The 113,169-nt window shown below is 66.0% G+C and carries 108 protein-coding genes and 1 pseudogene (1 of these 109 only partly in view); 53 read left to right on the top strand and 56 right to left on the bottom strand.

From position 1 onward, the window contains the following. The 4 genes in view from RWH43_RS17330 to RWH43_RS17315 are tightly spaced (at most 58 nt apart) and all read right to left on the bottom strand, a layout consistent with a single transcriptional unit that may run on beyond the window. Positions 1-401 carry the 5' portion of a recombinase family protein gene (locus RWH43_RS17330; RefSeq protein ID WP_316002119.1) on the bottom strand. It extends 193 nt beyond the left edge of the window, so the window shows 401 of its 594 coding nt (coding positions 1-401); its start codon is at positions 399-401; its stop codon lies beyond the left edge, outside the window. Next, entirely contained in the window at positions 398-1,471 is a 1,074-nt protein-coding gene (locus tag RWH43_RS17325; RefSeq protein ID WP_316002118.1) for a zeta toxin family protein, read from the bottom strand. Before RWH43_RS17325 ends, RWH43_RS17330 begins: the two co-directional genes overlap by 4 nt. A gap of 46 nt (positions 1,472-1,517) precedes the next feature. Next, complete coding sequence (locus RWH43_RS17320) at positions 1,518-1,991, bottom strand: helix-turn-helix domain-containing protein (RefSeq protein ID WP_316002117.1); 474 nt, start codon at positions 1,989-1,991, stop codon at positions 1,518-1,520. Between the two features lie 58 nt (positions 1,992-2,049). Further along, complete coding sequence (locus RWH43_RS17315; RefSeq protein WP_316002116.1) at positions 2,050-2,313, bottom strand: antitoxin VbhA family protein; 264 nt, start codon at positions 2,311-2,313, stop codon at positions 2,050-2,052. A gap of 318 nt (positions 2,314-2,631) precedes the next feature. Between RWH43_RS17315 and RWH43_RS17685 the strand changes: the two genes are divergently transcribed. The 4 genes from RWH43_RS17685 to RWH43_RS17300 all read left to right on the top strand — a co-directional run bounded on the left by RWH43_RS17685 (position 2,632) and on the right by RWH43_RS17300 (position 9,550). Beyond that, positions 2,632-2,886 carry a DUF3892 domain-containing protein gene (locus RWH43_RS17685; RefSeq protein WP_367575766.1) on the top strand — a complete coding sequence of 85 codons (255 nt, stop codon included), beginning with the start codon at positions 2,632-2,634 and terminating at the stop codon, positions 2,884-2,886. A gap of 59 nt (positions 2,887-2,945) precedes the next feature. Beyond that, entirely contained in the window at positions 2,946-3,665 is a 720-nt protein-coding gene (locus RWH43_RS17310) for a DUF6338 family protein (protein ID WP_316002115.1), read from the top strand. Between the two features lie 1,096 nt (positions 3,666-4,761). Further along, positions 4,762-5,775: a hypothetical protein gene (locus RWH43_RS17305; protein ID WP_316002114.1), complete on the top strand. Its 1,014-nt coding sequence runs from the start codon at positions 4,762-4,764 to the stop codon at positions 5,773-5,775. Positions 5,776-6,079: 304 nt separating this feature from the next. Further along, positions 6,080-9,550, top strand: a complete 3,471-nt coding sequence (locus RWH43_RS17300) for an RHS repeat-associated core domain-containing protein (RefSeq protein WP_316002113.1) — start codon at positions 6,080-6,082, stop codon at positions 9,548-9,550. Positions 9,551-10,157: 607 nt separating this feature from the next. Here the strand turns inward: RWH43_RS17300 and RWH43_RS17295 are convergent. From RWH43_RS17295 to RWH43_RS17270, 6 genes are all read right to left on the bottom strand, one after another. Next, positions 10,158-10,970 carry an AAA family ATPase gene (locus RWH43_RS17295; RefSeq protein ID WP_316002112.1) on the bottom strand — a complete coding sequence of 271 codons (813 nt, stop codon included), beginning with the start codon at positions 10,968-10,970 and terminating at the stop codon, positions 10,158-10,160. Continuing rightward, positions 10,967-12,361: a TnsB C-terminal domain-containing protein gene (locus RWH43_RS17290; protein ID WP_316002111.1), complete on the bottom strand. Its 1,395-nt coding sequence runs from the start codon at positions 12,359-12,361 to the stop codon at positions 10,967-10,969. Before RWH43_RS17290 ends, RWH43_RS17295 begins: the two co-directional genes overlap by 4 nt. A 6-nt stretch (positions 12,362-12,367) precedes the next feature. Beyond that, the gene (locus RWH43_RS17285) at positions 12,368-12,970 is read right to left on the bottom strand and encodes a recombinase family protein (RefSeq protein WP_316002148.1); all 603 of its coding nucleotides are present in this window, start codon (positions 12,968-12,970) and stop codon (positions 12,368-12,370) included. A 633-nt stretch (positions 12,971-13,603) separates the two neighbouring features. Next, positions 13,604-14,239: a DsbA family oxidoreductase gene (locus tag RWH43_RS17280; protein ID WP_316002110.1), complete on the bottom strand. Its 636-nt coding sequence runs from the start codon at positions 14,237-14,239 to the stop codon at positions 13,604-13,606. After that, positions 14,236-15,177: an NAD(P)/FAD-dependent oxidoreductase gene (locus RWH43_RS17275; protein ID WP_316002109.1), complete on the bottom strand. Its 942-nt coding sequence runs from the start codon at positions 15,175-15,177 to the stop codon at positions 14,236-14,238. The genes RWH43_RS17280 and RWH43_RS17275 overlap by 4 nt, the downstream gene beginning before the upstream one ends. Continuing rightward, complete coding sequence (locus tag RWH43_RS17270) at positions 15,174-16,655, bottom strand: MDR family MFS transporter (protein ID WP_316002108.1); 1,482 nt, start codon at positions 16,653-16,655, stop codon at positions 15,174-15,176. Before RWH43_RS17270 ends, RWH43_RS17275 begins: the two co-directional genes overlap by 4 nt. A 70-nt stretch (positions 16,656-16,725) precedes the next feature. Here RWH43_RS17270 and RWH43_RS17265 point away from each other — a divergent pair, with 70 nt between their 5' ends. The 4 genes from RWH43_RS17265 (at position 16,726) to RWH43_RS17250 (ending at position 19,916) form a co-directional block, all read left to right on the top strand. Further along, the gene (locus RWH43_RS17265) at positions 16,726-17,367 is read left to right on the top strand and encodes a TetR/AcrR family transcriptional regulator (RefSeq protein ID WP_316002107.1); all 642 of its coding nucleotides are present in this window, start codon (positions 16,726-16,728) and stop codon (positions 17,365-17,367) included. Next, positions 17,364-17,984, top strand: coding sequence for a class I SAM-dependent methyltransferase (locus RWH43_RS17260; RefSeq protein WP_316002106.1), 621 nt, complete (start codon positions 17,364-17,366; stop codon positions 17,982-17,984). The genes RWH43_RS17265 and RWH43_RS17260 overlap by 4 nt, the downstream gene beginning before the upstream one ends. A 227-nt stretch (positions 17,985-18,211) precedes the next feature. After that, complete coding sequence (locus RWH43_RS17255) at positions 18,212-19,342, top strand: hypothetical protein (RefSeq protein ID WP_316002105.1); 1,131 nt, start codon at positions 18,212-18,214, stop codon at positions 19,340-19,342. A 10-nt stretch (positions 19,343-19,352) separates the two neighbouring features. Next, positions 19,353-19,916: a hypothetical protein gene (locus tag RWH43_RS17250; protein ID WP_316002104.1), complete on the top strand. Its 564-nt coding sequence runs from the start codon at positions 19,353-19,355 to the stop codon at positions 19,914-19,916. A gap of 124 nt (positions 19,917-20,040) precedes the next feature. Here RWH43_RS17250 and RWH43_RS17245 read toward each other — a convergent pair whose 3' ends face one another. Together RWH43_RS17245 and RWH43_RS17240 are read right to left on the bottom strand one after the other, a co-directional pair. Next, positions 20,041-21,027, bottom strand: coding sequence for an aldo/keto reductase (locus RWH43_RS17245; RefSeq protein ID WP_316002103.1), 987 nt, complete (start codon positions 21,025-21,027; stop codon positions 20,041-20,043). Positions 21,028-21,121: 94 nt separating this feature from the next. Beyond that, positions 21,122-22,159, bottom strand: coding sequence for a helix-turn-helix domain-containing protein (locus RWH43_RS17240; protein ID WP_316002102.1), 1,038 nt, complete (start codon positions 22,157-22,159; stop codon positions 21,122-21,124). Here RWH43_RS17240 and RWH43_RS17235 point away from each other — a divergent pair. The 5 genes from RWH43_RS17235 (at position 22,158) to RWH43_RS17215 (ending at position 25,685) form a co-directional block, all read left to right on the top strand. Then, positions 22,158-23,012, top strand: coding sequence for an aldo/keto reductase (locus RWH43_RS17235; protein WP_316002101.1), 855 nt, complete (start codon positions 22,158-22,160; stop codon positions 23,010-23,012). The two genes, RWH43_RS17240 and RWH43_RS17235, sit on opposite strands and share 2 nt — an antisense overlap. A 197-nt stretch (positions 23,013-23,209) precedes the next feature. Then, a complete protein-coding gene (locus RWH43_RS17230) occupies positions 23,210-23,746 on the top strand; it encodes a flavodoxin (RefSeq protein ID WP_316002100.1) in 537 nt (178 codons plus the stop codon). A gap of 11 nt (positions 23,747-23,757) precedes the next feature. After that, positions 23,758-24,447, top strand: coding sequence for an SDR family oxidoreductase (locus RWH43_RS17225; protein WP_316002099.1), 690 nt, complete (start codon positions 23,758-23,760; stop codon positions 24,445-24,447). Between the two features lie 200 nt (positions 24,448-24,647). Then, complete coding sequence (locus RWH43_RS17220) at positions 24,648-25,388, top strand: toll/interleukin-1 receptor domain-containing protein (protein ID WP_316002147.1); 741 nt, start codon at positions 24,648-24,650, stop codon at positions 25,386-25,388. Between the two features lie 48 nt (positions 25,389-25,436). Further along, positions 25,437-25,685, top strand: a complete 249-nt coding sequence (locus RWH43_RS17215) for a hypothetical protein (protein ID WP_316002098.1) — start codon at positions 25,437-25,439, stop codon at positions 25,683-25,685. A gap of 99 nt (positions 25,686-25,784) precedes the next feature. Here RWH43_RS17215 and RWH43_RS17210 read toward each other — a convergent pair whose 3' ends face one another. From RWH43_RS17210 to RWH43_RS17165, 10 genes are all read right to left on the bottom strand, one after another. Further along, a complete protein-coding gene (locus RWH43_RS17210) occupies positions 25,785-26,210 on the bottom strand; it encodes a hypothetical protein (RefSeq protein WP_316002097.1) in 426 nt (141 codons plus the stop codon). Between the two features lie 128 nt (positions 26,211-26,338). Beyond that, positions 26,339-27,739, bottom strand: a complete 1,401-nt coding sequence (locus RWH43_RS17205) for a ParB/RepB/Spo0J family partition protein (RefSeq protein ID WP_316002096.1) — start codon at positions 27,737-27,739, stop codon at positions 26,339-26,341. 293 nt (positions 27,740-28,032) lie between these two features. After that, positions 28,033-28,704, bottom strand: a complete 672-nt coding sequence (locus tag RWH43_RS17200) for a hypothetical protein (RefSeq protein WP_316002095.1) — start codon at positions 28,702-28,704, stop codon at positions 28,033-28,035. Between the two features lie 12 nt (positions 28,705-28,716). Beyond that, positions 28,717-28,962 carry a hypothetical protein gene (locus RWH43_RS17195; protein WP_316002094.1) on the bottom strand — a complete coding sequence of 82 codons (246 nt, stop codon included), beginning with the start codon at positions 28,960-28,962 and terminating at the stop codon, positions 28,717-28,719. A 542-nt stretch (positions 28,963-29,504) separates the two neighbouring features. Further along, complete coding sequence (locus RWH43_RS17190) at positions 29,505-30,218, bottom strand: single-stranded DNA-binding protein (RefSeq protein ID WP_316002093.1); 714 nt, start codon at positions 30,216-30,218, stop codon at positions 29,505-29,507. Next, a complete protein-coding gene (nrdH, locus tag RWH43_RS17185) occupies positions 30,215-30,445 on the bottom strand; it encodes a glutaredoxin-like protein NrdH (protein WP_316002092.1) in 231 nt (76 codons plus the stop codon). The genes RWH43_RS17190 and nrdH overlap by 4 nt, the downstream gene beginning before the upstream one ends. Continuing rightward, the gene (locus RWH43_RS17180; protein ID WP_316002091.1) at positions 30,442-30,702 is read right to left on the bottom strand and encodes a hypothetical protein; all 261 of its coding nucleotides are present in this window, start codon (positions 30,700-30,702) and stop codon (positions 30,442-30,444) included. The genes nrdH and RWH43_RS17180 overlap by 4 nt, the downstream gene beginning before the upstream one ends. A gap of 29 nt (positions 30,703-30,731) precedes the next feature. Then, the gene (locus RWH43_RS17175) at positions 30,732-30,938 is read right to left on the bottom strand and encodes a hypothetical protein (protein ID WP_316002090.1); all 207 of its coding nucleotides are present in this window, start codon (positions 30,936-30,938) and stop codon (positions 30,732-30,734) included. 403 nt (positions 30,939-31,341) lie between these two features. Then, positions 31,342-32,352 (bottom strand): DUF3560 domain-containing protein, encoded by a 1,011-nt coding sequence (locus RWH43_RS17170; RefSeq protein WP_316002089.1) that lies wholly within the window; start codon positions 32,350-32,352, stop codon positions 31,342-31,344. Positions 32,353-32,375: 23 nt separating this feature from the next. Next, positions 32,376-32,729 (bottom strand): hypothetical protein, encoded by a 354-nt coding sequence (locus tag RWH43_RS17165; protein ID WP_316002088.1) that lies wholly within the window; start codon positions 32,727-32,729, stop codon positions 32,376-32,378. Between the two features lie 754 nt (positions 32,730-33,483). On the opposite strand from RWH43_RS17165, the gene RWH43_RS17160 reads away from it, so the two are divergent. Beyond that, a complete protein-coding gene (locus tag RWH43_RS17160; protein ID WP_316002087.1) occupies positions 33,484-34,344 on the top strand; it encodes a ParA family protein in 861 nt (286 codons plus the stop codon). Next, positions 34,344-35,024, top strand: a complete 681-nt coding sequence (locus RWH43_RS17155) for a hypothetical protein (protein WP_316002086.1) — start codon at positions 34,344-34,346, stop codon at positions 35,022-35,024. Before RWH43_RS17160 ends, RWH43_RS17155 begins: the two co-directional genes overlap by 1 nt. Before the next feature lie 157 nt (positions 35,025-35,181). On the opposite strand, the gene RWH43_RS17150 is transcribed toward RWH43_RS17155, so the two are convergent. From RWH43_RS17150 to RWH43_RS17120, 7 genes are all read right to left on the bottom strand, one after another. Continuing rightward, positions 35,182-37,137: a hypothetical protein gene (locus tag RWH43_RS17150; protein WP_316002085.1), complete on the bottom strand. Its 1,956-nt coding sequence runs from the start codon at positions 37,135-37,137 to the stop codon at positions 35,182-35,184. A 542-nt stretch (positions 37,138-37,679) separates the two neighbouring features. Beyond that, positions 37,680-37,994, bottom strand: a complete 315-nt coding sequence (locus tag RWH43_RS17145; protein ID WP_316002084.1) for a hypothetical protein — start codon at positions 37,992-37,994, stop codon at positions 37,680-37,682. Between the two features lie 195 nt (positions 37,995-38,189). Next, positions 38,190-38,735 (bottom strand): hypothetical protein, encoded by a 546-nt coding sequence (locus RWH43_RS17140; protein WP_316002083.1) that lies wholly within the window; start codon positions 38,733-38,735, stop codon positions 38,190-38,192. Positions 38,736-38,943: 208 nt separating this feature from the next. Continuing rightward, complete coding sequence (locus RWH43_RS17135; RefSeq protein ID WP_316002082.1) at positions 38,944-39,783, bottom strand: FHA domain-containing protein; 840 nt, start codon at positions 39,781-39,783, stop codon at positions 38,944-38,946. 172 nt (positions 39,784-39,955) lie between these two features. After that, complete coding sequence (locus RWH43_RS17130) at positions 39,956-41,041, bottom strand: M23 family metallopeptidase (RefSeq protein WP_316002081.1); 1,086 nt, start codon at positions 41,039-41,041, stop codon at positions 39,956-39,958. A 1-nt stretch (position 41,042) separates the two neighbouring features. Continuing rightward, a complete protein-coding gene (locus tag RWH43_RS17125) occupies positions 41,043-41,588 on the bottom strand; it encodes a lipoprotein (protein ID WP_316002080.1) in 546 nt (181 codons plus the stop codon). A gap of 13 nt (positions 41,589-41,601) precedes the next feature. Further along, positions 41,602-41,850 (bottom strand): helix-turn-helix domain-containing protein, encoded by a 249-nt coding sequence (locus tag RWH43_RS17120; protein ID WP_316002079.1) that lies wholly within the window; start codon positions 41,848-41,850, stop codon positions 41,602-41,604. 146 nt (positions 41,851-41,996) lie between these two features. On the opposite strand from RWH43_RS17120, the gene RWH43_RS17115 reads away from it, so the two are divergent. The 8 genes from RWH43_RS17115 to RWH43_RS17080 all read left to right on the top strand — a co-directional run bounded on the left by RWH43_RS17115 (position 41,997) and on the right by RWH43_RS17080 (position 50,982). Next, on the top strand, positions 41,997-42,608 hold the full coding sequence (locus RWH43_RS17115; RefSeq protein WP_316002078.1) for a DUF6668 family protein: 612 nt from the start codon (positions 41,997-41,999) through the stop codon (positions 42,606-42,608). A 10-nt stretch (positions 42,609-42,618) separates the two neighbouring features. Continuing rightward, the gene (locus tag RWH43_RS17110) at positions 42,619-42,921 is read left to right on the top strand and encodes a hypothetical protein (protein ID WP_316002077.1); all 303 of its coding nucleotides are present in this window, start codon (positions 42,619-42,621) and stop codon (positions 42,919-42,921) included. Between the two features lie 13 nt (positions 42,922-42,934). Continuing rightward, on the top strand, positions 42,935-43,690 hold the full coding sequence (locus RWH43_RS17105) for a DUF8175 domain-containg protein (RefSeq protein ID WP_316002076.1): 756 nt from the start codon (positions 42,935-42,937) through the stop codon (positions 43,688-43,690). Between the two features lie 3 nt (positions 43,691-43,693). Further along, a complete protein-coding gene (locus RWH43_RS17100) occupies positions 43,694-45,355 on the top strand; it encodes a TrbL/VirB6 family protein (RefSeq protein ID WP_316002075.1) in 1,662 nt (553 codons plus the stop codon). Further along, complete coding sequence (locus RWH43_RS17095) at positions 45,355-46,866, top strand: SCO6880 family protein (protein WP_316002074.1); 1,512 nt, start codon at positions 45,355-45,357, stop codon at positions 46,864-46,866. Before RWH43_RS17100 ends, RWH43_RS17095 begins: the two co-directional genes overlap by 1 nt. A gap of 257 nt (positions 46,867-47,123) precedes the next feature. Continuing rightward, a complete protein-coding gene (locus tag RWH43_RS17090; RefSeq protein ID WP_437127403.1) occupies positions 47,124-48,506 on the top strand; it encodes a putative type IV secretion/conjugal transfer ATPase in 1,383 nt (460 codons plus the stop codon). Next, complete coding sequence (locus RWH43_RS17085) at positions 48,506-50,311, top strand: type IV secretory system conjugative DNA transfer family protein (RefSeq protein WP_316002072.1); 1,806 nt, start codon at positions 48,506-48,508, stop codon at positions 50,309-50,311. The genes RWH43_RS17090 and RWH43_RS17085 overlap by 1 nt, the downstream gene beginning before the upstream one ends. Beyond that, positions 50,308-50,982, top strand: coding sequence for a DUF4913 domain-containing protein (locus tag RWH43_RS17080; RefSeq protein ID WP_316002071.1), 675 nt, complete (start codon positions 50,308-50,310; stop codon positions 50,980-50,982). Before RWH43_RS17085 ends, RWH43_RS17080 begins: the two co-directional genes overlap by 4 nt. Positions 50,983-51,234: 252 nt before the next feature. On the opposite strand, the gene RWH43_RS17075 is transcribed toward RWH43_RS17080, so the two are convergent. From RWH43_RS17075 to RWH43_RS17065, 3 genes are read right to left on the bottom strand one after another with little or no spacing between them, the layout of a single operon-like run. After that, complete coding sequence (locus RWH43_RS17075) at positions 51,235-51,561, bottom strand: hypothetical protein (RefSeq protein ID WP_316002070.1); 327 nt, start codon at positions 51,559-51,561, stop codon at positions 51,235-51,237. Next, positions 51,558-52,145, bottom strand: a complete 588-nt coding sequence (locus tag RWH43_RS17070; RefSeq protein ID WP_316002069.1) for an Asp23/Gls24 family envelope stress response protein — start codon at positions 52,143-52,145, stop codon at positions 51,558-51,560. The genes RWH43_RS17075 and RWH43_RS17070 overlap by 4 nt, the downstream gene beginning before the upstream one ends. After that, a complete protein-coding gene (locus RWH43_RS17065; protein ID WP_316002068.1) occupies positions 52,142-52,717 on the bottom strand; it encodes an RNA polymerase sigma factor in 576 nt (191 codons plus the stop codon). The genes RWH43_RS17070 and RWH43_RS17065 overlap by 4 nt, the downstream gene beginning before the upstream one ends. A gap of 159 nt (positions 52,718-52,876) precedes the next feature. On the opposite strand from RWH43_RS17065, the gene RWH43_RS17060 reads away from it, so the two are divergent. Then, a complete protein-coding gene (locus RWH43_RS17060) occupies positions 52,877-53,185 on the top strand; it encodes a hypothetical protein (protein WP_316002067.1) in 309 nt (102 codons plus the stop codon). A gap of 106 nt (positions 53,186-53,291) precedes the next feature. Here RWH43_RS17060 and RWH43_RS17720 read toward each other — a convergent pair whose 3' ends face one another. Further along, the gene (locus RWH43_RS17720) at positions 53,292-53,567 is read right to left on the bottom strand and encodes a DUF7882 family protein (protein ID WP_437127402.1); all 276 of its coding nucleotides are present in this window, start codon (positions 53,565-53,567) and stop codon (positions 53,292-53,294) included. Positions 53,568-53,775: 208 nt separating this feature from the next. Here RWH43_RS17720 and RWH43_RS17055 point away from each other — a divergent pair, with 208 nt between their 5' ends. The 3 genes from RWH43_RS17055 to RWH43_RS17050 all read left to right on the top strand — a co-directional run bounded on the left by RWH43_RS17055 (position 53,776) and on the right by RWH43_RS17050 (position 54,915). Continuing rightward, complete coding sequence (locus RWH43_RS17055; protein ID WP_316002066.1) at positions 53,776-54,111, top strand: DUF7882 family protein; 336 nt, start codon at positions 53,776-53,778, stop codon at positions 54,109-54,111. A gap of 14 nt (positions 54,112-54,125) precedes the next feature. Next, the gene (locus RWH43_RS17715) at positions 54,126-54,515 is read left to right on the top strand and encodes a DUF7882 family protein (protein WP_437127401.1); all 390 of its coding nucleotides are present in this window, start codon (positions 54,126-54,128) and stop codon (positions 54,513-54,515) included. Positions 54,516-54,609: 94 nt separating this feature from the next. Then, positions 54,610-54,915: a hypothetical protein gene (locus tag RWH43_RS17050; protein ID WP_316002065.1), complete on the top strand. Its 306-nt coding sequence runs from the start codon at positions 54,610-54,612 to the stop codon at positions 54,913-54,915. A 60-nt stretch (positions 54,916-54,975) separates the two neighbouring features. On the opposite strand, the gene RWH43_RS17045 is transcribed toward RWH43_RS17050, so the two are convergent. Further along, a complete protein-coding gene (locus RWH43_RS17045; RefSeq protein WP_316002064.1) occupies positions 54,976-55,203 on the bottom strand; it encodes a hypothetical protein in 228 nt (75 codons plus the stop codon). 22 nt (positions 55,204-55,225) lie between these two features. After that, on the bottom strand, positions 55,226-55,564 hold the full coding sequence (locus tag RWH43_RS17040) for a DUF7882 family protein (RefSeq protein ID WP_316002063.1): 339 nt from the start codon (positions 55,562-55,564) through the stop codon (positions 55,226-55,228). Positions 55,565-55,983: 419 nt separating this feature from the next. On the opposite strand from RWH43_RS17040, the gene RWH43_RS17035 reads away from it, so the two are divergent. Further along, positions 55,984-56,433 carry a MarR family transcriptional regulator gene (locus tag RWH43_RS17035; protein WP_316002062.1) on the top strand — a complete coding sequence of 150 codons (450 nt, stop codon included), beginning with the start codon at positions 55,984-55,986 and terminating at the stop codon, positions 56,431-56,433. On the opposite strand, the gene RWH43_RS17030 is transcribed toward RWH43_RS17035, so the two are convergent. Continuing rightward, positions 56,430-56,660 carry a hypothetical protein gene (locus RWH43_RS17030; RefSeq protein ID WP_316002061.1) on the bottom strand — a complete coding sequence of 77 codons (231 nt, stop codon included), beginning with the start codon at positions 56,658-56,660 and terminating at the stop codon, positions 56,430-56,432. The genes RWH43_RS17035 and RWH43_RS17030 overlap by 4 nt on opposite strands. Before the next feature lie 533 nt (positions 56,661-57,193). Here RWH43_RS17030 and RWH43_RS17025 point away from each other — a divergent pair. The 3 genes from RWH43_RS17025 to RWH43_RS17015 all read left to right on the top strand — a co-directional run bounded on the left by RWH43_RS17025 (position 57,194) and on the right by RWH43_RS17015 (position 57,993). After that, positions 57,194-57,505 (top strand): hypothetical protein, encoded by a 312-nt coding sequence (locus RWH43_RS17025; protein WP_316002060.1) that lies wholly within the window; start codon positions 57,194-57,196, stop codon positions 57,503-57,505. Positions 57,506-57,559: 54 nt separating this feature from the next. Further along, entirely contained in the window at positions 57,560-57,781 is a 222-nt protein-coding gene (locus tag RWH43_RS17020) for a hypothetical protein (RefSeq protein WP_316002059.1), read from the top strand. Positions 57,782-57,843: 62 nt separating this feature from the next. Then, positions 57,844-57,993 (top strand): hypothetical protein, encoded by a 150-nt coding sequence (locus RWH43_RS17015; RefSeq protein WP_316002058.1) that lies wholly within the window; start codon positions 57,844-57,846, stop codon positions 57,991-57,993. 146 nt (positions 57,994-58,139) lie between these two features. On the opposite strand, the gene RWH43_RS17010 is transcribed toward RWH43_RS17015, so the two are convergent. Then, entirely contained in the window at positions 58,140-59,141 is a 1,002-nt protein-coding gene (locus RWH43_RS17010; protein WP_316002057.1) for an SDR family oxidoreductase, read from the bottom strand. 91 nt (positions 59,142-59,232) lie between these two features. Between RWH43_RS17010 and RWH43_RS17005 the strand changes: the two genes are divergently transcribed. Further along, entirely contained in the window at positions 59,233-62,847 is a 3,615-nt protein-coding gene (locus tag RWH43_RS17005; protein ID WP_316002056.1) for an RHS repeat-associated core domain-containing protein, read from the top strand. Positions 62,848-63,352: 505 nt separating this feature from the next. Next, a complete protein-coding gene (locus RWH43_RS17680) occupies positions 63,353-63,739 on the top strand; it encodes a sulfurtransferase (protein WP_367575768.1) in 387 nt (128 codons plus the stop codon). A 209-nt stretch (positions 63,740-63,948) separates the two neighbouring features. On the opposite strand, the gene RWH43_RS17000 is transcribed toward RWH43_RS17680, so the two are convergent. After that, the gene (locus RWH43_RS17000) at positions 63,949-64,920 is read right to left on the bottom strand and encodes a helix-turn-helix domain-containing protein (RefSeq protein ID WP_316002055.1); all 972 of its coding nucleotides are present in this window, start codon (positions 64,918-64,920) and stop codon (positions 63,949-63,951) included. Positions 64,921-65,109: 189 nt separating this feature from the next. On the opposite strand from RWH43_RS17000, the gene RWH43_RS16995 reads away from it, so the two are divergent. The 5 genes and pseudogenes from RWH43_RS16995 (at position 65,110) to RWH43_RS16975 (ending at position 70,046) form a co-directional block, all read left to right on the top strand. After that, positions 65,110-66,096, top strand: coding sequence for a carbon-nitrogen hydrolase family protein (locus RWH43_RS16995; protein ID WP_316002054.1), 987 nt, complete (start codon positions 65,110-65,112; stop codon positions 66,094-66,096). Next, positions 66,096-67,382: pseudogene (locus RWH43_RS16990) on the top strand (MFS transporter). Before RWH43_RS16995 ends, RWH43_RS16990 begins: the two are co-directional and overlap by 1 nt. Then, on the top strand, positions 67,382-68,158 hold the full coding sequence (locus tag RWH43_RS16985) for an SDR family NAD(P)-dependent oxidoreductase (protein ID WP_316002053.1): 777 nt from the start codon (positions 67,382-67,384) through the stop codon (positions 68,156-68,158). The pseudogene RWH43_RS16990 and the gene RWH43_RS16985 overlap by 1 nt, the downstream one beginning before the upstream one ends. A 24-nt stretch (positions 68,159-68,182) precedes the next feature. Further along, complete coding sequence (locus RWH43_RS16980; RefSeq protein ID WP_316002052.1) at positions 68,183-69,121, top strand: EthD domain-containing protein; 939 nt, start codon at positions 68,183-68,185, stop codon at positions 69,119-69,121. A gap of 496 nt (positions 69,122-69,617) precedes the next feature. Next, positions 69,618-70,046 carry an Ig-like domain repeat protein gene (locus RWH43_RS16975; RefSeq protein ID WP_316002051.1) on the top strand — a complete coding sequence of 143 codons (429 nt, stop codon included), beginning with the start codon at positions 69,618-69,620 and terminating at the stop codon, positions 70,044-70,046. Positions 70,047-70,189: 143 nt separating this feature from the next. On the opposite strand, the gene RWH43_RS16970 is transcribed toward RWH43_RS16975, so the two are convergent. After that, positions 70,190-71,230 carry a LacI family DNA-binding transcriptional regulator gene (locus RWH43_RS16970; protein WP_316002050.1) on the bottom strand — a complete coding sequence of 347 codons (1,041 nt, stop codon included), beginning with the start codon at positions 71,228-71,230 and terminating at the stop codon, positions 70,190-70,192. Positions 71,231-71,462: 232 nt separating this feature from the next. Between RWH43_RS16970 and RWH43_RS16965 the strand changes: the two genes are divergently transcribed. The 5 genes from RWH43_RS16965 (at position 71,463) to RWH43_RS16945 (ending at position 79,734) form a co-directional block, all read left to right on the top strand. Continuing rightward, a complete protein-coding gene (locus RWH43_RS16965) occupies positions 71,463-72,764 on the top strand; it encodes an ABC transporter substrate-binding protein (protein ID WP_316002049.1) in 1,302 nt (433 codons plus the stop codon). A 181-nt stretch (positions 72,765-72,945) separates the two neighbouring features. Next, on the top strand, positions 72,946-73,800 hold the full coding sequence (locus RWH43_RS16960) for a carbohydrate ABC transporter permease (protein WP_316002146.1): 855 nt from the start codon (positions 72,946-72,948) through the stop codon (positions 73,798-73,800). After that, a complete protein-coding gene (locus RWH43_RS16955; protein ID WP_316002048.1) occupies positions 73,797-74,630 on the top strand; it encodes a carbohydrate ABC transporter permease in 834 nt (277 codons plus the stop codon). The genes RWH43_RS16960 and RWH43_RS16955 overlap by 4 nt, the downstream gene beginning before the upstream one ends. Positions 74,631-74,686: 56 nt before the next feature. Then, positions 74,687-77,470, top strand: coding sequence for a family 78 glycoside hydrolase catalytic domain (locus RWH43_RS16950; RefSeq protein WP_316002047.1), 2,784 nt, complete (start codon positions 74,687-74,689; stop codon positions 77,468-77,470). A gap of 20 nt (positions 77,471-77,490) precedes the next feature. Further along, positions 77,491-79,734: an exo-beta-d-1,3/1,6-glucosidase gene (locus tag RWH43_RS16945; RefSeq protein WP_316002046.1), complete on the top strand. Its 2,244-nt coding sequence runs from the start codon at positions 77,491-77,493 to the stop codon at positions 79,732-79,734. Positions 79,735-79,869: 135 nt separating this feature from the next. Here the strand turns inward: RWH43_RS16945 and RWH43_RS16940 are convergent, their stop codons facing one another. The 5 genes from RWH43_RS16940 to RWH43_RS16920 form a co-directional block, all read right to left on the bottom strand. After that, positions 79,870-82,083, bottom strand: a complete 2,214-nt coding sequence (locus RWH43_RS16940) for a beta-glucosidase family protein (protein WP_316002045.1) — start codon at positions 82,081-82,083, stop codon at positions 79,870-79,872. 41 nt (positions 82,084-82,124) lie between these two features. Continuing rightward, entirely contained in the window at positions 82,125-83,252 is a 1,128-nt protein-coding gene (locus tag RWH43_RS16935) for a family 43 glycosylhydrolase (RefSeq protein WP_316002044.1), read from the bottom strand. Beyond that, on the bottom strand, positions 83,249-85,729 hold the full coding sequence (locus tag RWH43_RS16930; protein ID WP_316002043.1) for an alpha-L-rhamnosidase: 2,481 nt from the start codon (positions 85,727-85,729) through the stop codon (positions 83,249-83,251). The genes RWH43_RS16935 and RWH43_RS16930 overlap by 4 nt, the downstream gene beginning before the upstream one ends. 182 nt (positions 85,730-85,911) lie before the next feature. Next, positions 85,912-87,264 (bottom strand): MFS transporter, encoded by a 1,353-nt coding sequence (locus RWH43_RS16925; RefSeq protein ID WP_316002042.1) that lies wholly within the window; start codon positions 87,262-87,264, stop codon positions 85,912-85,914. A 66-nt stretch (positions 87,265-87,330) separates the two neighbouring features. Continuing rightward, a complete protein-coding gene (locus RWH43_RS16920) occupies positions 87,331-89,853 on the bottom strand; it encodes a glycoside hydrolase family 2 TIM barrel-domain containing protein (protein WP_316002041.1) in 2,523 nt (840 codons plus the stop codon). A gap of 135 nt (positions 89,854-89,988) precedes the next feature. Between RWH43_RS16920 and RWH43_RS16915 the strand changes: the two genes are divergently transcribed. Continuing rightward, positions 89,989-90,948, top strand: coding sequence for a LacI family DNA-binding transcriptional regulator (locus RWH43_RS16915; RefSeq protein ID WP_316002040.1), 960 nt, complete (start codon positions 89,989-89,991; stop codon positions 90,946-90,948). Positions 90,949-90,958: 10 nt separating this feature from the next. On the opposite strand, the gene RWH43_RS16910 is transcribed toward RWH43_RS16915, so the two are convergent. Continuing rightward, on the bottom strand, positions 90,959-91,606 hold the full coding sequence (locus RWH43_RS16910; RefSeq protein WP_316002039.1) for a TetR/AcrR family transcriptional regulator: 648 nt from the start codon (positions 91,604-91,606) through the stop codon (positions 90,959-90,961). Positions 91,607-91,778: 172 nt separating this feature from the next. On the opposite strand from RWH43_RS16910, the gene RWH43_RS16905 reads away from it, so the two are divergent. Both RWH43_RS16905 and RWH43_RS16900 read left to right on the top strand, forming a co-directional pair. Next, entirely contained in the window at positions 91,779-93,236 is a 1,458-nt protein-coding gene (locus tag RWH43_RS16905; RefSeq protein ID WP_316002038.1) for an MFS transporter, read from the top strand. Positions 93,237-93,266: 30 nt separating this feature from the next. After that, the gene (locus tag RWH43_RS16900; protein ID WP_316002037.1) at positions 93,267-95,288 is read left to right on the top strand and encodes a hypothetical protein; all 2,022 of its coding nucleotides are present in this window, start codon (positions 93,267-93,269) and stop codon (positions 95,286-95,288) included. On the opposite strand, the gene RWH43_RS16895 is transcribed toward RWH43_RS16900, so the two are convergent. Together RWH43_RS16895 and RWH43_RS16890 are read right to left on the bottom strand one after the other, a co-directional pair. Next, positions 95,285-96,268 carry a diacylglycerol/lipid kinase family protein gene (locus RWH43_RS16895; RefSeq protein WP_316002036.1) on the bottom strand — a complete coding sequence of 328 codons (984 nt, stop codon included), beginning with the start codon at positions 96,266-96,268 and terminating at the stop codon, positions 95,285-95,287. The two genes, RWH43_RS16900 and RWH43_RS16895, sit on opposite strands and share 4 nt — an antisense overlap. Positions 96,269-96,425: 157 nt before the next feature. Next, entirely contained in the window at positions 96,426-98,630 is a 2,205-nt protein-coding gene (locus tag RWH43_RS16890) for an MMPL family transporter (protein WP_316002035.1), read from the bottom strand. A gap of 140 nt (positions 98,631-98,770) precedes the next feature. Between RWH43_RS16890 and RWH43_RS16885 the strand changes: the two genes are divergently transcribed. The 5 genes from RWH43_RS16885 to RWH43_RS16865 all read left to right on the top strand — a co-directional run bounded on the left by RWH43_RS16885 (position 98,771) and on the right by RWH43_RS16865 (position 102,068). Further along, positions 98,771-99,994 carry a sensor histidine kinase gene (locus tag RWH43_RS16885; RefSeq protein ID WP_316002034.1) on the top strand — a complete coding sequence of 408 codons (1,224 nt, stop codon included), beginning with the start codon at positions 98,771-98,773 and terminating at the stop codon, positions 99,992-99,994. Beyond that, positions 99,991-100,650 carry a response regulator gene (locus tag RWH43_RS16880; RefSeq protein ID WP_316002033.1) on the top strand — a complete coding sequence of 220 codons (660 nt, stop codon included), beginning with the start codon at positions 99,991-99,993 and terminating at the stop codon, positions 100,648-100,650. Before RWH43_RS16885 ends, RWH43_RS16880 begins: the two co-directional genes overlap by 4 nt. A gap of 137 nt (positions 100,651-100,787) precedes the next feature. After that, a complete protein-coding gene (locus RWH43_RS16875; RefSeq protein ID WP_316002032.1) occupies positions 100,788-100,952 on the top strand; it encodes a hypothetical protein in 165 nt (54 codons plus the stop codon). After that, entirely contained in the window at positions 100,949-101,077 is a 129-nt protein-coding gene (locus tag RWH43_RS16870; protein ID WP_316002031.1) for a hypothetical protein, read from the top strand. Before RWH43_RS16875 ends, RWH43_RS16870 begins: the two co-directional genes overlap by 4 nt. A gap of 184 nt (positions 101,078-101,261) precedes the next feature. Next, positions 101,262-102,068: a carbonic anhydrase gene (locus tag RWH43_RS16865; protein WP_316002030.1), complete on the top strand. Its 807-nt coding sequence runs from the start codon at positions 101,262-101,264 to the stop codon at positions 102,066-102,068. A gap of 10 nt (positions 102,069-102,078) precedes the next feature. On the opposite strand, the gene RWH43_RS16860 is transcribed toward RWH43_RS16865, so the two are convergent. Next, positions 102,079-103,089 carry an SMP-30/gluconolactonase/LRE family protein gene (locus tag RWH43_RS16860; RefSeq protein ID WP_316002029.1) on the bottom strand — a complete coding sequence of 337 codons (1,011 nt, stop codon included), beginning with the start codon at positions 103,087-103,089 and terminating at the stop codon, positions 102,079-102,081. Beyond that, on the bottom strand, positions 103,086-104,888 hold the full coding sequence (locus RWH43_RS16855) for a flavin-containing monooxygenase (RefSeq protein ID WP_316002028.1): 1,803 nt from the start codon (positions 104,886-104,888) through the stop codon (positions 103,086-103,088). The genes RWH43_RS16860 and RWH43_RS16855 overlap by 4 nt, the downstream gene beginning before the upstream one ends. Before the next feature lie 219 nt (positions 104,889-105,107). Between RWH43_RS16855 and RWH43_RS16850 the strand changes: the two genes are divergently transcribed. Further along, on the top strand, positions 105,108-105,530 hold the full coding sequence (locus RWH43_RS16850; protein WP_316002027.1) for a MarR family winged helix-turn-helix transcriptional regulator: 423 nt from the start codon (positions 105,108-105,110) through the stop codon (positions 105,528-105,530). 3 nt (positions 105,531-105,533) lie between these two features. Here the strand turns inward: RWH43_RS16850 and RWH43_RS16845 are convergent, their stop codons facing one another. Together RWH43_RS16845 and RWH43_RS16840 are read right to left on the bottom strand one after the other, a co-directional pair. After that, positions 105,534-106,520, bottom strand: coding sequence for an SDR family NAD(P)-dependent oxidoreductase (locus tag RWH43_RS16845; protein ID WP_316002026.1), 987 nt, complete (start codon positions 106,518-106,520; stop codon positions 105,534-105,536). Between the two features lie 104 nt (positions 106,521-106,624). Then, on the bottom strand, positions 106,625-108,118 hold the full coding sequence (locus tag RWH43_RS16840) for an MFS transporter (RefSeq protein WP_316002025.1): 1,494 nt from the start codon (positions 108,116-108,118) through the stop codon (positions 106,625-106,627). A gap of 77 nt (positions 108,119-108,195) precedes the next feature. On the opposite strand from RWH43_RS16840, the gene RWH43_RS16835 reads away from it, so the two are divergent. After that, positions 108,196-108,783, top strand: coding sequence for a TetR family transcriptional regulator (locus tag RWH43_RS16835; RefSeq protein WP_316002024.1), 588 nt, complete (start codon positions 108,196-108,198; stop codon positions 108,781-108,783). Here the strand turns inward: RWH43_RS16835 and RWH43_RS17675 are convergent. From RWH43_RS17675 to RWH43_RS16815, 5 genes are all read right to left on the bottom strand, one after another. Then, positions 108,776-109,072: a DUF4913 domain-containing protein gene (locus RWH43_RS17675; protein WP_367575765.1), complete on the bottom strand. Its 297-nt coding sequence runs from the start codon at positions 109,070-109,072 to the stop codon at positions 108,776-108,778. The genes RWH43_RS16835 and RWH43_RS17675 overlap by 8 nt on opposite strands. 1,274 nt (positions 109,073-110,346) lie before the next feature. Next, positions 110,347-111,078 carry a DUF6226 family protein gene (locus tag RWH43_RS16830; protein WP_316002023.1) on the bottom strand — a complete coding sequence of 244 codons (732 nt, stop codon included), beginning with the start codon at positions 111,076-111,078 and terminating at the stop codon, positions 110,347-110,349. A 76-nt stretch (positions 111,079-111,154) separates the two neighbouring features. After that, positions 111,155-111,592: a hypothetical protein gene (locus RWH43_RS16825; protein ID WP_316002022.1), complete on the bottom strand. Its 438-nt coding sequence runs from the start codon at positions 111,590-111,592 to the stop codon at positions 111,155-111,157. Between the two features lie 674 nt (positions 111,593-112,266). Further along, positions 112,267-112,464 (bottom strand): hypothetical protein, encoded by a 198-nt coding sequence (locus RWH43_RS16820; protein ID WP_316002021.1) that lies wholly within the window; start codon positions 112,462-112,464, stop codon positions 112,267-112,269. Next, a complete protein-coding gene (locus RWH43_RS16815) occupies positions 112,461-113,006 on the bottom strand; it encodes a hypothetical protein (RefSeq protein ID WP_316002020.1) in 546 nt (181 codons plus the stop codon). Before RWH43_RS16815 ends, RWH43_RS16820 begins: the two co-directional genes overlap by 4 nt. Between the last annotated feature and the right edge of the window lie 163 nt (positions 113,007-113,169).

Genomic DNA, 113,169 nt, shown 5'->3' with positions numbered 1-113,169 from the left:
GCGTGATCCATGCCGCGCTGCGTGTTCTCCCGGATCGTGTCAACGCGCAGCTCTGCAAACACGGCGACGATCCCGAACAGGGCACGGCCCATCGGAGTGGTCGTGTCGATCTGCGGTTCGGTCAGAGAGCGAATATCGATGCCGCGTTCGCGCAGCTCGTTCAGTGTGTCGAGGATGATCCGTTCGCTGCCACCGAGACGGTCGAGGCGGCGCACCAAAAGAGTGTCGCCCTCGCGGAGGTAGTCGAGGCACGCGGCCCACTGTGGGCGCGCAGCGATGCGGCTGAACTCGCCGTGGTCGACTAACACACGGGTAGCGCCGGCCGCGCGCAGTTCGGCCTCCTGCGCCTCGGGGTTCTGCTCCCGACGTGAGACACGGGCGTACCCGATCACCTTCGTCATTTCTCGAGCCCTCCTGTCGGGAATCGGTCGGACATGTACCCGGAGCCGCTGCGGCGCGCCTGGGGCGGCTGCTGGCCGCTCTGGCCGGTGCCCCTGGTCTCCTCCTTCGGAGAACGCTGGTAGCTGCCGCTGATGACGGCTCGGACGTCAGCGAGCGGATCAGGCGCCGCTGAGGATGAGTCTCTCGTATGGTCGATGAGGGGCGCGCCGGTCTTGGCGCGAATCTTCTCGACTTCCCTCACCGGCTCGGCTCGCCGGCCCTCGCGAAGCGCTGATCGGTGCTCGTCCAAGCTCGTGAAATGGCGTTCGTAGCGCAGCACGTTCGGACACGTCTCAGCCAACCGTGCCGCGATGTCCTGCGACTTCGAGCGGCCATGCCCAGTGTCGAACAGCGGTCGAGCGTACGTGCTCGGCACCCATCGTCCACCGAGCGCGCCGGCCTTACCGGCCTCGGCCTCCGCCATGGCTTGCTGCCAACGCATTTTGATGCGGTCCTCCGACACGAGGTAGGGCACCTCGACGTCGATCACCGTCACCTCATACCCGGCGCGGGTCAATTGTTCGGCCAAGCCGTCCGCGGACGTCTCGTCACCGAGCACCGTGTCAACGACTACGTTCGTCTTCTCCGCGATCAGGTCTTCCCGAAGTGCCGCTGCGAGCCGGCTCGATTCGGTGTGCACAAGCGACGCGAGCTCCAACGGGTAGAACGTCTCCCCCGTCCCTTCCATCTCGCGAACCTCAAGCGGCTTGATGGCTGACTCGTAGCTGCCGTCCGCGATTGCCTCACGCAGCAGGAGCTTCTTGCACTCGTCCGCGTCGACGTTCACGAACTGGGATATCTCCTCCCCCAGCACTTTCTCCGCCACGCTTCCCTTGCCGGCCCCCGGAGGGCCGGCAAGCACGAGCGCGCGGGCATCCTGGCGAGCCTCGCGGAACTGAGCGCGAACCTCGGCGTAGAGCTGGTCGTGCAGCGCGCGACGCTCAGGCCGCGGTGAGCCGTTCGACCGGAACCACTCACGGTTGTTGATCGTCGCGGTGGGCGCGTCCTTTTCGAGGACGCCGCCCGCCATGGACAGCCCCGCACCAGATCGATGTGACGCTGGCGTCCCTCAGGGCTCACGCGACAGCGGTCTGCGCCTCGATGCGGTCGGCAACCTCATCGAACACGTCATCGTCGATCAACCCCTGGCGTAGGGCACGCTCCACGTCACCGAATGAGCCTGCCGGATCGACGATCAGGTCGTCCAGCTCGGTCGCAAGGGTTCCACGGGGGGCATAGTTCCACCGCGTCAGCTCATCGACGAGTTGCGTCCGGTCGATCACGTCGGCGGCATAACGCTCGCAAATTTCGAAGGGGTCCGCACCGGAAAACCCGTCCCGCGGCATCGGGACCGACTTCGCCCGCTCGATTACCCGGTGGATGGTCGGCTGCTTCACCCCGAGAAGCTGGGCGATACGCGTCTGGGACAAGCCCTGCCGGTCCAAGACGATGACACCCCGCCGGTAGTCCAGCTCACCAATCTCACGACGGTGACGGGCCTTCAACGTCGCCCGCACGGCCTCCCCTGCGGAAGTTTCGATGGTTGTCATGTCTTCCCCCCTCTCACTCCCAGCATACCCAATTTATAGCCGGAGCTATAGAGATGCCTCAGCTCGCGCCCATAACGCCAGCGGCACGTCGAGCCACCTCAGCCGCGCGGTGCGCTGCGGCGTCCGAACGGCGGTCGTACTCGTCCGCGTCGATCGCGCCACGCGCGTAGTCGGTGATGTTTTCGACGTCTTCACGAGTGGAATTGAAGCCCTCATGCCAGCCGGCGGCGAGCGACTGCACCACGGCGCGACGCTGCTTGTCGTCGAGTTGCACGAACAACTCCGGGTACCGCTGCTCGATCCTCATCTGCGACTCGGCCACTGCGGCTCCCCTCGGTCCTCACCGATTCTGCCGAACGATGCATAAGGGCTCTACCGGCTTTCGCGCCAAACTCAGTTTTGCAACGGGTTTTTGCACGTCGGCAATCCGCAAGATTCCGGCACCTCGTCGACGGGCCTGCGCGTGGTGCGAAACCGATCGGATTCACGCCGATGACGAAACCTACAATTCGACGCCGCAACTCCGCTCAAGATCACGAGGACCGCTCTCGACAGTCGAAGGTGATGTAGTGAGAGGCAGTACCGTTCGGACAATGAATCGCTAGCATGTCCACATACTTAGCGAGGGAGTTGTGATCAGGTGACCGAGTACGCAGTGACATGTGCAACAAAGAACGCGCAGGGCGACGTAGTCTCCATCGGTGGATCATGGGGTAGCTACGAGAAGGCCACCGCCATCTACTACATACAGATCGGCCTCCACTCCTTCTATGTGCCTCTTACGAATGGGTCCGTGGCGCAAATCGAAGTGGTCAACGGGCCCACGGGACCGTACCTGCGAACCAATTGGGACGGGACCACCAAGAACAACCTGGACGATTTGAAGATGTGTTGACCCACCCCGCTCCCTCGTCAAGCTCCTGCCCCGGCGCCTCAGCGGCACGCTCACCCAGCGTGTATGTTTCCGATGTGACGGTGCCGGATTCTTTACCCCAAGCGCTCATCTTCATTGCCATGCTCGTTCCGGGTTTCAGTTTTGTCACCGTTCGAACCTGGTTTGTGGGGTGGCGAACGCCCGATCACGGAGCGGGATCGCGGTTACTGGAAGCGCTCTACGTAAGCGCAATCTTCATCGTCGTCTACGTCGGCATCTTCGTCATTGGCGTGTCGATAGCCGGCATCTGGACAGGAGACGGCTCTCTCGACGCCGCGAGACGATGGGTCGAAACAAGTTGGGCTACCACTCCTGGCGTCGTGACGGCAGTGCTGAGTATGGTCCTCCTCGTCGGTCTTCCGGGTCTCCTCGGAGCCCTGTTGAACTGGCGGACCAAGGTGACAACAGTCGACTCTGACGGCGTTGCGAAGACAGAGACCAAGCCGGTCAATCGGAACCAACCGACGCCTCGGGCCTGGGATCACTCTGCATATGGCGCCGACTACCCCCGATTTGTGCGAGTGAAAACGAACACGGGCGTCTACGTAGGTGGTTGGTTCGACGCGAGCGGGTACATCAGCACATACCCGTTCGATCGAGACATCTTCATCGCCCATCAGTGGCACATGGATCCGAAGGGGAAGTTTGTTAGGCCAATGAAAGACTCCCTAGGAGTGTGGGTACCCATCACCGACGATTGCATCGTCGAGTGGATAGCCTTCGAGCCTGCCAACACGTAAGGAGCAGTCTGATGACAGACGACAAAAACTACAACGATTCCCTGTCTCACGGGTCGTCGCCTAAGCCTTTTCAAGAAGGCGCGAAACCGACCAACGGGAGCTCGCCGCGTCCTGCCATCAAACCGCCGTCGAGCGGTCCGTCCGATGGTGCGGGCGACTCGGGCGCGTCGTCGGATTAGATGAAGATGACTCGCAAGAACGACGGTCCGACGCTACCCAAGCCTCGCGGCGAAACAGGCATGTTCGGCCTGCGGCCCCTTATGGATCCCTCAACGAGTGTGAAGCCCCCTACGCAGGGGCCACAGGACGGGGCTGGCGACTCAGGAGCAGCCGAAGACAGAGGCTGATTGATGGACGGCACCAAACCGCCACCTGGACGCCTTCAGCTTTGTGCCCTGGGGACGCAAAACTGATCGGTTCCGCCCCGTGGTCGGAATGTGTACATCGCTGCACGAGAGAAGGAAGAGCTACCAAGAACGGCCCCTTCGGGTCTAGCGTCTAGGCGTGCCAGCAGCCCCGGAAATGCACCTTGGAAGCCCAGACGGAGGCACCGCCGTCGGGTGGATCTTGATCCGGGTGCCGATTGCGCAAGCACCCCGCGTCATCGCAGAGGCCGTGCGCAGACACGGGAGATACACCCTCGTAGAGCAACGTGAAGACGGGGCGGTTCTGGCACCACGGCTGACTCTCCCGTGGCGCATGGGCCCAGCAAGCATCTCGCTCACCGCAACCAGCACAGAGAGCACCCGCGTCGACGTACGTGCGCAGGGCACCTACTCGATAGGGCTCATGACCGGGCTCGAACACCGGACCAAACAGGTGAAACTTCTGCTGCAAGCCATCACAGAATGCGCGCACCTGGCGGACTCGCCGGAGGACCCAGGTGCGGGCAGCGCGTCCGACGGTGCATAACCCATCTATTTCGCACCATCCTGGGGCGCGTCCAGCACAGTCCCAGCGGGTTGAGTGTACGAGGGTCCCGTCAGTCGGTAAAGCCGATGCCGCCCGCGAACCTCGCGGGTGAAGGAACCGCCTAGGTGTCCGCGTACTTTGTGCCGCGCGCCCCATCCAAACGCTTACCACTACCCTCAGCCTTATGCGGACGATGCGGAGCTTTCAAACGGCCGAAGTAGCCGACCCGGTGATGGCGAAATTTGCGATGGTGGCCCCGGTTCTGGAGGCCATTTTGTACTCGCTGAAACAAGCGAGGGTGCATCGCTTAGGTGGGTACGACGCGATTACCTTGGTGGACCTAGCCCGCGAGTTCCGCGAGGGCTCCGGCGACGCAGGGATCTGCTTTGAGTGGACCGTCCACGAAGCTATCGCCGTGCGGCATCCTTCGATCTGGCCGCTAGCGAGCGAAGTGCTCGAGGCGCACTGCGGGATCAGCGGCGGGGCAGATTCGATCTTGTTCGGTCCGGAGAAGGACGGACGAATTCCCATCCTGGAGTCCGTCACCGACGCCCTCACGCCTGACTCTCGGTTGTACCTCGGCCAGCGGGGGCAGCCTCCGAAGCTGCAGCGTCATATCCCCGACATCATTGAAGCGTTTCGCGCTAAGGGGCGGGGCGAGAAGTTGCCGCGTTCCTTCGCAGGGATCTGGAAGGCCGACTTGTTCCTCGGAAACCCAGCCAGTGACAGATGGGTAGGTACCACAGTGAAGACTCGTTCTAATGGGCTGGAAGGAGCCTCGGGGCTACGCCTTGGTATCTACCCCCAGGAGAATGTGAGAGACGAGCCACGGTTCGACGATCGCTTGCACCTCATCCGACTCCCACTGCCATACGACGGCGGGTTCAGCGAGCTGTACTACAAGAGCTTCTACTTGGTGCGCGCGTTTCTCAGGGCTGACGCCCTGCAACCTTCCCGCATTGACCTGCCCGACGCGGAGGACAGGTTCATTACCGAGGAGCTTCGAGTGCGAGCTGAGTACCCGGTCTTGGCAGTCCTTGGAGCCATCCGCAACATGTCGCAGCAAGACCTGCTGCACACCGACGACGTTATTTCCGTTCAGTCTGAAATTTCGCTCTCGTCCGATGGTCTCGTAGAGAGCGATAGGGACAGCTTCGACGACGCCGTCTCTCTCGCCCCGGCGCCGCACATCGAGTAGGAGCAGCGGTGTGTCCCAAGGGGGTCCATCTGGTCGAGAGCGGCGCGCCCTGTCAACAAACTCCGCGGTGATGGTCTGTCCGGACAAGAATGGCCAAGAGTGGCTACCTTCAGAGCTCTCGGTGGCGTACCCAAAGTGGCTTGTGTCATGTCCTTCGTCCAGTCCATTAGAGCTTTCTAAGATTTTGCTGGACGCCGTTGTGTTTTGTGTGGTTCTATCCGTGTGGATGATGGGGCACCCCGATCGGTGGTCTACCCGGAACGCCGGCTCACTCATCTTGGTATGTCACTGACCAGGAGAGATTGTGCGCCCTTCGAAGGCATTACTTGGTGTGCTCGCAACCGCGATTGTCGTCATTCCGCTCGTCACTGTCACCCCGGCGTACGCCGACAAGCCCGACAATTTGTCGTCGGAGACGACGCCGAGCACGGACCAGGCTGCGCCGGAGATCCCCGGGACATCGCTGGAGGATCGTGAGGCGACGCCTGAGGAAGCTGCTCCGGAGGAGTTGCCGCCGGGGGACCCGGTGCCAACGCCGGAGACGGTGTGGGCACCGACCGAGGAGGCGGATGACACGGCGGTCCCGGAGGACTCCAACGCACCGGATCAGGCGTGGGCGCCGCTGCCGAACACGCGGCTGACTCCCGGTGGGAGGCAGGGGGCGGCGAACCGTGCCCCGGCCGGCACGGTCGCGGGAGCTCCTGGGCTGGGGGAGTTGCCGTGGTTTGCGTTCCAGGACTTCGAGTTGTCTACGGACACCACCGCGCAGGTGAACCTCGCCAATGGCAATCTGCTGCTGAAGGCGAACGACCTGGTGGTGCGGGTGCCGGGGTATGGGCTGCGGCACGACCGGTTCTACAACGGCCTCTCCACCGTCGCCGGCTCCCTCGGCGGGGGATGGCAGACCAACAACGCCGAGAACGACCTCGGCATCACCGCCACCTCCACCTACGCCGACTTCTTCGGCCCCAATGGGCTCAAGCTGCGCTTCACCAAGTCCGGGTCGAGCTACACCTCCCCAGCGGGCAGCAATATGACGTTGAAGGAGAACACTTCTTCCACGACGTCGCGGTTCGTGCTGACGCAGAACCAGAGCGGTGACGAGCTCCGCTTCAACACCTCCGGGTTCCTCACCCGTACGTTCGATCGCAACGGGGTGGGGGAGACCTACACCTACGCTTCCGGCAAGGTCACGCAGGTCGCGCATGCAAACGGCCGCGCGATCTTCTTGGATCGGGCGTCGTCGACGTCGACCACGATCAGCAAGGTGCGCGACTCCGCCGGGCGTGAGGTGGGGTACACCTACGACTCCAACAACCGGCTCAAGACGGTCACCTCCACGGACGGGAAGGTGACGACGTACACGTACGACTCCACCGGCCGAATCTCCACCATGGTGATTCCCGTTGCGGGGGCGGCGGGTGCGACCACGACGGTGACGTTCACGTACGACTCGTCTCACCGGGTGACCAAGGTGTCCCAGCAGCCGGGTATCGACACCACCTTCGCCTACACATCGGGTCAGACCGTCGTCACCGACGCGAAGGGCAACGCCTCCACCTACGCAATCGACCCGTCCGGGAAGGTGTCGTCCGCCACCGACGCGCTTGGACGTATCCGTTCGCAGAAGTGGACGGCAAACAATGACATCAGCACGGCCACTGACGCCCTAGGGACTGGTGTCACGACGTACACCTACGACGGGTCCAACAACCGCACCGCCGCGCAGCTCCCCACAGGGGCCGCCGCGTCCGCGCAGTACGCCATCGGCACGAACTGCTCCGCCCCCAACACCGGTACGGCGTTCCAGCCGAAGTGCTCCACCGACGATGCGGGGAACAAGAAGCAGTACGAATACGACAGTGCCGGTAACCCCACCAAGCAGACCGACACCTCCGGCAGCACCCCCGTCGTCGAGTTTGAGAAGACGTACGGCACCTGTGGTGGGTACGGCGGGCAGGTGTGCACGACCAAGGATGGTAACGGCAACGTGACCAGCTACACCTACAACGCTAAGGGCGACCTCGCGAAGGTCACCCCGCCGGCCCCGATGGGGGAGACGTCTTACACCTACGACGCTCTGGGCCGGCTGACGTATGTCACCGACGGCACCGGCTACACCACGGCGTACCAGTACGACGTGCGCGACCGGATCGTGCTCACTACGTACGACAACGGCGCGAACGTTTCGACGGTCTACTACGACAACGGGCTTGAGAAATCCCGCACTGATTCTGCCGGCGGCGTGAAAACCTCTGAGTACGACCAGCAGGGCCGCCTGACCCGGGAGACCGGCCCTCGGTCGGGCGTAGAGATGAACTATAAGTACGACAAGGTCGGCAACCTGACCTCGTACAGCGGCGCAAATCCGCCCGGTCCCTACGTCAACATCTACGCAGAAGACAGCTACCGCCTGTTCTATGACGCAGCGAACCAGCTGACTCTGGTGCAGCAGGGCGGCGGCAATATCTGCCCCGAGCCCATGCGGGACAACTCCGGGTGCATTCGCTTCGAGTACGACGACAACGGCGCCGAAACCAAGCGCATCCTCCCCGGCAACGCCACCATCGAGACCGTCCGCGACGTCGGTGGGCGCCCCAGCCGCATCACCGCAAAGACCTGGGCCGGCACCACTGTCGTCGACATCGGCTACAGCTACGCCGCCCCCAGCACCGGTGATGACCGCGGCAACGTGCAAACCCGCACCTCCTACGCGGAGCAGGGCATCACCGCCGGAGCAGTCACCACGTACACGTACGACTCTCGCAACCGGCTGAAGAAGGTGGAGGAGAAGAACGGGTCGGCGGCGTCGGCGTCGTGGGCGTACACGTTCGACGCGAACGGTAACCGCACCAAGATCACCCGCACGGGCTCCACCGGCATCACCGGGAACAAGACGTTCACCTACAACGCCGCCAACCAGCTCACCGCGGCAACGGGGGACTCTTCGACCTGGACGTACGACGCCGCGGGCAATCAAACCCGTGACGGATCCGGCTTCACCTCCAGCTACGGCGTCCGTAGCCAAGTCCGGTTCCTGGGCACCGCCCAGCAGACCAACTTCGCCACCGGCAACACCGAACGCTACGGCGTCAGCACCGGTCTCTCCTTCGATAACGGCGCGCTCGGGCTCATGCGCCGCACTGATGGCTCCACCACCGAACACACCTACACGCGAACCGCCGAAGGGGCTGCCCTGGGTTACAAAGACATCGATGACTCGCGCTTCTACTACGTCACCGATCACCTCGGCTCCGTTGTAGGCGTCTTCGACGGCGAGGGGGTGTATCGCGGCGGGTACAGCTACAGCCCGGACGGTGAAGCCCGCTTCACCGGCGGTAACACCGCCGTCACCAACAACCAGCTTCGCTATATCGGCGAGCTCAGCGTCGGCGGCGGGTTCTACAAGTTCGGCGCCCGCTACTACGACGCTAGCCAAGCCAGATTTACCCAGATGGACCCCAGCGGACAAGAGGATAATCCTTACGCCTATGCGGCTTGTAACCCAATCAATGGAATTGATCCGTCCGGTCTTGCGACCTTGTCCCAAGCTCTATGCGTGGGGGGTGTCATCAGTCTTCTCACGGAGGCTTACGGAATCGCTAAGACCATCACGGCAACAACCGCGGCTATTCTTGCCGCTCCGGCAGGGGGGCCTGTTGGTTTCTGGTACGGCCTTGCGGGAGGCTTCTTGACCGCTGCGCAGATCGGCCTGCTGGCTCTTACGGCTTACGGTACTTACTTGGGCTGTCGGGAGGCTTTCTTTGGTGAATGATGGAAAACGTTCAAACAGGTTTGCTTATGTCCCCTCAGTTGTAATTTTTCTCGTTGGAATTGCAAACACTGTTTTCGGCATAGTTTTATCCACCCATGGGGAGGGGAGCTGGCTCCCATATGTGTTCGGCGTCACGCTGATATCAATCGCTCTATATCTTTTCTCGACACAGCGTTTCTTGCGTCGAAACAATCGAAGCAATGGTGAGTGACACTGGGCCTAAGCTTCGTGAGGCATCAGCGTCGAATCAGACGAGGCGGGCGCGGCTAGTCATGTGATGGGCGCCCCGTCACTATCACAACAGCGTTGGCCCGCCCCTCCTCGGGGTGGGCCAAAGCTGTTGTGATGCTCGACCACTTGCGGGAGCCGGTGCTGTTAATGGCTACGTCATCGGCTGCAAGCCCAGGGCGCGCGTTTGACGGTGGTCGGTGGGAATTGTGCAGCGGGAGACTTGAGTCTCCCTGTGCCGGCCTTGCGCCTGCTGTTGCAGGCTAGAGGATGCGTCCCGGTAGGGGATCGGCTTGTGAGACTCCTGCGCTGTGACCGCCCCTCTGCATTGTGAGCAGCTTTGCTTTCTGTCGTCGTTTTCGCTGCGGTCCGTGTCGGGTCAGGTGGTGCCGATGACGAGGGTGCTGCGGGCGGCTTCGACGACGTCGTTGGTGATGACGTCGAGTTCGTTGATCTTCAGGACGCGTTGGATCTGTGGGAGGAGGCGTTCGAGGAGGCGGAAGTTGCCGCGGGTGATGCGTTCGACGGCGGCGATGGCTTGCGCGTCGGTGAAGTCGTCGGGATCGAGTGTCTTGCCTAGCTTTCGCCATTGACGTTCGAGGACGAACAGCAGCTCGTCGTGGCCGAGCGGACGGTACTGGTGGGCGAACCCGAGGCGACTGTAGAGCTGCGGGTAGTGGGTGAACTGCTTCTCGATGCCGGGCATGCCGATGAGGATCATCGCGATGCCGGTGCGATCGTACTGGTCACGCAGCCACTCGATCGCGTTGCCGGTGAGGCGTTCAGACTCGTCAATGATGATCAGCTCGAGCAGTGACGGGTTGGGGCCGTGCGCGTGGTCGATGTGGCCGCCGTGGAGGACGAGGTGCTCCTCTATGCAGCGTTCGGTCCGGATCATGTCGTGCAGGAGGTCCTCTTGCAGGGCGCGCATCGTCGCGGAGACCTCCGGCGTGTAGAAAACGGTCCGGGCGCGATGGGCTGCGGCGTAGATCTTGGCGTCGTCTTCACTCCGTGCGGCCCACCTGGCGATGAACGGGCCGATGCTGTCCCAGTGCGCGTAGCGGCGGGCTGAGAGGGTCTTGCCGACGCCGGCTGGCCCAAAGCAGACGCCGATGGTGTTCTGCTTCCGGACTGCGTCGGCGAACTCCGCGAACCGGCGGTGCTCCTTGGTGATGATGAACTGGCTCGTCATAACCGGTCCTCCTGGTAGGTCTTCAGTCGCGGCCGATCCGGCTCGACGGCTGCCGGTGTGGTGGCGTCGTCGAGTTTGGGATTGACGATCGCTATACGTTCGCGGATTTGCCCGCGTAAAGCCCGGCGCTGAGCGTTCCTGGCGGCTTGAATCTGCTTGAGGCTGATCGTCTCGGTCTGGTGCTCGGTGCTGATCACGGTGCAGAGGAACGCGTCGCGGTCGAAGACGCGGATCTCGGTGACGTCGCGTGGGTCGTACCGGACGCTCACGGTGCTACCGACGAACGGCGCGAGAGTGGTCGCTGTGTAGCGGAGGCCCTCGAAGTGGATGCCGTCTCGCTGCACGACCCGCGTCGTGGGGACGGTGAGCAGGAACCCGTCGAGCTGTTCAAGGGACTCCGGGAGCCGTGGCAGCCATCCGTCTGCGATCCACGCTTGCAGTGGGCTCTTCCGGAGCTCGCGGTGGGTGCGGGCGTTGTAGCGGCGGATGAACGTGTTGATGGCGCTGTCGATGCCGCCGAGATCCAATGCCGGCGTCGGCGCCGAGGATCCGGGTGTGAGGTGGCCGGGGAGTGTTGGGAGCAGTTCGGTGTTGATCGTGCCGAAGAACCGTTCGATCTTCCCTCGTCCCTGCGGCCGGGCGACCTGCGAGTGGATGATGCGGAGGTGCAGCACGGCGGCGGTGTCGCCGAGGCGGTGGCTGGTGAAGTCGGACCCGTGGTCCGTGTAGAGCACGTCCGGGATTCCGCAGACGGGCCAGTCCGGTTCCGGCTTGTGCCAGATGGCGTGCCGGAGCGCGAGCGCGGTGTTCGCCGCGGATGGGGCGCCGAGGAACACCATGTACCCGCAGATCGCGCGGGAGTAGTCATCCAGAATCACGGTCAACCATGGCCGTGCGGGCTTGCCGTCGGGGCCGCCGATGAGCAGGTCCAACATCGTGTGGTCCGCCTGCCAGATCGCATTGGGACAGTCCGCGCGACGACGGAGCAGCAATTCGTGCTTGTCCCGGTATGACGCCGGCCCCTCGAGCGCGAGCGTCACCACCCCCGGATCGAGCCCGTTCACGATCGATCGGAGGACGGAGTACGACGGCGACGGCAGTCCCCGTTCAGCGCAGTGGACGCCAACCTGACGGTGGATGGTGGCGATCGACGGTCGCGGCCTAGTGAGCGCGAGACCTTCGATCAGGCGGACGAGCTCCGGCGCTGTGCGTCGGACGCCACGGTCGGCGCGGATGCTGTCGGCGAGGGAGACGTACCCGCCGGTCCGGTAGCGGGCGAGCCAGCGTTGCAGGGTGCGCTCGGTGATTCCCGTGGTACGGGCGAGGGTGGCGAGCGGGATGGCGTCCTCGACGTGCAGTCGAAGGATCCGCCACCGCTCGCTCGCATCCATGACCGGCTACATCGTTGGTGAGGGCTTTGCACGTCGCCGGGCGACGGGTTCGGCGTGCTTCGCGAGCGTCCGGTAGATGGTGGTGCGGCTGACGCCGAGGACATCGCCGATCTGCGCGACGGTCATGTCCTGCTGTTCGTAGAGCCGTCGTGCGGTGCGCATCTGGTCCGCGGAGAGCCGAGACGGGCGGCCGCCGGTCCGTCCGCGGGCGCGGGCGGCGGCAAGGCCAGCGTTGGTGCGTTCCTTAATGAGGTCCCGTTCGAACTCCGCCAGAGCGGCGAAGACGTGGAACACGAGCCGGCCACCGGGTGAGGTGGTGTCGATGGTCTCCTGCAGCGACCGGAACCCGATGCCGCGCTCGGCGAGTGCGTGCAGCTGGTCGATGAGGTGCCGGATGGATCGGCCGAGTCGGTCGAGTCGCCAGACGACGAGGGTGTCGCCGGGGCGGAGCTGGTCGAGAAGTTTGTCGAGCTGGGGTCGGTGTTGCAGCGACCCGGACATGGTGTCGACGAAGACGCGGTAGCAGCCGGCAGCGTTGAGTGCGTCGGTCTGCAATGACGCGTCCTGGTCGGTGGTAGACACGCGCGCGTACCCGAGGAGGTGACCCATGAGGTGAACGTAGCGAAACTCGGCCAGCGGGGGTAGTGGCGGTACATAGATTCCCGGACTGAGTTTCGCTACAAGAAACGCCGTCCCGAGCGGCACCTGTTTACGATAGTGAATCGTTGTAGCAAAATCGGAGGTTTACGATGCATATGCTCGATACGTCTCCACGAGACGAATCATTGCCCCCGGTTAGCGCTGCTCCCACGAATGTGGAACACAATGCCCACACGCTTACGCTCACAGACCAGGACAGATCCAGATCGCCCGCTCCATGACAGCACTGTGTTGCGCCGCGATCACGGTCAGTCACCGTGGTGCATACGCGCCGTCCCTTGCGGACTTCGACCGCGGACACGACCTCGAGGACAAGGACCGACGCTCGCGATCGAGCGTCGGTCCTTGAGCGCATTGCTCCTCGTTTCGCGAGACCGCGTGTTCCCCGCCGTTCAGGTCCCCAAAGCTGCGCCCGGAGTCGTCTGGACTGTCATCTGGAGCGCGGCAGGATTTGCGTGAGGTCGACGAGCGTCACCGCGGGTGCGATTGCACTCGCGTCAGTGTCGGCTGAGATCGCACAGATGCCGTTCTCGCACTGATCCGCGTTCGCCGCTTCGGCAATCGCGTCTCCATCCGGTCCGGTCATCGCCCGCTGACCTGACTGAAGGCGGCGGTGAACTGTTCCACGGGCTGCGCCCCGGAGAGGCCGTAGGTGTTGTTGATGACGTAGAATGGCACGCCGCGCACGCCGAGCTGATGAGCCTGGCGGATGTCCGCGTCGACGTCGGCGACGTGGTGCTGCTCAGTGAGGGCGGCCGATGCAGCGGAACGATCGAGTCCGGTTTCTTCGGCCATTACGAGGAGTTCGTCGGTGTGTCCGATGTGGCGACCCTCGACGAAGTACGCCTCGAAGAGCCGCTGCGTGAGTTCAGCGCGTTTGCCGAGGGTTCCTGCGTGGTGGAGGAGTTCGAGCGCTTGGTGTGAGTTGGTGGGCTGGGTGCGGTCCGGGTCGTACGGGAGCCCTTCCTCGGCGGTGAGCTGCCGCAACTGCTTCATGATCTGCTGCATCCGCTCGGAACCCATGTTGTGACTGCGTATCTGAGCGTCCCGATCGATCTCGATCGGTGCTTCTGGGCTGAGCTGGAACGAGTGGTGGACGATCTCGACGGGACCGGGGTGCCTGGCGATCGCGGTGCGGAGGCGGGCGCTGGAGATGTAGCACCAGATGCATTGCACGTCGGACCACACGTCGATGCGGATCGGGATGGAAGCGGTCATCGGGTGTTCTCCATCTCCGCCACGGCGCGGTCGGCATCCAGGAAGACCAGTTCGGTGTTCATGGTCATCGCGACGCGAGCACCGTTCGCGGCGGCTTCGCTGACCTGGGTGGCGGGGTTGGCGACGTTCCCGGCCGCCCACACGCCGGATACGTTCGTGTGCCCGGCCGGGTCGACCGCGATGGCGGTGCCGGCCGGCGACTCTGTGATCGCGATACCGAGACCATCGAGGCCATCGAGGCGTGCTTGCGTGGCGGTGGGCACGACGAGCGCGTCCAGTGTCACGGTGGAGCCGTCCGCGAGGTGCACACCGGTGAGTCGATCGTCCTGGGCTTCGACACGCACGATCGTTCGGGTCTCCACTCGGATGCCGACGGCAGTGAGCTTCGCGAGATCATGGTCGCTGTAGTCCAGCCCCTGCGGGAAGAACTGCACGTCGCCGGTCCATTGGTTGAACATCAGCGCTTGCAGGGCAGACATCGGTCCGGTGGCGAGGACACCGACCCGCCGATCCCGGATCTCCCAGCCGTGGCAGTAGGGGCAATGGATCACGTCGCGCCCCCACCGTTCCTGCAACCCGGGAACGTCGGGCAGCTGGTCCCGGGTTCCGGTGGCAATCAGCACGGCGCGCGCCGACACGTCAGTGCCGGTGTCGGTGACAATGCGGAACCCGCCACCGTCGGGACGAGCCTCGGTGACACGGCCATGGATGATCTCTCCGCCATACAAGGTGACCTCCTCGATTCCTTTCCGAAGCAAAGCGATCGGGTTGACGCCTTCCTGTCCGAGGAGGCCGTGCGCGCCCTCAGCGGGCGCGTTGCGGGGCTCGCCGCTGTCGATGACGACGACTCGGCGGCGGGCTCGGGCGAGGGTGAGTGCGGCGCTCAAGCCGGCGGACCCGCCGCCGAGGACGACGATCTCGGCGTCACGTGTGGTCATGCGGAGATCTCGCTTCCTGTGCCGGCCGGCTGCGTGGAGTCGTGGGAGGTGGTAGGTGGCTTGCGGAGGAAGACGGCCAGAACGATGCCGACGGCGCTGATCAGAGCGCCCACGCCGAAGGCGGTACCGACGCCACCGGCAAGGGCCTCGAGGGGGTGCCCGCCGCTGTCAGCGGAGACGGCGACGGTGAACAGGGTGATGAACAGTGCGGTGCCGGCGGCGCCGGCAACCTGCTGGAGGGTGTTCACGATCGCGCTGGCGTGCGGGTACGACTTCGGTGCGACGGCGCCGAGCGCGGTGGTCATCAGCGGCGTCATCATCAGAGCCGTGCCGATGCTGAGCAGCATGTGCATGGCGATCACCAGCCACACCGGTGTGTCGGCGCTGAGGGTGGAGAACGCGAACATCGCCCCGGTCACGATGACCGACCCCGGGAGAACAATGGCTCGGGGTCCGACCTTGTCGTAGGCCATGCCGACGAACGGGGCGAGCACGCCGGAGAGGATGCCGCCGGGCAGGAGCATGAGACCGGCGACGTATGCGGGTTCGCTTAGGACCTGCTGGATGTAGAGCGGCAGCAAGATCAGGGACCCGAACACCGCGATGGACACCACCACGACCGTGATCGTCGACATGGTGAACAGGCGTCCGGTGAACACGCGGACATCAAGCAGTACCCGGTCAGTGTTCCTCAGGGCGAGCTGGCGCGCGACGAGGCCGGTGAGGGCCAGGATGCCAGCCGTGATCGGGGTCCAGGGCGGGAGCCCTCCCTGGTGCGCGGCCTGCTCCCCGATGCTGGCGAGTCCGTAGATCAGCCCCGAGAACCCGACCGCGGACAGCAGCACGGAGAGCACGTCGAACCGGGCGGGCATGGTCGGGGTGACATTTCGCAACCAGACGGCGCCAGCGACAATTGCGAGCACGGCGACCGGGAGCACGATGAGGAACACCCACCGCCACCCCAACGACGACACGATCACACCGGACACAGTCGGGCCGAGCGCGGGAGCGGCGGCAGTCACGATGGTGACCAGGCCCATCGTGCGGCCGCGGCGCTCTGGAGCGACGAGCTGCATCACCGTGGTGAATAGCAGCGGCAGCATGATCGACGTGCCCAGGGCCTGCACGACCCGTGCCACGAGCAGTAGCTCAAACGTGGGAGCGAACGCAGCGATGGTGGTGCCCACCGTGAAAAGGCTCATCGCAGTGAAGAAGTTCCGCCGCAAGGGGTAGCGCTGCAAGAGCACGCCAGTGATCGGGATGACCACCGCCATCGTCAGCATGAACGCCGTCGTGAGCCACTGCGCAGAGGCGGCCGAGACGCCAAAGGCCTCCATGATGTGCGGGATCGAGACCCCCATCGCGGTCTCGTTCAGCACGACCACGAACGCCGAGACGAGCAACAGCGAGATCGCGGGTCCCGTTCGCAACCCAGGGGAAGCGGGAGGTGGGACGGTGTGCGCGGATGTGACAGTCATACGGCTCCTCGGTACGAAGTGTGTACTCGGCACTAAGTACCGAGTACGGATTGAGTGCTAACGTAGCACCATGAATCCGCCTTCCCCAACTCCGGCTCCCGCACCTGATCTCCGCGAACGGCGCCGACGCGAACTCGCGCGGACGATCGCCGCCACCGCGGTTGAGCTGTTCGAACGGAACGGGTTCGCTGCGACCACGATCGATGACATCGCCGGTGCTGCCGGCATCTCCCGGACGACGTTCTTCCGGCACTGCGCCTCCAAGGAAGCCGCAGTGCTCGTCGACGACGCCGGCCTGGAATCGGAACTCATCGACGCCGCGCAACAGGTGTCCGCCGCCCGTCCGCTACGCGACCTCGAGACTGAGTGGGAATCGATGACGGAGGTGTTCGACGCTGACCCGGAAGGTCGCGATCGATTCCTGCGGGTACGGCGGCTCATGCGGGACAATGCGCCGCTCCTCGCGGCAGGGCTGGAACGCGACGCCCGGCTCACCGAGCAGATCGCGACCGCTCTCAGCAGCCGGCCCGTCTCGGACGCCTTGGACGCGCGCGCGGTTGCAGAGAGTTTCGCGCTCGGCATGCGGCTCACGTTCGACGAATGGGTGCGCCGTGCTGACCACGGCCCGACGTCGGCTCCGCCACCGTTGAATGAGGTCTACCAGCAGGTTCGAGCGGCGATTGGTCGAGCCAACGGAGGGAGCACTCGATGAGCCACGACTTCGACAAGGCGTACTGGGAAGGTCACTGGGGCCAGCGAGTTGGGACAGCGCGAAGTCTGCCGGCGCATCCCGCTCTCGAGACCGAAATCGCCCGGCTGCACCCCGGTACCGCGCTGGACGCCGGCAGCGGAGAAGGCGCGGAAGCTCTGTGGCTGGCCAAGCAGGGGTGGGAGGTCACGGCCGTCGACATCTCCGCTCACGCCTTGACCAGCGCCACCGCACAACCGAGCCTCGACGCAAATGCGGGCTCGGTGGCGTGGGTCGAAGCCGACCTCATCACGTGGGCACCCGACGAGCAATTCGACCTTGTGACCACCTTCTACGCCCACCCGAACACATCTCAACACGCGTTCTATGAGCGCATCTCCCAATGGGTCGCACCCGGCGGCACCCTGCTCATCGTCGGCCACCAAGACGACGACCACCGGCATGGTCGCGGCCAGGCGCACCCGGAGAACGCTGTCACTCAGCCGGAGCAGATCCGAGCGCTTTTCACCCCAGGGCGATGGGTAGTGCGCACCGCCGAGGTCCGCGAACGGACCGTGGCTGTCAGCAGTGGCCACAGTACGACCCTGCATGACGTGATCGCCTGCATCGAGAAAATCTGATCTATCACTACAGCGGCGGCGATGGGTGAAGTTCTCCGCGTCGACACCGGGAACGATTAGCGGCCGAGAAGGAGCGCCAGAGCATTGAAGGTGCCCCGACATGAAACACGGCTACAAGCACGATACGAAGCGCCGCTGCTCACAAGGTGTAGAACAACTGCAAGATGTGAACATCGATTGTGGGCCGTTTTCCGGGCCTCATTGCCCACCTCTCCCGAAAGTCCAGGATGACTGCCTACGCCTATCTGCCGTACCTGATTCGGGTTGCGCCTCCGCATCGCCCGCGCCAGCTCTACCGACTCAACGACGTCGGCCAGGATCACGTGGACCTGCTCGCGAAGATCAGCGACGAGCTGAAGACAATCGGAGACGGCTTCCACCACAATGAGATCCTTGCGGAGGGGTTCCGTCTCAAGCGGAACAATCCGTTTGGCCGGAGCACGCTGCTGTGGATGCGGAGGGGGCCAGTTGGTAACCCTGGTGAGGCGTACGACATCGACACGGGCAATGAGGTGGAGACGGGACTGAACACGGCACTCCTGAGCGAGCTCCGTGGCGGTTTCTACATCCCCGAGGGTTCCTACTTCGGCTTTCTCTTCGTCGAACGTGTCGGCGGCCGCCACTTGAAGGATCTCATCTACAAGCGCGTCATCTTGCCCGTCGCGAAGGCCCTCGACGTCGCGATCCGTGTGGAGGCGTACGCGGAGACCGATGACTGGCGGAAGGAGCTCGCCGGCCAGCAGGTTCTCCGCGTGACGGAATTGCTGAACATGAGCGCGACGAAGGAGGACGCTTCCACCCTTGACGAGGATTTGTCCGTTCGGGTTGCAGCGGAAGGCCCCGTGCTGTCACGGATGACTGGCGATGTGAAGGATTTGCTGTTCGACGCGCTTGACCGACGCCACGCTGAGTACCGGCTGCTTGCGCAGGTGGCTCCGTTGGAGTCGCGGCGGAGCATTTGGGGGGACGTCACCAGGAAGGGCCAGCAAAAGAAGGGGTGGAAGGCGGCGCCTCGCGCTGCCTTCACCGTCGCGGATAGCGAGGAGCTGTCTGCGCAGCTGCTCGAGCTGGAGGCGCTTCGCGGGACCAGTGCGCCGCAGGAGCTTCTCGAGCAGCTGCAAGCGCTGGTTCCGGTGGATCGCTCTGAGCTGGAGAGCAAGCGGCTCGAGGTGTCGTTCGGGGACACGATCCCGCAAAAGAATTTTGTGGTGGAGAGCGATCGGCTTCCTCAGCTGGTCTACCCGTTGCAGGGGCGCCTGACCGACATCGAGTTGCAACGCCTGTGGGAAGCTCAGGTGGAAGCGTTCCTGGGGCGGCTCGGAGTGACGCTGCCCGATGGTTGGTTGTTGTCGTCGTAGGAGGTCGAAGGTGACTGTGATTCACATCGTTCCGCGGCAGATGCGAATGATGCTGCACGACTACGAGCAGACGTGGAGCGGCACCCGAACGAGCGCGCTCATCTCCGACCGCACCCGTGCCATCATCCGGCTCTACTTCACGCCGACCGTGCCAGCCGTGGTGTTCCTGTTTGTGCACGTGCGCCTCGGGACAGTCACCCCGTTCCTGACGTCCATGTCCGTGTTCACGGCGCTGCTGTTTGGCCTGCTGACGTTGATCTTCAACACCGCCGTCACACTGCGCAAGGACGAGAAGGCCCTACAGAACGCACATGGCCTGTCTGAGGTCATCAAGGACCTGCGCGCCATCGTGACCTACACAATCTTCGTTGCGTTGGCGTTGGTGATTACCCTCGCCCTGGGAGCCGCATTCACAGAGCCGCTGAACCCCGACCCGAAGGTGCTCGACTCACCGCAAGTCGTGTCGTGGTGGTGGACACCGGTCTACGTGTGGCTAGCGGTTCACATGCTGCTCAATCTCGGCGATGTTCTCGTGCGATTCCGCACCGCGTACAACTACCTCGCTCCTAGCTAGCTCCGTCGGCTCTGATGCCAGCGGCGAGGCGCCGCGACTAGACAGGCGGACCACGCAAACGAAGCGGCCCGGCCGCGCATTCGCGCAGGTCGGGCCGCTTCGTGGGGATGGTGCAACGTGACGTTCAGAAGCCGCCGGCGGCGCGGACAGTGTAGTGCTCTTCGAGCGCGGTGACCTCTTCCGAGGTGAGGTCGATGTCGACAGCGGCGGCCGCGTCGTCGAGGTGGTGGGGCTTCGTCGCGCCGATGATCGGTGCGCTGACGACGGGATTGTTGAGCACCCAGGCCATCGCGATCTGCGCCATCGACGCGTCCCGCGCCTCGGCGATCTTCTGCACGGCGTTGATGACGGGGCGGTCACGTTCAGTGTCGGCGAAGAAATTGTTGCCCACCGGGTCATCGGATGAGCGCTGGGTCTGCTCTCCGGCGGGCCGGGCGACGCGACCCTTTGCGAGGGGGCTGTAGGGAATGCTGCCGACGCCCTGATCAGCGAGCAAGCCGAACATCTCCCGCTCTTCTTCGCGGTAGAGCAGCGAGTACTGGTCCTGCATGGAGACGAAGCGGGTCCAGCCGTGCAGGTCGGCTGCGTGCTGCATGTTGGCGAACTGCCACGTCCACATCGCGGACGCGCCGATGTAGCGGGCCTTGCCGGCCTTCACCACGTCGTGCAGGGCTTCCATCGTCTCCTCAATGGGGGTCTCCGGGTCGAAGCGGTGGATCTGGTACAGGTCCACGTAGTCGGTGCCGAGGCGGGTCAGGGACGCGTCGATCTGCTGCATGATCGCCTTCCGGGACAGGCCGGCCACCCGCAGCCCCGGACCGCTGCCCGGGGTGTCCCCGAAGTGGGCCTTGGTGGCGAGAACGATCTCGTCGCGGTGGGTGAACTGGCGCAACGCCTCACCGACGATGCGCTCGGAGTCACCGTAGGAGTACACGTTCGCGGTGTCCCAGAACGTGATGCCGAGCTCAAGCGCCTGCCGGAAGAACGGCAACGCGTCATCCTTCGGGAGCGACCACGGGAGGTGGCTGCTGGCGGGGTCCCCGAAGCTCATGCAGCCAAGCGCGATGCGGCTGACCTTTAGACCGGAGTTACCGAGGCGGGTGTACTTCATGGCGTGAATCCTTTCGATGGGCACGACGACGACAGCCGGGACGGCTGAGGTGTCGAGCGGGGGGAGCGACGCGAGCGGGGTGAGCCCGCCGCTGTCACTGGGTCGGGTTGGGTGCCGTGGTCGGGGTGGTGCTGGCGGTCCAGCTGGCGAGGACGCGGAGACGTTCTTCCGACACGGAGGCGGGTTCCGTGACGTAAGTGATGATCGTGATGTCCGGTTCGCTAGCGAGGGTGAGCGCTTCCCCGGTGACCTCGACCTCGCCGACCGTGGGGTTGTGTAGTGTCTTTGTCGCGCTGGTGTGCAGGCGCACGTTGTGGGAGGCCCACCAGGTGCGGAACGGGTCGCTGCGGGTGCTCAGCTCACCGATGAGGTCGGTGAGCGACCGGTTGAACGGGGTACGGCCAGCCTCGATACGAAACGCGGAAACCATGTCGCGGGCGACGCGCTCCCAATCGCCGTAGAACTCCTGCGACGACGGGTCGAGGAAGACATACCGGGCGAGATTCGCCGGCTCGTTCCCGTTCGGGACCAGGCCCGGCATGAGCGCTGCGCCGAGCTGGTTCATCGCAATGATGTCGGTTCGGCCGTTGCGGGCGTACGCGGGCAACCCGCTCATCCCGTCGAGGATGCGCTGCACCCGGTTGCTGGCACGGACTTTCGCGGGGGTGCGCTTGGGTGCGGGGCGGGTCAGGGCGTGCTCGGCGTTCGCCGCGCGGGCGAGGTCGAACAGGTGCTGCTCTTCGGAGTCGTCCAGCTGCAACGCTCGCGCGACGGCGTAGAGAACGGACTCGGAGACACCGGCGAGCTTCCCACGTTCCATCCGGTTGTAGTACTCCGCGCTGACCCCGGCGAGGGTAGCGACTTCCTCACGGCGCAGGCCCTTCACCCGCCGGCCCGTCGCGGAGGCGGTGAGGCCGGCCGCTTCGGGGGTGATGCGGTCGCGACGGGTGCGGAGGAAGTCGCTCGCCTCGGTTCCGGTGTCCATATCGGCAAGCGTAGATCGGAGCCGGCACAACCAGACAGGTACTGGCAGTACACCAAACGCCGCTGCCTGTTCCGCGCGAAGGAAGCTCTGTTGGATGGGGTCACCGGCAGAACCGCAGCCGATCCGCTTCTTGGAAGGAACGCTCATGAGCACCATCCCCACCGTCACCCTGAACACCGGCGCTGAGATGCCGCAACTCGGCTTCGGCGTGTTCCAGATCCCGGCTGAGGAGACGGAGCAGGCTGTCAGCGACGCGATCAAGGCCGGCTATCGCCTCATCGACACCGCAGCCTCCTACGGCAACGAGGAAGCGGTGGGCCGCGGCATCGCCGCTAGCGGCGTGCCCCGCGAGGAGCTGTTCATTACCTCGAAGCTGTGGATCCAGCGCCGCGGCGAGGAGGGTGCCCGCGAAGCGATCACCACGTCCCTGCAGAAGCTCGGCCTGGACTACCTCGACCTGTACCTGATCCACCAGCCGTTCGGCGACTACTACGGCGAGTGGCGTGCCCTCGAGCAGGCCCACAAGGACGGCCGACTCCGCGCGATCGGTGTCTCCAACTTCGCCTCCGACCGCCTCGTGGACCTCATCGCCTTCGCCGACGTCGTGCCCGCGGTGAACCAGATGGAGACGAACCCCTTCCACCAGCAGGTCGACTACCAGGAGCTGCTGCACGCAGAGGGCGTGCAACTCGAGGCGTGGGCACCGTTCGCCGAGGGCAAGAACGACCTGTTCACCAACCCGGTCCTGACCGAAATCGGCGACGCGCACGGCAAGTCCGTCGCCCAGGTCGTGCTCCGCTGGCTCGTCCAGCGCGGCGTCGTCGTCGTGTCCAAGTCCGTCAAGCTCGAGCGCATGCAGCAGAACCTCGACGTCCTCGACTTCGAGCTCACCGACGAGCAGATGGCAAAGATCGCCGAGCTCGAAGCGGGCGAGTCGCAGTTCTTCTCCCACGTCGACCCCGACATGGTCCGCTGGCTCACCGGCCGCGCCGAAGCGTAAGCATGCCCGTCCCCCAGCCCACCCGCAGGCAGCTCCTGCGAACCGCCGCGGCCGGCGCGATCAGCGCCGCCGCGGCCGGGCTGCTGGCCGCCTGCACCACCCCTAACAGCGAAGCCGGTCCCGGGACCGCACCCTCGGCTCCCTCGCCGAGCGGTGCCGCGCCGACGTCGACTCCTTCGCGCTCGACAGGATCCTCCATGACTCCCACCCCTCGCAGCCGAGTCCTGCTCGCCTACTTCTCCCGCCCGGGCGAGAACTACTGGAACGGCGGCCGCCGCACTCTGGACGTCGGCAACACCGAGGTCCTCGCTGGTCTGATCAGCGACCGCATCGAGTGCGACGTCTACCGCATCGAAGCCGCCGACCCATACTCCGACCGTTACGACCCCACCGTGGCGCGCAACGTGCAGGAACAGAACTCGAACGCCCGCCCCGAGATCGCGAATCCCCTCCCCGACCTCACCGGCTACGACACGGTGCTGCTGGGAAGCCCGATCTGGAACGTGCGGCCGCCGATGATCCTCGCGACCTTCGCCGAGGGTGTCGACCTCGCCGGGAGGACGCTACTCCCCTTCGTCACCTACGCCGTCAGCGGCTTGGACTCCACCGCCTCCTTCTACGAAGGCCTTGGCACCGGAGCGCAGCTCGGTGATGGACTCGCCGTCCGCGGCGAGGACGTCGCCGAGGGCGCCCCCGACGTCGACCAGTGGCTCACCGCGTCCGGCCTGGCTTGAAAGGCACCCTCATGACCAACCTCACCCTCACGGTCCTCCTCGTGGGGGCGACCGGCAGCGTCGGCCGCCACGTCGTCACCGCCTCTCTAAACGCGGGGCACCGCGCCCGCGCGCTCGTGCGCACCTCGTCTCGGGCGAAGAACGTGGACTCCCGCGCGGAGGCCGTCGTTGGGGACCTCACCGACGCAGCGACCCTCGCAGAGGCGGTCGAAGGAATCGACGCGGTGATCTTCACCCATGGCGACATCAACCAGGCGGAGGCCGTGAACTACGGCGCCGTCCGCAACGTCCTCCGCGCCCTGAACGGCCGCCCGGTGCGCATCGCGCTGATGACGACCATCGGGGTCACCGTGCGCCACCCCAGCTCCGAATGGAAGCGCCGCGGAGAGCGGCTCGTCCGCGCCAGCGGCAACCGGTACACGATCGTCCGGCCCGGCTGGTTCGACTACAACGACGGGAACGAGCGCCGCATCCTGATGTTGCAGGGCGACACCCGCCGCAGCGGCTCTCCCGTCGACGGTGCGATCGCCCGCGACCAACTCGCCCGCGTCCTCGTCGCATCCTCACCGATCCCGCCGCCGAGAACCGCACCTTCGAGCTGTTCGACGAGCGCGGCCCCGAGCAGGACGACCTCAGCCCCCTCTTCGCCTCCCTGGACCCAGACCCAGCAGGAGCACTCGACGGGGTCCACGACCAGGTGAATCTGCCGCTCGAGCAAGAGCCGGCACTGGTCGTCGCCGAACTCGACCGGGCCGCTACCGTCGAAAGGTAAACGCGCACCGATCGGCTGTGTCGGCGTCATCATCGGAACCCAACTTCACGCGGTCAGTCTCGCGAATGGGGCGACAAACGTCCCGCGCATGTAGGTGATCTGTCGGAGGTGGCCGATGAGATCTGCGACATGCCCCAGTGCACTGCACCTATCAACGGCCACACCCGAGGCGGCGGAGCGAATTGCCCCGTTCATGGGCGCGGCGGTGGTTACGGCTACGCCTACTCGACCCCTCGCTCGTATCCGTCCTACTCTGCGCCGGCGCCGGCGCAACGGCGCACCACCCCTTCGCGCAGTAGCGGTACCAGCACGCGACCTTCATGGCAGCCGACTGGCTCCAGCGTCTCCTACACGCCGCAGCAGGTCCGGGATCTCCAACCCGTTCGGACGGCGACTCTCGCGCGGACAGTTCAGCAGAACGACGTGTTTCTCTGCCACGCCTGGCCTGACCGCCTGGAGGCTGCAAGGGACGTTCATGAGCTGATGCTCGATCGGGATCTATCGGTTTGGTTCAGCGAAGTAAGCCTGCGGCCGGGCACCGACATGCGTGCCGCGATCGACAGGGGACTCGTCAGCTCGCGTATGGGGATCGTCCTCGTGACGCCGGCAATGCTCGAGAAGTTGGGGACAGATCGGAGCATCGCGAGCAACGAGCTCAGCGCGCTCCTGCGCCGGAGCCTTCTGGTGCCGATCATGCATGGCACGACTTTCGAGGAACTGGACCAGGTCACTCCCACACTTGCGTCGCGCGGCGGATTTAGCACTGCGGAGGAATCGATGGAGAGCATCATCGAGAAAATCGCAGAACTCGTAGGGGTCGTCACGGACGAAGAAGCGGACGAGCTGGCTGGAATTTCGGGAGGGCGGTAGTTCTGCAAGCCCTTGGACGGGTCCGCGCTCCGGTGGAATGGTGGGCGCATGTCTAAGCCTCGGACGAAGTTGGCGCAAACAGCGCTCATCTCCAACGGCATGGTCTGGTTTGGGGCGTCGTTCGTGCTCTTCGCTATCGCCGCGGAACAGGCCTATGCGGTATTCAACGGGACGTGGCTCAACGTCCTCGGGTGGGCGCTGATCCTGCTCGTTGCCGCCGGGCTCGCGGTCGTCGGCGTGATCGAGAACGTGAACATCCGCGCCGGAAAGAAGTTCAAGCCGCGTCCTCGCAGCTAATCCCCGCTCGAGCGCGGATCTGCTCGCTCGTGGCTGGGGGGTCGAGGGGGTCTCCCCCTCGTGCGGGCCGGCCCGATCAGGGTCGGCCCGCCGCCATGCTCAGAGCGTGAGCGTGTGCAGCACGGTCGCCGCGGCGCCGGTGGGCGTGCCGTAGTCCGTGGCGTGCAGCGTCGCGGCGCGGTTCGTGATGAGGTCGAGAGCGACGAGCTCTTCCTCGGGCTCGTCGGTCATGTCGCCGGGTTCGTCCTCCCATTCGCGCAGCACGCGCCCGTGGACGTCGACCACGCGCCACAGCCCCCACAGGTGAGCGACGGGACCGGTCCTCTTGTACGTGAACACCAAGGCGGTCGCGGTGGGCCAGCCGTGCGCGGCCGCGGCGACGATGAGCGCGTGCGCGGCCGCGGCGATCGCGCCCGGGTCGCCGGATGCCGTGGCGGCGTCGACGGCGGCTCCCGCCTCGCCCAGCGCCGCGGTGTGTCCCCACACGTCGACTTCGACCGCGGGTGTCGTGGTGGTGGTGGTCATGGGTGAGCCTTCCTGTGCGGCAGGCATCACCCTTTGGGGTGATGCGAGAGGGTGAAGAAATGGGGTGATGCGGCGGGGTGATGCCGCGGGTGATGGGGACCGGTGTGAGCCGGTCCCCGTCCGGTTGGTTAGGCGAGTCCCGCGGCTTCGGCGGGGGTGGTGTCGCCGGTGACGATCTGCTCGACCGGGGAGAGGGCGTATCCCCACGCGGCGAGCTGGCGGAAGAACGCGGCGGCGCGCTCGTCGCCGCGGCGCCACGATTCCTTGCTGGTGCTCGACTCAGCCCCGGCGAGAACGACCGCCAGGACCACCAGGCGCGCCTTGCCGGGGTTCGCCTCCACCAGCGCGGCCAAGGCGTCCGTGCGGTAGCCGGATGGCCGCTCGACGCCGAGGAACGTGTGCGCGAGGTCGTTGCCGCCCGACATCGCGGACGACACCGAGAACCGGTGAGCGGTCAGGCCCAGCGCGATCACTCGGTCAGCGTCCTTCGGCAGGGTCTTGCGGGACAGGAACGTCGCGATCCATTCGCGGCGCACCGTCTCGGCGGCGGTCCACGCCTTGTTGTTGGCGATGAGCGCCTTGCGCTCGGCGGACTTCTCGACGCGCTCTTCCTCGATCTGCTCCGCGGTCAGCGGCTCGGCGGGGGTGCCGGGTGCGCCCCAGGCGTAGGTGAAGCCCGCATCGGTGGGCTTCTGGACGAAGTAGGTCACGTCGATGTCGCCGCGCCAGTTGGTGTCGATGAGCGCGCCGCGCACCGGGAAGGTGGCGATGTGCTCGGCGGTGACCTGTGCGCCGTCCGCGGTGTGGAGCTTGCGGAGGCTCACCCACGGGCTTTCCTCCCCGTACGCCTCGCCACGGGTAAGCACTTGGAACCCGCGCGCGATCTGCTCCTGCTCGACGGCGGCGAGGCGGGCCTTTTCCGCGGCGTCGTCGCGGAGACTCTGTGCGGTGTAGTCGAACTGGGTCGGGTCGGTGGTGGCGACCTCGATCAGGTGCGCGCGGGCGTCGGCGTCGTCCTCGAACTCCAACAGGACCGCCGCCTGGTCAAGCGTCAGCGCATGCTCGTGCAGAGCGGACGTGACCGTGGCGGACTCCGCGACGGCGAGGCCCTTCTTCACCGCGTCGGTCTTGGTGCCGGTGCGCTTGGCGATCTGCGCGGCGCTGATGCCCTCGAACGCCAGCTGCGCCCACGCGGCGGTGCGATCCGCGGTGCTGAGGTCGGCGCGCTGGTCGTTTTCGATGATCTGCTGAATGATCCGGTCTGCGGTGGTGTCGTCGCCCTCCACGACATAGACGGGGACGGTCGACACTTCGGCCTCGCGGGCGGCGAGAGTGCGACGCTGACCGGCGCGGACGATGACGTTTCCGTGGTCGTCGCGGCGGGCGAGGATCGGGGTGATGACGCCGTTCTCGCGGATCGACGCGATGAAATCCTTCGTCACGGGGGCGCTGGTGCGCACGTTCGCTTCGATGACGAGGGTGGTCGGGTCGATGTGCTCGATGGTCCCAGTTCCGGTGGTAATGCTCACGATGATTTCTCCTTGATCGGTGTGCGACCATGAAGGCGACGGGTCCCGTGGTACTTCACCTACTACGGGGCTTTTGTCGTCTTCCAGATCGTTTTTCTTTGCCTCTCCGGCGAGTGGAAACCAACTGAGTGGAGGCGGCGGAGTGACGTCTTTCTCGGGCGAAATAAGGGAGCTTGCGACCGCGTCCGAGAAAGACGGCACGTAGCCGATGGAGCGAAGTAGGTTGAAACCGCGGAGAGGTGAAGAAAACGGGGAACCGGGCCGCGTAGCGGCTCCTGCCGGGCGGTGCTCCGTCACCGCTGCGCGGGCGGAGCTCGCGCCCCGCCGCAGGCGGAACACCGGGGAGCGCGAGGGGGTCGCCCCTCGTGGCCGGCCCGTAGGCCGGCCCCTCCCCCGCTGGAGCAGGTCCAGCTCTCGGTCCAGTCCTCGGGCGGGACGACGGCGTGCGGCTGGCCTGTCGTGTGCAGGTAGTACAGGGTGCTGCCGTAGTCGTGATCCCCGTGGCTGACGCTCATCTGGCGGTGATCGTCGTCCGTTTCCGCGATGTTCCACCTGGTCGAGACGTCCACGGCGTAAAGGTCGCCGTAAGAGTCGGTGACGAGCTGGTCGCAGACGGGGCAGCGCAGCGCGCGGTACGTCTCCCCGTCATCGGTCACGGTGACGACCATGAGGACCGGGGCCGCGGCCCACACCTGTTGTTGCAGCTGTTCAATTGCGGCGAGCAGGGCGTCAGCGGTCGGCGCGGGGGTAAGGAACGCGATGAGCGCGGCGGCGTATTCGGTGCCGTCGTCGGTGACGGGATGCCCGCCCGGTGCGCCTTCGCCGGGCAGGGTGAGGGTGTTGCGCACGTGCGCGAGGATCTCGGCGTCAGTGGCCGCGGCGTCATCGCCGGACTCCGCACGGCGGGTGTCGAGGATGAGCGCGAGCTGCGCCGCGGTCGCGCGGCCGGTGTCGATGGTGGTCATGGCGCGCTCCTGTCAGCGGACGGTGGTCGAATCGACGGTCAGGCCGTGCTTCGCGAGGCGGGCGAGGGTGTCGGGGTCCCCGGTGATCTGCTCCCAGCCCTCGTGCGAAACGACGGCCGCGGGATCGCCGTCGCGGTCGGTGAGAACGACGCACGTCCGAGCGTCGAGCGCGGCCCCGGTGCGCGGGCACACGATGTTCTTGCTGACGAGAAACGTGACCATCTGGTCGCGGAGGATCGCTTCAAGGGTGGTGGACATGACTGCTCCTGGCTGATCGTTTTTCTTTGCCTCTCCGGCGGGAATGACCGTTTGAGTGGAGGCGGCGGAGTGACGCCGATTCCGGGCGAAATAAGCCCGTAGGGCGCGTCCGGAATCGGTGGCACGTAGCCGTTGGAGCGAAATAGGTTGAGACCGCGGAGAGGTAAAGAAAACCAGGGAACGGGCCGCGCAGCGGCTCCGCCCGGTGGCGCTCCGTCGCCGCCGCGCGAGCGCAGCTCGCCTCCCGGGACGGGATGCCGGGGAGTGTGAGGGGTCGCCCCTCACGGGCAGGCGGCGCCGGCCCCACGACCGCGCCGGTTCGCGTGGGCGGTGTCGGTGGCGGGTGCGATGATCGCCGGATGTAAGAACTGGCGCATCGAACACGTGACGCGGCGACGGCGACGGTGGTTCGCAGCAGCGCGGTATCCGGCGACGCGGCGATCGCAGAGGTGCGGGCCTCGATGCCGGAGGATCACGTGATCCTCTACGTGCTCGAGGTCGAACGCGACGAGAGCTAGTCGCCCGCGCTTCGCCCTGACGGGTTACTCGGCGGCGGCGCCGCGGCGCGGCGCCCGCTGTGAGCGGGTGACGACGGCGGTCGCGCGGGAGAGGTCGGGGCCGATTGCGTCGGCTTCGAGGACGCGGCCGTGGCGGCGGTCTTCCCCTTCGCCCCAGGTCACGGTGCGCTCGTATCCGACGACGATCACGGCGTCACCCTTGTGCAGCGACGCGAGCACGTGCTCGCCGAGTTCGAACTTTGCTTCCACGAAATGCGTTGTGGGGGCGTCGTGCGGGGTCCACTCCCCCGCGCGGTACTCGCCGGTGTTCTCGATCACGCGTAGCTTCACGATCTGCACGCGACCCGCCTGCACGGCCTCGGGGTCGACGGCGAGGTTGCCGGTGATGGTCCTGGTGCTCATCTGTCGTCTCCTGCTCGTGCGGTTCGTTCTCCCCGTCGACGTCGACGGGATGCCGGTCCTCGGATCGGCCTCGGGGGTTGGTGCAGCGTCATCCTCAAGAACGTCCAGGCCCCAGGATGCGAGCGCGTCGCGGCGGGTGATTTCCACCGGCGGCTCTGACAGCCATCGCCGCTGCTCGAGCTCGGCGCGGGTGACGTAGTGTCCGGGGATGCGGCGTTCCTCGCCGTAGGCGGCGCGGTAGAACCGGTCGGCGTCGTTCTCCAGGCGGTCCACTTCCCCTTGTCGGTCGGTGTATCCGGCTCGGTAGTCGTCGCTGGTGGTGTCGTGCTCGTTCATGCGGCGTGCTTGTCGATGAGGTCGGGGCGAAACCCTGACCAGTGGTCTTGATCGCTTGCCACGACGACGGGAGCGGCGGAGTATCCCAGCTCGTCCATGACGTATTCGAGCGCTGCGGGGTTGGTGGTGAGGTCCACGACGGTGTACTCGATGCCCTTCGCGTCGAGCGCGCGGTAGGTCGCCGTGCACTGCACGCACGACGGCTTCGAGTAGACGATGAGGCTCATTGCTCCGATCCTCTCTCAGTGTGGTGCGCGTCGCCCTCGTCATCGTCGGTGGCGTGTTCTTCCATCCACATCTCCGCCGCCTCGACCTGCCCGCATGCGCGCAGCATCTCGGCCAGCGCGTCGACTTCTCGGCAGCTAAGGCGCGTCGCCATATCTGCGGCGGTGTCCGGGCGGGAGAACACGAGGGCGAACTCGGCCACCGCATCGAGGAAGGTCGGCCGATCCGGCGTCCGGTTGGTGTGGGTGGTGTCGGGCATGGCGTCTCCTCCTCGATGGGTGGTGCGGGTTACTGCTCGGTGGTGCGGGTGAGGGTGTCCACGAACATGACCCCCTCGGGGCCGGGGATCGTGGCGGCGTGCGCGAGTGCCCAACCGGTGCGGGCGTGGGCTTCCAGGTCCTCGGTGCGCTCGGCGATCTTGCGGCCCTGGTACTGCCGGTCCTCAGCCGTGGTGGCCGGAACGAAGGTGCTGACGGTCGTGATCTGCTGGTGCATTTCTCTCTCCTCCTCATCGTTTTTTTTCCGTGAAGGCGGTTCTTCGCCTGAGCAACCGGAGGGCGCAGTGCAACCCCCAGGGCGAGGGGGGAGAGAGTTTTGGCGCGAAATATGGGAGCGCAGCGACCGCGTGCCGTAAGTCTCGGAGGACTCGGTGGCGCAGCCACTTGCACGGACCCCGCAGGTAGCTACGAGGGAGCGAAGCGGACGAGCTGCCGCAGGCTTCACGGCAAAAAGCGTGAGCCCGTAGGGCGATCCTCGGCGGCCGGCGGAGCCGGTCGACCTTCGGGCGTCGCTCCGTCGACGCTGCGGGAGCGCAGCTCGCGCCCCGCCGGCGGCGGAACCCCGGGGAGTGTGAGGGGGGTGCCCCTCACGGGCCGGCCCGAAGGCCGGCCCTCACCCCTCAGCTCGCCGTGGCGGCTTCCGTGGTGGTGGTCTTCTCGGCGCCGGCGGCTCGTGCGGCCTCGACCTCGGCGGCGGTGTGGTGTCCCTGCACGTCGGTGTAATCGACCTTGTATGGCCGCGTGGTGTCGTTCCAGTCGAGCGCGACGGTCACGCTCTTGGGGTTTACGCGGGTGACCACGTGCCAGCCGAAACGGTGTTTGATCATGTCGCCCTTGGCGATCGTCTCGCGGCTGTGGATCGTGACCTGTCCGGCCGCGGCCTGGGCTTCACGGACCGCGGTCCAGTAGGTGTGTTCGTCTTCGAGCTGCGCCCGCTGGGTCAGTAGGCGCTCACGGTATGCGCCCGTCGCGGGGGCGGTCGTCTCGATGTAGCCGCTTCCGAAGTTGTGCGAGCTGCCCTCGATCTTGCGCGTGTACCCGCGAATGTCGGTGGCGATCCGCTCGATGCGGCGGGCAACCATCCCCGGCGCGTAACGGGTGTCGGTGGTTCCCGCAGCGATGTCGGCGCGGGCGCGGGCGCGGGTGGCTTGGCGGTCGGCCTCGACTCTGCGACCCATCGCGGCATCCGCCTTGGCGATCGCGTTACGGTGGCGGCCTTCGGAGTGGTGCCCGACCTTGATCGGCTCGCCACCCTCGGGCAGGCGGTCCAGCGCACGGCGCGCGGCCGCGTCTGCGGCGTCTGCGTCGGCCGCGCGTCGGTCGGCCTTCGCCTCGAGCGCGTCGACCCGGGCCGCCTGGCGCCGGGTCTTGTCCGCCTCAACCTCGGCGGTCGGCCGGAACGTCTCGTCAGCTTCGATCGTGACCTCGTGGCCGGCCTCACGCAGCGCTGCCGCGGCGCGGTTGATGGTCCACCACTTGGGCAGGCGGTCGCGGGACTGGGGGACGTACCAGGCGCCGATGGATCGACCCCACCGCCAACCGTTCGCCTTCAAGATTTCGGCGGTGCCGTCGCCGCGGCTGGTGCCCTCGATGATCGTTCCGGCTTCGCGGGTGTGTGTGATGGTGAGCATGTCGTTCTCCTTGGGTGTGGGGGTCAATCGCTGGCGAGGTAGTCGGCGCGGGTTTCGCTGCGGTCGTGCAGCGGGTAGGCGGCGGGGTACAGATCAAGCGCTCGTGCGACCGCGACCGGTACGACGACGTAGGCGCCGGATGCCATGTAGCCGATGCGATCCGCGGCCACGCGCTCCGCAGGCTCGAAGTGCTGCAAGGTCATGCCGATGACTTCACGGGCGACCAGACGCACGGCCGGGATCTGCTCGGTCACCGGGTCGTTCCCACCGACGCCGATGATGACCACCTGACGGGCGGTGCGGCTGATCCCCTCCTCCCCCGGTCCGTGATTCACGCTGACGATGACTTCGGTACGTGTGCCGCGCTGCTCGCTCATGTGACTCTCCCTCTGACTGATCGTTTTTCTGTGCCTCTCCGGCGGGAATGACCGTTTGAGTGGAGGCGGCGGAGTGACGCCGATTCCGGGCGAAATAAGCCCGTAGGGCGCGTCCGGAATCGGTGGCACGTAGCCGTTGGAGCGAAATAGGTTGAGACCGCGGAGAGGTGAAGAAAACCTCAAAGGATGGGCCGCTGTGCGGCCTCCCCATGGCGGCGCATAGCGCCGCGACGCGAGGGCCCTCCTGCCGCCCAACCGAGCGTCAACGGCGCTCAGCGGTCTATAGGCGTGACAGACGGCCAGCTGACCGGGATTGACGTCCGCGGTCACCTTGGCCAGCGTCCCCCGGATGCAACGCTGGACGCAGGTGTCGAGCGGCATGATTGAGTTCGCTGACGGAGCGGTTAGGTTCCACGCGAACCAATGAAAAGCATGTAAGACTCGACAGCAAGCCTTGCGCAAGGTCGGCGCAAGGTCCGAACAGCCTCGCATCAGTTATCGACCACCTTCGCGTCATGCCTGGGTCCAGACTCGGTCGGTTTCGCCCCCTGATTTCTTCGTTACTTGCTAAGCCCGCGCTACGTACCGTGCCCGAAATGGCCCAAGTTACGACACGACAGGCATGACATGTAGTTCTAGAGTTGCGCAATGGCACACCAGGCATAGGTCATATCGGCATCGATAATGACGCGGTCACAGATATCAATCCGCTCAAGCGCAGATCGTGTCAGTAGGCAATCAGGATGAAATCTCGATGGCGCATGCAGCCGATCAACATCACGACACGGCGCTCAATGCTTTGTTCCCGCAGCCACCGCCGTTAGGTTCGAACCATGATTGTTGGCGTCTTGAGTTGGTGCGCATGCGTGTCGCGCACAACCACGATCTCGTCACGCAACTACCTTGCGCGCGCCTTGCGCACGCCTTGCTCAGGGGGGGATCCATGCGCGTCCTAGCCGTGGTCGGTCAAAAGGGTGGCATCGGCAAGTCCACTACGGCCATGAATCTGGCTGCATGCATGTCTCGGTCGTCGTCTGTCGCTGTGATCGACGTCGACCCGCAGGCGTCTACGACGAAGTGGGCTGAGCGCGCGGGGGAGAACCTGCCGTTCGACTTCACAAGCGAGACCGACATCAGCATGTTGTCGCTGATGCGACAGCTGGACTACGACGTCGTCATCGTGGATACGCCCGGGAGCCTCGCGGATCAGCATGTGCTGTCGGCGCTGCTCGATCAGACTGACTACGCAATCGCACCGCTGTCACCGTCGTTCATGGAAATCGAACCGGTGCAGCGAACGCTGCAGGACTTCGTCATTCCACGCGGTATCCCGTATCGCGTTCTGATGAACAAGGTGGATCTTCGAGACGGCAAGGGAGATCTCGAAAGCTTCGAGGAGTTGCTCGACACCGGCAGCTTCTTCGACGGACAGGTCGGTATCCCGCGGTTTAAGAACTACATTCGGCAGGCCAAAGTGATGAAGATGATGCCGCTGCAAGGCACGGTCATCACTGATTATTCGGATACCCGTAACAGCCGCGCCGCGATCAGCGACTACACCTCTGTGGCGCTGGAGCTGATGAATCTGTGGGCACGTGAGAGGAAAACCGCCTGATGGCCAAGCTCGACATGCGAAAGGCGCTGGCTGGCGCCGTCACGCCGCTGAACGCGATCAAGCCGGCGGGGGAGCCCACGCCCGAGTTGCGCCTGATTGATGAGGTGGAACCCGTTGCCGAAGGCACTGCGAAGGATGACGGAGTGGTTACTGTCGCAGACGACCGCGAACCCAACGTCGCTGTTGACGAGGAAGCGGGCACGATTGACCCCGCTGTTGCGACACCCTCACGCCGTCGCCCGAGCACGCATAAGCCTGCACCGGTAACGAAGCCTGCCGCTCGGCCAGAACCGACCGCCGCTGCGCCCGTGACAGCGATGGGCGTCGATGTGGAGCCGGCGCTGAACGCGCGGTTCGTTGCATTCCGGAATGCAACCCGACTGAGCTATCACCAGATCATCCTGGACGCAGTTGAACACTCTTATCCCGCGCTGGGTGACCTCGTGGCTAAAGCACTTGGCCGTGGGGGAGAGGCCGCCGTCGCGCAGGTGAAGCTGTTCGAACGCACGTTCGTCCCGCCGCCCGTCCCCGTCGCCGGTCGTCAGGATCGCATCACTCACACGATCCGCATTACGGTGTCAAACCGATCGTTGTTGGACGACATCGCCGCCGAGGTGTCCTCGCCTTCCAGAAACTTCATGATCTGCGTCGCGCTGGATCACTACCTGCCCGCCGGGTAAGGGCAGCATTTTGACCCTTGGCAGGATCCTCCGTCCCGGTCGCCGACCAACCCTGTCGAGCGTGCGATCCTCTTCCGGACCCGAAGGAGTCGCGTCAAGGAGATGCACACACCGTCCCGAATTCCCTTGCCTCGTGATGGCAGCCGCCTTCTGGACCTCAGGCGGCCAAAACGAGTCCCTGCTCGAGGTAGCCAGCGCGCACGAGCCGGCGAGCCATTTTGTGATCTCGCCGTTTGCTGGGCCCCCGTGGGTAGGCAACGTAGTCGGGTCGGTCGGATTCGTTGGAGTACGACTTCTTTCCTCGCCGGTGTTTCGCGCGTCGCTCCATCCATGTAACCTCAGCCAGCCACCACGCCCACACAAGGCGTTCTTCGCCGTATCTGGCCGCGCGCTGGTCGAGGTACCCATTCACGCCGCGGGTGCGGGCGACAAAGTCTCGGACAGTGGAGGAGAGGCGCCGCCATCCCCCGCCAGTCCGTTCGACGAGGCCGGCTGCGGTCAACTCATCGATGCGGCGGCGCAGGACATCTGAGTCCAGCCCTGTCCGATAGACGAGGTGTTCAAAGGTGGCGGTACCGTCCGCGGGGGTGTTCTTGTAGATCAGTCCCGCATTCCTGCCCATGCTGCGAGGGGCGGTGAAGACATCATGTGCGAACAGTTCCAGCCGGGTACCGATGTCTCTGATAAGGGCTCGCGCGAGTGGGAGGGCGTTGACTATGGCGCGCATATGCGCTTGTGTCCGCTTTTGTACTGATTCTTCTGTGGAGAACCGAGTAGCCAACCGGTATCGCTTCGCGTGCGCTCCTTCGGCGTTAGTGACGACCTCCAGCCAGCCGCCGGTTCCGTCTTCCCCGGTGAGGGCACGGAGGGCGCGTGAGACACTTGTCCGCCCGTAGCCGGTGTCGGCACTGAGCCGGCGGACGTCGGCTTCGACGGCGTGCTGCGAGCTCTGCAGCATGTACAAGCAGATCGCGTCCAGGACGACTCGCTGGGCGTGGGAGCCTCCGACGCGGCTGTTGTGCGTCGCCCAGATACCGGGGAGGGCGTCAGCACGCGCGAGAGCGCGTTGAACGGCGGTAGTGACGGTCGCGGTGCGCTGGCGGTAGTCCTCGTCGTCTCCTGAAGCGCTGAGCGGGTGTGAGGCAACGTAGCGGACGGCGTACTCCCACGCGGCGGTCAGCACCTTGTCGATCTGGTGTTCGGTGCGCCGCTGGCGTGTGGCTCCGACGCGGCGGGTCCGGGCGTGTTCGAGGCCGCGTGCGCTGTGGACCTGCTCGCGGATGTCCTGGTAGCTCCACCGGGCGTGAGCGGCGGCCGCGAGGATCCTCACCAGTGTGTGAGACGCGTCGGGTCCTGCGTCGCTGTGCAGCACCGAGTCCATGGCCATCGACAGGGGCCGACGGCGGCCGCGGACACGGGGCTTCCCGGCGTCGTCGCGAACGACGTTGTGCAGGTCCTCGGTGGACGGGGCGGGCAGTTCCGCGCCGAGGTCGACAAGCAGGGCGTGCAGCTGGCCGGGGGCGTCTTCGTCGGCGGCGTGGTCGGTGATCGCGGCCAGGTCGGCGACCGGCGCCGAGTGTCCACCGGCGCGGTGGGGAGCATAGGGCGGGCGGACGCAGCCGGCTCTGGGGTTGGTTAAGGGCGCGAGGTCGAGGGAGGGGAACAGGCTCCGAGTCAGATAGGCGATGTCGCGTACGGCGTCGGCGTCAGTGGGTACGTCGAGGTGGACCCAGACGTGGCGTCCGCCGGTGGGGCCGGATAGGCACAGCAGGTGGGGGATGTTGAGCTGCTCGAGCCAGTACGTGAAGCGGTCTGCATCGCTCGCGGCGTCGCCGGCGGATGCATCGAAGTCGAAACAGAGGTAACGGAAGCGGAGGTCGTCGTCGGCGAGGAACATCGCCCACGTCGTTGACGGTGGAGCCTCGTTGAGGGGCCAGAGCCTGTCGTAAGCGTTGAGCACCTCGCCGCTGGAGGCGCGTGCGGCCGCACGGACGTCATCTCTGGGGGAGAGGCGGCGGGTGATGGCCCAGACCTCGTCGAGGGAGTACGGCGACACGCCGTTGGGGTCGGAGAGCGTCAATGCTCGTCCGCGCTCTCGGATGGGGATTACCATGGTGATACCACCTCCTCGGAGGTACGACAAACGCCCCTTGCCACGGGGATGAATTGAATACAGCTCGACCCGACTGCCGGGCGCCAACCACTTGGTCGGATCGAGCGAACGCTTTACGACTAACAGGCCTTGCGCACTTCGCCAAAAGTGCTCGGGGCCTGATGTCGTTTATGGAAGCGTCACATGACGGACTCCCTTCATCGCAGAGAGAGTCGGCCGACGAACTGACAGGCCGAGGATGCGGGTCTCAGCAGGGAGACCGGTCAGCGAGCGCGCCGTAGCGCGGCGGGGGAGAGGCAGGGTGCCTCGATCCTCCGCAGTCGACGAAGAGGTGCCGGGAGCGTTGCTCGACCGGGCCATGCTGAGGGGATGTTCGCGCGACACGCCGATGTGCACACACGAATCCGCCCCGCCGCGCGGGGTTTCAGTTAGCATGAGAGCACCTCCTGAGGAAGCTTGGGTGGGTTCCAGACTTTGGTTTGGTCGCTACGGTCTGGCGAATTACCTATGAGGGGCCCCGTCTTCGGACGGGGCCTCTGTTGTTAGCTGGCGATCTGCGTCGGCAGCTCCTTGCTGGTGGGTCGGGGGAGTGCCGCGAGAGGCGGCACCATTACGGGAGCGCTCACCTGCGGGAAGTCTTCCAGGAGGAGCTCTTCTAACATGTCGCCGGTCACGCCGGGCTCTGGCGCCCATTCCGGGCGCCCGTAGGCGTGGGCGGCAAGGTGCAGTACATAGTCGCCGTAGCTCATGTGCAGCTTGTCCGCGTTCTCGCGGATGACGTCAGCGAAAGGCCGCAGCGGCTTCGTCGTGATCGGTACTCGATCACCTTTGCTTGGTCGTCCCATGTGGACAAGCATGGACCGCGTTACCTTTGTTGAGAGGAAACGCTCGCGGCGTGTCGAAACCTATGTGGAGAGGAAAAGCCGCGGGCGAGTGGTCCCCGTTCTCACCTTCGCGTTCACGGCGGTCACCACGGGGGAGGTCAAGCTGGGGGCATTCCGCGAGAAGATGCCGACGCGTTAAAGCGGGCACCGCCTGGGCGCGCGGGGGCCTCACGTCCTCTGTGCGGCTACAACGTGACGGGCGGCGGCGGCTACTCCCGCGACGTCGCCCGCGGCGAGACGGTCAATGTAGCGCTCCGTGCGACCACCATCGCTGAGCATTGGAGTGTTGAGCCACTGTGCCCAAGCCCAGGCGTCGTCCACACTGCTGCGAAGGATCGGGAGTACCTCACGCAATCCGGGAACGAGTGCACGGTTGAGCACCTGAAACGCGGGGTAGAGCGTGCGCCTGTCAGTGGTGTCCAGCCGAATAGCCCTCCCCTCACGTACCGCTTTTGAGATAGCCGCGCGCCCGACACCGAGCTCCTGCTGGAGTCCGCCGCTGGTGAAGCAGGGGCCGACGATGTCCGCCCAAGGACTCTTCACGAGGCCAAGGCGCGCCACGACATCAGCAGCCACAGAGCCAGAATCTCCGAGGACCGTGACCTTCGCACCGTCGCGGACCAGACCCAGAAGCCGCTCGCGAATCGCGCCGAGGAGCGCGTCGACCGCTCGCGCCTCAGCCTCAACCTGGGGTCGAAAGTCGCTCATGTTCACCTTTGGTGTCAACCGTGTCAACTCGCCGCCCAGCGGCGGCGATGTCAACTATGTCAACTATCCGCGGCGTCGGAAAAGAGGCGCGCCCGTCAGCCGCTGAACGAGCCGAAGAAACCCAACTTGTCACCGGCGACGATGCGGCTCCCGCCTCCGGGAGAACGCGACGTCAACTTTGACAGTGCCGCCAGTAGCCGAGTCGCGACACGGGTTACGCGAGGGTGACAACGCACTCGACGTCGCCCATCATCAGTTTCGCGCCGATGGGGACGACGGTGGGCTGACCGGGGGTGAGCCAGCGCCGCGGTGTCGTCAGCAGCTCCACGCCGTTCGGGGCGTTGAGGTCGGTGACGATGATGCGCGCGTCCCGGTCAACCTCGACCGCCGCGTGCGTGCGCGAGAGTTGTCGACCAGGACTGGCAACAGTGACGGCGTGCTCATCGGCCTTGGCGATCGGCTCACGGCCTATGACGGCGCGGCCCGGGGCCGTGACGCTGCGCTGCGTGGTAAACGCGAGGTGCAGGACGGGAGTGGCCGTGCGGCGCACCCGCGTTGCCTCGACGTCAACGTCCAGCTCCGGAGCGGGAACGGTCGTCGACACGGCCGCCGGCACAGAAGCCAGTACGGGTGACATCTCGGCAAGGTGCACCACCATGTCGAGGTCGGCTGGCAGATCCTCGGTGGCATCGACGGGGATCGGCGGTGCGTCGATGGGCCCGCCGTGCGGGGGCACCTCGACCTGCAACGGCTCGTCGATCTGGCACTGGATGCACGTCGTCGACGTGACGGGCTGTAGGCGCCGGCAGTGTCGGCAGCGGCCCTCGTCGATGCTGAGGCCGTCTGGGGCAGGGATGATGCCTTCGGCGTCGATGAGCTGCACGTACCCCTCGGGCCGCACGGCGAGCTGGTAGCCCCTTGCGGCCTCGGTGACGTCGAGGCGCACGGGTCGACGGAGCTGCACGGCGTAGGACACGGCGCGGGCGATGAGCCCGGTCCTGAGCGCGTCGACGGACTCGGCCGCGCACGCGCGGACGGCGCCGTTGACGGTCAAGGTGCCGGTGTTGTCACCGTGCAGCTCTGCGACTAGGCGGGGCCAGGTTGGTACGCGGGTGAGCCCAGGTGAGGGCTGTGTGGCTTTCATAGGCTCGGCTCCACCGCTGCGCCGGCAGCGAGCCATGCCCGCCGAGGTGCTACGTCGGTGCTGGTCATCGTCGTCTCCTCGTTCACTGTCCGAGCTGGATGCCGACCGCGGTCATGTAGGGCTCGGGGTCGATGTTCTCGCCGTTCACCATTACCTCGAAGTGGAGGTGGCAAGCGGTTGATCCGCCGCTGCTGCCGACTCGAGCGATTTGCTGGCCGGCTTTCACCTTGTCTCCGACGTTGGAGAGCATTCCGGAGTCGTACATGTGTAGGTAGCGGGTGGTGACGCCGCCGCCGTGGTCGATTGCGATCACTCCGTTGCCTCCGCTGTCGAAGCCGCGGAAGGTGACCGTTCCGTCTTGCGCGGCCCAGATGGGGCCGTCGCATCCGCCGCCGGCAAGGTCGGTGCCGGCGTGCAGTCGCACGTCGCCCGTGATCGGGTGCACGCGGAAGCCGTAGGGACTGGTGATTGGTCCGGCGCCGGGGGAGGCCCAGCCTTGGGCGTTGACGCTGCCGGGGACGGTGGGGTCGCATGCGCCACCGCTGGCGCTGCCATCGCCGGGGTTGAGCCCCGTCTTGACGCCGGTCAGCCCCTCGACGATCTGCACCGCGCCGTCCCAGAACCGCGTGTAGTGGTACGGGTCGGCGTTGACCTGGGTGCGGTGCGCGACGATGGTCGGTTCTAGCGATTCCCGGTCGGGAACCTTCTGGATCATTGCCTGGAAGAACTTGGTCGACGAGGTGTAGGGGTTCAGCCGCTCCTTGCGCGTGCCCCATCCGTCCTGCTGCTGGAACAGGCCAATCGAGGTAGTGGGGGAGCCGTCCGGGTTGGTGACACCCCCTGTCTCCCAGTCGCCATAGTCGATGTTGCGCAGGCTCGATTCGCCCATCGCCGTCATGACGCCGATGGTCTGATCGCGCACGTTCAGGCCCAGGTCTTTGCCGGCCTGGATCACGTTCGCAGCGTTCACAAGCTGCTCGTGGCCGTAGCCGGCTATCTCCGTCTGCGGGATCGAATCGGGGTCGATCGAGACGCCCGAGCGGGGGTCGGCAGCGGATGCTGGCTCGCAGTTGTCGCTGCCGACGACGACGAAACCGAGCAATAGGCCGATGACCAGAATCGGAGCTGCGGCGATTGCGTAGACCCCGCCTGCCTTCGGGCCGGGCACGTTAGTTCACTCCATCCGGGAGGATGAAGCGGCTTGTCAGCCAGGGGGAGTCTCCGTCGACGCGGCTCAGGATGAGCCCATACATGCCGGCGTTGGTGGGGACGTCGACATAGGCGACGTACGCGCTCGTCTCGTCGGTAATGACGGGCGGTCCTGTGATCGTCGTTGCGACGATCCGGGAGGGGTCCACGTAGGCGTAGTCCTGCGTGGACTTTTGATCGAGGAAGGGCTGCAGGTTTGCCCACCACTCGTCGAACCCAACATCGGGACGCGCGTACGCGAGCATGACGGTCTGAGCGGCAGCGATAGCGCTCTGACGCGAGCTCTCATTCCACGTGGGGACGGTGCGTGGGCCGTGGATTTCCCCCGAGTCTTCGTCGATCGCCCCCTGGGGCGCGGGGGTGAAGGTGGAGGGGTCGGGGAAGATCGGGCCAGACGTGCTCACACTGGGCGGCGACGCGGGCTCGGGGGTTTCGGTGGTTCCCGTGCATCCGGCAAGTACGACGGCGGCGGTGATCACGACGATGACGGTCCCGATCTTCCTCACAGCTAGTTCCTCCTCAGACGGTCTCCGATTCAGGCTCGGCCGTATGTCCGGTGTCGCGCCTGTTATTCGCGCCTTTTCGGAGCTCGGCCTTGAGCTCTTCCACGATGACGAACCACGAGGTGCCCAGCTTGTAGCCGGGAATGGTTCCCTCTTTGAGCCAGGTATAGACGGTTCGCGTGGTCGTATTCAGTCGCGCGGCGACCTCGGTCGGACCGATTGTGGGTGGGTCGTGCTCGAATAGCTGGTCAAGTGCGTCTGCCACTGCGGCATCCTTCCTAGCCCCCACAGAAATGGTATAGGGAGCCGCGGAAAAGAACATTAAAGGTTTCTAACGTCGCGGTTTTCGTGTTACTTCATGTGCCGCGTTAGCGTGAATGGACCGTTAATCGCCAGTTCGTTGGGGGCACGATGAGCGATCCGAACAATCCATGGTTGTCGCGTCCGACTACGCCGATGCCGGATACGAACGTCCCAATCGCGGTCGTTCCATCCACCTTTGGACCTGTAGCGCCACAGCGGGGCGTCCCGGCGCCTGATCAGGCTGACCAGCTGCCGATTAGAGACCAGCGGGTGACTCCTGCGGTCTGGTGGCTGGGCGCGCATGGTGGCTCGGGGGAGTCCACGTTGGCAGCTCTCGCGCCGAGATGGTCGGCCGCAGCCGGCCACGCCTGGCCACGCAGCTCGACCAACGAGCCGACACCCGTGGTCATTGTCGCCCGATCGAACGCCGCTGGCCTCCGCGCCGCGCAGAACGCCCTCCGGCAATGGGGGGCAGGGCTGACCCCCTCCAACGTGCATGGGCTTGTCGTCATGGCTGACGCGCCCGGTCGGATGCCGCGCGCCTTGCGTGACCTGCTCACCGTGGTCGGTGGCGGTGGCCCTCGCACCTGGACGGTTCCGTGGGTTGACGCCTGGCGGTTCGACGAGCCCACCGCTGCGCCCGTCCCACGCGAAGTTCAGCGAGTCCTCGACGAGCTAAGCGCACTCCCCGGAATCGGTGCCGCCAGCACCTTCAATTGAAAGGCAAGATATGTCCGCGATCGAAGTGCTTCACTCCGTGAACGAGACGGCCAACGTCGTGGCCGGCGTCATCCCGAACCCCCCGCCGCAGCAGCCGCCGGGGACCGAAGGCGTGACCACGATCCTTTCGTGGCTGAAGTGGATCGGCTACGTCGTCGTCGGCGGCGCGATCATCGTCGGCGGAGTTCTTATCGCCGTCAGCTTCCGCCGCGGCGAGGGTCACGACGCCCTCCCCAAGGTCATCTGGCCCATGGCCGGCGCGATCGTCATCGGCGGCGGCGCCGCCCTGATCGGCATCCTCGCCGGGGCCTGAGGAAGGAGCCGTTATGGCTGACGACGACGACACCACGCAGAACCCGTTTAGTCGCCCCGGTTTTATCGTCGGGGCGGTGGTGGTGGCCGCGCTGATCATCACCGCCGTCTTCCTGACGGTGCTCAATCTGAACCGCGACAGCGACACCGCACCGCCCGCGGCCGATGCGACGTCGAACGGATCGGCCAGCTCCGCCCCGACTCTGAGTGCATCCGGGGCCGCGGGCGGCGCGAGCGTTTGCGGGCTCAGTGGCGTGGAGCTGACCGGAACTGTCTCGACAGCTCCCGTTGCCGAGTGGCAGTACCAGGACGTCGATGCATACCCGGTGTCGCCGTCTGCCGGTCCCGGTGAGACGGCCCCTGAGCGTTATCGGTACTGCTACCAGCACACGCCTGAGGGAGCGGTGTTCGCCGCGGCGAACATGACCATTGCTGGCTTCGGTCCCGTCGAGCTCCGCTCGGCGCTGCTCGACTACGCCCTGACAGATGGTCAGTACCGTGAGCGGTTGCTTGAGTCGTCCGGCGGCAGCTCGTCGAGTGACGTTCGTGCAGCGATTGCTGGGTTCCGAGTACTTGAGTACACGGGTGACACCGCACGCATTGACATTGCGTTTCGCGGCACCGCCTCGGGGCAAGCGGTTACCGGCTCGACGGTCTACGAGCTGATCTGGGAGGGCGGCGACTGGCGTATCGACGCCAACAAGGCTGAGCCCGCTCGGATCGCACAGCTCCCCGACCTGTCGGGCTACACGTCCTGGACAGTCGGATAACTCATGGCATCGAGCGATTGCAGCCTCCTCGATTGGCAATGCAACGCCGGCAACTGGGTTGAGAGCGTCCTGGGCGACGCGATCGAGAACCTTGCACGGGCCGTCATCGAGGCCTTCGGTAAGGCGGTCGCGTCTGTCGGCACGCTGTGGGTGAACGTCGGCACACCGAACCTGACGGGCACCGGCGGAGGGTCTGCGATTACTGTGGGCCAGGCGGCGCCCAACTCAGACGGCATCGTTCAGGTGCTCGGCTGGGTGACGTGGATTGCGATCGTGCTCGCCGCCATTTCGATCATCCTTCTCGGGGCTCTCGTCGCGACGAGAATGCGCGCGGGCGAGGGCTTCCGTGCGGTCGGCCCGCTCGGCTTCGTGCTCAGCGGCATCTTCCTCATGTCGGGCGCTACGGCGCTCGTCTCCGGGTTGCTCCCGCGCGGGCCTCAGGGGGCCGGCGGGGCGGTGCTGTTCTTGCAGTCCTCCCTCTGGTGGTACATGGGAGCTGCGGCGGTCGTATCCGTCATCATCGGCGGCATCCGCATGGGGTGGGAGCAGCGCGCCGAACCCGGCAAGGAGACGATCGAGAGCCTTCTGACTCTGATCGTCGTCGCCGGTTCCGGGGTGACCCTCGTTGGCCTTCTTGTGTCGGCGTTCGACTCGTTCTCCGTCTGGATTCTCAACGGCTCGCTGAGCTGCGACGTGGGAGCCGACTCGGCTTGCTTCGGGGAGAACATCGTCAACCTCCTGGCGCTGACTTCTAACCCGAACGCGGGTGGCCTCGGCTCCCTGCTCATCATCATTCTGGGCATCATCGCGATTCTCGCGACGGCTGCTCAGATCGTGTTGATGATCGCGCGCGGCGGCATGCTCGTGATCTTGACGGGCATCCTGCCGCTGTCGGCGTCGGCCACCAACACCGAAATGGGTAAGAACTGGTTCAAGAAGAACGTGGGCTGGCTCGTCGCGTTCATCCTCTACAAGCCGGCTGCGGCGATCGTGTACGCCGCGGCGTTCCAGCTCGTCGGAACGAACATCTTCCAGGACGACGGGACGGGCTTTATCGCCGTGCTGACGGGTCTCATTCTGATGGTGCTTGCGTTGTTCGCGATGCCCGCTCTGATGCGGTTCGTGACGCCTCTCGTCAGCTCCCTGTCGGCGGGTGCCGGCGGCGCGCTGGGAGCTGCGGCGATCATGGCTCTGCCTTCGGGCGCTGCTGCTGCTGGTCGCCTCGCGACCGGCTCGGGCGGCGGTTCGTCGTCGGCGGGTGGCCCGGGGGCGACGGGTGGTCAGGGGTCGACCGGCGCAAGTGGGCCGTCTGGCTCGAACGGCGGCGGGGGCTCAGCTCCTCAGGCCGCACAGGCCTCTAGCGCCGCTGGTGGGGGCGGAGGCGGTACGACCGGGGCTGCGGCGTCCTCGGGTGCCGCTGGTGGCGGTACGGGTGCTGCTGCGGCGTCTGCTGGCGGGGGAGCCGCTGCGGGTGGTTCAGCTGCCGCGGGTGGAGGTGCTGCCGGCGGCGGCGCTGCGGGCGGAGCTGCTGTCGGCTCTGCGGGTGGCCCGGTCGGCATGGCCGCGGGCGTCGCGATCGGCGCTGCGGCTCAGGGTGCGCAAGCGGCCACAGGGGCCGCGAAGAACGTAGGCGATCAAGCGACAGGTGAAGGGAGCGGGAGCTGATGACGACCACAAAAACAAGCCGTAGGGGCGTCCGCACGTACGGGAACTGGCGTCAGCCAACGTCGCCGGGGCTTCTCGGCCTCGGCACGGTCGGCACCGGCCTCATGTTCGTTGCGCTGCTGATCGTGATCGTCGTCCTAATGACGACGAATATCATCAATGCCTTCATCACCGCAGCGGTGTTCGGCGGCATAATCCTGCTGCTGACCATCCGCGATGCGGACGGTCGTAGCGTGCTCTCGCGCACGGCGAACCGTGTCGCGTGGTCGTCGACGAAGCGACGGAAGGCAAACGTCTACCGTTCCGGCCCGCTGGGGCGCTCCGAGTGGGGATCGAACCAGCTCCCCGGGCTGGCGGCGCAATCCCGGCTCTCCGAGCACGAGGACTCCTACGCTCGCCCGTTCGCGATGATCTACAACCCCCACGCGAAGACGTACTCGATCGTCATCGGCACCGAGCCTGACGGCGCCGCTCTCGTCGACCAGGAACAGGTCGACCTCTGGGTGGCCGACTGGGGTCATTGGCTGCGCAACCTGGCGGATGAGCCGGGGATGGAGGCCGCTCAGGTGACGGTTGAGACGGCTCCGGATTCGGGTCGTCGGCTGCGCCGTGAGGTGGAGACGAACACCGACCCTGAGGCGCCGGACTTTGCGAAGGCGATGCTCGGTGAGGTGGTCATGAACTACCCCGCCGGTTCGTCGACGGTGAAGGCGTACGTGGCGCTGACGTTCGCCGCGGCACCCCGAAAGGGTGCCAAGCCCCGCACCCCGGAGGACATGGGGCGCGAGCTCGCCGCTCGCCTTCCCGGCCTCACCGCAACGCTGCAAGCGACCGGCGCGGGAGCTGCGCACCCGCTGAGCGCTCAGGAACTATGCGAGACAATCCTCGTCGCGTACGACCCGGCCGCAGCGACGCTGATCGACGACGCTCACGCGAACGGCGAGGTGCCCGATCTGAGCTGGTCGGACGTCGGCCCCACGGCTGCTCAGGCGAACTGGGACAGCTACCGGCACGACTCGGCGACGTCGGTCACCTGGCAGATGACTCAGGCCCCTCGTGGCCTGGTGCAGTCGGGGGTGCTGGCGCGTCTGCTCGCCCCGCACCGCGACATTGCGCGTAAGCGTGTGACGCTGCTGTATAAGCCGATCGATCCCGCGCGGGCGGCGGCGCTCGTGCAGGCTGACGTGCGAGCTGCAGAGTTCAAGGCCACGTCCAGCCGTAAGCCGTCGGCGCGCGACTCGCTCGCGCTGCGCTCGGCTCAGGCCACGGAGTCGGAGGAGGCATCGGGAGCGGGCCTGGTGAACTTCGGCATCCTCGTGACCGCGACCGTCATCGACCCGAGCAAGGAGGCCGACGCCCGGGCGGCGGTCGACAACCTCGGCGCGACCGCGCGTCTGCGGCTGCGCCCGGTGTACGGCTCCCAGGACAGCGCCTTCGCCGCAGCTCTCCCTCTCGGGCTCGTGCTGACCAAGCACGTAGCCGTCCCGGCGATGCTGAGGGAGGGAATCTGATGAGCCCTGATCTGATCGCACTGCTCGCGCTGGCCGGGCTGATCCTGCTCGTCGTGGTCGGCGCGCTCGTCTTCGTCCGCACCGGACGAAAGACCACCGCCACGGGCGCGTCCGCGTCCGGTGGGTCGCTCACCTCTCGAGGGTGGAGCGGCCCCGGCGGCGGTTCGTCGACGTACCTGCAACCCGTCCCGGAGTGGCGCGGCACCACAGTGCAGACGTGCGGCCTGTGGCCGTACGCGATCGGTGCTGGTACGCCGATGGTGGGCGTCCCGCTGGGCCGTCACATTCACACGGGCGCGACGCTGTGCGCTGACCCGATTTCGTGGTTTCAGCGGGCGAAGCTGATCAGCAACCCGTCTGTGTTCGTGCTCGGTAAGCCGGGACTCGGTAAGTCAACGGTCATCGCTCGTATGGCGGTCGGGCTCGCCGGCTATGGCGTGCAGCCGCTCGTGTTGGGCGATCTGCGCCCCGACTATGTGGAGGCCATTCGCGCGCTCGGCGGTCAGGTCATCACCCTCGGCCGCGGGCGGGGGTACCTCAACGTGCTCGACCCCGGCGAGGCCAAGGAGGCCGCGCAACGTCTCATCGACGCCGGCTTCCAGAAGGAGGCAGGCGAGGTGCTGGAAGACGCCCACGGTCGCCGCCTGGCGATGGTGTCGTCCCTGCTGACGATCCAGCGAAAGGCGCAGCCCTCCGACGTCGAGGAGTCGATCATCGACCAGGCGTTGCGGGTGCTCGATCGCAGCATGGAGGGCATTCCGGTGCTCGGTGATCTGCTGGCCGTGGTGCAGGAGGGCCCGACTGAGCTGCGCCAGGTCGCCGTCGACCGTGGCGACTTCGTGAAGTACCAGGAGATTACGCGCGGCCTCGAAGCGTCGTTGCTGGCCCTGGCAACCGGTAGCGGTCGCCTCGGCGGAGTGTTCTCCCACCACACGACGAACCCCATGGCACTTGACCGGCCGGTGGTCTACGACATTTCCGCGATCGGTGAGGCTGAGGGCGATCTGCGCGCGGCCACGCTGCTCGCGTGCTGGTCGAACGGCTTCGCGACGGTGAACATCGCCAACGTCCTCGCGGACGCCGGCCTGGAACCACGCCGGCACTACTTCGTCATCATGGACGAGCTGTGGCGCGCCCTCCGCGCCGGAAACAGCATCGTCGACCGCGTGGACTTCCTCACCCGACTCAACCGCCAGGTAGGCGTCGGCACAGCAATGATCTCGCACACCATGGCCGACCTAAGCGCCCTCCCCGAGGAGGACCGTTTGAAGGCCAAGGGCTTCGTCGAGCGCGCCGGCATGGTCATGTGCGCGGGTCTGCCGTACACCGAAATGCCGGAGCTCACGACGGTCATCCCATTCTCTGAGGCCGAGCAAGAACTGCTGACCGGTTGGCAAGACCCGCCCGCGTGGGATGCCGCCACGGGCCGCGAGGTCGACCCTCCCGGCCGCGGCAAGTTCCTCGTCAAGGTCGGCACCCGACCGGGCATCCCGGTACAGGTGCAGCTCACCGAGGCCGAGCGCTCCATCCGCGACACGAACCAGCGGTGGTGCGAACAGTCCCGCACCGCCCGCCGCGCCGTGCGCGCGGTGGAGGAGCTGATGGAGGAGCACGAGGAACGCGAGAAGGAGACGGTCTGATGAGCACCCCCAACAACCGCCGCCGCGACCCCGGCGGCTTCGGCGGCGAGACGCTGATGCTACTCGTGCTCATCGTCGTGGTCGTTGGGGGGCTCATCCTCACCAACGTTGCGGTGCGCCTCGGCGCGCAGCTCGACGGCACCGCGGCCGAGCTGCCGTCCGACCCGTTCGCGCTCACCCTCGGGCTCATCTTCGGGCGCGTGGCGTGGCCAGCATCCGCGACATGGATCGTCGCCGTCTTCGGCGCCGTCCTGCTCGCCCTGGCGATCTTCGCGATCGTCGGCATTGTCCGCTACCGGAAGGGTCGAACCCGCGTCGACCGCGCCAGCTCCTATATGGGCCGCGGCAAGGACGTCGCCGGCCTGAGCCGACAGAACGCGGTGGCGTCGGCGGAGCGTCTCGGCGTGAAGGGCGTCGTCGGCAAGCCCGTGCTGGGCGTGCCGATCGGGAAGACGATCGGCGGGGTGCCACTGTGGGGCACCTGGGAGGACATGCACATCGACATCTGGGGGCCGCGTACCGGTAAGACCACCTCCCGCGCGGTGCCGGCAATCCTCGATGCACCCGGCGGCGTCCTGGTCACCTCGAACAAGCGTGACGTGGTGGATGCCACCCGCGACGTGCGTGCGAAGGTCGGCCCGGTGTGGGTATTCGATCCGCAGGGGATCGCGCTCGAGAATCCGTCGTGGTGGTGGAACCCGCTCAGCTACGTCACCGACGAGGTGAAAGCGGCCAAACTGGCCGATCACTTCGCATCGGGCTCCCGGGATCCCGGGGCCAAGACGGATGCTTACTTTGACCCGGCGGGGCAGGATCTTCTTGCGGGGCTCCTGCTCGCCGCAGCTCTTGATGGTCGACCGATCACCGACGTCTACGCCTGGCTGACTCGCCCCACGGAGGACGAGCCGGTGTCGATCCTGAACCGGCACGGCTACCGGCTCACCGCCGACCAGGTGCGCGGTGTCATTACCGCGCCCGAGAAGCAGCGTGGCGGCATCTACGGCACGGCGCAACAGATGGCGTCGTGCCTCACAAACCGTCAGGTGGCGTCGTGGGTGAACCCCCTGACGCAGACCGACCTTCGGCCTCAGTTCGACCCCGCCGCGTTCGTCCGTGGCGGCGGCACGCTCTACTCGCTGTCCAAGGAGGGCCGCGGGACCGCCGGCCCGCTCGTGACGGCGCTGACGGTGGCCGTCGTCGAAGCCGCGGAAGAAATCGCCGCGGCATCCCCCGGGGGCCGTCTCGCGGTGCCCCTGCTCGGGGTACTCGACGAGGCGGCGAACGTCTGCCGCTGGCGTGAACTGCCAAACCTCTACAGCCACTACGGCTCACGCGGCATCATCCTGATGACCATCCTGCAATCGTGGTCACAGGGCATCGACGTATGGGGCGAGTCCGGCATGCGCAAGCTGTGGTCGGCCTCCAACGTCAAGGTCTACGGCGGGGGAGTGGCTGAGGAAACCTTCCTCGAATCCCTTTCCAAGCTCATCGGTGAATACGACCGTCAAGCGTCGTCAGTGTCGTCCGGTCGCGGGGGCCGCAGCGTGAACCACCAGCTCCACCGTGAACGCATCCTGGACATCGCGGACCTGTCCGCCATGCCGAAAGGCCGCGCCGTGGTGCTGTCCTCGGGGAACCGCCCAACGCTGATCCGCACGCAGCCATGGATGACCGGCCCGCACGCCGAAGAAATCATGGCGTCGATCGCCGCTCACGACCCGGCTGCGCGGCAGACGATCAACAAAGCTCAGGAGTCCGTACGCGCCGTGGCGCGCGCGGAGAGCGATCAAGAGGCCGTGTCATGAGCGATGACTGGGGCGACGACGACGGGATCGAGGCTGAGCCGTTCGACGTCGACGACGAGGAGCGCGAGCCCGGGCACATCTTTGGGATTGACGTCGCCGAACTCGTCGACGGCATGGCTCGGCCGGCGATCGTGCGGTCGCTACAGAAAGCTGTTCGCGACCTCGCGGCCGAGGTCGTCGACGCGGAGGTGACCGAACAGCTCGACCCGTCCGTGATCGAGGAGCTACAACTGCAAGCAGCCACAGCGGCGCGCAGTTCGGTGCTCGCCGCTCTCGACGAGCTGGACAAGGAGCCGACCGGCGAGGAGCCCGAGCTGTACTTCGGCTCAGTCGACGAGTTCGTGCGCGGCTACCTGCTCCCTAACTACCGACGCCGGGTCGACGGCCAGCGCGTCGTCTGGGCCGCAGAGTGGTGGAGGTACGCAGAGGCCGTCGCCCGCCTCGACGCTCTGTGGCGGGCATGGGAGCACCTGCGCCAGGATGCGCAGACGGGCATGTCGGTGTGGTTCCGAGACCACGCCGAACACCACATGTCCATCCTGCTCAGCCCGGAAGGACCGTTTGCTTCTGCTGGCGAGGGGACGGATCGCCAGAACACGAACGAGAAGGGCCAACCGCTGCCCTACATCGCACCGCCCGAGGGCCTGTTCCCCGACGTACGGGAGCCGTAGAAGGCCGTCACCCGTGTGCGACCAACAGCTGCAACTCGACGGCGCCATCAAGGGTCAAGCACTGTGCGAAGGGTTCGAGCAGGGTCTACCGACGTCGTCGGAAATGACGGTGACGTCACCGGTTGAGTGACCGATGGGGTGCGTCGGGACTGCGCGACGCCCGGGCTCTGGGGCGACCCTGCCGATAAGAACGTGATTGAGCATTCTGCGGCCGCCATCAGTGAAACGCAGAAGGGCTCTATTACGAGCCGGCTAGGGGGTAATGCTGGCGATCTGAACGCTAATTGTCGCGTTCTTGTTGGGGTGCGCGGAGCGGAGGCGATCAGCGACGGCGCGCGCTGTTCCGGGGCTTCCCGCGGTGCGGCGCGTGGCGATGCGCGCGGCGATTGCCGGGGGTTCTTCGGCGGCGGTGACGTGGACAGCCGCAGCGTCCGGGGTGGTGTCGGTGAGACCGGTAGAGATAGTCGCGACGAGTCGTCCGATGAGCGGGGTGGAGGGGTAGATCGTCGCCACGTCGGGGAGGGAGAGGACCGCGGCGGTGAGATCGTCGGCGCTGGGTGTGGCGCGTTCGTCGGTCATGACGGTTCCTTCTCCGGTGCGGGTACGTGAACGTTTTGGACGGTGATGTCTATGGCGTCGACGGTGAGTTCGGTGTGCTCAGCGAGAGCACTGGACACGTCCTGCCGTAGCTGCGCCAGTAGCGGTGGCATGGGCGTGTGGGCGGCGACGCTGACGGTGAGCTCCACACAGATACCGGCTCGGGGGAGCTCAGCGTCCCCCCGAAGCCGGGACGATCCGATAATGAGGCCCGGAATACCGTCGCCCACGTCGCGGATCAGCGCGCGAACGGCACCCTCGGTGATGCTGAGAGTGACGGCGGGGTCGGGGTGGTGCAGCGGCAGGTTTCGGCCTGCTCGGGCTTCGGTGCTGATGTGGGCGAAGATGTTGTCGAGCCACGAGGCCGGCGGATCGGGCAGCCGACGCGCGTCATCCTCGATCAGTTTGCGGGATAGGTACGAGACGCGGGTCAGCGCGCGCAGCGCGTTCTGGCACTCCGGGCATTCCTCAATGAGGGGGTTGTACGGGATGCGGTCGTGGGCGAGGTACACGCTGAGGGAGTCGAGCGTGTGGCCGCACGCCGGTGCGGGGTGGGTGTCGGTCATCGCCAGCCCTCCATCCGGATTGTGATGTTCGCGCGTGCTCGTGCGAGGTTGCCCCTAGCTTGCCCGGTGCTGATGTGCATTGTGTCTGCAATGTCCTGATAGCTGAGGCCGGCGACTTCGCGGAGCAGCCAGCACTGTCGCTGGTTGTCGGGGAGGGCGTCGAGGGTCGCGGACAGGGCACGCAGCTGGGCATTTCGGATGGCGCTCAGTTCCGGGTCTTGGCTGGTGCTGGTGTATCCATCAGACAGCTCCGTTTCGCGGTGAGGCTTCCCGAGGTGGCTGAATGCGCGGCGGGTAGCGATCTGCATCAGCCACGCACGGGCGTGGCTCTGATCGCGCAAGGTTGAAAGCTTCCGCCACGCGATGACGAACGTCTCTTGTAACACGTCGTCAGCATCAGCATGGCTCCGCAGAATCCGAGTCAGATATGCACGCATCAGCGGCGCGTGCCGAGTGATGAGAGACCGGAAGGCACCTACGTCTCCATCGACCGCGCGCTGAACGAGGATCTCATCCGATGCCGCCGCTTGAGCCTCGGAAGGGCCGGCAGCGCGAGTTGCAATGGGAGGCATGGTGTCCTGCTCACTTTTTTGTGACGAACGCACCAAGGCAACGCTCTAAGAATCAACAGGGGCGTTGCATCTACTTGTACCGACGCTACTCCCGTCACCCACGGATTACCGCCCACCCGCCGACACCCCATCCCACCCACCTTCGAAAGGGCTACCCTCATGACCACCTCTGACCGCGACGCCGAGAACACAGCGAAAGAACGGGTTGAAGACGCAACCCACGCACTGCACGACGCCGCACCTGGCGGCAAGACGGCGTCAAGCGGTGTCGTAGACCACGCTTCGGTCGAGTTCGACGAGGTGAAGCAACACGCCGAATCCGCAATCGACACCACTTTTGAGGCGGTGTCTTCCGCCGCAGGCAGAGCCCGCGAGACCGTTCGCCGCAACCCGAAGAAAGTTCTGTTCGTGACAGTCGTCGTCTCCCTCAGCATCCTCGGCCTAGTCGCAGTGCTGCGACGCGTATAACTCCCGGCTCGGGCTTCCCGGGGGGCCAACGAGCATTACATCGCAGCATGCGCGGATCTCGATACTCAGCGGTTATGTCAGCGACTCTGCTGGCTGCGTGGGCGCTTTATGTTATGGCGTCGAGGGTGAGGCCGTCGGGGGAGCTTGCGTGAGCCATCAGTTGTTCGATGAGGGCTCGGTCGATGGTCGGTTGCCGGCCGCCGTAGAACTGCATGAGGAGGGGGCTGGCGGGGTGCAGCCATAAGCTGAGGTTCCCGTGGTTGGGGTGGGGGATTGTCATCGTGAATGATTCGCCGCGGCGGAACTTGTTCATGATGACGAGCCGTAGGTGCGCAAGGAGGCGGTCTTCGATGTCGACGCTGCTGTGTTCCGAGTAGATCAACCGTCCCAATGCTGCTCCTGCTGGTGGGTGCGGTCGGGATCCGCCGCGATTGTGACAAGTGAAGGGTGCGCTCGCGCGCTCTTTTGATAATCGGGCGCACCGGACCGTGGAGTGGGATTTTTCACCCTGCGCCTGGCGAACCTGACATCATGCGATCGATCGGGTGCGGTGTCGTACGATGCAGCGGAGAACCGAAGGGATCGTGAGCATGGGTCACCTGATTTATGGCGTCGCCCCCGCCATCAACATTGACGATCGGATGCTGCATCATCTGCGCGCGGTGATCGTCACTAAGCTGCGCCGTGATGAGAGCTTCAGCTTCACGTGGAATGACGAGCCCTCCGTGCACGGCGATGACGCCACCGCAGGGCGGGGAACGCACGGCACTGTGTGGATCTCGAAGTCGACGTCGTTGTACTTCGCCTTCGATGGGCCTCACGAGGGCCCGTTGAACCCCGCGTGGCTTCGTGTGTTGGCGGACTCAGCGAACGGTAACGCGGGGTTGCGTCCTCTTCCGGAACCCGGGGTTGAGCACAAGGGCTGAACCCTCTGGGGTCGATGAGACGAAACGCGATGGGGAAATTCTTCTATCAGGGTGACACGAGAGCCGAGTTTGAGGACCGTGCTCTTGCTCACCTGCAGACGGTGATCCTGGCGAAATTGCGCAGGGGGGAGAGCTTCGCGTTCTCGTGGAAGGACGACATGAGCACGGGTGGTGGACGCACGACGGTCTACCTCCATGCGCACTCGAGCATTGTCTTCAGGTACCACGGCAGCCGAAGTCCCCAGATCAACCCCCACTGGCTACACGCGCTCAGCAACACGGCAAACTCGGGGCCGGGACTTTACCTGGTGCCGGAGCCAGCTGGGCCGATTATTCGCCCGGGAGATCGCGAAGAGATGACTTTCGCCGAGGTTCCGGTCGATTCTCCCCCGCCGAGCGTGTAAATGACGTCCGGGGCCGAGAGGGGTCACTCGACCATGATGTACGTCCGCGCAACCCCGGTCCGCAGCACGAGATGAGGCAATTAGCCTGCCAGGCATGTCCCCCACCATCGAACGGCTGCACCTGACCATTGCGGGGATCACCTATGCCCTCGCGCCCATGGAGAACGTCGAGGCCATCAAGACCACGATCATTCACGCGGTACACGCCGGGGGCGGCTTCTTGAACCTGACCCTAGATAGCGGTCAATTTCTCAGCGTGCTGGTCACGCCAACGTCCGTTGTCACTCTTGCCGTGGAATCTGTCCGGCTGACCCATGGGGCCTCCGACGGCGACAACGGGCGTTGGGCCTCGGGGATACCGTTCGAGTACGACGGCGACGCCCCTTACGATTTCATTTGACCGCAAGCATCCCGCGTAGTTTTCCCGCGCCCTGCGAAGGATGTCGCGCGGAGCTAGGCTTCACGCGACTTGGGTGAGGATGACCGGCTCGTCGGCGCTGGTAAGCGCAGCCATTGCGGCAACGAGGGTCGGGTAGGTCCCTAGCGTGCGGGACTGCGCGTCGACAGCGGTGTGGGTACCGCCGTCTTGGTCAATGTATCCGAGATAGTTGCCGCGCCGGTTTCCGACGTAGAAGCCCTTCTCGACGCGCGCCCACGAAACCCCAGCTGCGGGACGGGTAAGACTCATTGTGCTCATCTGATGATGCCCGTCAGGCTGCGACCAAGTGAACAGCGGCGGAGTTTTCCTGCTGCTGCCACCGGTCGAGATCCAGCATGAGACCGGCTGTTCCTGCTGCCTGGTCCGCCAGCTGTCGCATGTACGCGGGGGAGAGTCGTTCGGCCGTCTCGGTGGCGTAGACGAAACGCAGGGGGATGGCCGGCTGCAGCCACACGGTCTGACGTCCCGCGCCAGTGTCGCGCTGCGTCCACGTTAGAGTGAACGATTCTCCTCGACGCAGTTTCGTGGCCACCACAATCTGGACGTACTGCAATAGACGGTCGTCGATGTCGATCGGCTGAGGATCGGAACCGTAAAAGAGCTTTCCCATGATGACTCCTGACGTGCGCTGACTCGGGGTGACTACAGAAAAAGGGGCGCAAGAACGCCGACGCTGGCGACGGACACCACAGCCGCCGCAGTGACCACAACGATGGAGAAGCGTCGCGCTGCAACCTCGCGAGATGACGGGATGAACGTGCTCCGCCGCGCCCCAGAGGACCGGCCTCCCAAAAGCGTGATGCTCGTCACAACCTGTTCCCATCTCTGCGTCAGGCGAACCCCGCCCGATGGTCAACGTAGCAGATTATTAACGACGTTAGGTAACTTGGTTGAGTGTCATTGACTCTGACCATCAGAGGTGGTGACGATTAGCTAGGGAAGCTTAGGAGGTTAGGTATAGTGCTTCGGGACATACGGAACGCGGGGAGCGAGTTGATGACGACAGGACCAGGTGAACAGTCGCCGCTGATGGCAGCACTGACCTTGTACTCCCGGGAGCGAGAGATCGCGGCCGCTTTGGCTCGCAAGCAGCTCGGCGTCAACGAACTTGACGCCAAAGCCCTCTCATTTGTGAGCGCGGAACCCGGCATACGCCCGTCCGCCTTGGCAGCGCAGCTCGGAGTGACCTCCGCCGGCATCACGACGCTTGTCGAACGACTCGTTCGTCGCGGAGTTCTCCGGCGCGAAAACGATGAGGCTGACCGTCGTGTCAGCCACATTTACCTTGCGGTTGACCTCGAAAACGAACCGTGGTCGCAGCTGGCCCACTTCGACAACACCTGTCGGCGGATCATTGCGCAGCTGGATCCGCAGATGGAAGCAGATCTCGCCGAGTTTCTTCGGCACACCACACTCGCGGCGCGCGAGCAAGCGGCGCGGGCGGACCGGGCCGTATCGGGCGGCGCTTCCGCCGCCTAGTCCTGTGAGTCCGCGGCGATCCCGGCAATGTGCTCGACGGACTTGCGCTGCAAGTACGCGCACAGATCCGCCGCCTGCGACAGTTCCTGACAGAGGGCGTAGACGTCCTCCGGAGAAAGCTCGGTCACCTCAGGTTGGGCTTCGAATGTGACGCGCCAGTCCGGGACACCCACGGCTATCGGCGCAAGGTAGACCGACGTCGTGGCGTTACTCAGCGGGAAGATCACGAGCCCACTGTCGGCACCGTCCACGGACTCCTGATCAGCAACGTACGCAACGCTCCGAACCCCATCAGCAGCCGGATCGAACTCGTCCAGCCATGCCTGCAACGTACCTTTACTACGAAACGGCACCCAGCCACCTACTGATCCTTCTGGCGACTACCGCTCGCGCCACCAGAATCGTACGACATAGCAAATGGGTCGCTTACCGAACGGTCGCGAGATGATGTCAGCAGCATCGAAAAATAGCTGACGACCTCACGCGTGCAACGCCATCTGGCGGTTCTGTAGATGCGTGCACGCGGTCAGCGTAAAGATGCCAACTTGAACGGAGGCCCACCACAGCCCTCGGGGCGAGACCTGCTGATCGTGGGTGCGGCCATGGACTTCCCTCACCTTCTCTGTGACGATCGCACCGTAACCGCGGCCACCTGCGCGATGGTGTGCCGCACAGGCAGAAGACGTATTTACGCATGTACCGCCCAACTGAAGCCCGACCGTCAGCTCCATAGATCCCTCCCGCAGAAGGACCACCCGCTATGACCACCTCCGACAGTGACGCCGCCGCCGCGGCGAAGCAACGCTTCCAAGACGCCGCAGACGCGCTGCACAACGCCTCCACGAACGGCAACAACGGCAGCGCTCATCCCACCGCCGACCATGTCTCCATCGAGATCGACGAGGCGAAACAGCACGCCGCCTCCGCGATCGACACGACCCTGCAGTCCACAGTGACCGCCGTGAAGAGAGCGCGCAGCACCTACCAACAGAACCCCAAGAAGGTCCTCGCGACACTCGGCGCTGTCGCAATCGGGCTCCTAGCCCTCGTCACACTGCTGCGCCGCCTCTAGCAACTGCAAATCACCTATCGACCTCGGCAACACCCATAACGAAAGGAAAAACCCATGTCCACTCCGATCAACGACGACGCGCAGCTGTCCGCCGACGAAAACTCGTACGAAGGCGCAGACGTCGAGGTGCCAACCAGCACCGACGGCGACACCACCTCCAAGCCCGGCGGGCTCGGTCAAGACGGGACCATTCCCAGCGACCCCAACGGTGTCGCCGCCGGCCACACCGGCACCGCCTCCAACTTCAACCCGGAAGAGGATGAGGGCGCGCACTGACTACTGACTGCGCTGACAGCTCGGCGAGCACGGAGACACTCGATGTCCCCGGAGTGGGGCCCGTGCTCGTCGAACTGTGCGCACACAACTTCGTTCTCTCGAACGAACGGATGATGCTGCTCGGCACCGTTACCCGCCTCACGGGCCAACCCGTCGACGTCGTCGACTACGAACGTGTCGCGCAACACCTGCACCACATGGGGATTATCTGAGTTGCGCGTGGGACGAGAACTTATGTGTTGACGCCGCTTAAGTGACTGAGAGACGGCATGGAAAATGCCTAGCAATCCACTTGCATACATGCCGATAGTCATCAGTTATGTCAGATGAAACCGAATGCGCGGCTAATCGAATCGGACTATTTGCTTCTCATCTTCGCGGTGGTGGCGCCCCCCGCCACGGCGGTAAGTAGTGCAAGGGCGAGGAGTACTGGGCGCCGGTGTCGGATGGCCCACGTTTGCGGGCTGAACGAGTGGGCGTTGTCCGAGAAGATACCTCGGGCCCCATGGTCGCCGGCGACGGGTTCCCACAGATTCTGATGCTGAGTGGAGCGGGGTTTTCCCGTTTGCACCTGGTCGCTGTACGCGGTCTTAGCGAGGAACCAGTCGAGGAAGCGCCCGGCGAAGCGCGCCCCGAGGATGGTGGCTGCGGTGGGCTCACCAACCCATGTGCGCCGACGCGGGACGTCGGCGACGTCGGCGACCGCGCGCGCTCCCACTTCCGGTTCGAAAATGGGAGGTACGGGTTGTGGGTGCTCGGGAAAGGTGGATTTGACCCACCCGAACTGGGTCGTGTTCAGGGCGGGCATGTCTACTAGGGAGATAGCCACCGGACTGTTGTTATGCGTGAGTTCTGCAACGACGGCGTCGGTGAATCCGTGGATAGCGTGTTTCGCGCCGCAGTACGCCGCTTGAAGGGGGATACCTCGGTGGGCGAGGGCTGATCCCACCTGGATGACGTGGCCTGTACCCCTCGCGGTCATACGACTAAGTGCTGCGCGTGTGCCGTTGACGACTCCGAGGTAGGTGACGCTGGTGGCGCGTTCGAAGTCCTCGACGGACGTCTTGAGGAATTCCGAAATGGTGCCAGCCATGGCGTTGTTGATCCACAGGTCGATGGGGCCGAGGTTGACTTCGATCTCTGCGGCGGCTGCCTCAACAGCTGCCCAGTCTGAGACGTCCGTGCTGACGGCGTAACCTCGGCGTCCGCGTCCCTCTACGTCTCTGACGGTCGCGGCCAGACCGTCCGCGCCCCGGGCCAGGATCGCAACGTCCCACCCTCGATCTGCGAGTTCACGGCTGATCGCTCGCCCCAATCCGGCTGAGCCTCCGGTGACCACTGCCACACCTCTCGTGCTCATCCCAGCTCCTTCAATTCGATTGGCTACGTCGAAACCGTACGTCGCCCAGTCATCGACGAGAGGGGGTTGCAAGAACAGTCATCGTCGGACCGTGGATTGTCGGCCGTGCGGCGCCTTCTCAACTGCACCGGATGCCATCGCCGCGGCGGGTGAGCGTACCGATCAGGCGGCGCCTGAGATCGGTGGCTCGTCGATTGAGGAGCGTGAGGCGACTCCCGAGCAGGAGATCCCGGAAGAAATCGTCGGGGATCCGCTGCCAACACCGGAGGACGTGTGGGCGCCGGCCGATGAGGCGGACGACATCACTGTGCCGTCGGACTCGAACGCTCCCGAGCAGGCGTGGACGCCGCTTCCCAGCGACCGACTCGTCGCCACGGGCAAGCAGGGAACGGCCAACCGTGCCCCCGCAGGAACCACGGTGGGAGCTCCCGGCCTAGGTGAGCTGCCCTGGTTCGCGTTCCAAGACTTCAACCTGTCCACTGACACGTCCGCGCAGGTCAACCTCGCCAACGGCAACCTCCTCCTAAAGGCCAACGACCTCGTCGTCCGCGTTCCCGGATACGGGCTGCGTCACGACCGGTTCTACAACGGTCTGTCCACCGTCGCCGGGTCCCTCGGTGGGGGATGGCAGAACAACAACGCCGAGAAGGATCTCGGCATCACCGCGACCTCCAGCTACGCCGATTTCTTCGGCCCTAACGGTCTGAAGCTGCGGTTCACGAAGTCCGGGTCGTCGTACACGTCTCCGGCGGGTAGCAACATGACGCTGACGGAGGACACCTCGTCTTCGACGTCGCGGTTCGTGCTGACGCAGAACCAGAGCGCGGAGGAGTTCCACTTCAACGCCTCCGGGTACCTGACCCGCACCCTCGACCGCAACGGTGTCGGCGAGACGTACACGTACGCCTCGGACAAGGTCACCCAGGTCACCAACAGCAACGGCCGCGCGATCTACCTCGACCGCGCGTCCTCGAGCTCCGCGACGATCACAGCAGTGCGGGATTCCTCCGGCCGTCAGGTGAGCTACGCCTACGACTCCAACAACCGGTTGAAGACGGTCACCGCCACCGACGGCACTGTCACCACCTACACCTACGATTCCACCGGCCGTATCTCCACCATGGTGTTCCCTGTCGCGGGGGCTGCTGGGGCGACGACGACGGTGACGTTCACGTACGACTCCTCGCACCGCGTGACGAAGGTCTCGCAGCAGCCGGGTATTGACACCACCTTCGCGTACTCGTCGGGTCGGACCGTGGTGACGGATGCCAACGGCAACGCCTCCGCATACGCCTACGACAACACCGGCAAGGTGACCAACACCAAGGACGCGCTTGGCCGCGGGCGGTCGCAGTCCTGGACGGCGAACAACGACATCGCCACCACCACCGATGCGTTCGGCACGAACAAGACGACGTACACGTACGACGGGTCGAGCAACCGCACTGGGGCTGAACTGCCCACGGGCGCTGCTGCCTCTGCGCAGTACGCAGTCGGCACGAATTGCTCCGCCCCGAACACGGGGACGGCGTTCCAGCCGAAGTGCTCCACGGATGACGCGGGGAACAAGAAGCAGTACGAGTACGACAGCGCCGGCAACCCCACGAAGCAGACGGACACCAGCGGCAGCAACCCTGTGGTGGAGTTCGAGAAGACGTACGGCACCTGCGGCGGTTTCGCAGGGCAGGTGTGCACCACAAAGGACGGTAACGGCAACGTAACCAGCTACCTCTACAACGATAAGGGCGACCTGGCCAAGGTCACCCCGCCGGCGCCGATGGGGGAGACCGCATACACGTACGACTCCCTCGGTCGTGTGGCGTACGTCACCGACGGCAACGGATACACCACCGCCTATCAGTACGACGTGCGTGACCGGACCCTGCTGACGACGTTCCACAACACCGCCAACGTCGCGATGGAGTACTACGACAACGGACTCGAGAAGTCCCGCACCGACTCCGCCGGTGGGGCACGCACTTTCACCTACGACACCCAGGGTCGTTTGCTCGAGGAGACCGGGCCGCGCTCCGGAGTGAAATCGACGTACACGTACGACAAGGTCGGCAACCTCACCAGTTACCTCGACGCCTCAGGCCAAGTCCGGTACAACTATGACGCCGCCAACCAGCTCACCACCGTCCTTCAGGGCGGAGCGGCCAACTGCACGGCTCCCAACCCGGACGACTCCGGCTGCATCCTCTTCGAGTACGACGTCAACGGCGCGGAGACCATGCGCATCCTGCCTGGCAACGCCACTATCGAAACCGCGCGCGACGCGGGCAGCCGCCCCGGACGCATCACCGCGAAAACCTGGGCCGGCACCACTGTCGTCGACATTGGCTACAGCTACGCCAAGCCCGGCACCAGCGATGACCGCGCCAACGTGCAGACCCGCACCTCCTACAAAGAGCAGGGCATCACCGACGGCGCCGTCACCACCTACGCATACGACTCCCGCAACCGGCTGACAACCGCGACGGAGAAGACCGGGTCGACCACCTCGGCGTCATGGGCGTACACCTTCGACGCCAACGGCAACCGCACCTCCATGGCCCGCACCGGCTCCACCGGCATCACAGGCAATAAGAACTTCACTTACAACGCCGCCAACCAGCTCGTCTCCGCCACCGGCGACACCACGACCTGGACCTACGACGCTGCTGGCAACCAGACCCGGGACGGGTCAGGATTTGCCTCCAGCTACGGTGTCCGCAGCCAAGCCCGCTACCTCGGCGGGAAAGCGAACACTAACTTCGCGGTCGGCAACACCGAACGATACGGCGACGGCACTGGCCTGAACTTCGACAACGGAGCCCTCGGGCTCATGCGGCGAACCGACGGCTCCACCACGGACCAGGGGTACACCCGCACCCCCGAGGGGGCGGCGCTGTCGTACAAGAGCATCGACAATAAGCGCTTCTACTACGTCACCGACCACCTCGGATCCGTCGTCGGCATGTTCAACAGCGGCGGCGGCTACCTCGGCGGCTACAGCTACAGCCCCGACGGCGAAGAACGCGCCACCGGCCCCAACGCCCGCATAGCCGAAAACCAGCTCCGCTACATCGGCGAGCTCTACCTCGGCGGCGGAATGTACAAGTTCGGTGCTCGTTACTACGACGCCAGCCAGGCCCGCTTCACTCAAATGGACTTGACCGGCCAAGAGAAGAATCCCTACGTATACGCCAGTGGAAACGCTGCGAACGTAACGGACCCCTCTGGGAACGCAGGACTGGGATATTTCGACATCCTAGGACTGATCTTCGACATTGGAGGCGCCGCTGCTGCCCTCCACACCGGAGACTCGCGAGAGATCGCAGGTGAGGCCACCAGCCTCATCGTAGGAACCTTGGTTGAAGTAGCCTGCGAGGGCTTCCTTCTTGCTGCCACTGGCGGCGTCGGCGTCGTAGGCAGCGGCGGATGCCTACTCCTCTCGATCGGCGTCGCTTATGGCACCGTGGGACAGTTCACCTGGGAGACTGACGTGAAATCGAACGTAATGGCCGCGATTGCATTCTTCGGAATAATCGGCGCATTTTGCGCCTTTATTTTCTTCGCTAATTTGGGGGGTTCTAACGCACCAGATGTCGGAATTAACCGCCTACTAGGCCTTCCAACATGGGCATTTGGACTTCTGGGAATGGTAGCGGCCGGCTTCCTGATCGTATACGTGATCGTAAAGTCGAGGCGTAGCGAAAGATGATCTAGCGAGAGGAGCAGAATGTCACGAAAATGAAGATCCCAGCGGTCTGCGAATCAATACTGCGCCGATGTCGACGACCTCCGAGTTGCCGTAGTGTCGTCTCTTCTCCCATAGGCGCGACACACGATGCCCGAACGGGGATCTCGAGCACCATGGCCCACCTGAGTCAGACCACAGGGGTTGCGGGCGCCGCTTCGCCGACTGGGCTCATTCGGTGCGTTCTGGGGGCCTAAAGGCCGAATTCCCCCTCATCGCCGGCATTGCGCTGGTGGTGCTGGTGTTGTCTCTGTGACGTCACGCCATCTTGCGGTCAGCGCCGTTCCAGCGAGCCCGTCCGAGGGCGTTCTGCGATGAGGACGTAGGTGCGCCGATAATAGATATTATGTCAGGTCGAGGTTTGGAAGCCGGTGAAACGGGCCATTCGGGACGGCGAAGCCCCCGACACCTCGAGCTCCCACCGAGGGCGGAGGCACCATCGCGTTGACGCACACCGGCCAGCTGCCAGCTGCCAACCCTCACCGTCGACGGGACCCAGGAGCTTCTGGACGCAGGCGAGGTCGTCATCGATGCGCAAAAAGCCGAAAGGTTCGCGAGCGAATCGCCGGACGAGGACGGTAACCGAGGTCGGATCCCAGGCGCGATCAGAATTCCGGCCAGCTCGCTCCTCGACCGGGAAAACGGCACTCTGCGAGACGCCTCCGCGGTGCGAGAGCGATTAGGCCGCCTGGGTGTCGTCCCCGACCGACCAGTGGGCGTCTACTGCGGCGGAGGCGTCGCAGCGGCGCTTGCAACGCTCGCCCTAACCGAGGCGGGCTACCCACCCCGACTCTTCGTCGGTTCGTTCTCAGCGTGGGCGAGTGATCCGTCCCGGCTCGTCGAGCCGGCTCGCTAGACAAAGGCGCGATGGACGACTTAGCGCGACAACTTGTTCGGCAGAAAACCAGCGAGGCGCGGAGATTGCCGCGCCGTGTGCACTCCCCCTGCAGTACGACAAGGAGGGTAAGAGTCGACCCTGTATGCCGACGATGCTGCGCGGCTTCCCGCTGCTCTAAGTGGGCGGTGCGGCAGTGATCTGCGTTGCCCAAGCCGCCGGAGGCGGAGTTATGCGGTCCTTGACCGCGACGCGGCCTCGTAATCCGCACCATTGGAATCGATGCTCCGTATTCCCGACGACTGCTGTCGTCGCCAGGCGGCTGGCGTTTGCGTGTGCTCTTTGGTGAACGCACGGATGAACGTCGAGGAGTCCTTGAAACCGCTGAGTGCGGCTGCTTCCTGTACCGATGCTCCATCGATGAGAAGACTCTTCGCTTTCGCGGTGCGCCGTCGCCGGACATAGGCCGCCGGAGAGTCGCCCGCAGCTGCGAACGCTTCGTGGACGGTCCGGGCCGAGACGAAGAGTGCGGCGGCGATCTGCGGAACCCCTAGGTCGTCGCTGTTGAGATGCGCTTCGATGAAACGGCGCATCTCCCGGAGCTGCTGTGCAGTACGGCTCGGCTGGCCTCCTGTTGCGCGGATCAGCGCACCCACCGTCACGAGTAGGGCCTCGCCGAGGCTCTCACGCGACTCCCAATTCAGCTCAGTTGCCTCATCGAACACTGTCTGACTCATCGTGGAGAGTACTCGGAGAGTTGATTCGCCCGCGGCGAGCGGCCGCGCGCAAGCCTGTGCGATGTCTGAGGATGCCGCGGGGATCGCTCGGCGAGACAGCCGGAGCACGAGCTGACGCTGCCCCGGGGCGGTGTTGTCGATGTCGTACGGCCGGCCGGCGTCGAAGAGGACTCCCCCACCGGTTTCGACGTGTGCGACGGAGTCGTTCTGGCGCAGCCGACCGGTGGACGCGACCTGAAGAGCGAGCAGAATCTCATCTGAGGGTGCACTGCGCAGCAGCGTTTCGGAGCGGCTGATCGTCAGACCCGAACTCCTGACCGAGGTCACCGAGACCCCACCACCAAAGAGACGGGTGTCGAGCACTCCGTGGAAGTCGTCGCTTACGGGGACGCACCGGATGGAGGCGAAGCGCTCACTGGTGGCGTCCTGCCATACCGCGACGTCGGCTGCGGTGACGGCGCTCATGCGTCAAGTATTCGAGCGTTGTGTTTCAACTAATTCTCGGTTGCGTGACGAGCACGTTTCGGTGCCTCGAGTGCAGCGGAAATCGTCGATTCGGACGCGTCTTTCGTCAACCACGGAGGCTGGTGCCGCTTCTACCGTGGCCTCACCCCGCTGATCCTGAGGCGGCGCAGACCCGAAGGAAGAGCACTAATGACAAAGCTCACCATCGCTGCCGTGCAGGCCGAGCCGATCTGGCTCGACAAAGCCGAGACGACAACGAAGACCATCAACCTGATCGCGCAGGCCGCCGCTGGCGGCGCGGACCTGGTCGCTTTCCCCGAACTGTGGGTACCGGGCTTTCCAGTGTTCCTGTTCTCCCACCCGGTCTATGCGCAGAGCGGCTTCGTCGCGCGGTACCACGCAGAGTCACTGACGGCGGCGGGGGAGGAAATCGGTCGCATCGCGGCCGCTGCTCGCGAGCACGGGATCGTGGTCGTCGTCGGCTTCAGCGAGAAGGTCGCCGGCACCCTCTACATGTCACAGATGATCATCGACGCCGACGGAGAGATCGCATTGCATCGGCGCAAGCTGAAGCCGACCCACGTCGAGCGGTCGCTCTTCGGCGAGAGTGACGGCTCGGGCATCCGCGTCGCCTCGACCACCGCCGGCCGGGTGGGCGCGCTGAACTGCTTCGAGCACCTCCAGCCGTTGACGAAGTACGCGATGTTCCACCAGAACGAGCAGATCCACGTGGCGGCCTGGCCGTGTCTCGGGATCATGGGCGATGTGCCGGCCATGAGTCCGGACGCTTTGAAGAGCGCATCGAGGGTCTACGCGCTAGAAGGCGGGGTCTTCGTCGCCACAGCCTCCCAAATCATGTCGGACGCCGGTGCTGCCGTTTTCGCCGACGCATCTGGGAGCTGCCCCATCTACACGGGCGGGGGCGGCATTGCAGCGGTGTTCGGCCCGGACTCGGCCGAACTATCGACCCCGCTGCCCACAGCTGAGGAAGGGATCGTCTACGCGACCATCGACTTCGCCTCGATCGACCTCGCTCGCAATACCGTCGACCCTACGGCTCACTACGCGCGCACTGATGTCTTCCAGCTTCTGTTCGACGACCGCCCGAAGGCACCGGTAATCCGGATCGATGACGAACGGCCCGCCCTGGGTGCCGTCGCCGAGGCGATTGCCTGATGGCCGGCCTCGACGGCCCGCTTCACGGGCGCCAGTACGAGTGGAGCATCATCGTCGTACTGGCCCTCGCGTACGGCATGACCAGTTTCGACCGTTGGCTGCTCCCGACCCTGTTCCCGGTGATGGGCGCCGACCTCGGGCTCGACGTCCGAGACCTCGGCAACATGACGGCCGCGATGGGTATCGCCTTCGGGGTCGTCGCCGTCGTGGCCGGATCCGTGTCAGACCGCGTCGGTCGTCGACGGATCGTTATCCCCGCTCTGATCGTGTTCAGCGTATGCAGCGCCCTCACCGGGCTGCTCACCGGCTTCATCGCCATTCTCGTCGTCCGCGTGGTGCTCGGCATGGCCGAGGGTGCTTTCGTTCCCGCCGCCTACTCGGCAACAGTCGAAGCCTAGCACCTGCGCCGTCGAGGTCTGAACATGGGCCTGCTCATCAGCGCCTTCCCTCTATTCGGCCTGGGGATCGGCCCGATTGTCGCGACGCAGCTCCTGACGGTGGTGCCGAGCTGGCACTGGGTCTTTTTCATCTCCGCAGTGCCGGGTCTGATTCTCGCGCTCGTGCTCGTACTCCGGCAGCGTGATGCGCCGAACTACGAGCCGTCGGAGGAATCAGTGCAGCCCATCGCGGACAAGCAAGCGAACGGGCTCCGGGCCGTGCTGACGCTTCTGCATAAGCGCAATGTGCTCCTGTCGGTGCTCATCACAATCGCGGCACTGGCCACCTTGTTCGTCCTTGGCGGACTCGTCCCCTCCTATCTGACTGGAGTGGTCGGCGTGTCTGTCGTGGAGATGGGCTTCATCGCCTCCGCGATCGGATTCGGCGGCTTCGCCGGGCAGGTTCTCCTCGCCGGGCTCTCGGACGTCTGGGGCCGGAAGCCGATGGCGATCATCGAGAGCTTCGGAGCAGCTGTCTTCCTAGCGGCGGTCACGCAGGTCGGATCCGCACCAGGGGCCCTCTTCGCCGTGCTGTTCGGGGCGTCCTTCTTCTGCTTCGCCTTGCTAAGCCTTGTCGGCGGTCCCATCGTTGCCGAAGCCGCTCCACGGGGTCTGCTCGGTTCGACGAACGGCCTGGTCATCGGTGCAGGAGAGATCATCGGCAGCGGCTTAGCCGCGTCGCTCATCGGGAACATCGTCGGATCCGTCGGTCTCGGGGTGGTGCCGTTGCTCGGCGCCGCAACCCTGCTGATCGCCGGTGTCCTTTCCATCGCTCTCGTCGAGACCGCACCCAGGGCCGTCGCCCGCAGGTCCGCTTACCTACTGTCCCTCGGGAAAGAGCGCACCTGATGAATCAATCCTCCACGATCAGACCTACAGTCCTCATCACGGGAGCGGCGAGCGGCCTCGGCCGAGTTGTCGCCGAGAAAGCCGTCGATGAGGGATGGAACATCGTCGCGATCGATGTCGACGGTCCCGCGCTCGACCGCCTCCTCCCGGAGGCGCCCGGCGAGCGGGTGCACCGCGAAACCGCAGACGTCTCCGACGAGCGCGCCTTTGCTGGCGCCCTGGAGCGCGCACTCACCGCCGTCGGCTCGATCGAGGCCTGCGTGAACAACGCCGGCGTTGGAGCGCCGTTGATCCCGATCTCGGAGCTTGACCTGACCGACTTCGACCGAGTCATGCGCATCAACGCCCGCGGCTCCTTCATCGTCCTCAAGCACGTGCTCGCGCACCTATACGAACGGGGCACGGGCGCGGTCGTGAACACGGGATCAATCCTCGGCTACCGCGGCACCACGGCCTATGCCGCGTACTGCGCGTCGAAAGCCGCCGTGCACGCGCTGACCAAGGTCGCCGCTCTCGAGGGCGCTGCCGCCGGAATTCGCGTGAACGCCGTCGCGCCCGGACTGGTCGACACGCCCATGAACGACGCCTTCCACGCCGCCGTCTCCCCGGACGATCCCGACGAGGCCCAGCACACGATCGAAGAAAAGATCCCGGTGGGCAGATACGCCGAGGCGTCGGAAGTCGCCGACGTCGTGCTTTTCCTGCTCAGCGAGAAGAGCCGCTACATGACCGGAGCCATCGTCGAAGTCGACGGCGGACTAAGCACGAGCTTCTAGCTGATGAGAAAGAGGACCAACTCCATGAACGCAATCAAGAACGATCGCGCCGCCGACGAGAACCATGCCGCGGTGGCGTCGATCATCTCCCTGCAGCGACCCCTCGGCGTCTCCCGTGACGACTTCGACGCCTACTGGTCCGACGTCCACGCGCCGATCATGGCGCGGATGCCTGGAATCTGGGGGTACTCGCTCCATCACCTCGAGGCCGTCCAACTGCCCTACTGGCACCTGCCGCAATCCATCGAGAGGATCGCCGCCGACCATCACACCTGGGATGGCTTCGCGGAGCTCTTGTACGAGTCGCCGCAGGCCGCCGCCGAGGCGTACCGCCTCAGCGACGCTCCCGGAGGTTACACCCACGAGGACGCCCAAAGTGCTTTTTGGGTCGGGCTTTTCTACCAGTCGAACGGCGGCTCGCGTACGATCCACGACACGTCAGAAGGCGCGGACCTGCGCGACACCGTCTACCTCGCACTCCGCTATCAGACCGCGATCGAACGCGAGCACGGGCACGACCTAACGCGGGAGCTGGCCGACCGCGCTGTGAGAGCAGGGGCTAGCAGGGTCCGCTACCACCTGTTCCACGTCTTCGACAACGACGCCCTCGACCCAGGGCTTCCGGTGGGTATGCGCCACGACGTCCTCGACGGTGAAGCGGTAGACGCCGTCATCGAGATCGGTGCGAACCACCGCACGAGCGTCTCCCGCATCGCAGATGCGCTCTCCTTGACGGCCGCCGATGATGCAACTCTGTCCGGCGCGTACGCCTACCGCCGCCGCCAGCGGAACGACATGGTGATCGCCGGCACCATCACGGAAGCCGGGATCCGAACCCCTCACGTCAGCCGATTGATCGAAAGGCTCGGCGCCGTGAGCCAGAGCCACCCAAACCTGTCCGACCTCATGCTCACCGCTCGTGTTCAGGAGCCGATCACGGCCGATTTCCGTGACGGATTCTAGAGATTCTCTAGCGACCAGCCGGTCTTCCAGCGCTTGACCTAACGAGGCCGACGCCTGCTGAACCCACGCTCCCGACCGAATGCTGGCTGAGATCTGCCACCCGCCCCGCGACGCGCGTTTCGCCAGACACGGATTCAACGACATCCTCGGTTTCGAGGAGCGCTTAGCTCGCATTGCTTGAGGTACGACCGAGAAGGGGCATCGTCGACAGCACTCGCTCGAGTGCGATCACCTGGCGAGGAATTGAACTCCGCGACGGTCATCCCAACAACCTCTGCGGCATTGGCAAAATCGTCGGTCACGCACTGCACGTCCGTGCTGCTCAGCGCTCCAGGCTCAGCGCCGAGGCCGTAGACGGCCTGAGCGATGTCGACGGTGTCGGCAGCGAAGTGAAACGACCTGACTACAACCCCGTCTGTCGCAGCCAATCGAGGAGTTTCGTCGTGTCTACGCAGAGATCCTGGGGAGAGAAAGCGGTATTGCCCCACTCGGTCACGTGGGGGCCACCGCCGTCGTGCACGACGACGACAACGTCGAAGTGATGCGGAGCACCCCCGTCGAAGCATGGTTCCCCGACGGGCCCGCCGCCCCCAACGGGGGCCCCGCCGGCACCGCGACGAGCGCGGCAGTATTCGTGAAGTCGGCCGCCCTGGTCATCGGCGTGCCGAACAAGCTCGCCGGAACGACCTCGACCTCCTTCACGCTCGCCGTGAGGGTCCAGCCGCTCGCGAAGAACGTCACCGCAGAAGGAACCGTCACCGTCAAGGTGGACGGCAAGACCTTCACCGGAACGCTCTCCAACGGAAAAGTCTCCATCCCGATCGGGAAGTTCAGCCCGGGCACGAAGAAGATCACCCTCTCCTACGGAGGAAGTGACACCGTCGCATCAGCGAAGGGCATCTCGGTCATCGTCGTCAGACGCTAACCGGACGACCTAAGACCCGAAGGGGGTGGCGAGCCGATGCTCACCACCCCCTTCATCCGTCCCCCGCCAATCCGCAGAAACGGCTTCGGCAGAACTCGAACCCCTTCGACCGTGCTCGAGAGCGCGGCAGCACAGGGAGACGATCAGGCAGGGGCGACGCGCGAGGACGTCCGTATCCGCAGTTCCGGTTCGAGCTGGAAATGGCGCGCTTCACTGCGGCCACCCTGGATCCGCTCGAGCAACATCGTCATCGCCGCCCGGCCTGCCTCGACGCCGAACTGATTGACCGTTGTCAGGGAGAAGAAGGGATGACTGGCTAGGTCGATGTCGTCGTAGCCGACGACGGAGATCGCTCGACGAGCTCCCGAAGCCTCCGCCACAGCGCGCAGCGCCCCGACCGCCAGAGTGTCATTCCCAGCGACGATCGCGGTCGGAGGATCGGGCTTCTCGATGAGGGTCTTCGCCGCTCGGTAGGCGTCCATCTCGAAAGCGTCGCAGTAGACGACCTCAGGCGACAGGCTGTCTTCGTGCATCCGATCCAGATAGGTCGTCAATCGGATCGCGTGCGGCGCTCGCGCGCCCTCCTGATCGATCGCGGGCCTGACGGTCAAATGGGCGATTCTGGTGTGCGTAAGGGAGCGAAGGTGGTCCATCACCAGGCCGACCCCAGCGGCGTCGTTGTTCGTCACGGTATCGTACGCGGCAGAGGCGTCGTGGCGTCCGATCAGAACGAGGGGAATGGTGCGGGCGAGGTTCTCCAGCCACTCTGGCGTCACCTCCGGCGAGATCGCAAGGATCCCGTCCACCTGCCGATCCGCTAAGGCTTCGAGTACCGGTGCACCCCTGAGCTCGCCGATCCCCGGCGCCATGATCAGCTGGTACTGCGAGCCGGCGAGCGTGTCGCCGACGCCCTGCATCACCTGGTTGAAGAAGTCGTTTCCGAGCTGCGGAAGCTCGAAGCCGATCGTGAAGCTCGGACCGCGCATCGATCGGGCCGCGATCCGGGGACGGTATCCCAGACGGGCGATCGCCCCTTCGACCCGCTCGCGCATCGCCGGGGACACCCCGTAGGCGTTGCGGATCACCTTCGACACCGCACCCTTGGAGACGCCCGCTTCCGCCGCGACGTCATCCATCGAGGGTCGGCGGAAGGAGCTTGTGTGCTCCTGCTGGTCGAGAGTCATCACCCACTCCTTCTCCACCGATGTCAATGCCGGCGGACCAAGAGTACCGAGGACGTGAACTGGTTAACAGGTTCCTCGCCGACCGATCACATTTTCGTAAACCAGTTGACACACCGGTCGGGCTGTGGCTACTTTGAGTTCCGCCGCTGAGGTTCGGCCCGAACGTCAACCGGTTTACACAGCACATTTCAGTGTCTTTACGAGGAGGTAAAGAATGCCAAGCAAGCGCACCATGAGCATCCGAATCAGCGCCGCCGTCGCTCTGGGCGTCGCATCCGCTCTCGCCCTGACCGGTTGCTCCGGCTCCGGCGGTTCGTCCGATGGGTCGACAGAGATCACCTGGCTGATCGAGGGTGGCGACCAGCCGCAGTCGATGGCCGACGCAACGATCGCTGCGTTCCAGAAGGAGAACCCGGACATCACCGTGAAGGTCGACACCCGACCCGGCGGCACCGAAGGCGACAACCTGATCAAGACCCGCCTCTCCACCGGCGACGTCCCCGACCTGTTCAGCTATAACACCGGCTCGCTGCTGCAGGCGCTCAACCCCGACCAGACCCTCACGGACCTGTCGGACGAGGACTGGGTGGGTGAGCTGACAGAGGGTTTCAAGACCGTCGCCTCCGGCGAGAACGGCCTCTACGGAGCGCCGATCGGTACCGGCAACGCGGGTGGCATCGCCTACAGCAAGAAGATCTACGATGAGCTTGGTCTCTCGGTGCCGACCTCATGGGACGAGTTCGTCAGCAACAGCGAGGCGATCAAGGCCGCCGGCACTGCCGCTCCGATCATCCAGAGCTACGGCGACACCTGGACCAGCCAGCTGATGATCCTCGCGGACTTCGCCAACGTCACCGCCGTGGACCCCGACTGGGCCCAGAAGTACACCGACAACGAGGCGAAATACGCCGACGAGCCCGCCTTCGCGAGCTGGCAGCACCTGCAGGACGTCGCCGACGCCGGTCTCTTCAACGAGGACTTCGCCTCCGCCACCTTCGACGACGCCGCCGCGAAGCTCTCAGACGGATCGGGCGCCCAGTACCCCACCCTCTCGTTCATCGTCGCGAACCTCACCAAGCTGAACCCCGACACGGTCAACGACATCGGCTTCTTCGCGATCCCCGCGGACGACGCCGCAGACACGCGCCTGACCCTGTTCGAGCCGGCAGCCGTTTACATCCCGAAGGGCGTCGAAGGCGCCGAGCTCGAGGCAACCAAGAAATTCGTCGCGTTCATCAACTCCCCCGAGGGCTGCACGCTGCAGGGAGAGAACCTCGGCATCAACGGCCCCTTCTCGACCAGCGCCTGCGCGCTGCCGGACGACGTGCCCACGATCGTCTCGGACATCCAGAAGTACGTCGACTCGGGAGACACCGGCACCGCGCTGGAATTCCTCTCCCCCATCAAGGGACCCAACCTCGAGAACATCGCTGTCGAGGTCGGGTCCGGCATCAGCGACGCCGCTAAGGGCGCCGCGACTTACGACGACGACGTGAAGAAGCAGGCCCAGCAGCTCGGCCTCGAAGGCTGGTGACCCGGCCGGTGGGCTGAGCGGTTCGTTCGGCCCACCACCACCCTTCCCCTCGAACCCCGGAGGCGGGCGCTCCATCGCCCGCCTCCGGCCTCTTTGGAGAACCATGACCACGACAACGACGCCGCTGGTGCCCCTCGAGGCCGCCGCGAAGCAACGAAATCGCAACCGCCCGTCCCGCAAGATGAAGAGCATCTACCCGTCCTGGTTCTACATCCCGGCGGCGGCGCTGTTCATCGTCTTCTTCGCAGTGCCGACCTTCGCGTCGCTCTACTTCTCCCTCACCCGCTGGACCCTGTTCGACATCGAGTTCATCGGCTTCGACAACTTCGTCCAGTTCTTTCAGGAGCCCCAGCTCGTCCAGGGCTTCATCAACACCTTCGTCTACGGCTTCCTCACCTCCGCCGCGAAGGTCGTCATCGGCCTCGCCCTGGCCGTGCTGCTCACCTCGAAGCTCATCGGTCGCGGCTACCTGCGCGCTGTCGTGTTCTTCCCCGTGCTCGTCTCGACCATCGGCGTCGGGCTCACCTTCAAGGCACTGCTCGACCCCTTCGACGGACTCGTCAACGGCGCGCTCGGCGTCTTCGGGATCAAGGGACCCGGCTGGCTGACCGACCCGTCGCTCGCCCTGCTCTCGGTCGCCGCGGTCGACGTCTGGAAGGGCGTCGGCATTGCGACGCTCATCTTCATCGCCGGCATCGTCGCCATCCCCGGCGAGTACTACGAAGCCGCGGAGATGGACGGCGCGTCCGCGTGGAAGCAATTCCGCAACATCACTCTGCCGCTGGCCGCCCCGGCGACCGGCACCGTCATCATCCTGTCGCTCATCGGGGGCCTGCGCTCCTTCGACCTCATCTGGGCGATGACCAAGGGCGGCCCCGGCTTCACCAGCGACGTGATCGCGTCCGTCATCTACAAGCAGTACCAGGCCGGCTTCTACGGCCTCTCCACCGCAGGCAACGTGATCCTCTTCGTCGTCGTCACGGCGATCATGATCCCGATCTCCCGCCTGCTCAACCGCAGCGAGGCGAACCAGTGAAACGAGCCACCCTCCAGCGCTGGACCGTCGGCGGCATCGCCATCGTCGTCTCCTTCGTCGTCTTCATCGTCCCCTTCATCTTCATCGTCCTCACCTCAGCCAAGACCTCCACCGACGCGTCGGCCCTGCAGTTCTCCTGGCCCGAGGAATGGGTCTTCTTCGACAACCTCATCGCGGTGCTCACCACCCGCGACGGCCTCATCGTCCGCGCGTTCCTGAACAGCACCGTGCTCACTGTCGCCAGCGTCCTCGTCATGGTCGTCCTGGCCGCGATGGTCGGCTACGTCCTGCAGCGCAAGCAGTCCAAGCTCAACGGCGTCATCAACTTCTTCGTCCTCGCCGGCCTCATCGTTCCCCCAGCGGTCGTCCCGACGATCTGGGTCCTGCAGGGCATGGAGCTCTTCGGAACCCTGCCCGGACTGATCCTGATCGAAGCGACCTTCGGCCTCTCGTTCTGCGTCCTGCTGTTCCGCGCCTTCGTCGCCACCATCCCGAAAGAACTCGACGAGGCGGCGATCATCGACGGAGCCGGTCCGCTGCGGCTGTTCTTCACCGTCGTGCTGCCGCTGCTCAAGCCGGTCGTCGTCACCGTCATCGTCGTGCAGTCGGTCGCCGTCTTCAACGACTTCACCAACCCTCTCTACTTCCTGCCGGGAGACGAGAACGCGACCGTGCAGCTCACGCTCTACAACTTCCAGAGCCAGACCCAGAGCGCCTTCAACCTGCTGTTCATGGACATCCTGCTGATCACCATCCCCCCGCTGGTCATGTACGTGTTCTTCAACCGCCAGATCACCGAGGGCATGACCTCGGGCGCCGTCAAGGGCTGACTCGCCGCTCACCCGCCAAACGGCGACGCCGCCGCTCGTCCTCCCCGAGGAGAACCATGTCCGCATCCACCGCCCGCATCGACACCGTCCGCATCGACCGACGCACCGACGGCGCCTACGCCGACTCTCCCCTCCCCCGGGTGAGCTGGACCGTGGTCGACGCGCCAGGCTGGTGGCAGGCCTCGGCCCGGATCCGGCTCGACGGGGAGGACGTGGCCGAGATCGAGGGCGACGAGTCCTCGTTCGTCGACTGGCCTTTCGCGCCGGTGCTCCCGCATTCCGCTCACACCCTCGAGGTGCAGGCGACCAGCACGAACGGCGAGACGACGGCGTGGAGCGAGCCGGTGCGCTTCGTTGCGACGTTCCTCGCTGACGGCGAATGGGTGGCCGAGCGCATCGGTCTGGCCACTCCCTCGGTGGTCGCCGCCCCGGCGCTGCTGCGGGCTGAGTTCGATGCGGAGGAGGACGTCGTCGCGGCGCACCTCTCCTCCACCGCGGAGGGCGTCTTCCAGATCGAGCTCAACGGACAGGACGTCGACGACTCGGTGCTCAAGCCTGGCTGGTCGTCGTACCAGTACCGCACCGTGCACGATGCCGTCGACGTGACCGCGCTAGTCGTCCCGGGGCGCAACGCCCTCGGGATCCGTCTCGCCGGCGGCTGGTGGACAGAGGAGTACGGCTTCGCCGGCGAGGGCCGCCGCGTCTACGGCGAGCAGCCCTCCGTCGCGGCGCAGTTGCTGCTCGTGCGCGCCGACGGCTCGACCCGCGTCATCGCCACCGGCAGTGGCTGGCGCGCCACCGACGAGGGCCCGGTTGTCTCGAGCGGGATCTACGCCGGCGAGCACTACGACGCCCGCCGCCGGATCGGCGCCTGGAGCACCCCAGGGTTCGACGACTCCGCGTGGTCCCCCGTCTCGAGTACGGGTATCGACCGGGCCCCAGAAGCGATGCTCGCGGAACCGGTCCGCCGCACCGGCGAGGTCGCCGTGAAGAGGGTGCTCACCTCACCCTCAGGGAATACGATCCTCGATTTCGGGCAGAACCTCGTCGGCCGCCTCCGCATCACCGTCTCCGGAGATGCCGGTCATGCGGTGACCCTGCGTCACGCTGAGGTTCTCGAGGACGGAGAGCTCGGCCTCCGACCTCTCCGGTTCGCGGCCGCAACTGACCGCTACGTCCTGGCGGGCGATGCGGTCGAGACGTGGGAGCCGGAGTTCACTTTCCACGGTTTCCGCTACGCCCAGATCGACGACTGGCCGGGCGAGTTCGAACCCGCGAGCGTCACCGCGATCGTCATCGGCAGCGACATGCGCCGCACCGGATGGTTCGACTCCTCGAACCCCCTCGTGAACCGGCTGCACGAGAACATCGTCTGGGGCATGCGCGGCAACTTCCTCGCCCTCCCCACCGACTGCCCCCAGCGTGACGAGCGCCTTGGTTGGACCGGCGACGTACAAGTGTTCAGCCCCACCGCGTCCTTCCTTTACGACAGCGACGCCTTCCTCTCCTCGTGGCTGCGCGACGTGGCGGCCGAGCAGGCCGCCCATGACGGCGTCTGCCCCGTCGTCGTCCCCTGGGTCCTCCCCGGAGACACCTACCCCGCCGCCGCCTGGGGCGACGCAGCCGTCGTCGTGCCGAGCGTGCTGCACGAGCGCTTCGGCGATCGACGTGCTCTAGCCGAGCAGTACGAGTCGATGGGCGCCTGGGCCGATGCACTCTTGCGCGTCGCGGGCGAGCGGATGCTGTGGGAGGGCATGTTCCAGTTCGGCGACTGGCTCGACCCCGCCGCACCGCCCGAGCACCCCGAGGACGTGCGCGCCGACCCCGACCTCGTCGCCTCCGCCGCTCTCATCCGCGCCCTCGACCTCGTGACCGCCGCCGCCGCCACCCTCGGCCACCACGACGACCACGACCACTACTGCGCCCTCGCCGAACGCGCCCGCGACGCGTTCTGCGCCGAGTACCTCACCCCCGCCGGCCGGATGATGTCCGACGCACCGACCGCCTACGCCGTCGCCCTGCGCTACGACATCGTCCGCGACCCCTCCACACGCGAGACCCTCGGACAGCGCCTCGCCGAGCTGCTGCGCCGGGAGGGCTATCGGATGGCGACCGGGTTCGTGGGCACCCCTCTCGTGCAGGACGCCCTCGTCGACGGCGGCCACGCCGATGTCGCCGAGCGCCTGCTACTGCAGACCGAGAACCCGTCCTGGCTCTACGCCGTGACCATGGGAGCGACGACCGTCTGGGAGCGGTGGGACTCGCTCCTCGAGGACGGCAGCGTGAATCCCGGCGACATGACCTCCTTCAACCACTACGCCTTCGGCGCCGTCGCCGACTGGCTGCACCGCCGCCTCGCCGGCCTCGCCCCCGCCGCCCCCGGCTACCGGCGCCTGCGCATCGCGCCCGTGCTGCTGCCGAGCTTCGACCACGCCGGCGCCGTTCACGACACCCCGTACGGCCGGGCCGAGGTCTCCTGGCGCCGCGACGGCGACGACGTCCTGCTCGAAGTGACGGTCCCGGCCAACACCACAGCCGAAATCGACGTACCCGGTCTCCCCAACGAGGAGCTCGGAGCAGGAACGCACGGATGGCGAATTCCTGGCTCCGTCAGGCGGCCAGCCGCACCGATCTCGCCCGACAGCGCTCTTTCCGAGGTCATCGACCGCGCCGGCGCCTATGACCTGCTCGTCGAAGAACTGAACGCTCATGCGCCCGCATCGGCGCACCGTCTCCGCCACCGCACCCGCTGGGTACCGCAGCGCACCCTCCGCTCCGAGCTCGACGGCATCCCCGCCGAAGTGCTCGAGAGCATCGCCGACCGGCTCAGCGCCCTCTGACACCCGTGAACGGAATCGACATGAACGCCCCGTACCTCGACCCCGCCCTACCCGTCACCGAGCGCGTCGCCGACCTGCTCGCGCGGATGACCCTCGCGGAGAAGGTCGGGCAGATGCTGCAGCTCGATGCGCGCGGCGACCTCGCCGACCTCGTCACTGGGAAGCTCGGCGGATCACTGCTGCACGCCTCCCCCGAGCGGATGCTGCAGGCGCGCGACCTCGTCTCCACGACCAGGCTGCGCATCCCACTGCTGATGGCCGACGATGCGATCCACGGACACTCGTTCTGGCCCGGAGCGACGATCTTCCCCACGCAGCTCGGCATGGCCTGCACCTGGGATCCCGCCCTTCTCGAGCGCGGCGCCCGGGCGGCGGCGGTCGAGATCGCCGCGACAGGCCTGCATTGGACGTTCTCGCCCGTCCTGTGCATCACCCGCGACCTGCGCTGGGGCCGCGTCGACGAGACGTTCGGAGAGGACCCGCACCTCATCGGCGAACTCGGCGCCGCGATGATCCGCGGCTACCAGGGCGACGGCCTCACCGACCGCACCGCGGTCCTCGCGACCGCGAAGCACTTCGCCGGCTACTCCGAGACCCAAGGCGGCCGCGACGCCTCCGAGGCCGACCTCAGCCGCCGCAAGCTGCGCTCCTGGTTCCTGCCTCCCTTCGAGAAGGCCGCACGCGAGGGCGTCGCGACGTTCATGCTCGGCTACCAGGCCATCGACGGCATCCCCATCACCACGAACCAGTGGCTGCTGAACGAGGTCCTCAAGGGCGAGTGGGGCTTCACCGGCACCCTCGTCACCGACTGGGACAACGTCGGCCGCATGGTCTGGGAGCAGAAGGTCGCCGCCGACGACATCGAGGCCGCGACGGTAGCCGTCGGCGCCGGCAACGACCTGATCATGAACACCCCGCAGTTCTTCGTCGCAGCCCAGGAGGCCGTCGCCCGCGGCGACCTCGACGAGGCGCTCATCGACGACGCCGTCCGACGCATCCTGGCGCTCAAGTTCGAGCTCGGGCTCTTCGAGGACCCCCGCTCCCCCGACTCCGAGGTGCAGGCCGCGGTCATCGGCTCCGACGAGCACACCGCGATCAACCTCGAAACCGCCCGCCGCTCCCTCGTCCTCCTCCGCAACGACGGCACCCTCCCCCTCGACCCGGCAGAGCCGACCCGCATCGCCGTCGTCGGCCCGAACGCCGACGATGTTCACGCGCAGCTCGGCGACTGGGCGGGCCTATCCGGCCAGGTCAACTGGATGGGCGACGGACACCCCCGAGAAATGACCCGCACCGTCCTCGACGGCCTCCGCGACACCGCACCCGAGAGCTGGACCATCACGCACGCCCGCGGCGCGGACATCGGCGACCTCGTCCCCGACCCCGCCGGTGCGACCTACCCCGACGGCCAGCCGCGCCCACCCCTGTTCCGCGCCGCCTCCCCCGACGCCGATCTGATCGCGGAGGCTGTCGCCGCCGCACACGACGCCGACTACGTAGTCGCCGTCGTCGGCGACACCGTCGCGCTCACCGGAGAGGGCAAGTCCACCGCGACGCTCGAGTTGCAGGGCGGCCAGACCGCCCTCGTCGACGCGCTCGTCGCCACCGGCACACCCGTGATCGTCGTCCTCATCCAAGGCAAGCCGTCGACTCTGCCCGACTCGATCCTGAACTCCGCCGCGATCGTCGAGGCCTTCAACCCGGGCATGCAGGGCGGCCGCGCCATCGCCGAGCTGATCCTCGGCCACATCGAACCCACTGGCCGACTGCCGATCACGTTCGCCCGCCACGTCGGACAGCTGCCCGTCTACTACAACCAGATCCGCGGCCAGCATGGCGACCGCTACGCCGACCTCACCCAAGACCCCCTCTTCGCCTTCGGCGAGGGGCTCAGCTACACGAGCGTCGAGTACTCCGATCTCAGGCTCGAGAGCGAGACCGTGGCTGTCGATGGGACTGTCCGGGCGACCGTGACCCTGACGAACACCGGCGACCGGCTAGCGCTCGAGACGGTACAGGCGTACATCGCCGATCAGGTCACCAGCGTCACCTGGGCCGAACGGGAGCTGAAAGGCTTCGCGCAGGCCACCGTGGTGCCTGGGATGTCGGTCGATGTCATGCTGGAGATAGCCGCCTCGGACTGCTCCCTCGTTGACGCTGACGGCGTGCGGCGAGTGGAGCCGGGGACGTTCGACCTACTCGTCGGGCGCAGCTCCCGGGATGCGGACCTCGCGCGGACCACCTTCCGGATCGAGCTGGCCTGATCACCTCACGTTGAGCACGCCACCACGACACCCGTGATGTTCCAGTAGCAGTCAAACGCGCCGGTCTCATGGGCGTGCTGCTCACATGCAATGAGCACGATCCAGCTCCGGCGAATGGCGGACCAAGTGCCCCCCTCAGCGGCGGTCCGCCGCTGCGAGGGCGAGGAGACGATCTCCGTCGATTGCCCCACCCATCAGATTCAAGACCTGATTCATGGGCATTGACGCCATCATCCGCATTTCATCGCTGTCCTCGGTCACCTCGCGGCCCGAGGCTCGTGCCACTGCGCCGATTCCGGAGAGAACGAAGGGACCCGCGTCCGGGTGGGCGAGCCAATCGCCCACGGAGTCCTGCAGGGACAGGACTCGCACAGGAGTATCTCCTTCGAGGTCTACGTCCACCGCAAGAACGACTGAGGACGCATCAGCGTTGATTTGAACGGTGTAGGAGCCGCTGGCGACCGCGAAGGCGTGTTGCTCGACATCCCAGTAAGCGAAGGCGCGGCGATCTAGCGGCAACTCGACGAGTCGCGACTCTCCCGCCTCGAGGACGACCTTCGCGAACTGCGCGAGGGTTCGACGGGGCCTGCGCACGGGTCCCGCATCGGTTGCGACATAGGCCTGCACGACGTAGCCACCTGTCCGACCTCCGACGTTGGTGACCTTCACCTGCGCGAGGGCAAAGTCACTGGCCCTCACGTCGACAGTCAGGTCGGACACCTCGAAATCGGTATAGCTGAGACCGTGCCCGAAGGGATACTGGACCGCCGCACCGACAGTCTCGTAGTAGCGGTAACCGACCATCACCCCCTCGCCGTAACGGACATGTCCCTGCTCGCCCGGGAAGTGAAGGTAGCTGGGGTTGTCCTCAACTCTCAGCGGGATGCTCTCCGCGAGTCGGCCGGAAGGATTGGCCTCGCCGGTCAGCAGCGCGGCGATCGCGTCCCCTGCGCCCTGGCCAAGCAGGAAGCCCTCTAGAACAGCATCGACATCATCATGCCAGCCGCCCAGAGTGACGACACCGCCGTTGGAGAGGACGACGATTGTGTGATCAGCCGCCGCCGACACCTCTTGGATAAGGAGGATCTGCTCGGCGGGCAGCTCAAGGGTGGTGCGGTCGTACCCCTCCGACTCGTCCGTCTCGGATGTCCCGGCGAAGACCACAGCAACACCTGCACCCCGCGCCGCGTCAACGGCCGCGGCCCGCAGCGACTCATCAGGAGCAGCGGTATTGAAGCCGCGCTCGAAACGCACGCTCCCTCCCGCCGCTTCCACCCGGGCGCGAAGGCGCTCCAATGGGACGTCGACAGTTGTCGCATTCACATTCGAGCTGCCTCCGCCCTGGAACCGAGGCTGCAAGGCGAACTCCCCTATCACGAGCAGATCCGCGGACGGATCGAGAGGCAGCACGCCAGCCTCGTTCTTGAGCAGGACGGCGCAATCTGCCGCGAGCTCGCGCGCGAGGGCGTGGTGCTCCTCCGCGTTGAACGGCTTGACCGCGCCCCGGAACCTTTGAAGCGCCGCGACGCGCTCGACCGACTGGTCGACGACCGCCTCGTCGAGCTCGCCCGCCTGCACAGCCTCGACGACGGAGCGGACCGAGTACTCACCCGACTCGGGCATTGCGAGATCAAGACCCGCCGTCAGTGCCGGCACCCTGGTGCGGACCGCCCCCCAGTCCGAGACGACGAGGCCGGAATAGCCCCACTCTTCGCGGAGGATCTCGGTCAGCAACAGGCGGTTCTCGGAGGCGGGAACGCCGTTGATCCTGTTGTACGAGCACATCACGGTAGCCGGCTTCGCCTCGGTCACGACGCGTTCGAAGGCTGACAGGTGGATCTCGCGGAGGGTGCGCTCGTCGACGTCGGAGCTGATCACCATGCGATCGGTTTCCTGGTCATTCGCGGCGAAGTGCTTCAGTGACGCGCCGACGCCGCCGGCCTGAAGCGCTGTCACGTACGCCGATCCGAGCACACCGGAGATGAGCGGGTCCTCGGAGTAGTACTCGAAGCTGCGGCCGCCCAGCGGGGAGCGCTTGATGTTCACGCCGGGCCCGAGGAGAACGTCGACGCCAAAGGCCCGCGACTCTCGGGCAAGAGCGGCACCAAGCCGGGATGCGGTCTCGACACTCCAGCTCGAGCCGATGCCGACGGCGGGCGGGAAGCAGGTGGCGGGTTCACTGTGGTGCATCCCGAGGTGATCAGTCCCTGCGAGTTGACGCCGCACACCATGCGGTCCGTCGCTCAGGACGATCTCGTCAAGACCGGGGGCGGCGGCGGTCGACCAGAAGCCACCCCCCGTCAGCAGCGCCGCCTTCTGTTCGAGAGTGAGGGATGCGGTGATCGACACGGGAACTCCTGAGATCGTGGTGAAGTGGTGGGGTGCGCGGTTCAGCGCTGGTCGTCCAGGCGCCACTCGTCGAGCCACTCGATCACGGGATTCTCGCCGTCGAAGCGGATCGGCAGCCAGACGTAGTCGGCGATCGCCGTGTTCTCACCGCGGCCGGCGGCCATAATCTCACCCATGCGCGCCCGGTCCTCCCCGGACGCCTCCTGTGCGTCCGCGGCGCGCGCCTCGCCGCCGCCCGCCGTCATCGCGGCGACGGAGTCGTACACGTTCGGCATGTCCTCGGGGAGCTGCGGCAGCCATCGGTCGCCGAGCGCGATGTAGAGGTCGTCGATCGCCGGGTGGCGGAAGACGGAGGTGATCTGGGAGCGGAACGAGGTGCGCGAGGCGTCTGTGGGGTGGGTGTCGCCGAGCACGGTCCATGGGCCGTGGAGGTCGGGCGCGATCGCGGCCTCGGAGAAGTTCGGGAAGTACCCGGTCGTCCCCGAGGTGATCAGGTAGTGGGTGCCTCTGCGCTCGAAGTGCGCCGGCGCCTCCCGGGTGAAGGGTGGTCCCGGGTGCGGGAAGTGGCTGCTGAACTCGCCCGTGACATCGGTGTAGTCGTCGGTCAGCTCGGCGCAGATGAGCTCGGTGTGCACCTTCTCGAAGTAGTAGTAGGCCTTCTTCGTCTCAGGGTCCACGACGAGGTCGAAGTCGCCGGCGTCCATGCCCAGGGGCCGCAGGCCGGTCTTCACGATCTCGTAGGGTCCGAGGAAGGAGTCGGCGGTGAGGACCACCGAGGACTGGGTCATCGCCTCCTCATCCATGACCTTGATCCAGCAGACGTACTTCGCCGTCTTCTCGTTGAAGAGGATGTGCGGACGGTCGGCGCCCTTCGAGGGGTGCAGCGGTGAGGACGGATCGTCGGGGACGGGCGGGACGATCAGCCCACGGTCCTCCCAGTTGTAGAGGTCGGTCGAGGAGTAGGCGCGCATGCCCCAGTGCCAGATCCCGCTGCCGGGAACCGTCTTCTCCTTGTTCTCGCCGTACCAGTAGTAGACGCCGTCCTCGTAGTAGATCGATCCGCCGTGGGCCTGGATTCGCTCGCCCTTCGTGTCGAGCCAGACCTGGCCGGGGTGAAAGGAGTCGTAGGGCTGGGTCATCGGGGCGTCGTCCTTCCGATCGGTGGTCATCGTGCGGTCTCCAGGACCGCGAGCAGGTCGCGCTCCATCGCCTCACCGTTCTGCGGCAGGCGCGAGGCGAGCATCCCGAGCGGAAGATCGCCCATGTGGCTGCCGGCGGCCTCGACGGGGACTCCGGGGAAGTAGGCGCGCATCACGTCGAGCACGGCCTGCCAAGTGGCGTCGTGCTTCATGACGTCCTTGATCGGCGTCTCGAGCGAGAGCACCGCTTCCTCGCCGAACCCAGCGGGCAGCGGGTAGCGCCAAGAGTGCGCGCCCGGCCCGACTTCGATGCTGAGTCGGTCGGGGTGCAGCGGCGGCACGACGGTCGCGGCGGCGCCCTCGGGGACGACGACGTCGAAGAGCATTTCGCCGCCCTCGGCTCGCCAGTGCGACTCCGCGCGACCGAGCACCGTGTCGTGCACGGCGCGGGCGGACGTGAGGTCGCCGCCCGGCTGCGGAGCGATCGTCAGGGTCCGCCAGCCCGCCGAGGTGCGAGTGAGTCCGCCGATGACGCGGTGCATCCAATCGGCGACCGCGCCGAGGGCGTAGTGGTTGAGCGAGGTCATTCCGGTGGCGTTGATCGTGCCGTCCGGGAGAACGGAGTCCCAGCGCTCCCAGATCGTCGTTGCACCCATCGTGACGGGGTAGAGAAAGGAGGGGCTCTTCGTCTGCAGCAGCAGCTCGTACGCCTCCTCGAGGTGACCGGTGCTACTGAGCGCGTCGGTGATCAGCGGAGTGCCCGCGAATCCGGTCGAGATGGTAAAGCCCGAGTGCGCGACAATCTCGGCAAGCTTGTCGCCGGCCTTCCGCTTCTGGGACTCCTCGAGGAGGTCGAACATGATCGGCAGCGCGTAGCCGGTGGCCGACTCGCTGACGACGCGTCCGGTCTCGGTGACGAACTCGCGCCGGAACGCCGCACGCACTCGCTTCGCCAGAGCGCTGAAGTGCTCGGCGTCCGAACTCTCGCCGAGCAGGCGTGCGGTCTCGGCCATCTCGCGCGTGGTCTTGGCGAGGTAGGCGCAAGCGACGAGGTAGCGATCTGTCTTCCCGCCCGCCGGGTTGTCAGCCGGCGCATCCGGGTCGAGCCAGTCGCCGAATTGGAAGCCGCTCCCCCACAGGCCGTCTTCGTCAAGTGCGGCCTCTACTTCGCGGATAAAAGCCGTCATCGAGGGGTAGGCGGTGCGGAGGATCGCGAGGTCGCCGTACTCCTGGTACAGCGCCCAGGGCAGGCTCACCGCGACATCACTCCAGAGCGCGGTCGCGGAGGAACCCGTCGGCAAGACGTCGGGCACCGTCCACGGAACGGTCCCAGTGTCGGCCTGCTCGACCGCCAGGTCCTGCAGCCAGGAACCGAGCACGCCGCGCACGTCGTAAAGGTAGGTCGCGGTCGGGGCGAAGGCGTTGAGGTCGCCCGTCCAGCCGAGACGCTCGTCGCGCTGCGGGCAGTCGGTCGGGACGCCGACGAAGTTGTCGCGCATCGACCAGACGGTGTTCTCATGCAGCTTCGTCACCAGTGGGTTCGACGTCTCAAGCCACCCAGTGCGCACCATATCCGAGTGCACGACGACCGCTCGCAGCGCCTCCATCTGCAGCTCGCCCGGCCATCCATCAACTTCGGCGTAACGGAAGCCGTGGAACGTGAAGCGCGGCTCCCAGGTTTCGGAGCCGCCGCCGCGGAGGGTGTAACGGTCGGTCGCAGCCGCACTGCGCAGCGTCTCGATCTCGAGCTCCCCCGCCGGCGTGAGCAGCTCGGCATGACGCAGCGTGATCGTCGTGCCGGCCTCCCCGTTTACTTGCAGACGCACCCAGCCGGAGATGTTCTGGCCAAAGTCGACGATCGCGCGACCCGAGGGGCTCGTCGTGATCGAGACGGGGGCGAGCTCCTCGATACGACGGATCGGTGGTGTGTCGTCGACGGTAACGGTCGCGATGTCCCAGCTGACGGGAATGGCTTGTTCCCAGGCGGAGTCATCGAATCCGGCCTGAGCCCAGCCATGCGGCTCGGCGCGAGCATCGTAGGTCTCTCCGGCGTAGATCCCGGAGGAGACGATCGCGCCCGCGCCGACCCTGACGTCGCCGTCGGCGTTGATGATCTCGGTGTGGTCGCTGTAGACGAGTTCGAGGCGCGCATAGAGGGCGGGCCGGTCGGCGTAGTTGTGCCGATTGTTTTCCCAGGTCAGCGCACCTACGGCCCAGCCCTCGCCAACGATCGCCCCGAACGCGTTCTCCCCCGGTAGGAGCAACGCGGTCACGTCATGGCGCCGCGCGACTACGCGATGCCGGTATGACGTCCAGCCTGGAGCGAGCACCTCGTCGCCGAGGCGTTCACCGTTGACGTACGTCTCGACGACGCCAAGTGCGGTGACGACGAGCTCGGCTCGGCGTAGCCCCTCGCTAACGCTGAAGCCACGTCGGAAGTACGCTGCGGGGTCTCCTTCCTGTGAAGGACGGATGGCTCCAACGAAGACGGAGGATGGTGACGTCATGCGTCTGAGGGTCCTTTCGACCGAGCACCGGCCGTAGCGAGCAAGATGACAAGAGACATTTGTCGAGCATTGGAGGATTAGCCGCTTCATGCGTGCCGTTCTTCAGTCTCTCGAGTCGACTAGAAGCCAAAGTCGGCACAGGTCAGCTCGGAACGTTTGCGACACGGGGAGCCGCGATCAGCTCAGCGCACTGCCTTGACGCGGAGGACCACGAATCCAGAAGCGATGGTGAAGACGGCGGCGAGGGCGTAGAGCAGCCAGTAGGGCTTGTCTTCTCCTGCGGCGGCGATGCTGAGAAGGCCGGCTGCGGCCAGGGGGGCGACGGCCTGAGGAATGCCGTTCGCCAGCTGGATGATGTTGATGTAGCGGGCCGCGTCGGTCTCGCGCTCGGGGAGGACGTCGAGAACCAGCGCCTGGTCGACGGCGGAGAACACACCGATGCTGATGTTGCAGAGCAAGGCCCCGACGAGCAGCAGAGTCAGGTCGGATGCGGAGAGAGTCACGATTGAGCCAGCGGCGAAGAGCAGGCCGGCTCCGAGGACGAAGGGCTTGCGGCGCTTGATCTTGTCGGAGAGGAACCCTCCGGCGAAGACCCCGAGGACAGTGGCGAGGATTCCGACTCCGCCAACGGTCGCGACGACTCCGCCGATCTCCTCAACCGGAACGTCGAGGCGGCTGGAGAAGAAGTACGCGGTATAGCTGGTGCTGAGAGTCAGGCCAAAGAAGAAGAGAAAGCGGCCGAGCCAGTTCCATCCATAGTCCTGGTAGCGCTTGGGATTGAACACATACTTCGACAGGACGCTACCGACGGTGAGCTTCTCAGTAAAGGTGAGGCTGCGAGAATCCGCATCTTTGTATGCGATCGTGAAAATGAGAACGAAGATCAGCGCGATGGCACCTGGCAGGAGGAAAAGCACGTAGGGCTGGTTCTGCACGATGCCGCCCAGGACGGCGCCAATGACGGGGGCGACCATGGTGGCGAAGCCGGTGATGGCAGCGACCTTCCCGCGCTGAGATTCAGGGAGGCGGTCTGCCTGGATCGTGAGGAATGTGTTCGCGGCGAGGTTCAGGCCGGCGGCTGCGATGATCCAACCGAGAGTGAGCACGACGATGCTGGGGATCGCGGCCATGAGGGCGAGACCGGCCAGCCCGAGGATTGTCGCGCCGACCAGCCAGGGGCGGCGGCGACCGAACCGCGAGCGGGTCCGGTCGCTCAGCATGCCACCGAAAGGGCCGGTGATGAGTCCAGCGATGGACCCGAGGCTCAGCACAACGCCGAGATACTCAGGGTTTTCAGGCGCAAGGAAGTTCACGCGGATGGCCAGGGAGATCGCGATGGGTGTGACGAATGCGAGGTAAACACCGAAGACGCCGAGCGTGAGCAGGAATACCAGTCCTGGTCGCATCTTCGGCAGCTGCTGAGCGGTTCCCTCCTCCGCCGAAATCGTCGCGGCCAGGGTTTCTGCTTGCGCAGGCGATCGGGGGTCGGTAATGGGCGGCACACCGTCGGAGTGAGGATTCTGGGGGATGGTCATGAGAGGACTCCTTCGTCGTGATGAAACAGGGTGCGGGTCAGGCTTCAGAGGAAGCAAGAAGGGCAATCAGGTCGTGAAAGTGACGACGACGGGTTCGCACCCTTCGCCGGTGATGGTCACGGTGATCGATCCGGAAGCGATGGGTCGGACAACCGCGAGCGCGCGTCCGTCGTATGTGGTGCAGCGATTAGCAGTGAAGGGCTCTGCAGTCGAGGTTGCACCTGTGCCCAGGGCTTGAAGGACCGCGGGGCCGCTCACGTCGACCGTCATACTGCGTTGGGTCGTGTTGTGCACGACGCCGGATTCGTCGACGAACGCGACGGCGATGTGAGCGAGGTCTGATCCGTCGGAGCGCAAAGTGGAGCGGTCCACCTCGACGCTGAGTGAGATGTCAGTACCGGCGGAATGGAGAACGGAACGGCCGCTCTCCAGTCCGCGCGCCATCGCCACCGCGACGAGCTCGCCCGGTGCGTATTCGGTCTCGAAGATCGCGCGGAACGGGAGTTCCGCACCCACAGTGGCGATCCCTAGTGATGATCCGTTCAGCACGAGCTCGACCTGCTCGGCGTCGCTGTACACCTCGACCCGAATCGGGCGGCCTTCAAAGCCGGGCCATGACCAGCTACCGAGGGAGTCGGTCCACGCCCATGGCGTCTGGACGGCGAGCTCCTGGCCGTGCCGCTCAGGACGGCCGACGGCGATGTAGGGCTCGGATCGGCGGCCGAAGACGATCTCGCGGAAGTATGAGACCGGGAGCCGGATTCCGGTGATGTCGATGTCACCGCAGCCGGCGGTCAACGCGGGAAACGCGCCGCTGAAGCCGGTGACCGCTTCCGCGTCGGGCTCGACGTAGCGGTTGACGCCGATGCCGACCTCGCCGAGGTAGTCCCATCCCGTCCAAGTGAAATCGCCGATCACTCGGGAGTCAGCCTTGACCAGCGCCCAGTTGCCGACGATCGATGACGGCCAGGTCTCGGAACCGACGATGATGCGGTCGGGGAACAGCTCGCGGTCGAGCTCGTAGCGGGCGTCGGCGTAGTTCATCCCGGCGACATCGAGGACGGCGAACGACTCCTCCGTGCGCTGCGTCGCCTGCTCCGACGCCTGAATCCGGCCCATCATGGCGCCGAAGCCGGCCATCATCGTGTTCACGCCACCGCCGGGCTGCTCGGCAGCGGCCGAGCGCTGCGCCTTCATCTGCGGGACGATCGTGTCGATCATCGCCACGAAAGGGTTCACCCCGTTGGTGACGTACCGGGTCGGGTCGAGGGAGCGGACCTTCTCGGCGAGGCGCCTCCCCCAGATGGAGCCGATGGCGGTGCCGGTCTCGGGGATCTCGTTGCCGATGGAGTAGAAGATCACGCTCGGGTGGTGGCGGTCCTTCGCGACCATCGCCTCGACGTCGCGCTCCCACCACTCAGCGAAGTCGAACGCGTAGTCGTTGTCGGATTTAGCCTGCGTCCACATGTCGAAGGTCTCATCCATGACGAGCATCCCGAGCCGATCACACGCGTCGAGGAGTGCGGTGCTCATCGGGGCGTGCGAGCTGCGGACGGCGTTGAAGCCCGCCTCCTTCAGAATCGTGACCTTCCGCTCCTCGGCGGGGAGCATCGAGACCACGCCGAGCGGGCCGTTGTCGAGGTGGATGCAGGCGCCGCGGAGCTTCACCGGCTCGCCGTTGATGCGCAGCCCATGGGTCGGGTCGAGTTGCAGCGAGCGGATCCCGAAGGTCACGTGCTCGGTGTCGACGATCTCGTCGCCGTCATGCAGCACGATTCGGGCGTGGTGGAGGTGGGGGGCGTCGACGCTCCAGAGGGCCGGATCTGCGAGGTGGAGGCGTCGGTGCACTGTGCCTGTGGTGCCGGGCAGCAGTGTGATCGGCGATCCGCTGTTCCCGACGGGCACGCCCGCGTCGTCTCGCAGGGCGACCTCGAGGCGGTAGGTGCGGGTGAGTGGGCCTGCGTTCTCGACGAGGGCCTCGACTTCGACGAGCGCCTCTGCCCCGGTGGCGTCGGGAGTCGTGATGCGGATGCCGTCGTGCACGATGCGGCCGGGTCGCTTCACGATGAGGTGCACATCGCGGTAGATCCCGGCGCCGGCGTACCAGCGGCTGTCGAGTGAGGTGCGGCACTCGACGCGAATCTCGTTGTCGTCGCCGAAGCGCAGGAATGGGTCGATGCGGACGGTGAAGCGGGAGTAGCCGTAAGCGTGTGTCCCCGCGAGATTTCCATTCACGAAGACGGCGGCGTCGCGGTAGACGCCGTCGAACTCGAGGAGGACGAGCGATCCGGCGTCCTGCTCGGGAGCGCTGTAGGTGCGCCGATACTCGAAGGCGCCGCCGGGGAAGAAGCCGTTGGTCTCGCCACGCGGAGCGTCTGCGCGGCGGGTCTGCCCGATCAGTGCGTCGTGCGGGAGGTGTACCTCGGTCCACTCGGCGCCCCTGGATCCTCCGAGTTCGGCGAACGCAGTGACCTTCGTGCGGAACGACCAGCCCTGGTTGAAGAGCGAGCGGTTCGATCGCATCGCCTGCTGCGCCGCCTCGACAGCACCATCGTCTTCGCGCACGGCGTGATCAGTCAGGCTCGTCATCGAGTTCTCCACTTCATTGCGGGACAGCAGCGCAAGTATCGCGCGTTACGCAGCTAAACACAGCCGGTATCGCGTGTCAACGTCGATCTAAGATCGGAGAGGACGGAGCGCATCCGAGTCGAGGGAGGAACCCACGTGATCGCGAAGAGCGAGGACGTCGCCCGACTCGCGGGAGTCTCGCGCGGTGCAGTGAGTCAGATCCTGAATGGCCGCGGGGAGCGCTTCTCCGCGTCGACTATCGAGCGGGTCAAGGAGGCGGCGCTCGAGCTCGATTACCAGCCCTCCGCGGCCGGCCGTGCGCTCGCGATGGGCTCGAGCGACTTCGTGATCGCCCTCATCCCGAACACCACCTTCGGCGGGAACCTTCAGGACATCTTCGGCGCGGCGACGGAGCAGCTCGCCGAGCAGGGCCTGACCCTCGTGCTCCGGCTCGCGACCACGACCACCGCGGCCCTCGGCCGTCTCGTGACTGGCATGGCGCCTCGCGCGATCCTCTCGCTCACCCCGTTCTCCGACGAGGAGCGCGAGCTGCTCGAACGTCGCGGCGTGCGTGCGTTCGAGCCGCACCTCGCCTCGGAAGACCAATTCGACCGCGAGATCGGTCGGCTCCAGGCACGCCACCTGATTGAGCGCGGCAGCACCCGACTCGCGGTCGCCCGCCTGCGCGACGCCCGACAGGACCCTTTCGGCCAGGGCCGCGAGGACGGCGTCCGCGAGATCTGTCGGCAGGAGGGTCTCGCCGACCCCGAGGTCGTGCACCTCGGGGTCGATCTCGACGAGGCCCTCGCGGCGCTCGACCGGCTCTCCCCGCCCGAGATCGGCATCGCCTGCTACAACGACGACATCGCGACCTGCCTACTGTCGGCGGCGCGGATCCGCTCGTTCGTGGTACCCGGGCAGGTCGCCCTGATCGGCATGGACCGCACGCCGCTGTCGCAGGTGACGGTTCCGCGCCTCACGACCATCTCGTACGACGTGACGGCGCCGACCAAGAACATGATCGCCAACTTCCTGTCGGTGCTCGGGCGCACTCCGGTGCCGGAGGGGCCCCCCAACGCTCTCGCCCTTGAGCTCGAAGCAGGCGGAACGACCTGAGCCGACGACCTCAGCTCGGTGGGTCGAACGCGCGCGACAGCAGCTGCTGGATCTCCATCAGGTTCTGACCCGTCAGCCGGCGGATCGCGTCCTCGACTGCAGCGCCGAGATCGAAGGTCGGATCCGAGACCCAGGCCTGGCTCAGCCCGTCCCACACGGCGATGACCTGGCGGGCGGTGATCCGGGGATCGGCGGCGGGATGCGCGAGCCCGGTCCGCTGGCTGTGCTCGATGAGACGGGCGAACACGTCGACGAGGCGGGCGTTGCGCACGGCGAAATACTCGGCTGCCGGATGCTCGGGCGAGGCCGCAGCCCCCTTGAGCACGCTTAGAAGCCGGAAGCGCGGATCCCCGGCATCGGGGTTCGGGAGGCTGCGGAAGGCGCGGGCGTCGATCACGGTGTCGTCGAGATCGAGCTGCGACTCAGCTCCCCTCTGCTCCTCGATCGCGCTCAGCGCGGCGACCAGCAGGTGGTCCTTCGAGGGGAAGTGGTAGAGCACCGTCGTCTCGCTCACTCCGGAGCGCTGCGAGACCAGTGCAGTCGTCACTCCCTCGTGCCCGAGCTCATCGACGAGCGCGACCACGGCGCTGACGATGGTCTCGCGGCGCTTGAGGGTCGACGCGTACGGGCCGCGCTTCGTCGGTGCTGTCGTCGTCACCCGCCCAGCCTAAGCGAGGGCGAATCGGAGTGATCCATTGTCTTCGCACTGTAATTACCAGGATTCCTCTTGTCAGTGCCTCGAACCTTGTGCTTCACTCTGGTTTCAGATCCGGCGTCGCGAGACGCCGCCCTCCTCCGATCTCCCCGCACTCCCCCTACGAAGGACCACGATGACGACGACGTCACGACCCGCCGGCGACCGAGCGACCCGCAGAGCCGACAGGCGCACCGACCCCGACCGCCTCTCCGCCGGAGCGGGCCTGGCCTGGACCACTACGGGACTCTCGGGAGCGGTCAACTACCTCTTCCTCGCGATGTGGGTGTTCTACGGCACCGACGTCCTCGGCCTGAACCCGGCGGTGCTCGGCACGCTCGCACTGGTGAGCAAGCTCCTCGAGGCAGCGGTCGTCGTCGTCGCCGGATGGCTCGTCGACCGCACCCCCGAGACCCGCTGGGGCAAAGCACGCCCCTACGAGCTCGCGATCGTAGGCGTCTGGATCTCGACCTGGTTCCTCTTCTCGACACCGGATCTCCCGGACGTCGGCAAGACCGTCTGGCTGTTCATCTGGCTCGTGATGGCGAACGTGATCTTCACGTCGCTGCTCGGAGCGAACGACTACCTCTACCTGGCACGCGCCTTCAACTCCCGTGTTCTCGTCGCCAAGGTCGCCACCCGCACGGGCTTCTTCACCACCGTCGGCGTCGTCGCCTTCAACGTCGCCCTGCCGATCTTCATCGCCCAGGCGGGCACGAGCAGCTCGGCATGGTCGATGCTCGCCCTGTACCTCGCGATTCCCCTCGCGCTGATCGGCCTCGGCCGCTTCCTCTTCTTCCGGGAGAAGTACCAGACGGAAGCGGCGGACGCCCCGAAGGTCACCTTCCGCGACATCCGCGAGGTCCTCACCTCGAACCGTTACCTCTGGATCGTCGCCGGGATCAGCTTCGTCGGCGCCCTCGCCGGCGGCACCGGTATCGCGGTCTACTACTTCAAGTACGTCGTCGGCGACATCTCGCTGATGAGCCTCACCGGCCTCGTCCCGGTGCTCATCCTTCCCGCGATGCTCTTCTTCCCCCGGCTCATGAAGCGGTTCACGGTCAGCACGATCATCACCGCGGGCGCGATTTGTGGAGTGCTCGCCGGAGTGCTCATGATCGTCGCGAACGGGAACCTCGCCCTGATTCTCGTCTCCACTGCGTTGAGCGGCCTCGGGATCCTCCCGATCACCTTCCTCGTCCAGCTACTCGTCATCGACAACGCCAGCTACAACCAGTGGAGCGGTCGCCGCCGACTCGAGAGCACGATGGGCGCGATCACCGCCTTCTCCGTCCGACTCGGCGGCGGCCTCGGCGGCGCCGCGACCGGCTGGGTCCTCGGCGTCGTGGGCTACGACGGCACCAAGGCCGCCCAGACTCCGGAGGCCCTCACCGGCATCGTCCTGCTCGCGGGAGCCTTCCCCGCCGTCCTCTGGATCGGCGTCGCCCTCGCCATGCGCCCCTACCGCACGTTCGAGAAGATGCTCCCCACCATCACCGCCGGCCTCGCGGTGATCACCGCAGCCGATCCGAAGGTCTCGACCGCGAAGACCGAGCCCGTCCCCGGCTCGACGTACACGCCGCCCGAGAACTGATCCCGCACGCCACCACGAACCGAGGACACCATGCCTTCCCCTCTGACCACCGACTCTTTCGTCGGCACCGCCCTCCCGGCAGACCCGATCGACGACGCCTTCACCCGGCCCTACATCGACATCGACGCGTGGCGCGACGACCCCGTCCGCCATCGCTACCTCCACGGTGGCTTCCATGATGACGACACCCGCTTCTCGCTCTACCTCCCGTCATCGGAGCAGTTCGGCGGCCGGTTTTTCCAGCACGTCACCCCGGTGCCGCAGAGCGAGAACCTCGCGCAAGCGCGCTTCGACGACGAGAACCCGATCCCCTTCACGCTCGCCAGCGGCGGCTACTACATCGAGACCAACAGCGGCGGTCCGGCCGCGTCCGGCGGTCCGATGTCCGGCATCGACCCCACGATCGGCGCCTACCGCGCCAACGCCGCGGTCGCCCGGCTGTCCCGTCATCTCGCCACCGCGGTCTTCGGCGAGCAGCGGATCTTCGGCTACCTCTACGGAGGCAGCGGCGGCGGGTACCGCACGATCGGCGCCTCCGAGAACACCGACGGGGTCTGGGACGGCTTCGTGCCCTACGTGATCGGCAGCCCGATGGCGATCCCGAACGTCTTCGCGGTCCGGATGCACGCCCAGCGGATCCTGCGCGACGCGTTCCCGCGGATCGTCGACGCCTACGACGCCGGCGGCGACCCCTCCGCCCTGGAGCTCACTGCCGAGCAGCGGGACGCGCTCGACGAGGTCACCCGTATGGGCTTCCCGCCGCGCTCCTGGTTCGGCTGGGACACGATGGGCATGCACGCGTTCAGCGTCCTCTACCCCGGGATCATGGCGGCCGACCCCTCCTACGCCGACGACTTCTGGACCGAGCCCGGCTATCTCGGCCACGACCCCAGCGCCTCCGTGCACCGCGACCGCGTACGGCTCGCAACCACGGTCGTCGAGCTGCTCACGGCGGAGGAAGAGGAGGCGGCTGTCACCGGAGGGGTCGATGAGTCCTACAAGGCGACCACCTCCGGCAGGACCACGGTGATCGGAGTGCGCCTCGCCGAGAGTCCCTCCGGGTGGACCCTCGGAGCCGAGCTCGTCGTCCGATCGGGCGTGCTGGCCGGACGCATGTTGCGCGTCGCCGGGGTCGACGGCGACGAGGTGCTCCTCGAGCCGGGACAGGGCGACGTGGGGCTGGCCGTCGGCGACGAGGTGACGGTCGACAACTCGAGCTTCCTCGCCGCGCAGACCTACCACCGCCACCAGGTCCCCTCCACCGACTACCGCGTCTGGGACCAGTTCCGCGACGCCGCCGGGGCGCCGACCCTCCCCCAGCGACCGCTGCTGCTCGGGCCGCTCTTCGCGCAGGGCGCCTCGGGCACCGTTCCCACCGGGCGCATCAGCGGCCGGATGATCGTGGTCGCCTCGCTGCTCGACCGCGAGGCGTTCCCGTGGCAGGCCGACTGGTACCGCTCGCGAGTCGCCGAGCACCTCGGCTCGCGAGTCGACGACCGCTTCCGCCTCTGGTTCACCGACAACGCGCTGCACGGCGACGAGAGCGGCGTGCAGGAGCACGAGACCCGCACCGTCAGCTACGTCGGTGCGCTGCAGTCCGCGCTGCGGCAGCTGAGTGCGTGGGTCGAGGACGGCATCGAGCCGTCCCCGTCGACCGTTTACGAGGTCGTCGACGGCCAGGTCCTCGTCGCCGATGACGATCCCTCTCGCGGAGGTGTCCAGCCGATCGTGACGCTCACGGTCGGCGGCACCGATCGCATCCAGGTGGGAGTCGGCGAGGTGGTCGACGTTCACGTCACCGCTCAGGCGACGACCGCTGAGGGAGTGATCGTGCACGTCGCGTCGGATCTGACCGGGACGGGGCGCTTCGGCCTACCCGAGCCGGTCGCGCCGCGGAAGAAGATCACGGCTGTGCGCCAGTGCGCCTTCGACGCCGCCGGCACCTACCTCGTTGCGATCAAGGTCACCGCGCAGACCAGCGGAGACCCGGACGATCCGTTCGCGCGCATCGACAACATCGCCCAAGTCCGAGTCGTCGTTCACGCCGACTAGGAGCAGCGCACGAGCAGAGCCCGCGGTTGAACACGGAACCGGACTCGTCGAGCGTCACCGACGACGTCTCCGTCGACCTCCACCGGAAGGGGTTCCCGACTGGTCACGTCGATCTCCTGGCCGTCCACGTGCGGCATCTGCCGACTGCTGCCGCTCTTGCCGGCAACGTCCCGAAAAGCGCGAAGCCAGTCCGCAGCATTTCGTTGCAGGAGGATGACGCCGTCGAGGCGGCCGTCGTCGCAGGTCGCCTCCGGCAGCAATGCAAGGCCCATCGTCAGCGACCCGTGATTCCCGACGACGATGCCGCGGGACAGCTCGGCCGGGCGGGTGACGCCATCGACAGACGCTGTCATCTCGACCATCGGCCGCAGGCTGGCAAGCGCACCTGCGAGGAGGTAGGCGGCGGAGCCCAGCCGCCGCTTGAGGGCTGAGGATGCGCCCGACATGGTGGCCGCGTCGAATCCGGCGCCACCCATCACCAGAAACGCGTAGCTGTCGACTGAGCGGCCGTCCCCGTTCCGGTCGACCTCCGCCCAGCCGACGTCCATCGCCAGGTCCTTACCGTGCAGAGCGATGTGGACGGCTGCATCGATCTCGTTCCGAGGGATGCCGAGGTTGCGGGCGAGCAGGTTGCCCGTTCCGATCGGAAGGAGGGCGAGAGCGATGCCCGTCCCGGCGAGTTCCTGGCCGACAGTGCGGATCGTGCCGTCCCCGCCCGCCACCAGCACGAGATCGACGCCGCCACGGATTGCCTCGCGAGCCTGCTCGGTGCCGGTGGACTCCGCCGAGGTCGGCAGCCACAACGGGGCGGTCCGGCCGCGGGCCGTGAACGCACCTTCGACAGCGGCGCGAAAGCGGTCAAGGGTGTCTACGGTGAACTTCGCGGCGTTCACGATGAGCGCTGCGCTGGCGACCCGCGACTCGATCACAATGCGGGTCGCTGGTCGCAGGGAGCCGGTGATGAGAATGCTGGAAGTCATGCGTTCAGCCTCGCCGCGGCGATAGTCGGCGACGTCGTGCGATCGGTGCGGTCCGACTACTGCAGATGGAGCAGTACCGCGGTGGGCCTCTCTTCGGCAGTGACACACAGTAGAGGAGGCCGCCCCTTCCGGTGGCGACCTCCTCTGCTGCGCCAGGTCAGGCGTTCTCGAGCACACGCTCCTGCGTCACCGCGTGCGGTCGGTCATCGAGCGCATGACCCTCGGTGTTGACCTTGGGGACGATGCGGTCGAGCCACTTCGGCATCCACCAGGCGGACTTTCCGAGCAGGCTCAGCAGAGCCGGCATCAGGACGAGGCGCACGATGAACGCGTCAGCCATAACTCCGACCATGAGCCCGAACGCGATGGACGCGCCGATCGCGAACTCACCGGTCGCGAAGCCCCCGAAGACCACGGTCATGATCGCCGCTGCCGCGACGAGGACCGGACCGGAGCGAGCGAAGCCCTCACGGATCGCCTCCTTCGGCGATATCCCCTTGTCGTGCATCTCCTTGATCCTCGAGACGAGGAACACCTGGTAGTCCATCGCCAGACCGAAGAGAACACCGACCAGCAGCAGCGGCAGCAGGCTCAACATCGGGTCACCCTGCGGAGCGGCGATCACCGCGTCGAGCCAGCCCCACTGGAACACGGCAGTGCTCGCACCGAACGATGCGCCCACCGAGAGCAGGTAGCCGAGGGTGGCGATCAGAGGAATGAGGAGAGAGCGGAACATCACGATCAGCAGCACGAGAGAGATCGCGACGATGACGATGATGTACTTCACCAGCGCGCTCATCAAAGCCGCGTCCTGATCGATCCCGATCGCCGTCTCTCCCGTGACGTCGAGATGAACGCCGGGGAGCGCGTCAGCGTCCTCGCGCAGCGTATGCACGATGTCCTTGGTCTCCTGATCGATGGGGCTGCCCTCAGGGATCACGACGAGGCGAGCCATCGTCCCGTCTGCAGAGATCTCGGCGGGTGCGACCTGCGCCACGCCCTCGAGCTGAGCGATCCGGGCCTGGATGCTATCGGTGTGAGAAGCGACGTCCGCGCCCTCCGCGAGGACGATGAGGGGACCCTGGATTCCACCGAACTCGTCGACGATCAGGTTGTAGGCCGTGCGCTCCGTCGATTCCGGGTCAGCGCCGCCGGGAATGTTGAACGCGGTCTTCATGCTGAACATCGGCAGGGCGACGATCACCAGAACGATGATGCCGGCGAGAGCGGAGATGATCGGCCGGTTCACGACGAAGCTGCTCCACCCGCGCATGATGCCGCGCTTCTGCGTTCCGCCTTCGACGGCGTAGTGGCCGGCGAGGACCTCGGCGCGCTGTTCTTTCGACAGTGCGCGCAGCCCGAGCGTCTTCAGCAGAGCGGGGAGGAGCGTCAGCGACACCAGAACCGCGACCAGGACCGCGACCGCAGCAGCGATGCCCATCTCCGTGACGAAACTGAGGTTTGCGACGAGCAACGCCACGAGAGCGACGATGACGGTGAGCCCAGCGAAGACGACCGCGGTGCCCGCGGTGCCGGTCGCCCGGGCCACAGCAACCTCGATGCTCTTGCCGGACCTCACCTCGATCCTGAACCTCGAGAGGATGAAGAGGGTGTAGTCGATGCCCACAGCCAGTCCGAGCATCGGGGCGAGGATGATTGCATTCTCACCGAGCGGGAAAAGGGACCCGTAGGCGAGAACCCCGACGATGCCCACGCCCACACCGAACACGGCGATCAGCAGGTTGACGCCGGCGGCGAGGAGCGAACCGAAGGTGAGGATTAGCACGAGGAACGCGATGATCACCCCGACACCTTCACCGATGCCGGGAGCAGGCGCACCGATCGGTACGAGGTTGCCGCCGAGCTCGACTCCAAGATCCGCAGGGGCGTCTGCTCGCAGCTCGAGAGCCGCGGCGTAGTCCGCTTCCTGCTCGGCCTTCGAGAGGTCGTCGTAGCTCAGCGTCGCGACGGCCAAGCTCGAGTCCCCGGAGACGCTTGGGCGAGCGGGGTCGAACGGGTCCGTGACCGATGCGACACCGGGTAGTGCGCTCGCGTCGGCGAGCACCGCAGCGATCTGCGCAGACACCGCGGGGTCGGTGACCGACCCCCCGCCAGGCTGGAACACCAGCTGCAGAGTCGCTGCGGACGCCTCGGAGGCGCTGGGGAATTCTTGATCCATGCGCTCGAGCGCTTGGGAGGCAGCGGAGTTCGGAACCGACGTCTCAGCGGCCTTCACGCCTCCGATGTTGGTGCCGATGATGAGGGTGGTGATCAAGCCGGCGAAGACGACGAGCCAGGCCCCGATCACCACCAGTCGGTGACGGGCGCTGTACCGCCCGAGACGGGCGAGAAATGTGGACATGGAGGCTCCTCGAGGGACGGGGGAAGATCGATTACCTCGAGAGTCGTCTCTCGCCGGTCCACCGGAATCGTCCGGACGGATCTCTCGCTCTACTGCGGCGGCAGTACGGGCTGGAAAGGCCTGCCGAGAAGAATGGACACATGACTTCTTCCGTCGCGCCGCCTGTCACCGCGGACGAAATGACTCTCGATGCGGGAGTCTGGTCGCCGCGGATCCGCTTCCTCGATCTCGCCTGCCTGGTCCTCTCTCTCCTCGCCGCAGCGACCGAGACGTACCTGCTGCTTCAGGACGGCGGTGCGGTCGGAGACGTCGTCGGTCTCGCCCTGATCCTCATCGGAATCGGAACCGTCCGCAGCCGCCTCCGGATCGGGCCGCGCCCTCTCTCGACCCGCTTGTGGCTAGCGACGGCACTCGTCGCTCTCGGGCCGCTCTCGGTGACCGCGCTCGGCGGCGATCCTCTCGTCTCGTGGACGATTGTCGTGTTCACGGCCTTCTCGATCACCCTCCGCGGGCTGCCCGGCGCACTCGTCGGCGGGATCCTCGGGGCGGCCGCCTACCTCGCGGTGATCGCCTCCGACGGGCTGGGCGCCGTCGACCCGACCGCCTTCGTAGCCTTGACGTGCTGTTTCACCGCGGCGGCCACCGGCAGCGCCCTGCGCAGCTACGTCCGCTACCGGACCGAGTTCGCCGAGCGCACTCGGCAGACGCTCGCCAGCCGAGACGCCGAGACGCATCAACGGGTCGCCGAGGAACGGCTGCGCATCGCCCGCGATCTGCACGACATCGTCGGTCACGAGATCGCCGTGCTAAACATCCACTTAAGCGTCGCGCAGGTGAACCTCCCTGCCGACGCGATCGCGGCAAAGACGTCGTTGGAGTCCGCGAGGACCAGCGTGCAGTCAGTGCTGGGCGAGACGCAGCGGATTCTGCATGTGCTCCGTACATCGCAGGGCGAGGAAGGCCTCGGCACGCCGGCAGCCGAATTCGACCGCATCCCCGCCCTCATCGGCGGCTTCCAGCAAGCCGGAGCCACCATCGACGCGAACCTGTGCGCCGTCCGCGCACAGCTCGACCCCGAGGTGAGCACCGCCGCCTACCGCGTGGTCGAAGAGGCACTCACGAACTCGCAGAAGCACGGCACGGGGCCCGTCAAGGTCACGACACTCACTCGCGGACCCGTCCTCGAAATCACTATTACCAACGCGAAACGGCCCGGCGCACCGCTCCCGGGCCGTCGCGGGTACGGTCTGGTGGGGATGCGCGAACGAGTCGCCTCGGCAGGAGGACGACTCGTCCTGCGCGACGAAGACGACAGGTTTGCCGTCGAGGCGACTCTGCGGATCGATGGGAGCGCACACGCATGATCCGAGTCATGATCGTCGACGACCAGGCCATGATCCGTGAAGGGTTACGGGCGGTCCTTGCGCCCGCGTCCGGCATCGACGTCGTCTCCGTCGCCGCCGACGGGCTGGAGGCACTCGCGCTGCTCGAAGACCTCGAGGTCGACGTCGTCCTCATGGACATTCGCATGCCCGGCATCGACGGAGTTGAGACGACCAGGCGGATACGGCAGCGCGTAGCCGCGGACCGGCTGCGGATCGTCGTGCTCACTACCTTCGACACCGATGAGAACGTGCTCTCCGCGCTCCGGGCGGGTGCGAACGGATTCCTCAGCAAGGGAGTCGGCCCCGACGAGCTCGCGGAGGGGATCCGCGAGGTGGCGGCAGGAGGTGGTGCGCTGTCGGCCGCCGCGAGCGCAGTGCTGATCGGTCAGGTGGCGCAGACTCCCGCACCCTCCGTCGACCCCGCGATCCTCGACCGCTTCGCCGCACTCACGCCTCGGGAGCGGGACGTCGTCATCGCCATCGCCACCGGCGCCGACAACACGCAGATCGCGGCACAGATGTTCGTGTCGCCCTTCACCGTCAAGACACATGCGAACCGGGCGATGGCCAAGCTCGGTGCCCGCGATCGTGCCCAGCTCGTCGCGCTCACCTACCGCGCCGGCCTGGCCGGCTAGAGCCGAGAGAACCCGATTCCGCGAACTACTGCATGCGGACCATCCGGTCGGTCCGCAGGGATGACGACGCGGCGCGTGTTCGGCGGAATCGTGGACCTCATCGCAGCGCACCCCGCGCCGCCGTCAAGGAGGTCCTCATGCCCGCCGTCACTCCCACCGTCCCACGCGCCCTCGCCACCCGGGCAGTCCGCGGAACTCTTCATGCTGGCTACGTCGTCTTCGTGGTCATCAGCAGCGTCCTCACCAGCGTCGCCGTCCTCCTCGGGATCGGCCTGGACCGGATCTCGGCGGTGCGCTCATGACCGGCAACGATCCACTGCTGCTCACCCTCGATCCCTTGCCGGTCCTGACGTCGATCGCGCTCGGGGACAGCATCGACCTCTACCTGGCCATGAATCGGCGCGACCCGGAACGCACCTCGGACTGACTCTCCCCTCTGCAAGAGCGGACGCTCCCGGTCAGCCTCGGCCCAACGACTACTACAGAAAGACGATGCCGGTCGATCCGAACGGACGACGGCCCCCGGACCCGGGTCCGCGAGTCTCGAAGGACAGGAGCAAGACCGCTCCCGTCCCGCCGCAGGGCGAGGACTGACCAGACAGGAACCCGCCGTGTCCCGCTCGACTCGCCTTCCCCTCGCCGCCCTCGCCGCTGCAGGCGCCCTCCTTCTCGGCGGGTGCGCGGCGATCATTGAGCCCGAGCCTCAGAGTCCCGCCGCCGCGGACCCGCACTGGTCGTACGAAGGCGCGTCCGGGCCGGTCGGCTGGGGCGCTTTGGACCCTGGCTTCGCCGACTGCGCGACTGGCACCCGCCAGTCCCCCATCGACCTGCCCACCTCGATCACCGCGACCGGCTCTCCGATCGACGTCACCGCTCAGCCCTCGGAGGGCGAGCTTGAGGACACCGGTCACACGGTTCAGCTCTCCGACGAGGGGGACGGATCGCTCGTGACCTACGACGGCTCAACCTACGAGCTTGCGCAGATGCACGTGCACACCCCCTCCGAGCACACCGTTGACGGCGTCGCTGCAGCTGCGGAGTTCCATTTCGTTCACCAGAACGAGGCCGGCGACAGGCTCGTCATCGGAGTCCTCGCTGAGCAAGGCGCAGCCTCCGCCGCCTACGCCTCCTTCGCCGTCGGCGCGGCCGAGGCCGCTGAGGCGGGTGCGGAGGCCGACCTCGACCTCGACGTGGCTGCCCTGCTCCCTAGGTCTCTGGAGCACTTCGCCTACGAGGGCAGCCTCACCACTCCTCCCTGCACCGAGAACGTGCAGTGGATCGTGCTCACCACGCCGATCACTCTGTCGGCAGAGCAGCTCGATGATCTGGACGCGGCCCACCCCGGGAACACGCGCCCGACCCAGCTGCTCGGCGACCGCGTCATCACTCGCGGATCCGGCACTCTCGAGAGCGACTGACCCGTTCCGGTCAGCCTCCGTTCGACTGCGGGATTCCCGCCGCGAGGGCATCGAAGCGGTAGACGAAGCCACCATCGGAACCACTGATCGTCGCGTACGCATCGGTTGTGCCGGGTGCGATGGCGATGTTGGTCGCGGAACTGAGGCCGGATGCCTCCTCGGTCGGTACCGAGACTGTGGTCACGAGGGCGCCCTCGACGTCGTAGATGAAGATCTCCGGGCGATTATGCACTCCGACGTAGAGGTTGCCGTCCGCGTCCACGGCGATCGAATCGACTTGGCCGACGCCTGCCGAGGCGTAGATCGCGGGGTGAGCAGTTGCGACCTCCGACCCGTCAGGCGAGAGCGTGAGCCGGTCGATGCGGTTGCCGGTGTTCAATCCCACCCAGAGCGCGTCGTACTCCGGCGAGAAGCCGATGCCGTTCGGTGAGGGCAACTCGGAGGCGAGAACGGTCCCCTTCGCTGTCGCCGGGTCGATGCGGACGACACGCCCGGTCGCCTCCCAGTAGGGCGCGGTCGCACCTGCTGCATCGGTGACGTAGAGCGCGCCGTCGCGACCGAACGCTATGTCGTCGGGCTGCATAGGCACCCCGTCGACAGGGCCCGCGAAGACGTCGCGGACATCGGTGCCGTCGGTCGTCATGCTACGCACCGCACCGCCGATGAAGTCGGTCACGTAGAGCCGCCCATCCGCCGGCCCGAACTGCGCCGAGGTCAGCACGCTCGCATCATCCGTATAGACGGTCTCGACGCTCTCGTCCTCGACGTCGACGCGGAGAATCTTGCCCTCCCCAGGCGGAGCCACCACGTCAACGACGTAGAGGCCTCCGTCGGGGCCGAACGTCGGCCCCTCCAAGAGAGTCATGCCGGTCGCTTCGTGAACGTCCGACACCTGCACGACGCGCTCGGCGATCTGCTTCCCCGTCGCCGGCGCGGCGGTGTCGTCCGGGGTCGCGGCCGCCGTGCAGCCAGTGAGCAGCAGAACGGCCGGCACTCCCACGGAAACGAGCGCGCGCTTCATCGCGCAGCTCCGACCGTCGCACCGACGAGCACGTCTTCCATCCCGGCCTCGCGCCATTCGCGCAGAAGCCGGTGGAACGCGATCGGTCCCGGGCTATACGCGGCACCCGCGATGGAGCGGCTGCCCTCGCCGTTGTAGTAGCCGGGCGTGCATTCGGCCTGGAACGCTCGGGTGTCGCTGGCGGTCTCGTGAACGGTGCGCACCCAGTCGTCCTCGGCCCCGGCAGTGGGCTCGAGGTAGCGGGCGCCGACCTCGCGGCCGCGGGCGATGACGGCGGCGATGTGCTCGGCCTGCTCGAGCAGGATGTGCGCGAAGTTGACGGAGTTGGCGTTCTGGATGCCGCTGAGGTGGAAGAGGTTCGGGAAGCCATGCGAGGAGAAGCCGTGCAGGGTGCGGGGGCCTTGAGCCCACGCCTCCAGAAGGGTGCGGCCGCCGCGACCGGTGACCGGCAGCGTTCCCGACATGACGCCGGAGATCCCGACCTCGAAGCCGGTGGCGAAGATGAGGCAGTCCACCTCGTACTCCTCGTCCCCGACAACGACGGACGTCTCGGTCACCCGCGTGATCCCGCCCGCGTCAGCCGTATCGACGAGGGTCACGTTCGGCCGGTTGAAGGTGGGGAGGTAGGTGTCGCTGAAGCCGGGCCGCTTGCACATGTAGCGGTACCACGGCTTCAGAGCTTCGGCTGTCGCCGGGTCCTCGACGATCTCGTCGATGCGGCTACGGAGGCGGTTCATCGTCGCGAGGTCGTCGAGCTCATCGCGCCGCTCGCGCTCCTCGAGCGTCAGACTCTCGTCGACCGCGCCGGTGAGGATCTGCCGCTGCAGAGCGGTCGTCGCCGTCCAGCCGTCCTGCACGAGGCTCTCCTCCACCGGTTCGCCGGCGAGCACGGCGAGGAAGTTCTCCATCCGCTCCCGCTGCCACCCCGGGCGAAGCGACGCCGCCCATGCCGCGTCGGTGGGCCGGTTATCGCGGACGTCGACGGTGGAGGGTGTGCGCTGGAAGACGACGAGCTCGCGGGCGTCGGCGCCGACGTGCGGAACGACCTGAAGCCCGGTCGCTCCGGTGCCCACGACCGCGACGCGCTTGTCGGCGAGACCCGTCAGGCCGCCGTCCGCCGAGCCTGCGGTGTAGCCGTAGTCCCACCGGCTGGTGTGGAAGGTGTGACCTCGGAAGGTCTCGATCCCTGGAATGCCAGGCAGCTTGGCTTGCGTCATCGTGCCCGAAGACGTGATGACGAAGCGCGCGCGGAAGCGGTCACCGCGGTCCGTGCCGACGATCCACTCATCCGACTCCTCGTCCCAGTCCAGTGACGTCCCGCGGGTCTGGAAGAGAGCGTCCGGGTAGAGGTTGTAGTGCTCCGCGATCGCAACGGAGTGCCGACGGATCTCATCCCCCGGCGCGTAGCGCTCGGTCGGCATCGTCCCGACTTCTTCGAGGAGGGGCATGTAGACGTAGGACTCGATGTCGCACCGCACCCCCGGGTAGCGGTTCCAGTACCAGGTGCCGCCCACGTCGCCCGCCTCGTCCATCAGCCGGATCGACTCCGCTCCCGCTTCGCGCAGTCGCGCGGCGGTGAGGAGTCCGCCGAAGCCGGCGCCGATCACGAGGACCTCGACCCGGTCCTCGACCGGCTCCCGTTCGACCCGCTGGGTGTAGGGGTCCTTCGCGTAGTAGCCGAATTCGCCGGCCGCGCGCCGGTACTGCGTCGCGCCGTCCGGTCGCAGCCGTCGGTCGCGCTCTCGTCGGTACTTCTCGCGAGCGGCCTTGAGGTCCAGCGTGTCGGTGGTGTCGGTCATCGTCTCTCGCTTTCGTCGCGCCGTGCGGCGCGACGCCGCGGTCCCCCGGGCTTCCGTCAGGAGAAGGAATTTCACCTCGCTACTGCTGAACGCGCCGACACGACTCCGGATCGATCTCTTGCTTCTCACAAAGGTTAGCCTGGCGCTAAGTAATTGTGCTGGGCATCCGCTGACACCTACCGTGGGCGGATGGGAACCGATGCCGCTCGTGAGCGCACGATGTCGAGCATCGAGGCGCTGTCCATCGCGATCACCGTGCGGTCGATCCCGAGGGTCCTCGAGCCGCTGATGATGACGGACCTGACGATTCAGCAGCTGAAGGTTCTCACTGTCGTCGTCACCACTGACGGGGGAGCGACCGGTGCTGGGCTCGCTCAGGCGTTCGAGGTGTCGATGCCGTCGATGTCGAAGCTGATCGACCGCCTCGCCGCTGCTGAGCTGATCGTGCGGGAGGAGGATCGGGTCGACCATCGAGTGCGGCGCATCCATGCGACTGACCTCGGCCGTGCCGTCGTCCGGGAGCTGATGGCCGCGAGGCCCGAGCTCGGCGAGGACGTGCTCTTGCGCCTGACTCAGGCTGAGCTCGAGGCGCTCGAGACTGGCCTGCGTGCGATCAGCCGGGAGCTGCGCGAACCGCGCTGACGGCTACTGCACCGACCAGCCGCCGTCGGAGGCGAGTACGACACCGTTCACGTTCGCGGAGTCGTCACTCAGCAGCCAGGTGATCGACGCGGCCATCGTGTCGGCGGACACCACGGGCGGGATGAGGGTGAAGAACGGTGCGAGACGCCCGCGCCCGAACTCCGACGCCATGCTCCCCTCGATCGCCGTGGCGGTCGGTCCGGGAGCAACCGCATTGGTGCGGATTCCCGACGGCCCGTAGAGGAACGCCGCGGACTTCGTGATCCCCACGACCGCGTGCTTCGACGCGGTGTAGGCGGTGCCGGCGGCGTTGCCGCGCAGCGACGCCTCCGACGCGACGTTGACCACGGAGCCGCGTCCCTGCGCGAGCATCAGTGGGAGCACCGCGCGGCTGAGCGCGAATGTGCCGTCGACGTTGACCGAGAACACCCGGCGCCAGAGAGCATCGTCCGTCTCGTGCAGCGGCATCATCCCGTCCATAATTCCCGCGATATTCGCGAGACCGTCGACCCGCTCCCCTGCCGCGGCGACTATCGCGGCGACACCCTCCGCCGATGTGATGTCGGCGGTCACGGCGACGATTGAGCCGTCCGGCGAGGCAGCGGCCAGCTCTGCGACACCCGTCGGTGCCACATCGACCGCGATCACGAGGCCGCCCTCACGGACGAGCCGTCGCGCCGTCGCGCGACCGATCCCCGATCCGGCGCCGGTGACGATCAGGGTGCGACCGGCGAACCGGCCCCGGGCGACGGGCTCTTCCTCCGTCTCCTCGGCCGGCATCTCCCCGCCGTTGGCCTGCTTCACGAGCGTGTCGACCAGCTCCTGCGGGAACCGTCCGCCACCGAGCTCCACGAGGGTTCGCAGGCTCAAGCCGGCGGCGGGGGCAAGATCATCGGCCGACTGGCCGCCCTGCGCGAGCGTCTCGCGAAGGATCGGGCCGCCGACGGCGTCGTCGAGCCATTCCTGCACCGTGTTCTTCGAGGTGAGCAATTCGTTCTCCTTCGTCTCCGGTCCTGGCGCCCAGCAGGGCAGCGAGGCAGTTCCACGATCGTTGACCACGCTCGGCGAAGCGTCATCGATCGGGTGCGGTTCACCTACTGAGTCCGCAGTAGGTCGGTCTGGGGAGCTGCCTTGTCGTGGGGCAGCACACCCTCCGGGAACGCCGGCTCCTCCTCTGCGACTGAGCGGGGTTTCGGGATGAACAAGGCGAGGACCGCGCAGAGCACCGCCGCCGCGAGCCCGAAGAGCAGCGCGAGGGCGAAGCCCGACTCGGAGGGCACTGAGCCTCCGCCGCTGCTGACGGCGGAATTCGCGAGCACGGCAGCAACGGCGGCCGAAGCGATGCTCGTGCCGAGGGCGCGCATCAAGGTGTTCAGGCCGTTCGCCGCGCCGCTCTCGGTCACCGGGACCGCGCGCATGATCAGGGTCGGCATGGCCGCGTAGCCCAGGCCGATGCCGATGCCGATCACGACGTTGATCACGAGCACGAGCCAGACGGTCGGCTCGAGCACCACGGCGGCGAGGTAGGCGAGGGCGATGATGACGGCCCCGGCCACCAGCAGCGGCTTCGGTCCGACCCGCTTCTCCACCCGGCCGGCGACGGGCGACATCGCGAGCATCGCCAGGCCCGAGGGCATCAGGATCAGGCTCGCCTCGAGCAGGGGCAGGCCGAGACCGCCCGTGCTCTCGGGGAGCTGGAGCAGCTGCGGGAACACGATGCTGGAGGAGAACAGGGCGAATCCCATCGCGACGGACGCGAGATTCGTCATCAGAACGGGCCCGCGAGCACTCACCCGCAGGTCGACCAGCGGATTACTGCGGCGCAGCTCGTACCAGCCCCACACCAGCAGCGCCACGACTCCGACCCCGGCGCTGATCAGCGTCGGCGCACTCGACCAACCCCACTCGTTGCCGCGTGACACGGCGAGGAGGAGGCCGACGAGTCCGATCGCGAGCCCGAAAGCGCCACCGAGGTCGAACCTCCCCTGCGCGTTCGAGACACCCGAGGGGATGACGAGGACGAAGAGCGCGAGTGCGACCGCACCGATCGCTGCGGCGACCCAGAAGAGGACGTGCCAGTCGAAGTTCTCGGTGACGAGAGCGCTGATCGGCAGTCCGAGCGCTCCGCCGACCCCGAGGGTCGCGCTGACCAGGGCGATGGCCGAGCCCAGGCGCTCCTTGGGCAGGACGTCGCGGAGGATCGAGATGCCCAGCGGGATCACGCCCATCCCCGTGCCCTGTAGACCTCGGCCGATGATCAGCGGCACGACCGTCGGCGAGAGCGCGCTGATCACGGATCCCGCGATCAGCAGGGAGAGCAGCACGATCGCGACGCGGCGCTTGCCGTACATGTCGCCGAGCTTGCCCGAGACGGGAGTGCAGATCGCCGACACCAGGAGCGTGACCGTGATCGCCCAGGCCGTGTCGTCACGGCTCGCGTCGAGCAGTTCGGGAAGCTGCGCCTGAATCGGGATCAGGATCGTCTGCATGAACGACGCCCCCATGCCTGCGAAGGCGAGAACGGCGATCACGAGACTTGGGCGGATCTTCTTCCCAGTGGCGACGGATGCGGCAACGGTCGTGGTCATCGACTTTCCTGACTTGAGCGGAAAACTAATACTGCGTATCCGTGCTGATACCGCGTCTCACATCCTATGCTCGAATCATGGCAGTTGGAGTACGGGATCGAACGCGAGACCTCCTGCGCGCCCAGTTCGCGGCGGCGGTTCTTGCGGTTTTCCTCCAGCGCGGTTACTCCAGCGTCACGGTCGAGGACGCGGCGCGAGAGGCCGGGATCTCACGCGCGACGTTCTTTCGCTACTTCGGCAGCAAAGAAGACGTTGTCGTTGCTGCAGTAGAGAGCAGCAGCCTCGATCATGCGGCCGCGCTTCGGGCTCTGCCCGCCGATACCCGCATGTCAGGCTGGCAGTTGGTGCGGCTTGCAATCGAGCCGGTGATCACCGTTGCCGCAGAGGACCCCGATGGGTACCGGGCTCGGCTCCGCTTGATCATGAGCGAGCCCGCGCTCACCTCCCGACTCAGGGAGCGACGAGCAGAGAGCGCCGTCGCGCTTGCAGAAGCACTCGCTGAGCGCATCCCCGACGAATTCACCGCTCGCGTCCTCGCGAACGCTGCACTCGCAGCAGTCGACATCGCATGGGAGCGCTGGGCTGTTCAGGACAACGTCGACCTTGGCGCGATGGTCGATGCCGCCCTCGAGCGGCTCAGCTCCGCCGCCTACTCAATTAACTAAGGCGGTCAGGAGGGAACATCCCTGTTGGCGGCGCTGCATAGGGAAGCATGTCACCCGCTCGATTCTCATCTTTTGACGTCGCGAACGGGCCGTTGGGCGAGAGCAGGACTCGCATGTGCGGATCGAGGTGGCTGATCCAGTAGGCGCTGAGATCCGTGGGGCTGGTGCGAATTTCTTCCGACATCCGCCACAGTGCTTCGACGCGGGTCAGCGCCTCGACGCTGCTCCACCACTCCCCCGCCCACCGATCACCGGCCGCTTGGCCCTTCCTCGCGGGCCTCGATTGCATTGTGCGTCACACAACGACGATCGCCGCGACAAGCTTCCTAAACGACTTCTCTGGCTCGTCGAGGTCTATCAGCAAAGCTCCGGCTTACGGGTTTGTCTGCTCCGAGCGTTCGGAGCCGGTCGAGAGCGGACCGATCGGCTGAGTCACCGGCACTGATGCCCGCTCAACGACATCGCACGCCGTTCCCATCGTCCGCGTAATTGAGTGCCCTGCCAGCAGAGAGAAACCGGAGGCACTGAGGCTGTGCCAGGTTGGGGAGGCGTCTGGACGAGCCTGAGCCAATAATCGGTCATCTGACAGAGGCAACGCATGCTTCCTGTGAGACTCGGAGAACGTGGTCACTCCCCCGGACCCCGCAGATGCGTGGTCCGTGCGAGCTTGTCGGCGAAGGCGCCATGAGCGGATGGTGGTTGGCGTGGAAGTGATCGGTTGCGCCCGGGTGCCGGATGTATGTAGAGCGCGAAACGACCTGCGACTACACGCGGTTGCAGTCGGTAGTCCGGTTCGTGAGGCCAGTACTGTGACCCCGTGGGAGATCAACATCCGGCGATTCGATCGCAGGGAGCGCGACGTCGCTCGCGGCGGTCCAACAAGTCAAGGCGGACGCAAACCACGTCGAGCCGCGGCCGAGCACATGCGCGGGAAGCAGCCACGCTTGCGGTAGTTGCGCCGTGGGCGGTGTTGAGCAGTGTGATCGCTCTTGTTGCCCTGGGGACCCTGCGGACCGACGATGCGGTTGGCGTCGAAGCAGTCCTTCTTGTAGCTGGCGGAGCGTTCACGGCCGGAAGCGTTAGTTTCTGTCTACTCGCAGCCGTCTTACTACGGCAGCACGGCAGCATGAGCGCACGGGCCGGCTTCGCCTGCGCGTCAATTCTCACCCTCACATGGACGGTCGCCGCCTTCGTCTTCTACGGACCGGACCTGAGATCGAGCATATTCGCTGTCCCGGTCCCGTTGATCGGTCTCATCGCCGCGATTATGCTCACCGTCTCGACAACCGGCGGCCTCAGTCTGACTTTTCTCAATGCCCGACCCAGCCCCGGATACAGACGCCGAATGACCTGGCTCCCCGCGCCGCAAGCACCGTGCAACCTCGTCGGCACCCGCTTTGGAGAACACACCTAACTCGTCGCAAGCCGGGACAGAACCCTTGATTCCGCGACGCGGTGCACCGCTAACACGGGACGCGGCCCGGGCAAGCCTTTCTTCACAGCGCCTACACGGCTTTGCAAGGTTGGGCGGCGTGACGGTCCCCCGCGTGCGGACGAAGTTAATCAGGCGGGAGAAGCGTTGCTGGGCCACTCGGCCCATGGGCCGGAGACGTTCCGCAGGGTTGCCTCAGCGGCCCTGAGCCGCTCGGCGCCAATGCCTCGCTCGCCGGATCCCCCTGAGTTCGCGCCATCGGGATAGGTGAACGCATACCCAACCCAGGGAGTGAGGTCTCGTCGTTCGATGGTCTCCTGATAGTGCCCAGTCACGACAGCGAACACTTGTCGCTCGAGGTCGTCAGCTTCGGCTTGCCAATTCGAGTCGCAGGCGTCGCATCCGCAGACTGGATAGTGGAAGTCGTTGAGCAATCCCGCGTGCATGTAGATCCCGGGGTACGCGGTGAAGACCAAGGTGACCGATGCGCATGTCGGGTCGTTCGGTCGTATCCGTGCGGCTCGCACCACCTCGTTATAGGGGGCGTGGAGCAGATCTTCGGCTGCTTCCACGCCCTCCTCGACTTCGACGTCGTAGGCGTCACGGAGGTATGCGATGAGAGCGTCGGCAACGGTGTGGAGCGGCGCAAACCGTTCGGGGTGCGTGTCTACCGAGTACGTGTCCTCCGGCGGCGACCCATCCCACCGGTTCCCATAATCGATGACCTGCCCATCGGCGTCACACAAGATCGTCGAGTCAATCGGCGGACGCGCATAGGAACTCACCTCGTCATCCTCGCGCATCAACGCGACATCGGTCGAGGCGATGACCTGGACACCCGTTTGCGGCAGATGGTGGGTCACTTACCGTCCGCCATAGAGGTCGAGGCAGGGCAATGTGACGAACCGGAGCACGCCAGCTCGGCTGCGGCGAGAGCGATCACGGCAGTCGGTTGGGGAAGCTTCCTTCGTAGTCCTGCCAGGTGCCAGCGAGATACTGCATTGCCCAAAGTTGTTCGGTCATGGAGACGTCGGTTTTCTCTGCGAAGTCCATGACGATGTAGTTGGAGCGGAACCCGTCCCCCACAGTCGCCTCGAACCGTTCCGCTGCCCCTCGTGAGCCGAACCGGTAGTACGTCGCCTCCGCGGTGTCGTACGCTTCGACACAATCCACGGTCTCCCCACAGGCCGCACGGGTGATGTCCCGCGGCTCTGTCACCGAAGGGTTTTCCACCCCTGTGTTCTCCAGCAGCTCGTGCAACGTCAACGTCCACTGGCTATCGAACAACAGGCGCCCAAACCACAGCCCACACGTCGCAACCACCGCGACCACAATGGCAACACCAATGACACGCGCCCTTCGCGACCAGGTGCTCAAGTAATTTGTATCGCGCATCCAGGGCCTACCGGGGGTCGGAGAGTAACGAAAAGACACCGGAAACCATCAGCGCGTATGCCCCCACGATGACTGCACTCATCACCACGATGAGCGCAGGCGAGGAACGTTGAGTCTCTCTATCCACGACTGCCTCCGGCGTGGTCGTTAGTTCTGGACGAGATCATGAGCCCATTCATCAGCCCGCCAATCAGCAACCCGACCGCGAGAAACCCGATGACAGCGGGCAAGACAATAGTCGGCGCCGTAGGGGCTGCGCCGTCCATGTCTCGAATGTAGGGGCTCATCTCGTCGAGGTATGTCCCGTATTCGGTGCCGTACACAACAAGCAGAACAATGATTGCCGCCCCGATTGCCGCCGTGGTCAGTCCCCCGATGTTCGCTCGCACAACATCAGCATCGCAGAGTAGGACACGGCGACGCGGCGGCCACCGAGGTGACGCTTCCACTAAGCGGCAAATGATTACGAGCGGCTTCGCTCGGACCACACCTCCATCACGCGGTCACTATCGGGATAACCCGCCGCTTCGAGCGCGTCCTAACCCAGCACCCCACAAGAGCACGGACGTGACCCCCGACGTCGCTTCCTCTTTGTCCCGGGTAACTGAGTACCCCCATCGCACATGGGAGGCATTCTGGGCGGCGCTATACGGCAATCAGGCCCAGATGGACCAACCGTGGTTGTAGGCGTCGCGGAGGTTGACGGTTTGCTCGCCGCTGGGATCTGCCAGGCCAAGTACGGCGGCGATCTCGCGGCCGCTGCGCAGTCGATGGTGCAGCTTGCCGAGGTTGTCGTGTTCGGCGTGGTCCATCCCCAGCCCGTAGGCCCGTTGTGACGGCGTCTTTTCCCTCATCGGGCGAGGCTCGCTCGGATCGCGTCGAGTGCGGCGCTGACGGCCGTCGCATCGGTGAGCGGCGTGCGGTCATGCCCGCGATCCGCGAACGTGAGCACGAGGCGCTCGAGGGTGACCGACACACGAGGGTCCGCGTGCTGCTGTCGCCTGTCGGTGCCGTCGTAGTAGTTGTGGTTAGACCGGACCTCGACCTTACTGAGCTCGCGCAGCGAGTGCACGGTCACGAGGGCTGAGGCTTCGCCTGAGACGAGATTGGTCGCGTGAGCGATCACGATGACATCGGCGTACAGCACGGCAAGATGGCCGGTGCCGGCCTGGTCGAGCTTGCCGGTGATCGCCACGGGCATCGTGTCTTCACCGCCGGCGAGGATGACATCGGAGATGAGCACGCCAACGTGACGGGCTCGCTGGCCCCCGCGACCGTGGGCGCTCTCGATGGTGCGGCCCCAACCGCCGAGCGATTTGATACCGCTATATATGTAGTCGGACGCTTTCAATTCGTTATCTGTCATGGCGGGCACAGTACAGGTGACGTCCGACATTGGATGCGGCGGTCACAGCGGCTCACAAGTGGTCGGGCGCTTCGAGTGCACCCACGCCCGGGAAGAGAAGTCCTTCTTGCGGAAAGTATTGGACGTCGCCAGGGACTGCCTCAGCAAGGCCGGTGTGCGAAGTCCCCCCACCTTGCTACTCCCCCCCCCCCCC

Origin of the sequence: Microbacterium algihabitans (genome assembly GCF_032464975.1) — a bacterium.
Classification (GTDB): Bacteria; Actinomycetota; Actinomycetes; order Actinomycetales; family Microbacteriaceae; genus Microbacterium; species Microbacterium algihabitans.
This window is presented reverse-complemented; position numbering and strand designations above follow the sequence as displayed.

What these genes read in the sequence shown, in the direction of transcription:
- RWH43_RS17325 (WP_316002118.1), bottom strand. Translation starts at nt 1,471, where the DNA reads ATGGCGGGCGGCGTCCTCGAAAAGGACGCGCCCACCGCGACGATCAAC.
- RWH43_RS17320 (WP_316002117.1), bottom strand. Translation starts at nt 1,991, where the DNA reads ATGACAACCATCGAAACTTCCGCAGGGGAGGCCGTGCGGGCGACGTTG.
- RWH43_RS17305 (WP_316002114.1), top strand. Translation starts at nt 4,762, where the DNA reads ATGCGGACGATGCGGAGCTTTCAAACGGCCGAAGTAGCCGACCCGGTG.
- RWH43_RS17295 (WP_316002112.1), bottom strand. Translation starts at nt 10,970, where the DNA reads ATGACGAGCCAGTTCATCATCACCAAGGAGCACCGCCGGTTCGCGGAG.
- RWH43_RS17290 (WP_316002111.1), bottom strand. Translation starts at nt 12,361, where the DNA reads ATGGATGCGAGCGAGCGGTGGCGGATCCTTCGACTGCACGTCGAGGAC.
- RWH43_RS17285 (WP_316002148.1), bottom strand. Translation starts at nt 12,970, where the DNA reads ATGGGTCACCTCCTCGGGTACGCGCGCGTGTCTACCACCGACCAGGAC.
- RWH43_RS17280 (WP_316002110.1), bottom strand. Translation starts at nt 14,239, where the DNA reads ATGACCGCTTCCATCCCGATCCGCATCGACGTGTGGTCCGACGTGCAA.
- RWH43_RS17275 (WP_316002109.1), bottom strand. Translation starts at nt 15,177, where the DNA reads ATGACCACACGTGACGCCGAGATCGTCGTCCTCGGCGGCGGGTCCGCC.
- RWH43_RS17270 (WP_316002108.1), bottom strand. Translation starts at nt 16,655, where the DNA reads ATGACTGTCACATCCGCGCACACCGTCCCACCTCCCGCTTCCCCTGGG.
- RWH43_RS17265 (WP_316002107.1), top strand. Translation starts at nt 16,726, where the DNA reads ATGAATCCGCCTTCCCCAACTCCGGCTCCCGCACCTGATCTCCGCGAA.
- RWH43_RS17260 (WP_316002106.1), top strand. Translation starts at nt 17,364, where the DNA reads ATGAGCCACGACTTCGACAAGGCGTACTGGGAAGGTCACTGGGGCCAG.
- RWH43_RS17255 (WP_316002105.1), top strand. Translation starts at nt 18,212, where the DNA reads ATGACTGCCTACGCCTATCTGCCGTACCTGATTCGGGTTGCGCCTCCG.
- RWH43_RS17245 (WP_316002103.1), bottom strand. Translation starts at nt 21,027, where the DNA reads ATGAAGTACACCCGCCTCGGTAACTCCGGTCTAAAGGTCAGCCGCATC.
- RWH43_RS17235 (WP_316002101.1), top strand. Translation starts at nt 22,158, where the DNA reads ATGAGCACCATCCCCACCGTCACCCTGAACACCGGCGCTGAGATGCCG.
- RWH43_RS17240 (WP_316002102.1), bottom strand. Translation starts at nt 22,159, where the DNA reads ATGAGCGTTCCTTCCAAGAAGCGGATCGGCTGCGGTTCTGCCGGTGAC.
- RWH43_RS17230 (WP_316002100.1), top strand. Translation starts at nt 23,210, where the DNA reads ATGACTCCCACCCCTCGCAGCCGAGTCCTGCTCGCCTACTTCTCCCGC.
- RWH43_RS17225 (WP_316002099.1), top strand. Translation starts at nt 23,758, where the DNA reads ATGACCAACCTCACCCTCACGGTCCTCCTCGTGGGGGCGACCGGCAGC.
- RWH43_RS17220 (WP_316002147.1), top strand. Translation starts at nt 24,648, where the DNA reads ATGCCCCAGTGCACTGCACCTATCAACGGCCACACCCGAGGCGGCGGA.
- RWH43_RS17215 (WP_316002098.1), top strand. Translation starts at nt 25,437, where the DNA reads ATGTCTAAGCCTCGGACGAAGTTGGCGCAAACAGCGCTCATCTCCAAC.
- RWH43_RS17210 (WP_316002097.1), bottom strand. Translation starts at nt 26,210, where the DNA reads ATGACCACCACCACCACGACACCCGCGGTCGAAGTCGACGTGTGGGGA.
- RWH43_RS17200 (WP_316002095.1), bottom strand. Translation starts at nt 28,704, where the DNA reads ATGACCACCATCGACACCGGCCGCGCGACCGCGGCGCAGCTCGCGCTC.
- RWH43_RS17195 (WP_316002094.1), bottom strand. Translation starts at nt 28,962, where the DNA reads ATGTCCACCACCCTTGAAGCGATCCTCCGCGACCAGATGGTCACGTTT.
- RWH43_RS17190 (WP_316002093.1), bottom strand. Translation starts at nt 30,218, where the DNA reads ATGAACGAGCACGACACCACCAGCGACGACTACCGAGCCGGATACACC.
- nrdH (WP_316002092.1), bottom strand. Translation starts at nt 30,445, where the DNA reads ATGAGCCTCATCGTCTACTCGAAGCCGTCGTGCGTGCAGTGCACGGCG.
- RWH43_RS17180 (WP_316002091.1), bottom strand. Translation starts at nt 30,702, where the DNA reads ATGCCCGACACCACCCACACCAACCGGACGCCGGATCGGCCGACCTTC.
- RWH43_RS17175 (WP_316002090.1), bottom strand. Translation starts at nt 30,938, where the DNA reads ATGCACCAGCAGATCACGACCGTCAGCACCTTCGTTCCGGCCACCACG.
- RWH43_RS17170 (WP_316002089.1), bottom strand. Translation starts at nt 32,352, where the DNA reads ATGCTCACCATCACACACACCCGCGAAGCCGGAACGATCATCGAGGGC.
- RWH43_RS17165 (WP_316002088.1), bottom strand. Translation starts at nt 32,729, where the DNA reads ATGAGCGAGCAGCGCGGCACACGTACCGAAGTCATCGTCAGCGTGAAT.
- RWH43_RS17160 (WP_316002087.1), top strand. Translation starts at nt 33,484, where the DNA reads ATGGCGCATGCAGCCGATCAACATCACGACACGGCGCTCAATGCTTTG.
- RWH43_RS17155 (WP_316002086.1), top strand. Translation starts at nt 34,344, where the DNA reads ATGGCCAAGCTCGACATGCGAAAGGCGCTGGCTGGCGCCGTCACGCCG.
- RWH43_RS17150 (WP_316002085.1), bottom strand. Translation starts at nt 37,137, where the DNA reads ATGGTAATCCCCATCCGAGAGCGCGGACGAGCATTGACGCTCTCCGAC.
- RWH43_RS17145 (WP_316002084.1), bottom strand. Translation starts at nt 37,994, where the DNA reads ATGCTTGTCCACATGGGACGACCAAGCAAAGGTGATCGAGTACCGATC.
- RWH43_RS17115 (WP_316002078.1), top strand. Translation starts at nt 41,997, where the DNA reads ATGAGCGATCCGAACAATCCATGGTTGTCGCGTCCGACTACGCCGATG.
- RWH43_RS17110 (WP_316002077.1), top strand. Translation starts at nt 42,619, where the DNA reads ATGTCCGCGATCGAAGTGCTTCACTCCGTGAACGAGACGGCCAACGTC.
- RWH43_RS17105 (WP_316002076.1), top strand. Translation starts at nt 42,935, where the DNA reads ATGGCTGACGACGACGACACCACGCAGAACCCGTTTAGTCGCCCCGGT.
- RWH43_RS17100 (WP_316002075.1), top strand. Translation starts at nt 43,694, where the DNA reads ATGGCATCGAGCGATTGCAGCCTCCTCGATTGGCAATGCAACGCCGGC.
- RWH43_RS17095 (WP_316002074.1), top strand. Translation starts at nt 45,355, where the DNA reads ATGACGACCACAAAAACAAGCCGTAGGGGCGTCCGCACGTACGGGAAC.
- RWH43_RS17090 (WP_437127403.1), top strand. Translation starts at nt 47,124, where the DNA reads ATGGTGGGCGTCCCGCTGGGCCGTCACATTCACACGGGCGCGACGCTG.
- RWH43_RS17085 (WP_316002072.1), top strand. Translation starts at nt 48,506, where the DNA reads ATGAGCACCCCCAACAACCGCCGCCGCGACCCCGGCGGCTTCGGCGGC.
- RWH43_RS17080 (WP_316002071.1), top strand. Translation starts at nt 50,308, where the DNA reads ATGAGCGATGACTGGGGCGACGACGACGGGATCGAGGCTGAGCCGTTC.
- RWH43_RS17075 (WP_316002070.1), bottom strand. Translation starts at nt 51,561, where the DNA reads ATGACCGACGAACGCGCCACACCCAGCGCCGACGATCTCACCGCCGCG.
- RWH43_RS17070 (WP_316002069.1), bottom strand. Translation starts at nt 52,145, where the DNA reads ATGACCGACACCCACCCCGCACCGGCGTGCGGCCACACGCTCGACTCC.
- RWH43_RS17065 (WP_316002068.1), bottom strand. Translation starts at nt 52,717, where the DNA reads ATGCCTCCCATTGCAACTCGCGCTGCCGGCCCTTCCGAGGCTCAAGCG.
- RWH43_RS17060 (WP_316002067.1), top strand. Translation starts at nt 52,877, where the DNA reads ATGACCACCTCTGACCGCGACGCCGAGAACACAGCGAAAGAACGGGTT.
- RWH43_RS17055 (WP_316002066.1), top strand. Translation starts at nt 53,776, where the DNA reads ATGGGTCACCTGATTTATGGCGTCGCCCCCGCCATCAACATTGACGAT.
- RWH43_RS17715 (WP_437127401.1), top strand. Translation starts at nt 54,126, where the DNA reads ATGAGACGAAACGCGATGGGGAAATTCTTCTATCAGGGTGACACGAGA.
- RWH43_RS17050 (WP_316002065.1), top strand. Translation starts at nt 54,610, where the DNA reads ATGTCCCCCACCATCGAACGGCTGCACCTGACCATTGCGGGGATCACC.
- RWH43_RS17045 (WP_316002064.1), bottom strand. Translation starts at nt 55,203, where the DNA reads ATGAGTCTTACCCGTCCCGCAGCTGGGGTTTCGTGGGCGCGCGTCGAG.
- RWH43_RS17040 (WP_316002063.1), bottom strand. Translation starts at nt 55,564, where the DNA reads ATGGGAAAGCTCTTTTACGGTTCCGATCCTCAGCCGATCGACATCGAC.
- RWH43_RS17035 (WP_316002062.1), top strand. Translation starts at nt 55,984, where the DNA reads ATGGCAGCACTGACCTTGTACTCCCGGGAGCGAGAGATCGCGGCCGCT.
- RWH43_RS17025 (WP_316002060.1), top strand. Translation starts at nt 57,194, where the DNA reads ATGACCACCTCCGACAGTGACGCCGCCGCCGCGGCGAAGCAACGCTTC.
- RWH43_RS17020 (WP_316002059.1), top strand. Translation starts at nt 57,560, where the DNA reads ATGTCCACTCCGATCAACGACGACGCGCAGCTGTCCGCCGACGAAAAC.
- RWH43_RS17010 (WP_316002057.1), bottom strand. Translation starts at nt 59,141, where the DNA reads ATGAGCACGAGAGGTGTGGCAGTGGTCACCGGAGGCTCAGCCGGATTG.
- RWH43_RS17000 (WP_316002055.1), bottom strand. Translation starts at nt 64,920, where the DNA reads ATGAGCGCCGTCACCGCAGCCGACGTCGCGGTATGGCAGGACGCCACC.
- RWH43_RS16995 (WP_316002054.1), top strand. Translation starts at nt 65,110, where the DNA reads ATGACAAAGCTCACCATCGCTGCCGTGCAGGCCGAGCCGATCTGGCTC.
- RWH43_RS16985 (WP_316002053.1), top strand. Translation starts at nt 67,382, where the DNA reads ATGAATCAATCCTCCACGATCAGACCTACAGTCCTCATCACGGGAGCG.
- RWH43_RS16980 (WP_316002052.1), top strand. Translation starts at nt 68,183, where the DNA reads ATGAACGCAATCAAGAACGATCGCGCCGCCGACGAGAACCATGCCGCG.
- RWH43_RS16970 (WP_316002050.1), bottom strand. Translation starts at nt 71,230, where the DNA reads ATGACTCTCGACCAGCAGGAGCACACAAGCTCCTTCCGCCGACCCTCG.
- RWH43_RS16965 (WP_316002049.1), top strand. Translation starts at nt 71,463, where the DNA reads ATGAGCATCCGAATCAGCGCCGCCGTCGCTCTGGGCGTCGCATCCGCT.
- RWH43_RS16960 (WP_316002146.1), top strand. Translation starts at nt 72,946, where the DNA reads ATGAAGAGCATCTACCCGTCCTGGTTCTACATCCCGGCGGCGGCGCTG.
- RWH43_RS16950 (WP_316002047.1), top strand. Translation starts at nt 74,687, where the DNA reads ATGTCCGCATCCACCGCCCGCATCGACACCGTCCGCATCGACCGACGC.
- RWH43_RS16945 (WP_316002046.1), top strand. Translation starts at nt 77,491, where the DNA reads ATGAACGCCCCGTACCTCGACCCCGCCCTACCCGTCACCGAGCGCGTC.
- RWH43_RS16935 (WP_316002044.1), bottom strand. Translation starts at nt 83,252, where the DNA reads ATGACCACCGATCGGAAGGACGACGCCCCGATGACCCAGCCCTACGAC.
- RWH43_RS16930 (WP_316002043.1), bottom strand. Translation starts at nt 85,729, where the DNA reads ATGACGTCACCATCCTCCGTCTTCGTTGGAGCCATCCGTCCTTCACAG.
- RWH43_RS16925 (WP_316002042.1), bottom strand. Translation starts at nt 87,264, where the DNA reads ATGACCATCCCCCAGAATCCTCACTCCGACGGTGTGCCGCCCATTACC.
- RWH43_RS16920 (WP_316002041.1), bottom strand. Translation starts at nt 89,853, where the DNA reads ATGACGAGCCTGACTGATCACGCCGTGCGCGAAGACGATGGTGCTGTC.
- RWH43_RS16905 (WP_316002038.1), top strand. Translation starts at nt 91,779, where the DNA reads ATGACGACGACGTCACGACCCGCCGGCGACCGAGCGACCCGCAGAGCC.
- RWH43_RS16900 (WP_316002037.1), top strand. Translation starts at nt 93,267, where the DNA reads ATGCCTTCCCCTCTGACCACCGACTCTTTCGTCGGCACCGCCCTCCCG.
- RWH43_RS16895 (WP_316002036.1), bottom strand. Translation starts at nt 96,268, where the DNA reads ATGACTTCCAGCATTCTCATCACCGGCTCCCTGCGACCAGCGACCCGC.
- RWH43_RS16890 (WP_316002035.1), bottom strand. Translation starts at nt 98,630, where the DNA reads ATGTCCACATTTCTCGCCCGTCTCGGGCGGTACAGCGCCCGTCACCGA.
- RWH43_RS16885 (WP_316002034.1), top strand. Translation starts at nt 98,771, where the DNA reads ATGACTTCTTCCGTCGCGCCGCCTGTCACCGCGGACGAAATGACTCTC.
- RWH43_RS16880 (WP_316002033.1), top strand. Translation starts at nt 99,991, where the DNA reads ATGATCCGAGTCATGATCGTCGACGACCAGGCCATGATCCGTGAAGGG.
- RWH43_RS16875 (WP_316002032.1), top strand. Translation starts at nt 100,788, where the DNA reads ATGCCCGCCGTCACTCCCACCGTCCCACGCGCCCTCGCCACCCGGGCA.
- RWH43_RS16870 (WP_316002031.1), top strand. Translation starts at nt 100,949, where the DNA reads ATGACCGGCAACGATCCACTGCTGCTCACCCTCGATCCCTTGCCGGTC.
- RWH43_RS16860 (WP_316002029.1), bottom strand. Translation starts at nt 103,089, where the DNA reads ATGAAGCGCGCGCTCGTTTCCGTGGGAGTGCCGGCCGTTCTGCTGCTC.
- RWH43_RS16855 (WP_316002028.1), bottom strand. Translation starts at nt 104,888, where the DNA reads ATGACCGACACCACCGACACGCTGGACCTCAAGGCCGCTCGCGAGAAG.
- RWH43_RS16850 (WP_316002027.1), top strand. Translation starts at nt 105,108, where the DNA reads ATGTCGAGCATCGAGGCGCTGTCCATCGCGATCACCGTGCGGTCGATC.
- RWH43_RS16840 (WP_316002025.1), bottom strand. Translation starts at nt 108,118, where the DNA reads ATGACCACGACCGTTGCCGCATCCGTCGCCACTGGGAAGAAGATCCGC.
- RWH43_RS16835 (WP_316002024.1), top strand. Translation starts at nt 108,196, where the DNA reads ATGGCAGTTGGAGTACGGGATCGAACGCGAGACCTCCTGCGCGCCCAG.
- RWH43_RS17675 (WP_367575765.1), bottom strand. Translation starts at nt 109,072, where the DNA reads ATGCAATCGAGGCCCGCGAGGAAGGGCCAAGCGGCCGGTGATCGGTGG.
- RWH43_RS16820 (WP_316002021.1), bottom strand. Translation starts at nt 112,464, where the DNA reads ATGAGGGAAAAGACGCCGTCACAACGGGCCTACGGGCTGGGGATGGAC.
- RWH43_RS16815 (WP_316002020.1), bottom strand. Translation starts at nt 113,006, where the DNA reads ATGTCGGACGTCACCTGTACTGTGCCCGCCATGACAGATAACGAATTG.